96 protein-coding genes and 1 pseudogene (1 of these 97 cut by a window edge) are annotated in these 114,190 nt (G+C 69.8%); 46 read left to right on the top strand and 51 right to left on the bottom strand.

Annotation, left to right across the window (positions count from 1 at the left end):
- Together N8A90_RS16270 and gtdA are read right to left on the bottom strand one after the other, a co-directional pair.
- On the bottom strand, positions 1-50 hold the beginning of the coding sequence (locus tag N8A90_RS16270) for a fumarylacetoacetate hydrolase family protein (RefSeq protein WP_262076012.1). Its footprint begins 655 nt before the window's first position; 50 of the gene's 705 nt are visible here — the first part of the coding sequence; it begins with the start codon at positions 48-50; the stop codon falls past the left edge of the window.
- A gap of 66 nt (positions 51-116) precedes the next feature.
- The gene (gene gtdA / locus N8A90_RS16265) at positions 117-1,187 is read right to left on the bottom strand and encodes a gentisate 1,2-dioxygenase (RefSeq protein WP_262076011.1); all 1,071 of its coding nucleotides are present in this window, start codon (positions 1,185-1,187) and stop codon (positions 117-119) included.
- A gap of 155 nt (positions 1,188-1,342) precedes the next feature.
- Here gtdA and N8A90_RS16260 point away from each other — a divergent pair, with 155 nt between their 5' ends.
- Both N8A90_RS16260 and N8A90_RS16255 read left to right on the top strand, forming a co-directional pair.
- Positions 1,343-2,239 (top strand): LysR family transcriptional regulator, encoded by an 897-nt coding sequence (locus tag N8A90_RS16260; protein WP_262076010.1) that lies wholly within the window; start codon positions 1,343-1,345, stop codon positions 2,237-2,239.
- 77 nt (positions 2,240-2,316) lie between these two features.
- Positions 2,317-2,790 carry an acyl-CoA thioesterase gene (locus tag N8A90_RS16255; RefSeq protein WP_262076009.1) on the top strand — a complete coding sequence of 158 codons (474 nt, stop codon included), beginning with the start codon at positions 2,317-2,319 and terminating at the stop codon, positions 2,788-2,790.
- 3 nt (positions 2,791-2,793) lie between these two features.
- Here the strand turns inward: N8A90_RS16255 and fahA are convergent, their stop codons facing one another.
- The 3 genes from fahA to hmgA form a co-directional block, all read right to left on the bottom strand.
- Entirely contained in the window at positions 2,794-4,065 is a 1,272-nt protein-coding gene (gene fahA / locus N8A90_RS16250; RefSeq protein ID WP_262076008.1) for a fumarylacetoacetase, read from the bottom strand.
- Between the two features lie 140 nt (positions 4,066-4,205).
- Entirely contained in the window at positions 4,206-5,192 is a 987-nt protein-coding gene (locus tag N8A90_RS16245) for a Bug family tripartite tricarboxylate transporter substrate binding protein (protein ID WP_262076007.1), read from the bottom strand.
- An 88-nt stretch (positions 5,193-5,280) separates the two neighbouring features.
- Positions 5,281-6,594 (bottom strand): homogentisate 1,2-dioxygenase, encoded by a 1,314-nt coding sequence (hmgA, locus tag N8A90_RS16240; RefSeq protein WP_262076006.1) that lies wholly within the window; start codon positions 6,592-6,594, stop codon positions 5,281-5,283.
- 137 nt (positions 6,595-6,731) lie between these two features.
- Here hmgA and N8A90_RS16235 point away from each other — a divergent pair, with 137 nt between their 5' ends.
- Positions 6,732-7,655 carry an IclR family transcriptional regulator gene (locus N8A90_RS16235; RefSeq protein ID WP_262076005.1) on the top strand — a complete coding sequence of 308 codons (924 nt, stop codon included), beginning with the start codon at positions 6,732-6,734 and terminating at the stop codon, positions 7,653-7,655.
- Between the two features lie 33 nt (positions 7,656-7,688).
- On the opposite strand, the gene N8A90_RS16230 is transcribed toward N8A90_RS16235, so the two are convergent.
- The 6 genes from N8A90_RS16230 to czcI form a co-directional block, all read right to left on the bottom strand.
- Positions 7,689-8,069, bottom strand: a complete 381-nt coding sequence (locus N8A90_RS16230; RefSeq protein ID WP_262076004.1) for a hypothetical protein — start codon at positions 8,067-8,069, stop codon at positions 7,689-7,691.
- Between the two features lie 34 nt (positions 8,070-8,103).
- Positions 8,104-11,223 (bottom strand): efflux RND transporter permease subunit, encoded by a 3,120-nt coding sequence (locus tag N8A90_RS16225; protein WP_262076003.1) that lies wholly within the window; start codon positions 11,221-11,223, stop codon positions 8,104-8,106.
- A 10-nt stretch (positions 11,224-11,233) separates the two neighbouring features.
- A complete protein-coding gene (locus N8A90_RS16220) occupies positions 11,234-12,349 on the bottom strand; it encodes an efflux RND transporter periplasmic adaptor subunit (protein WP_262076002.1) in 1,116 nt (371 codons plus the stop codon).
- Positions 12,346-12,900: a hypothetical protein gene (locus tag N8A90_RS16215; protein WP_262076001.1), complete on the bottom strand. Its 555-nt coding sequence runs from the start codon at positions 12,898-12,900 to the stop codon at positions 12,346-12,348. Before N8A90_RS16215 ends, N8A90_RS16220 begins: the two co-directional genes overlap by 4 nt.
- Positions 12,901-12,929: 29 nt before the next feature.
- A complete protein-coding gene (locus N8A90_RS16210; RefSeq protein ID WP_262076000.1) occupies positions 12,930-14,192 on the bottom strand; it encodes a TolC family protein in 1,263 nt (420 codons plus the stop codon).
- A gap of 152 nt (positions 14,193-14,344) precedes the next feature.
- Positions 14,345-14,713 carry a cation efflux protein, CzcI family gene (gene czcI, locus N8A90_RS16205; protein ID WP_262075999.1) on the bottom strand — a complete coding sequence of 123 codons (369 nt, stop codon included), beginning with the start codon at positions 14,711-14,713 and terminating at the stop codon, positions 14,345-14,347.
- Between the two features lie 65 nt (positions 14,714-14,778).
- Here czcI and N8A90_RS16200 point away from each other — a divergent pair, with 65 nt between their 5' ends.
- The 3 genes from N8A90_RS16200 to N8A90_RS16190 all read left to right on the top strand — a co-directional run bounded on the left by N8A90_RS16200 (position 14,779) and on the right by N8A90_RS16190 (position 18,165).
- Positions 14,779-14,991, top strand: coding sequence for a SlyX family protein (locus N8A90_RS16200; protein WP_262075998.1), 213 nt, complete (start codon positions 14,779-14,781; stop codon positions 14,989-14,991).
- Positions 14,992-15,293: 302 nt separating this feature from the next.
- The gene (locus N8A90_RS16195; protein ID WP_262075997.1) at positions 15,294-16,832 is read left to right on the top strand and encodes an EAL domain-containing protein; all 1,539 of its coding nucleotides are present in this window, start codon (positions 15,294-15,296) and stop codon (positions 16,830-16,832) included.
- Positions 16,833-16,884: 52 nt separating this feature from the next.
- Entirely contained in the window at positions 16,885-18,165 is a 1,281-nt protein-coding gene (locus N8A90_RS16190) for a sensor histidine kinase (RefSeq protein WP_262075996.1), read from the top strand.
- Between the two features lie 36 nt (positions 18,166-18,201).
- On the opposite strand, the gene N8A90_RS16185 is transcribed toward N8A90_RS16190, so the two are convergent.
- From N8A90_RS16185 to N8A90_RS16150, 8 genes are all read right to left on the bottom strand, one after another.
- Positions 18,202-18,423: a hypothetical protein gene (locus N8A90_RS16185; protein WP_262075994.1), complete on the bottom strand. Its 222-nt coding sequence runs from the start codon at positions 18,421-18,423 to the stop codon at positions 18,202-18,204.
- An 89-nt stretch (positions 18,424-18,512) separates the two neighbouring features.
- Positions 18,513-20,012, bottom strand: a complete 1,500-nt coding sequence (locus N8A90_RS16180; protein ID WP_262075993.1) for a DUF1501 domain-containing protein — start codon at positions 20,010-20,012, stop codon at positions 18,513-18,515.
- A gap of 19 nt (positions 20,013-20,031) precedes the next feature.
- Positions 20,032-21,852 (bottom strand): DUF1800 family protein, encoded by a 1,821-nt coding sequence (locus N8A90_RS16175; RefSeq protein ID WP_262075992.1) that lies wholly within the window; start codon positions 21,850-21,852, stop codon positions 20,032-20,034.
- 175 nt (positions 21,853-22,027) lie between these two features.
- A complete protein-coding gene (pyrF, locus tag N8A90_RS16170) occupies positions 22,028-22,852 on the bottom strand; it encodes an orotidine-5'-phosphate decarboxylase (RefSeq protein WP_262075991.1) in 825 nt (274 codons plus the stop codon).
- Between the two features lie 42 nt (positions 22,853-22,894).
- Positions 22,895-23,674 carry a uracil-DNA glycosylase family protein gene (locus N8A90_RS16165; RefSeq protein ID WP_262075990.1) on the bottom strand — a complete coding sequence of 260 codons (780 nt, stop codon included), beginning with the start codon at positions 23,672-23,674 and terminating at the stop codon, positions 22,895-22,897.
- 58 nt (positions 23,675-23,732) lie between these two features.
- Positions 23,733-24,233: a ribosomal protein S18-alanine N-acetyltransferase gene (gene rimI / locus N8A90_RS16160; protein WP_262075989.1), complete on the bottom strand. Its 501-nt coding sequence runs from the start codon at positions 24,231-24,233 to the stop codon at positions 23,733-23,735.
- Between the two features lie 9 nt (positions 24,234-24,242).
- Positions 24,243-24,959, bottom strand: coding sequence for a tRNA (adenosine(37)-N6)-threonylcarbamoyltransferase complex dimerization subunit type 1 TsaB (tsaB, locus tag N8A90_RS16155; protein WP_262075987.1), 717 nt, complete (start codon positions 24,957-24,959; stop codon positions 24,243-24,245).
- Positions 24,952-25,974: a DMT family transporter gene (locus N8A90_RS16150; RefSeq protein WP_262075985.1), complete on the bottom strand. Its 1,023-nt coding sequence runs from the start codon at positions 25,972-25,974 to the stop codon at positions 24,952-24,954. The genes tsaB and N8A90_RS16150 overlap by 8 nt, the downstream gene beginning before the upstream one ends.
- A gap of 67 nt (positions 25,975-26,041) precedes the next feature.
- On the opposite strand from N8A90_RS16150, the gene dacB reads away from it, so the two are divergent.
- Entirely contained in the window at positions 26,042-27,499 is a 1,458-nt protein-coding gene (gene dacB / locus N8A90_RS16145; RefSeq protein WP_262075983.1) for a D-alanyl-D-alanine carboxypeptidase/D-alanyl-D-alanine-endopeptidase, read from the top strand.
- Positions 27,500-27,518: 19 nt separating this feature from the next.
- Here the strand turns inward: dacB and N8A90_RS16140 are convergent, their stop codons facing one another.
- The 4 genes from N8A90_RS16140 to purE form a co-directional block, all read right to left on the bottom strand.
- Complete coding sequence (locus tag N8A90_RS16140; RefSeq protein ID WP_262075981.1) at positions 27,519-27,830, bottom strand: hypothetical protein; 312 nt, start codon at positions 27,828-27,830, stop codon at positions 27,519-27,521.
- Between the two features lie 147 nt (positions 27,831-27,977).
- Complete coding sequence (locus tag N8A90_RS16135) at positions 27,978-28,979, bottom strand: L-threonylcarbamoyladenylate synthase (RefSeq protein WP_262075979.1); 1,002 nt, start codon at positions 28,977-28,979, stop codon at positions 27,978-27,980.
- On the bottom strand, positions 28,976-30,157 hold the full coding sequence (locus tag N8A90_RS16130; RefSeq protein WP_262075978.1) for a 5-(carboxyamino)imidazole ribonucleotide synthase: 1,182 nt from the start codon (positions 30,155-30,157) through the stop codon (positions 28,976-28,978). Before N8A90_RS16130 ends, N8A90_RS16135 begins: the two co-directional genes overlap by 4 nt.
- The gene (gene purE / locus N8A90_RS16125; protein WP_262075977.1) at positions 30,154-30,720 is read right to left on the bottom strand and encodes a 5-(carboxyamino)imidazole ribonucleotide mutase; all 567 of its coding nucleotides are present in this window, start codon (positions 30,718-30,720) and stop codon (positions 30,154-30,156) included. The genes N8A90_RS16130 and purE overlap by 4 nt, the downstream gene beginning before the upstream one ends.
- A 36-nt stretch (positions 30,721-30,756) precedes the next feature.
- Between purE and N8A90_RS16120 the strand changes: the two genes are divergently transcribed.
- From N8A90_RS16120 to N8A90_RS16110, 3 genes are all read left to right on the top strand, one after another.
- A complete protein-coding gene (locus N8A90_RS16120; protein WP_262075975.1) occupies positions 30,757-31,677 on the top strand; it encodes a tetratricopeptide repeat protein in 921 nt (306 codons plus the stop codon).
- Positions 31,678-31,717: 40 nt separating this feature from the next.
- Positions 31,718-33,019, top strand: coding sequence for an aspartate carbamoyltransferase (locus N8A90_RS16115; protein WP_262075974.1), 1,302 nt, complete (start codon positions 31,718-31,720; stop codon positions 33,017-33,019).
- 78 nt (positions 33,020-33,097) lie between these two features.
- Entirely contained in the window at positions 33,098-33,535 is a 438-nt protein-coding gene (locus N8A90_RS16110; RefSeq protein ID WP_262075973.1) for an META domain-containing protein, read from the top strand.
- A 25-nt stretch (positions 33,536-33,560) separates the two neighbouring features.
- Here N8A90_RS16110 and N8A90_RS16105 read toward each other — a convergent pair whose 3' ends face one another.
- The 3 genes from N8A90_RS16105 to pyk all read right to left on the bottom strand — a co-directional run bounded on the left by N8A90_RS16105 (position 33,561) and on the right by pyk (position 37,219).
- Complete coding sequence (locus N8A90_RS16105) at positions 33,561-34,466, bottom strand: phosphoribosylaminoimidazolesuccinocarboxamide synthase (RefSeq protein ID WP_262075971.1); 906 nt, start codon at positions 34,464-34,466, stop codon at positions 33,561-33,563.
- Between the two features lie 91 nt (positions 34,467-34,557).
- Positions 34,558-35,622, bottom strand: coding sequence for a class II fructose-bisphosphate aldolase (fba, locus tag N8A90_RS16100; RefSeq protein WP_262075970.1), 1,065 nt, complete (start codon positions 35,620-35,622; stop codon positions 34,558-34,560).
- Positions 35,623-35,770: 148 nt separating this feature from the next.
- Positions 35,771-37,219 (bottom strand): pyruvate kinase, encoded by a 1,449-nt coding sequence (gene pyk / locus N8A90_RS16095; RefSeq protein WP_262075968.1) that lies wholly within the window; start codon positions 37,217-37,219, stop codon positions 35,771-35,773.
- Between the two features lie 205 nt (positions 37,220-37,424).
- Between pyk and N8A90_RS16090 the strand changes: the two genes are divergently transcribed.
- The gene (locus N8A90_RS16090) at positions 37,425-38,534 is read left to right on the top strand and encodes a fatty acid desaturase (protein WP_262075967.1); all 1,110 of its coding nucleotides are present in this window, start codon (positions 37,425-37,427) and stop codon (positions 38,532-38,534) included.
- Between the two features lie 67 nt (positions 38,535-38,601).
- On the opposite strand, the gene N8A90_RS16085 is transcribed toward N8A90_RS16090, so the two are convergent.
- From N8A90_RS16085 to def, 6 genes are all read right to left on the bottom strand, one after another.
- A complete protein-coding gene (locus N8A90_RS16085; protein WP_262075965.1) occupies positions 38,602-39,795 on the bottom strand; it encodes a phosphoglycerate kinase in 1,194 nt (397 codons plus the stop codon).
- Between the two features lie 65 nt (positions 39,796-39,860).
- Entirely contained in the window at positions 39,861-40,199 is a 339-nt protein-coding gene (locus tag N8A90_RS16080; protein WP_262075964.1) for an AzlD domain-containing protein, read from the bottom strand.
- Positions 40,196-40,933, bottom strand: a complete 738-nt coding sequence (locus tag N8A90_RS16075; protein ID WP_262075963.1) for an AzlC family ABC transporter permease — start codon at positions 40,931-40,933, stop codon at positions 40,196-40,198. The genes N8A90_RS16080 and N8A90_RS16075 overlap by 4 nt, the downstream gene beginning before the upstream one ends.
- Positions 40,933-41,883, bottom strand: a complete 951-nt coding sequence (fmt, locus tag N8A90_RS16070) for a methionyl-tRNA formyltransferase (protein WP_262076084.1) — start codon at positions 41,881-41,883, stop codon at positions 40,933-40,935. The genes N8A90_RS16075 and fmt overlap by 1 nt, the downstream gene beginning before the upstream one ends.
- Before the next feature lie 13 nt (positions 41,884-41,896).
- The gene (locus N8A90_RS16065) at positions 41,897-42,388 is read right to left on the bottom strand and encodes a hypothetical protein (RefSeq protein ID WP_262075962.1); all 492 of its coding nucleotides are present in this window, start codon (positions 42,386-42,388) and stop codon (positions 41,897-41,899) included.
- Positions 42,385-42,906 carry a peptide deformylase gene (def, locus tag N8A90_RS16060; RefSeq protein ID WP_262075961.1) on the bottom strand — a complete coding sequence of 174 codons (522 nt, stop codon included), beginning with the start codon at positions 42,904-42,906 and terminating at the stop codon, positions 42,385-42,387. Before def ends, N8A90_RS16065 begins: the two co-directional genes overlap by 4 nt.
- A 162-nt stretch (positions 42,907-43,068) precedes the next feature.
- Between def and N8A90_RS16055 the strand changes: the two genes are divergently transcribed.
- The 3 genes from N8A90_RS16055 to N8A90_RS16045 all read left to right on the top strand — a co-directional run bounded on the left by N8A90_RS16055 (position 43,069) and on the right by N8A90_RS16045 (position 46,047).
- On the top strand, positions 43,069-44,277 hold the full coding sequence (locus N8A90_RS16055; RefSeq protein ID WP_262075960.1) for a LysM peptidoglycan-binding domain-containing protein: 1,209 nt from the start codon (positions 43,069-43,071) through the stop codon (positions 44,275-44,277).
- 26 nt (positions 44,278-44,303) lie between these two features.
- Entirely contained in the window at positions 44,304-45,452 is a 1,149-nt protein-coding gene (dprA, locus tag N8A90_RS16050) for a DNA-processing protein DprA (protein ID WP_262075959.1), read from the top strand.
- A 79-nt stretch (positions 45,453-45,531) separates the two neighbouring features.
- Positions 45,532-46,047, top strand: coding sequence for a DUF494 family protein (locus tag N8A90_RS16045; protein ID WP_262075958.1), 516 nt, complete (start codon positions 45,532-45,534; stop codon positions 46,045-46,047).
- 29 nt (positions 46,048-46,076) lie between these two features.
- Here N8A90_RS16045 and N8A90_RS16040 read toward each other — a convergent pair whose 3' ends face one another.
- From N8A90_RS16040 to yajC, 4 genes are all read right to left on the bottom strand, one after another.
- Positions 46,077-48,440, bottom strand: coding sequence for a DUF1631 domain-containing protein (locus N8A90_RS16040; RefSeq protein WP_262075957.1), 2,364 nt, complete (start codon positions 48,438-48,440; stop codon positions 46,077-46,079).
- A gap of 136 nt (positions 48,441-48,576) precedes the next feature.
- A complete protein-coding gene (secF, locus tag N8A90_RS16035) occupies positions 48,577-49,530 on the bottom strand; it encodes a protein translocase subunit SecF (protein WP_262075955.1) in 954 nt (317 codons plus the stop codon).
- Positions 49,531-49,542: 12 nt separating this feature from the next.
- Positions 49,543-51,426: a protein translocase subunit SecD gene (gene secD, locus N8A90_RS16030; protein ID WP_262075954.1), complete on the bottom strand. Its 1,884-nt coding sequence runs from the start codon at positions 51,424-51,426 to the stop codon at positions 49,543-49,545.
- A 41-nt stretch (positions 51,427-51,467) separates the two neighbouring features.
- Positions 51,468-51,800, bottom strand: a complete 333-nt coding sequence (gene yajC, locus N8A90_RS16025; RefSeq protein ID WP_262075953.1) for a preprotein translocase subunit YajC — start codon at positions 51,798-51,800, stop codon at positions 51,468-51,470.
- A gap of 621 nt (positions 51,801-52,421) precedes the next feature.
- Here yajC and N8A90_RS16020 point away from each other — a divergent pair.
- From N8A90_RS16020 to N8A90_RS16010, 3 genes are all read left to right on the top strand, one after another.
- The gene (locus N8A90_RS16020; protein ID WP_262075952.1) at positions 52,422-53,279 is read left to right on the top strand and encodes a ferritin-like domain-containing protein; all 858 of its coding nucleotides are present in this window, start codon (positions 52,422-52,424) and stop codon (positions 53,277-53,279) included.
- Between the two features lie 55 nt (positions 53,280-53,334).
- The gene (locus tag N8A90_RS16015; protein ID WP_262075951.1) at positions 53,335-54,216 is read left to right on the top strand and encodes an RNA polymerase sigma-70 factor; all 882 of its coding nucleotides are present in this window, start codon (positions 53,335-53,337) and stop codon (positions 54,214-54,216) included.
- Positions 54,217-54,282: 66 nt separating this feature from the next.
- A complete protein-coding gene (locus N8A90_RS16010; RefSeq protein WP_262075950.1) occupies positions 54,283-54,741 on the top strand; it encodes a carboxymuconolactone decarboxylase family protein in 459 nt (152 codons plus the stop codon).
- A 6-nt stretch (positions 54,742-54,747) separates the two neighbouring features.
- On the opposite strand, the gene N8A90_RS16005 is transcribed toward N8A90_RS16010, so the two are convergent.
- Both N8A90_RS16005 and glnE read right to left on the bottom strand, forming a co-directional pair.
- The gene (locus N8A90_RS16005; RefSeq protein ID WP_262075949.1) at positions 54,748-55,836 is read right to left on the bottom strand and encodes a septal ring lytic transglycosylase RlpA family protein; all 1,089 of its coding nucleotides are present in this window, start codon (positions 55,834-55,836) and stop codon (positions 54,748-54,750) included.
- The gene (gene glnE, locus N8A90_RS16000; protein ID WP_262075948.1) at positions 55,820-58,606 is read right to left on the bottom strand and encodes a bifunctional [glutamate--ammonia ligase]-adenylyl-L-tyrosine phosphorylase/[glutamate--ammonia-ligase] adenylyltransferase; all 2,787 of its coding nucleotides are present in this window, start codon (positions 58,604-58,606) and stop codon (positions 55,820-55,822) included. The genes N8A90_RS16005 and glnE overlap by 17 nt, the downstream gene beginning before the upstream one ends.
- A gap of 24 nt (positions 58,607-58,630) precedes the next feature.
- On the opposite strand from glnE, the gene N8A90_RS15995 reads away from it, so the two are divergent.
- Genes N8A90_RS15995 through N8A90_RS15980 form a run of 4 tightly spaced genes read left to right on the top strand, consistent with a single transcriptional unit; the run spans position 58,631 to position 66,258 of the window.
- The gene (locus N8A90_RS15995; RefSeq protein WP_262075947.1) at positions 58,631-62,713 is read left to right on the top strand and encodes a YhdP family protein; all 4,083 of its coding nucleotides are present in this window, start codon (positions 58,631-58,633) and stop codon (positions 62,711-62,713) included.
- Positions 62,710-63,525: a carbon-nitrogen hydrolase family protein gene (locus tag N8A90_RS15990; RefSeq protein WP_262075945.1), complete on the top strand. Its 816-nt coding sequence runs from the start codon at positions 62,710-62,712 to the stop codon at positions 63,523-63,525. Before N8A90_RS15995 ends, N8A90_RS15990 begins: the two co-directional genes overlap by 4 nt.
- A gap of 53 nt (positions 63,526-63,578) precedes the next feature.
- Complete coding sequence (locus tag N8A90_RS15985; protein WP_410087696.1) at positions 63,579-65,624, top strand: two-component system sensor histidine kinase NtrB; 2,046 nt, start codon at positions 63,579-63,581, stop codon at positions 65,622-65,624.
- Between the two features lie 7 nt (positions 65,625-65,631).
- The gene (locus N8A90_RS15980; RefSeq protein ID WP_262075944.1) at positions 65,632-66,258 is read left to right on the top strand and encodes a response regulator transcription factor; all 627 of its coding nucleotides are present in this window, start codon (positions 65,632-65,634) and stop codon (positions 66,256-66,258) included.
- A 6-nt stretch (positions 66,259-66,264) separates the two neighbouring features.
- Here the strand turns inward: N8A90_RS15980 and N8A90_RS15975 are convergent, their stop codons facing one another.
- A complete protein-coding gene (locus tag N8A90_RS15975; RefSeq protein ID WP_262075943.1) occupies positions 66,265-66,912 on the bottom strand; it encodes an OmpA family protein in 648 nt (215 codons plus the stop codon).
- 251 nt (positions 66,913-67,163) lie between these two features.
- Positions 67,164-67,310 carry a hypothetical protein gene (locus N8A90_RS15970; RefSeq protein WP_262075942.1) on the bottom strand — a complete coding sequence of 49 codons (147 nt, stop codon included), beginning with the start codon at positions 67,308-67,310 and terminating at the stop codon, positions 67,164-67,166.
- Here N8A90_RS15970 and N8A90_RS15965 point away from each other — a divergent pair.
- Together N8A90_RS15965 and N8A90_RS15960 are read left to right on the top strand one after the other, a co-directional pair.
- Positions 67,309-68,442 carry a murein transglycosylase A gene (locus N8A90_RS15965; protein ID WP_262075940.1) on the top strand — a complete coding sequence of 378 codons (1,134 nt, stop codon included), beginning with the start codon at positions 67,309-67,311 and terminating at the stop codon, positions 68,440-68,442. The genes N8A90_RS15970 and N8A90_RS15965 overlap by 2 nt on opposite strands.
- A gap of 175 nt (positions 68,443-68,617) precedes the next feature.
- A complete protein-coding gene (locus tag N8A90_RS15960; protein ID WP_262075939.1) occupies positions 68,618-70,597 on the top strand; it encodes a PhoX family protein in 1,980 nt (659 codons plus the stop codon).
- 33 nt (positions 70,598-70,630) lie between these two features.
- On the opposite strand, the gene N8A90_RS15955 is transcribed toward N8A90_RS15960, so the two are convergent.
- On the bottom strand, positions 70,631-71,098 hold the full coding sequence (locus N8A90_RS15955) for an Lrp/AsnC family transcriptional regulator (protein ID WP_262075938.1): 468 nt from the start codon (positions 71,096-71,098) through the stop codon (positions 70,631-70,633).
- 107 nt (positions 71,099-71,205) lie between these two features.
- On the opposite strand from N8A90_RS15955, the gene mdeB reads away from it, so the two are divergent.
- From mdeB to otnI, 7 genes are all read left to right on the top strand, one after another.
- Positions 71,206-73,857, top strand: a complete 2,652-nt coding sequence (gene mdeB, locus N8A90_RS15950) for an alpha-ketoglutarate dehydrogenase (RefSeq protein ID WP_262075937.1) — start codon at positions 71,206-71,208, stop codon at positions 73,855-73,857.
- 64 nt (positions 73,858-73,921) lie between these two features.
- The gene (locus N8A90_RS15945) at positions 73,922-74,710 is read left to right on the top strand and encodes a FadR/GntR family transcriptional regulator (protein ID WP_262075936.1); all 789 of its coding nucleotides are present in this window, start codon (positions 73,922-73,924) and stop codon (positions 74,708-74,710) included.
- 160 nt (positions 74,711-74,870) lie between these two features.
- Positions 74,871-76,238 (top strand): GntP family transporter, encoded by a 1,368-nt coding sequence (locus N8A90_RS15940; RefSeq protein WP_262075935.1) that lies wholly within the window; start codon positions 74,871-74,873, stop codon positions 76,236-76,238.
- A 67-nt stretch (positions 76,239-76,305) separates the two neighbouring features.
- A complete protein-coding gene (gene ltnD / locus N8A90_RS15935) occupies positions 76,306-77,211 on the top strand; it encodes an L-threonate dehydrogenase (protein WP_262075934.1) in 906 nt (301 codons plus the stop codon).
- Entirely contained in the window at positions 77,208-78,479 is a 1,272-nt protein-coding gene (otnK, locus tag N8A90_RS15930) for a 3-oxo-tetronate kinase (RefSeq protein ID WP_262075933.1), read from the top strand. Before ltnD ends, otnK begins: the two co-directional genes overlap by 4 nt.
- Positions 78,480-78,805: 326 nt before the next feature.
- Positions 78,806-79,468 carry an aldolase gene (locus N8A90_RS15925; RefSeq protein ID WP_262075932.1) on the top strand — a complete coding sequence of 221 codons (663 nt, stop codon included), beginning with the start codon at positions 78,806-78,808 and terminating at the stop codon, positions 79,466-79,468.
- A gap of 26 nt (positions 79,469-79,494) precedes the next feature.
- Positions 79,495-80,316 carry a 2-oxo-tetronate isomerase gene (otnI, locus tag N8A90_RS15920; protein ID WP_262075931.1) on the top strand — a complete coding sequence of 274 codons (822 nt, stop codon included), beginning with the start codon at positions 79,495-79,497 and terminating at the stop codon, positions 80,314-80,316.
- Here otnI and N8A90_RS15915 read toward each other — a convergent pair.
- Positions 80,306-81,928 (bottom strand): MFS transporter, encoded by a 1,623-nt coding sequence (locus N8A90_RS15915; RefSeq protein WP_262075930.1) that lies wholly within the window; start codon positions 81,926-81,928, stop codon positions 80,306-80,308. The genes otnI and N8A90_RS15915 overlap by 11 nt on opposite strands.
- Before the next feature lie 20 nt (positions 81,929-81,948).
- Entirely contained in the window at positions 81,949-82,443 is a 495-nt protein-coding gene (locus tag N8A90_RS15910; protein ID WP_262075929.1) for an Lrp/AsnC family transcriptional regulator, read from the bottom strand.
- Between the two features lie 179 nt (positions 82,444-82,622).
- On the opposite strand from N8A90_RS15910, the gene N8A90_RS15905 reads away from it, so the two are divergent.
- Positions 82,623-86,240 carry an indolepyruvate ferredoxin oxidoreductase family protein gene (locus tag N8A90_RS15905; RefSeq protein WP_262075928.1) on the top strand — a complete coding sequence of 1,206 codons (3,618 nt, stop codon included), beginning with the start codon at positions 82,623-82,625 and terminating at the stop codon, positions 86,238-86,240.
- A gap of 68 nt (positions 86,241-86,308) precedes the next feature.
- On the opposite strand, the gene N8A90_RS15900 is transcribed toward N8A90_RS15905, so the two are convergent.
- Positions 86,309-86,920, bottom strand: a complete 612-nt coding sequence (locus N8A90_RS15900) for a glutathione S-transferase N-terminal domain-containing protein (RefSeq protein ID WP_262075927.1) — start codon at positions 86,918-86,920, stop codon at positions 86,309-86,311.
- Positions 86,921-87,064: 144 nt separating this feature from the next.
- Here N8A90_RS15900 and N8A90_RS15895 point away from each other — a divergent pair, with 144 nt between their 5' ends.
- From N8A90_RS15895 to N8A90_RS15880, 4 genes are read left to right on the top strand one after another with little or no spacing between them, the layout of a single operon-like run.
- Positions 87,065-88,234 (top strand): YjgN family protein, encoded by a 1,170-nt coding sequence (locus N8A90_RS15895; protein WP_262075926.1) that lies wholly within the window; start codon positions 87,065-87,067, stop codon positions 88,232-88,234.
- The gene (locus tag N8A90_RS15890; protein ID WP_262075925.1) at positions 88,231-89,304 is read left to right on the top strand and encodes a M48 family metallopeptidase; all 1,074 of its coding nucleotides are present in this window, start codon (positions 88,231-88,233) and stop codon (positions 89,302-89,304) included. The genes N8A90_RS15895 and N8A90_RS15890 overlap by 4 nt, the downstream gene beginning before the upstream one ends.
- A 31-nt stretch (positions 89,305-89,335) precedes the next feature.
- Positions 89,336-90,715 (top strand): adenylosuccinate lyase, encoded by a 1,380-nt coding sequence (gene purB / locus N8A90_RS15885; RefSeq protein WP_262075924.1) that lies wholly within the window; start codon positions 89,336-89,338, stop codon positions 90,713-90,715.
- Positions 90,715-91,275: a YaeQ family protein gene (locus tag N8A90_RS15880; RefSeq protein ID WP_262075923.1), complete on the top strand. Its 561-nt coding sequence runs from the start codon at positions 90,715-90,717 to the stop codon at positions 91,273-91,275. The genes purB and N8A90_RS15880 overlap by 1 nt, the downstream gene beginning before the upstream one ends.
- Positions 91,276-91,284: 9 nt before the next feature.
- Here N8A90_RS15880 and N8A90_RS15875 read toward each other — a convergent pair whose 3' ends face one another.
- Together N8A90_RS15875 and N8A90_RS15870 are read right to left on the bottom strand one after the other, a co-directional pair.
- Complete coding sequence (locus N8A90_RS15875; RefSeq protein WP_262075922.1) at positions 91,285-91,590, bottom strand: putative signal transducing protein; 306 nt, start codon at positions 91,588-91,590, stop codon at positions 91,285-91,287.
- Between the two features lie 6 nt (positions 91,591-91,596).
- Positions 91,597-92,049 carry a DUF3717 domain-containing protein gene (locus N8A90_RS15870; protein WP_262075921.1) on the bottom strand — a complete coding sequence of 151 codons (453 nt, stop codon included), beginning with the start codon at positions 92,047-92,049 and terminating at the stop codon, positions 91,597-91,599.
- Between the two features lie 418 nt (positions 92,050-92,467).
- On the opposite strand from N8A90_RS15870, the gene N8A90_RS15865 reads away from it, so the two are divergent.
- The 3 genes from N8A90_RS15865 to N8A90_RS15855 all read left to right on the top strand — a co-directional run bounded on the left by N8A90_RS15865 (position 92,468) and on the right by N8A90_RS15855 (position 94,152).
- Complete coding sequence (locus N8A90_RS15865) at positions 92,468-93,205, top strand: TerC family protein (RefSeq protein WP_262075920.1); 738 nt, start codon at positions 92,468-92,470, stop codon at positions 93,203-93,205.
- Between the two features lie 48 nt (positions 93,206-93,253).
- Entirely contained in the window at positions 93,254-93,718 is a 465-nt protein-coding gene (locus tag N8A90_RS15860) for a hypothetical protein (protein ID WP_262075919.1), read from the top strand.
- Positions 93,719-93,801: 83 nt separating this feature from the next.
- Positions 93,802-94,152 carry a phage holin family protein gene (locus N8A90_RS15855; RefSeq protein WP_262075918.1) on the top strand — a complete coding sequence of 117 codons (351 nt, stop codon included), beginning with the start codon at positions 93,802-93,804 and terminating at the stop codon, positions 94,150-94,152.
- On the opposite strand, the gene N8A90_RS15850 is transcribed toward N8A90_RS15855, so the two are convergent.
- Positions 94,139-99,340 (bottom strand): non-ribosomal peptide synthetase, encoded by a 5,202-nt coding sequence (locus N8A90_RS15850; protein WP_262075917.1) that lies wholly within the window; start codon positions 99,338-99,340, stop codon positions 94,139-94,141. The genes N8A90_RS15855 and N8A90_RS15850 overlap by 14 nt on opposite strands.
- A 139-nt stretch (positions 99,341-99,479) precedes the next feature.
- Positions 99,480-101,126: a M48 family metalloprotease gene (locus N8A90_RS15845; RefSeq protein ID WP_262075916.1), complete on the bottom strand. Its 1,647-nt coding sequence runs from the start codon at positions 101,124-101,126 to the stop codon at positions 99,480-99,482.
- 63 nt (positions 101,127-101,189) lie between these two features.
- On the opposite strand from N8A90_RS15845, the gene moaC reads away from it, so the two are divergent.
- Entirely contained in the window at positions 101,190-101,669 is a 480-nt protein-coding gene (moaC, locus tag N8A90_RS15840; protein WP_262075915.1) for a cyclic pyranopterin monophosphate synthase MoaC, read from the top strand.
- Here moaC and N8A90_RS15835 read toward each other — a convergent pair.
- The 3 genes from N8A90_RS15835 to N8A90_RS15825 all read right to left on the bottom strand — a co-directional run bounded on the left by N8A90_RS15835 (position 101,654) and on the right by N8A90_RS15825 (position 105,834).
- Positions 101,654-102,859, bottom strand: a complete 1,206-nt coding sequence (locus N8A90_RS15835; RefSeq protein WP_262075914.1) for a glycosyltransferase — start codon at positions 102,857-102,859, stop codon at positions 101,654-101,656. The two genes, moaC and N8A90_RS15835, sit on opposite strands and share 16 nt — an antisense overlap.
- Positions 102,860-102,869: 10 nt before the next feature.
- Complete coding sequence (locus N8A90_RS15830; protein ID WP_262075913.1) at positions 102,870-104,066, bottom strand: glycosyltransferase; 1,197 nt, start codon at positions 104,064-104,066, stop codon at positions 102,870-102,872.
- Between the two features lie 61 nt (positions 104,067-104,127).
- Positions 104,128-105,834: a PglL family O-oligosaccharyltransferase gene (locus tag N8A90_RS15825; RefSeq protein ID WP_262075912.1), complete on the bottom strand. Its 1,707-nt coding sequence runs from the start codon at positions 105,832-105,834 to the stop codon at positions 104,128-104,130.
- A 148-nt stretch (positions 105,835-105,982) separates the two neighbouring features.
- Between N8A90_RS15825 and N8A90_RS15815 the strand changes: the two genes are divergently transcribed.
- The 7 genes and pseudogenes from N8A90_RS15815 to N8A90_RS15785 all read left to right on the top strand — a co-directional run.
- Positions 105,983-106,450, top strand: coding sequence for a type IV pilin protein (locus N8A90_RS15815; RefSeq protein WP_316044021.1), 468 nt, complete (start codon positions 105,983-105,985; stop codon positions 106,448-106,450).
- On the top strand, positions 106,411-107,043 hold the full coding sequence (locus N8A90_RS15810) for a GspH/FimT family pseudopilin (protein WP_262075911.1): 633 nt from the start codon (positions 106,411-106,413) through the stop codon (positions 107,041-107,043). The genes N8A90_RS15815 and N8A90_RS15810 overlap by 40 nt, the downstream gene beginning before the upstream one ends.
- A complete protein-coding gene (gene pilV, locus N8A90_RS15805; protein WP_262075910.1) occupies positions 107,040-107,471 on the top strand; it encodes a type IV pilus modification protein PilV in 432 nt (143 codons plus the stop codon). Before N8A90_RS15810 ends, pilV begins: the two co-directional genes overlap by 4 nt.
- A complete protein-coding gene (locus N8A90_RS15800; protein WP_262075909.1) occupies positions 107,468-108,676 on the top strand; it encodes a PilW family protein in 1,209 nt (402 codons plus the stop codon). The genes pilV and N8A90_RS15800 overlap by 4 nt, the downstream gene beginning before the upstream one ends.
- Entirely contained in the window at positions 108,673-109,329 is a 657-nt protein-coding gene (locus tag N8A90_RS15795) for a hypothetical protein (protein WP_262075908.1), read from the top strand. Before N8A90_RS15800 ends, N8A90_RS15795 begins: the two co-directional genes overlap by 4 nt.
- 16 nt (positions 109,330-109,345) lie before the next feature.
- Positions 109,346-113,521: a PilC/PilY family type IV pilus protein gene (locus N8A90_RS15790; RefSeq protein ID WP_262075907.1), complete on the top strand. Its 4,176-nt coding sequence runs from the start codon at positions 109,346-109,348 to the stop codon at positions 113,519-113,521.
- Between the two features lie 395 nt (positions 113,522-113,916).
- Positions 113,917-114,190 (top strand): annotated as a pseudogene (locus tag N8A90_RS15785) (hypothetical protein); the annotation flags it as partial.

Raw genomic sequence — 114,190 nt, 5'->3', positions numbered from 1 at the left:
CCGACGATGGGCAGGCCGACGACGGCGGGCGGGGTGACGACGAAGGACATGGGTGCTCCTGCCGCTCGCGGCGGCGAAATGGTCGGAATGAAAAGCAGAGGCCGAGCCGTGCGGGCTCAGTCTTCGAGGAAGGCTTCGCGCAGCACGCCCATGGCCTGCTGCACGGGGCGGTCGGAAAAGCTGAACAGCACCACGTCGTCGGACGCCACCAGCTTCAACGGCGCCCACGAGGGCACGACGAAGGTGTCGCGCGGGCCGAAGTCGAAGCGCTGGCCGCCGATGTCGGCATGGCCGCGGCCTTCGACCACGCTGTAGACCGCGCCATCGGTCATGCGGTGCGTCTTGCCCGCGAAGCCGCGCGGCAGGAGCTGCAGGTTCGTCCCGATGGTCGGCATCGGCGAGCCGCCGGTCAGCGGGTTGATGTAGCGCAGCTTGTGGCCCAGCCAGGCGTCGGGCGCTTCCTGCATCTGCAGCTGCGCCAGGGACTCGCGGCTGCGCACGTAGGGGTAATTGAAGATCGGCGAGGTGGCCGACGTATGGTCGTGCCGCACCGGCACCATGTTGTGGCCGAAGCGCGCCAGGCTGTGGCCTTCGGGCCGCGCGACGTGCTGCACCTTGGCCTCGGCGTTCTCGGCGAAGCCGGCGTCGAAGAAGCGCACCATCGGGATGTCGAGGCCGTCAAGCCACACCACCGGCTCGCTGACACCTTCGATGCCCTCGTTGCCGTGGTCGTGCCAGGCCCACGAGGGCGTGATGATGAAGTCGCCGGGGTGCATCGTCGTGCGCTCGCCGCCGACCGTGGTGTAGGCGCCCTTGCCGTCGACGATGAAGCGCAGCGCCGACTGCACATGGCGGTGCGACGGCGCCACCTCGCCCGGCATGATGAGCTGCAACCCCGCGTAGAGCGACTGCGTGATGGACGAGCGGCCGGGGATGGCCGGGTTCTCCAGCACCAGCACGCGGCGCACGGCCTCGTCGGCGGTGATGAGTTCGGCCGATTCCATCAGCAGCGGCCGGATGTCGTCGTAGCGCCAGAGCGCCGGCACGCACGGCGTCTGCGGCTCGCGCGGCACCAGCGCGTGGAGCGATTCCCACAAGGGGGTGAGGTGCAGCGGCCGGATGCGTTCGTAGTAGGCGCGGCGTTCGTCGGCCTGTGGCGGCGCGGCGCGCAGGGTGGCGGTGTTCATGGGCTTGTCTCCTGCAGGGATGGGGCAGCACGGCCATCTGTCGGGCCTCGGTGCGCCATTGTTCGCCGCGCCCCACTATGGAATCAAGCCCGCCCGCCAATACCCGATATCGCTTTTTTCGATAATGGTGGCCCCGCCACCTCCGGAGTTGCACCATGGCCAAGCTCGATCTCGACTGGATCGCCGTGTTCGATGCGGTCTACCAGACCGGCAGCGTGTCGAAGGCGGCCGACCGGCTGGGGCTGGCGCAGGCGGCGGCCAGCACCATGCTCAACAAGCTGCGCGCGCACTTCGACGATCGCCTGTTCACGCGCACCGCGCGCGGCATGCAGCCGACGCCGCATGCGGAGCGCATCCGCCCGCACCTGCGCGAGGCGCTGTCGCAACTGGAAGCCGCGCGCGGCAGCCATGCGGCCTTCGACCCCGCGCGCGCACAGCGCAGCTTCCGCATCTGCATGACGGACATCAGCGAGGTCGTGCTGCTGCCGGGCCTGCTCGACCACCTGCGCCGCGTGGCGCCGGGCGTGCAGCTGGAGACGGAGATCGTCTCGACCGAGAGCGGCCGGCGGCTGGAGAACGGCGAGGTCGACCTGGCGGTGGGCTTCATGCCGCAGCTCGACGCCGGCTTCTACCAGCAGACGCTGTTCATGCAGAACTTCGTCTGCCTGGTCGCGCAGAGCCACCCGCGCATCGGCGCGCGCCTGACGAAGAAGCGCTTCGAGGCCGAGGCGCACGCGGTGATCTCGTCGTCGGGCACCGGCCACGCGATCGTCGACAAGACGCTCGCACGGCTGGACGTGCAGCGCCATGTGGTGGCGCGGCTGTCGAGCTTTCTGAGCGTCGCGCGCATCGTGGCGCACACCGAGCTGATCGTCACCGTGCCGCGCGTGCTCGGCGAGGTGCTGTCGACGCAGGAACCGGTGCGCCTGATGGAACTGCCCTTCGCCCTGCCCGCCTACGCCGTCAAGCAGCACTGGCACGAGCGCTTCCACGCCGAGGCGGGCAATGCATGGCTGCGGCGCACGGTGGCGCAGCTCTTCGGGGGCGGCTGACCCGGACCGGACAGCCGCGAGCGCGGGATGCTGCGCCCGCACATAATCCGCTCCCACCGCCCCCACGAAAATCCGCCATGTCTTCCATCACCCTGCGCTTCCTGGCCGAACCCAGCACCGTCAACTTCGGCGGCAAGGTCCATGGCGGCACCGTCATGAAGTGGATCGACGAAGCGGGCTATGCCTGCGCCACGAGCTGGTCCAAGCGCTACTGCGTGACGGTGTTCATCGGCAGCATCCGCTTCCACCGGCCGATCATGATCGGCGACCTGGTGGAAGTGGAAGCGCGCCTGGTCTACACCGGCCGCACCAGCATGAATATCTCGGTCGAAGTGCGCAGCGGCGACATGAAGGGCGGCGGCATGCACAAGACGACCGAATGCCTGATCGTCTTCGTCTCGGTCGATTCGCACGGCCAGCCGCTGCCGGTCGACAGCTTCACACCGGCCACGCCGGGCGAGATGGCGCTGGCCGAGCGCGCGCGCGCCCACCTTGACGCGAGCCGGGCGGCGGGCGCTTCGGCGCCGGCGCCCGCCCCCACCGACAACTGAGGATCAAGCCGCCGGCAGCACCGTGCCGCTCACCTCGCCCAGCCCGATGCGCACCGCGCCGTCGCGCTCGCAGTAGCCGCGCAGCGTCAGCGTGTCGCCGTCTTCCAGGAAGGTGCGCGTCTCGCCGTTGGGCAGCGTCATCGGCTGCTTGCCGCCCAGGGTGATCTCCAGCAGCGAGCCGGCTTCTTCCAGGGTCGGCCCCGACAGCGTGCCCGAGCCCAGCAGGTCGCCGGGCTGCAGGTTGCAGCCATTCACCGTGTGGTGGGTGACGAGCTGCGCCGCCGTCCAGTAGGCCGCCTGCGTGGTGTTGCCGCGCGTCAGGCGCGTGGCGGGCTCGCCGGCTTCACGCATCTTGGCGGTCTGCAGCCAGACCTCGAGCGTGATGGCCAGCGCGCCGCTGGCGCGGTTGGCGGGCGAGTCGAGGTACGGCATGGGCTGCGGGTCGCCCGCGGGGCGCTCGAACTTCGCGCGAAAGGGCGCGAGCGCTTCCATCGTGACGATCCAGGGCGACAGCGTCGACGCGAAGTTCTTCGCCAGGAAGGGGCCGAGCGGCTGGTATTCCCAGGCCTGCAGGTCGCGCGCCGACCAGTCGTTGAGCAGCGTCACGCCGAACAGGTGCTGCTCGGCATCGGCGATGGCGATGGGCGCGCCCAGCGCGTTGCCGCGGCCGATGAGGAAGCCGAGTTCGAGCTCGTAGTCGAGCCGCTTCGACGGGCCGAAGCTCGGCTCGGCCGCATCGGGCGCCTTGGTCTGGCCCTGCGGGCGCTTGAAGCGCTGCCCGCTCACGCCGATGGAGGACGCACGGCCGTGGTAGCCGATGGGCACCCACTTGTAGTTGGGCATCAGCGGCTGGTCGGGGCGGAACAGCTTGCCGACGGTGGTCGCGTGGTGGATGCCGGTGTAGAAGTCGGTGTAGTCGCCGATGCGGCAGGGCAGCGCCATCTCGATGGCCGCCTGCGCGTAGAGCGCGATCTCCCACTCGCCCTGCTTCGGGCTGCCTTCCTGCAGGCCTTCGGACAGCGCCGTGCGCAGCGCCGCGCGCTCCGCGGGCGTCGCTGCCATCAAGAGGTTCATGTCGGCATGGTCGACCACCTTCGCCGCCTTGAGGTCGAGCACCTGGTCGCCGATGGCCACGCCGATGCGGAAGGGCTCGTCGGTGCCGGCCGGCCGAAAGCGGCCGAAGGGCAGGTTCTGGATGGGGAAGTCGGAGCCCGCGGCATTGGCGGATTCGACCCAGCTGCGCAGCTTCGGGTCGTGGGTGGCGTCGAGTGTCATCAAAGATCCTTCAAGGTGTTCGTGCGCGTTGCTCTCTTTTCCAGGAACACCGCGGAACCGGCTTTGCCGGGCCGCTGGTGTTGCCCCCGGTAGGGGGTGGGCGGCCACACGAAGTGGGCAAGCCTGGGGGCGAGCAACATCTAATCCGCGGACATGCCGGCCTTCTTGGCGACATCACCGAGGCGTTGGTATTCGGATTGCGTGAGCTTCGCCAGCGCCTCGGCCGACGAGCCGCGCGGCGTGAAGCCGGCCTGCGTGAGCTTGTCCTTCACGTCGGGCAGGGCGAGCGCCTCGGTGAAGGCGTCGTTCAACGCCTTGACGATCGGGGCCGGCAGATGGGCCGGGCCGTACACGCCGAACCACGGGTCGAGCGCGTAGCCCTTCAGGCCCGTCTCGGCGATGGTCGGCACGTCGGGCAGCGACGGCGATCGCGCCGGGCCGGCCACCGCCAGCGCGCGCAGCTTGCCCGCCTGGATGTGCGGCAGCGACGCGGGCAGGTTGTCGAACATCACGCCGACGGTGTTGCCCAGCATGTCGTTGATGGCCGGGCCGCTGCCCTTGTAGGCGACGTGCGTGAGTTCGGTGCCGGTCATTTGCGCGAACATCACGCCGGCCAGGTTCATCGAGGTGCCGGCGCCCGCGGTGGCGTAGGGCAGGCCGGGCGCCTTCTTCGCTGCGGCGATCAGGTCGGCCACGCTCTTGATGGGCGAGGTCGTCGGCACTTCGAGCACGATGGTCGAGGTGCCCAGCAGGCTGATGGCGGTGAAGTCCTTGCGCGGGTCGAAGGCCATCGACTTGTAGATGTGCGGGTTGAGCGCATTGGTCGAGATGGCGCCGAAGCCGATGGTGTAGCCGTCGGGCGCGGCCTTGGCCACCACGTCCATGCCGATGTTGCCGCCGGCACCGCCGCGGTTCTCGATGATGACCGGCTGGCCGAGCTTCTCGGACACCTTCTGGCCCACCGTGCGCGCCACCAGGTCGGTGGTGCCGCCGGCGGTGTACGGCACGATGAAGCGGATCGGCTTGGCGGGGTAGTCGGCGGCCTGCGCGGCGGCGAAGGGCACGCCGATCCAGGCGGTGGCGACGAGCGCGGCGAAGCTCGCGCGGCGGGAAGAGGCGAAGGTCATGTCTCTGCGTCGTTGTTGTTGGAAAGGCATCCATTGTTGCGGCGCGCGGCAAACCTTGCACGCGCCGCGCTTCGCGGCCGTCGGCCTCTCAACGCTTGAACTGGTCTTCGAGGCCGGCCCAGCAGTCCGCGTAGTCCTCGTCCAGCGCCGGGCTCTGCATCGCGAACGGCGTCGGCACGAAGCGCAGGCGGCTCTCGAACATGAAGGCCAGCGTGTGGTCGAGCTTCTGCGGCGCGAGCGAAGCGTGGCTGGCCTTGTCGAAGGCTTCCTCGTCCGGGCCGTGCGGCACCATCGGGTTGTGCAGGCTGGCGCCACCGGGCTTGAAGCCGCCGGGCTTGGCGTCGTATTCGCCGTACACCAGGCCCATGAACTCGCTCATGAGGTTGCGGTGGTACCAGGGCGGGCGGAAGGTGTCTTCCATCACCAGCCAGCGCGGCGGGAAGATCACGAAGTCGCAGTTGGCCGTGCCGGGCGTGTCGCTCGGCGAGGTGAGCACGGTGAAGATCGACGGGTCCGGGTGGTCGAAGCTGATCGAGCCGATGGTCATGAAGTTGACCGTGTCGTACTTCACCGGCGCCAGGTTGCCGTGCCACGCCACCACGTTGAAGGGCGACTGCTTCATCGGCGCGCGCCAGAAGCGGCCGCCGAATTTCTTGACCACCTCGTAGGCGCCTTCGGCTTCTTCATACGCCGCCACCGGCGCCTGGAAGTCGCGTGGGTTCGCCAGGCCGTTGGAGCCGATGGGGCCGAGTTCGGGCAGGCGGAACTGCGCGCCGTAGTTCTCGCAGACGTAGCCGCGCGACACGCCATCGGGCAAGGCGACCTTGAAGGCCACGCCGCGCGGCAGCAGCGCGATCTCGCCCGGCTTCACGTCGAGCACGCCCATCTCGGTGGTGATGACCAGCCGGCCCTGCTGCGGCACCAGCAGCATCTCGCCGTCGGCGTTGACGAAGGCGCGGCGCTCCATCGAGCGGCCGGCCAGGTACATGTGCGCGGCCACGCCGGCCTGTGCCTCGGCATCGCCGTTGGCGGCCAGCGTGTGCATGCCGTCGACGAAGTCGGCGGTCGCGGTGGCCGCGTCGAAGGGAATGGGATGCCAGCGCAGCGGCTCGGGCGCCACCGCCATCTCGCGGTCGGCACCGGTCGCCCACAGCGGCTGCGCGTAGGGCTGGTAGCGACCCGCCACCACCGAAGGCTGGCGCCGGTACAGCCAGGTGCGGCGGTTGGTGTGGCGCGGCGCGGTGAAGGCGGTGCCCGAGATCAGCTCGGGGTACAGGTCGAAGGGCGCGCGCTGCGGGCTGTTGCGGCCCTGCGGCAGCGCGCCGGGCACGGCCTCGCTCGCGTACTCGTTGCCGAAGCCGTGCTGGTAGCGCAGGGCGGTGTCGGGGGGCGTGGTGCTCATCGTCTTGTCTCCATCAGGAAGTTCGTCTAATCCAAATGCGTTCGCTTTTAGCGAATTCGCGGAGTGTAATGCCGGCGTGGGTTCATGTCTAATCGGTTCCTCCTTCACGAACGACCCACGGCAAGAAACGGGACCGGATGGCCAGCAGCAGCAAAAGCAGCGTCAGCACGCGCGAAAGCCCCGCCCAGCGCGGCATCCAGAGCATCGAGGTCGGCGGCCAGCTGCTACGGGCGCTGGTGCACCACGGCCGTCCGATGGCGCTGAAGGATCTGGCGCGCGAGGCCGACATGACAGCCGCCAAGGCGCACCCGTACATGGTCAGCTTCGGCCGGCTCGGCCTGATCGAGCAGGACGGCGCCAGCGGCCACTATCGGCTCGGGCCGCTCGCCCTGCAATTGGGGTTGATCGGCCTGCAGCAGGCCGACCCGGTGCACATCGCCACGCCGCTCATGGCGCCGCTGGCCGAGCAGATCGGCCAGACCGTCGGCCTGGCCGTGTGGGGCGCGCGCGGCGCGACCATGGTGCATATCGCCGAAGCGCCCTCGCCCGTGCATGTGAGCCTGCGGCACGGCACCGTCTTCTCGCTGACCCGCACCGCATCGGGCCGGCTCTTTGCGGCCTACCTGCCGCCGGCCGAGGTGCGCCAGATGCTCGAGGACGAACGCCGCCGCGAGAAGCAGCGCAAGGCCGATGCGCCCGCACCCGCCGGCCTGCCCCCGGTGCAGCCGCTGCCGTCCTGGAGCGCGTTCGAGGCCCAGCTCGACGAGGTGCGCGCGCACGGCGCGAGCCGGTCGGAGAACGAGGTGATCCCCGGCGTGAGCGCCATGGCCGCACCGGTGTTCGACCACACCGGCGCCATCGTGCTGGCCGTGACGGCGATCGGCCCGTCGGGCATCTTCGACACCCGCTGGGCCGGGTCGGTGGCGACGGCGCTCGTGCGCTGCGCGCGGCAAGTGTCCGATCGGCTGGGCACGCCTGTGCGGGCCGAGCCCGCGGGCCACAAGAACGCGGCGCACGCATCGCAAGGGCCTTCGAACATGCCGGACGACGCCGAAGATTAGGCAGCTCACGCGGCGGCATGCGACAGGGACCGATCAGCGCAGCGTGAAGCGCGCGGTCGACGCCGGCTTGCCGTCGATCCGCACCACCACCACCGCCTTGGTGCCGGCTGCAGTCTTGAAGCTGCCGGTGGCCTCGAGCCTGTCGCCGGACGGCTGGAGTTCGACGTCCTGCTTGTCGGTGCCGGCCAGCAGCGTGAGCCTGGCGCTGGCCTTGGCCACGTCGGTCGGTTTGCCGTGGTCGCGCAGGTACAGCTGCACCACACCCGGCTTGGCGACCAGTTCGTAGTCCATGTCCTTGACCTCGGTCACCACGCCGCCGTGCAGCGGCGTGTGGGCGTGTTCGTCGCCATGCGCGAGGGCCGTGCCGGTGGTGACGACAAGGGATGCGGCGAGAAAAAGGGAACGCAACGTCATGAAAGACTCCTTGGAAAGATGAGGGAAGAACAGGTCACAGCGCTTCGGCGCTGTCGTCGTCGGCCAGCCGCTGGGCCGCCTTCCGGCCGAACAACCAGAACATCGCGGGCGTGAGGAAGGTGTCGAGCAGCGTCGAGCTGATGAGGCCGCAGAAGATCACCACGGCCACCGGGTGCAGCACCTCGGTGCCGGGCTGCTCGGCCTCGAACAACAACGGTGCCAGCGCGAAGGCGGTGACCAGCGCGGTCATCAGCACCGGCGCCAGCCGCTCGAGCGAGCCGCGCACGATCATCGGCACGCCGAAGGCCTCGCCCTCGTAACGCATCAGGTTGACGTAGTGGCTCACCTTGAGGATGCCGTTGCGCACCGAGACGCCCGCCAGCGTGATGAAGCCGACCAGCGCCGCCACCGACAGCGGCTGCCCGGACAGCCACAGGCCGAGCACCGCGCCGACCAGCGCCAGCGGGATGTTGGCCATGATGAGCGCCGACAGCACCATCGAGCGATAGCGGCTGTAGAGCACCACGGCCATCAGCGCCAGCGAGACCAGCGACAACACGCCGATCAGGCGCGACGCCTCTTCCTGCGCCTGGAACTGGCCGCCCAGCGTGACGAAGGTGCCCTCGGGCAGCTTCGTCGCCGCCACGGCCGCGCGGATGTCGGCCACCACGTCCGACAGCGGCCTGCCCTGCGCGTTGGCCGAGAGCACGATGCGGCGCTTGCCGTCGTCGCGGCTGATCTGGTTGGGGCCGTCGCCGTCCTCGATGGCGGCGATCTTCGACAGCGGCACGCGGCCGGTCGGCGTGTCGATCAGGATCTGGCCGAGGCCTTCGATCGAGCGCGCCGTCTCGGGCAGGCGCACCACCAGCGCGAAGCGGCGGTTGCCCTCGACGATCTGCGCGACCTTCTCGCCTTCGACCAGGCTCTGGAGCGTGGCGAGCACCTGCGGCGCCGGCACGCCGTAGCGCGCGGCGGCGGCGTAGTCGATGCGCACCTTGATCTGCGGCGCCAGCACCTGCTTCTCGATCTCCAGGTCGGCCAGGCCGGGGATGGCCGCGAGCTTCGCGCGCAAGACATCGGCCTGGCCGCGCAGCACGTCCAGGTCTTCACCGAAGATCTTGATCGCGATCTGCGAGCGCACGCCCGAGAGCATGTGGTCGATGCGGTGCGAGATCGGCTGGCCGATGCCGATGGCCGCCGGCAGGTTGGCCAGGCGCGCGCGGATGTCGGCGCCGATCGCGTCCATCGAGCGCGTGAGTTCGGCCGTCGGCTTGAGGCCGACGTCGAGCTCGCTCACATGCACGCCCTCGGCATGCTCGTCGAGTTCGGCCCGGCCGCTGCGCCGGCCGACGTGCGTCACCTCGGGCACCTGCTGGACCAGCACCTCGGCCTGGCGCGCGAGCGCGGCGCTCTCGGCCAGCGTCACGCCGGGGTTCAGGCGCAGGCCGATCAGCAGCGTGCCTTCGTTGAAGGGCGGCAGGAAGGTGGTCGGAAAGAACGGCACCGCCGCGCCCGCGACCAGCACCGCCGCACCGGCCGCAACGAGCGCCGCCTTGGGCCGCGCCAGCACCGATTGCAGGCCGCTGCGGTAGCCGGACTTCAACCATGCCAGCACCTTCGTGTCGCCATGCTCGAGCCGCTTCATCTTCGGCAGCAGGTAGTAGCTCAGCACCGGCGTGACCGTGACCGACACCACCAGCGAGGCCAGCGTCGACACGATGAACGCGATGCCCAGCGGCACGAAGAGCTTGCCCTCCAGCCCCGGCAGCGCGAACAGCGGGATGAACACCAGCACGATGATCACCGTCGCATAGAGGATGCCCGAGCGCACCTCCATCGATGCCTTGCCCACCAGGGCGAGCAGGTTCATGCGCTGCGCAGGCGGCTTGGCACGGTCTTCCTTCAGGCGGCGCAGGATGTTCTCCACGTCGACCACCGCGTCGTCCACCAGCCCGCCGATGGCGATGGCCAGGCCGCCGAGCGTCATGGTGTTGATCGACAGGCCGAACCAGCGGAACACCAGCGCGGTGATGAAGATCGACACGGGGATGGCCACCAGCGCGATCACCGTCGGCCGGATCGTGCCGAGGAAGAAGAACAGGATCACCGCGACGAAGACCGACGCGCCGATCAGCTTGCCCTGCAGCGTGCTGATCGACGCCTCGATGAAGCTGGCCTGCCGGAAGGTGACCTGCGGAGCCTCCATGCCGGCCGGCAGCGAGGCCTGGAGGCCGGCGAGCGCTTCTTCGATCGACCGCGTCAACGCGATGGTGTCGGCCGTCGGCTGCTTCTGGATGCCGAGGATGACGGCCGGCTTGCCCTCGAAGCCCGCGTCGCCGCGCTTGATGGCGGCGGCGAAGGTGACTTCGGCGATCTGCCGCAGCAGGATCGGCTGGCCGCCCTTCGCCGTCAGCGCCAAGTTCTTCAGGTCGTCGAGGCGCGAGGTGCGGCCCAGGTGCCGGATCAGGTATTCGCGCCCGTTGAGCTCGAGGAAGCCGCCCGAGGTGTTGCCCGAGAAGCCCTTGAGCGCGGCCTCGAGCTGCTCGTGCGTGATGCCGAGGTCGCCCATGCGCACCGTGTCGGGCTGCACCTGGAACTGCCGCACCTCGCCGCCGATCGGGATCACCTGTGCGACGCCCTGCACCGACAGGAGACGCGGTCGCAGCACCCAGTCGGCGTATTCGCGCACCGCCATCGGGCTGACCTTGGCCGTGTCGATCGGGATGGCGATCTGCATGATCTCGCCCATGATCGAACTCACCGGCCCCATGCGCGGCGTGATGCCCTCGGCCAGGCCCTCTTCCATCGAACCGAGCCGCTCGGCCACCAGTTGGCGCGCGCGGTAGATGTCGGTCGACCAGTCGAAGGTCACGTAGAGGAAGGAGAGCCCGGCCGACGAGACCGAGCGCACCGACGCCACGCCGGGCAGCCCGTTCATCGTGGTTTCGAGCGGCAGCGTGATGAGCTGCTCCACCTCTTCCGGCGCCATGCCGCCGGCTTCGGTGACGATGGTCACGGTGGGTTTGTTGAGGTCGGGGAACACGTCCACCGGCATGCGCGACAGCGTGAAGGCGCCGTAGCCCATCAGCACCACGCCGGCGATGAGCACCAGCAGCCGATTGCCCAGACTGAATTCGAGGAGCCACTTGAACATCGTGCGGCCTTCAGCGGAGCTGGTTGATGAGCGTGGCGCCCTGCGTCGCCACGCGGTCGCCGGCCTTGAGGCCGGACGTGACGGCCACGCGCACGCCGTCGAGCGGCACGGTGGTCACGGTGCGCGGCACGAAGCGCTCGGCATCGGTCTTGACCCACACGATGGTCTGGTTGGCCGGGTTGCGCATCAGCGACGCACTCGGCACGGCGATGCCCGTGACCGTTTGCCTGCTGCGCACGAAGACCTGCACCGACTGCCCGACGGCGAGCCGCGCGAGCGCCGCGCCTTCCGCGCGGAACTGCAGCGGCAGCGCCTGCTCGCGCAGGCTGCGCGCCGCGCCGACGAAGACCAGCGGCACGCGTGCGGCGTTGACCGGGCCGACCGCGATGGCCGCGTCGGCGATGTCGGCGCCCATCGCCGCATCGAAGGCCAGCGCCTCCACGCGCAGGCGGGTCGGGTCGATGACCTCGAACAGCAGCTCGCGCGCATCGACCACCTGGCCAGCGACCACGCTGGCCGAGGCGATCACGCCCGACACCGGCGCGACCAGCGCGTCGCGATGCGAGAGACCCGCGCCGATGGCCGCCGCACGCTGCTGCAGGCTCGCGGCCTCGCTCTCGGCCGCTTCGATGTCCTTGCGCGGCACCGTGTCGGCCAGCTCGCGCAGCCGTCCCACGCGACGGTCGGCCAGCGCCTTGGCGGCGCGCAGCTCGGCGAGTTGCGCGGCCTGGTTCGAGCGCTCGACGGGCGCGGCCGAGGCGACCACGTACGCCAGCACCTCGCCCTTGCGCACCGTCTGCCCCGGTTCGGGCAGGCCGCGCGGGCCGGGCTCGACGCGGCCTGCCACCAGCGCCTGCACCTTGCCGCCGGCGTTCGGGTCCATCAGCACCTTGCCGGCGAGTTCGGTGGTGCGGGGCAGGTCGGCGGATGCGGCGACGACGGTGCGCACCGCGAGTTGACGCTGCGCCGACTTGGGCAGGAACACGCTGCCGTCGGGCAGGCGCTGCGGGCCGTTGGCGTTGACGGCGGCGGGCGCCTCGCCGTGGCTGTGGCCTTCGTCGGCGTGTGCCGTGGTGGCGAGCGCGGCGCCCAGTGCCAGCGTGATGAGCAGTCGTGCGGCGCTCATGCGGCACCTCCCACTTGCGGCGTGCGCGATGCGCGCGCGCGTCGGGCCAGGGCGATCAGCAGGGCCAGGACAACGGCACCGCCGAGCGCGCCACCGACGATGCGGCGCCAGTTGCGCGGCGCCGCGGCGTCCTCGTGCGCATCGGCGTGGATGTCGAGTTCGCCGGCCAGCAGGTCGGTCTCGCTGCCGGCGATCACCGTGGCGGTGATGGGCAGCACGCCCGGCGCGGGCACGTCGGCGAGCTGCACTTCGAAGAGGCCCTCGCCATGCGGCTCGGCCTTGACGGTCGTGCCACCGATGTCGAGCTCCAGCGTGGCCTGCGGCACCGGGGCGTTGTCGGCGAAGCGGTCGAGGTACAGCGTGAGCAATGTCCCGTCGAGCACGCCGACGAGTTCGAAGGTGTCGGAGACCGCTGTGAAGCGTGGCAGCGCCGGGCCGGTGGGTGCGGCGGGCGCGTCGCCGTGGTCGTGGCCGGCGTCGGCGCGTGCCGGGGCGCCGGCCAGCAGCAGGAGGGCCGCGCAGAGCATGGCGAAAAGGAGTCGGGAAGTCATGTCGATGCTTTCAAGAAAGAAGGAGGCCGTCATTCGGGCAGCAGGCCCAGCGCCTGGCGCCAGTGCGAGATGGCGGCCGCCAGGTCGATGCGGCTGCGGGCCGCCTGGCGTTGCGCCTCGGCGGCTTCGGCTTCGATGCGCAGGCGCGTCGGCAGATCGGTCTCGCCGAGGCGGAAAGACCGGTCGAAGAAGCCACGCGATTCGGCCGCGAGCTGCGCGCGGCGCTCGGCCGCGGCGAGTTGCACCTTGGCCGCATCGACCTGGGCGCGTGCCGCGTCGGCCTCGCCGGCGACGCGCTCGGCGGCCAGCGCGCGCTCGACATCCAGTTCGGTCGCCTCGGCACGCGCGGTGGCGGCCACGGCGGCCTGCCGGTCGCCCGCGCCGAAGGGGATGCGGATGCCGAGCGTGAGGGTGCGCAGCGTCGGCTCGCCCCGGCCGTCGCGTTCGCGCGTGGTGGCCAGCAGCAGCTCGGGGTTGGCACGCGTGCGCAGGGCGGCGAGCGCTGCCGCGCGGTCGGCCACGGCGGCGCGGTCCTGCAGGTCGCGCAGGGCGGGATGGGCGTCGGTCGATGGCGCCAGCGGCTCGGGCTCCATCGCGGGGGTGGCGTCATCCGTCCCCGGGGCCGTGAACGCCGGCCCCACGACCGCGCGCCAGCGCTGCTCGGCCAGCGTGCGCGCAGCCATGGCCTGCGCCAGGGCGGCGTCGGCGGCCGCGAGCGCGCCGTCGGCCTGGTGCTGGTCGGCGCGCGCCAGGTCGCCGGCCTTCAGCCGACGCGCGACATCGTCGGCCAGGCGACGCGCGGCGGTCTGCTGGTCGCGCGCCAACGCGACGTCGACCGCGCTGCGCTGCCAGCCCCAGTGCGTCTCGCGCAGCGCCTCGGCGACGCGCAGCCGCGCGGCGTCGGCGCGGCTTTCGACCGCGCGCGCCCCGGCGTCGGCCAGCGCGCCGCTGCGGCTGCGCTCGCCGGGCAGCCACAGCGGCACCGAGACGCCGGCCTCCAGCTCCCGCACGCCCTGGTTGTCATGCCAGCGGTCGGAGCGCTGCGACAGCGCCAGCGCGGGCGGCTCGGGCGTCCAGGCCTGCGCGGCGCGGCCCTGCGCCGCGGCCGCATCGCGCCGGATCTGCAGCGTCGCGGCTTCCGGCTGGCGCGCCCAGGCCGCGTCGAAGGCCTGCCGCAGCGAGCCCGTGCCCGCGGAACCCTGCGCGCCGGCCAGGCCGGTGCCCCCCATGAAAAACAGCGCCGCGCCCAGGGCGCGCACGCGGATCGAACGTCGTGATATCTGTCGGTGCATCCGGATCTCCGTTGATGGAACAAGCCACGGGGAGATCGGCGAGGGGCGCGATCGGGACGATCGCGCTGCGGCGCGTCAGCCGCTCTCAGGCATCGAGAGCGCGCCGCCGCGCGGACGGGAACGGGGTGTGAAGGGCCGGTCCGCCTCGCCGATCAGGCGAGGGGCGGCCACTGCGGGCGGTCGGGCGGTGCAGTCGGCCGCAGCAATCGGCCGGAGGCGGTGGACGGGGCGCGGTCCCGGGTTCGGGCCAGGCCCGCCATGGTATCCCACGGCATCAGCATCCCGACGCCCAGGCCGTGGCAGTGGCCGCAGTCGGGGTCGATGCTGGCGCTGACGCGGCCATCGTCGTCCGCGGGTTGGCTGTCCGCCGCATCGGCCGTGGTGTCGCCGTGCGCATGCTGGTGGTGGCCCAGGTGCCGCACCTGCGTGCCGGATTCGTGCGCGCAATAGCCGGTCACCGCCGCCCAGCTGAACTGGAAGGGCAGCAAGGTCAGCAGGAAAACGCAGAGCCAACGACGCATGGGCGGCGAGTGTAGGCGCCCGGCGCGATGCCGCCATGGGACAAATCGTCCTGTCCAATAGGGGCATGGAACACACCCAAGCGCTCGAACGACGCATCGAAGAACTGGAGATCAAGGCCAGCTTCACCGATGACCTGCTGGACCAACTGAACCTGACGATCTTCCGGCAGCAGGAGCAGATCGACCGTCTGGTTCAGCACCTGGCCCAACTGCGCCAGCAGATGCCGGAAGGCGGCGGCACACGCAGCCCGCGCGATGAACTGCCCCCGCACTACTGATGCATTCAGATACATGTTTGGATACGTTAAGTCACACATGAGGCTTTGAGGCGACAGCATTCAAAGAAAGTGCGTGGTAGGGAAATGTCACCTGTCACCTTCGTACAGAATTCGTGCATAAGCAGCGATGATCGGACCTACAGCGGCTGCGGGTCCCTCGCGATTCCGCGCCGACACGGAATCGACCGACCGCGACACAGCTCATCACACTGTCACAACACCCGCTGCACCATGCGTCCTCCTTCCGCTGCCCCCGACTGGCGCCACACCGCCGGGCACCACGCCTGCGCTCCGGCTCGCCCATGATCCGCAAGCCGGTGGCACGTACCGTGATTTCGATGGGGTGCGGCGCGCTGGTCGCTTCCGTGCTCGCGATCATGCTCGGGGACTGGACCGTGCGCCGCCAGCAACAAGCCGACGTCGCCGAGATGGCACACGTCTACATCGCTCGGGCCGACCAGATCAGCGGTGAAGCGAACGATGCGCTGGCCGAGATCGAGCAAACCGGCGACACGAGTTGCTCCGACGCCGAGGTGTCGCGGCTGCGCCGCATCGTGCTGACGTCACGCTACCTCAAGAGCACCAGTCGGCTGCGCAACGGCGCGGTCTTCTGCAGCTCGACCGTGGGCGCCATCGACCCGCCGGTCCCGGTGTCGCTGCCCGAGGTGGTGGGCGAGAACGGCCTGAACATCAGCTTCAACGCGCCGCAGGTGGGCGTGCCCGGCGCGAATGCCCTGCTGATGCAGCGCGGCAACGCCGCCGTCAGCCTCAACGGCCTGGCCTACATCGAGGCGGTCGACCCCCGGCTCGACTACACGATCGTGAGCGGCCGGCAGGCACCGCTTCGGGTGCTCCGGGCCGTCGGCCCCGTGCCGAACCTCGACGAGGCCCATCTGGGGACGGAGCAGCCGATCTACCTGAACAACCGCCGCTACGAGGTGAGCTGTTCGCAACGCTACGCCGGCTGCATCGTCGCCGCGTTGCGCCAGCCCCCGTCGATCCTCCATTCGCCGGTGGTCCTCGAGTTCGGCATGTTCGGCCTGCTGATGGGCCTGAGCGGCGGCTTCGCGGCGAGCGTGGCCATCGGGCGATCCCGCTCGCTCGGCAAGCAGTTGCGCGTCGCGATGCGCTCGGGCCAGCTCAAGGTGGTCTACCAGCCGATCGTGCGGCTGTCCGACCGGCGCCAGGTCGGCGCGGAGGCGCTGCTGCGCTGGACCGATCCCACCGGCAAACCGGTCAGCCCCGACGCCTTCATCGCCACGGCGGAGAACGAAGGCTTCATCGGGCAGGTCACCCGCTTCGTGGTGACCCGCGTGCTGGAGGAACTGCACGACGAGCTGCGCCGCCGGCCGGATTTCCAGGTGACAGTCAACGTCGCGGCCAGCGACATCCTGGACAACGCCTTCGCCCCCTTCCTCAGTGCACGGCTGCAGGCAGCCGGCCTGCCGCCGACCTGCATCGGCCTGGAGTTGACCGAGCGCACCACCGCCAACAGCCGCGAGCTGGGCAAGGCCATCGCCCGGCTGCGCGAGGCCGGGCACAAGGTCTACATCGACGACTTCGGCACCGACTATTCCAGCCTGTCCTACCTGTCGCGGCTGCGGGTCGATGCCATCAAGATCAACCGGGCCTTCATGCAGGCCCTGCACGACCAGAGCGACCAGGACACCATCGCGCCGCAGATCGTCGCGATGGCCGAGGTGCTGGGCCTGAGCATGGTCATCGAAGGCATCGAGGAAGAGCAGCAGGCCGCGTACTTCCTGGCGCTCGCGCCCACGGCACTGGCCCAGGGCTGGCTCTTCAGCAAGCCGGTCGAGGCCAGCCGACTGTTCGCGGCCTGAGGCCGGGCGCGAAAAGTTTCGCGGCGGGCCCGCCTGAAGGCACACTCGGGCCATGCAACCCGAACTGGCCAGGCTGGCCGACCACCTTGGACAGCGCCGCGAAGAAATCCTCCGGGCCTGGCGCACCGCGGTCCGCCGCGACCCGGCATTGACCACCAGCCATGCGCTGCCGCGCTCGCAGCTCAACGACCATGTGCCGGGCGTGCTGATCGCCTTCGAAGACGCGCTGCGCGCGCCGGCCGCCCCGGTGACGCAGATCGCGCCCAGTGCCGAGGCCAGCGCCCACGGGGTGCACCGCTGGCAGCAGGGCTACGACCTGCACGAGGTCACGCGCGAACTGGGCACGCTCAACCGCTGCCTGGTGACCGAGCTCGACGCCTACGCCGAGATGCGCCCCGAGGTGCCGCATGCCGTGATGGCCCACGCACGGCAGATCTGGGCGGCCTCCACCTCGACCGATCTGGAAGAGAGCACCTCGCAGTACTTCCGGTTGCAGCGGGTGGAAGCGGCGGGGCATGTGAAAGACCTGGAAGTCGCGCTGGAACGCCTCAACGACCTCGAATCGCAACGGGCCGAGCTGTGGCGCCAGATCGCGCACGACCTGCGCGGCAACGTCGGCGTGGTCGCGACCGCGGCGCGCGGCCTGTCGCTGGGCGCGGCGGCGGATGCCTCGCGCGACAAGTTCATCCGCGCTCTCGGCCACAACGTGAGCTCGCTCAAGCACCTGCTGGACGACGTCACGAGCCTCGCGCGGCTGCAGGCCGGCACCGAAACCCGCCAGCTGGTCGAGATGGACGCGGCGGCCGAGGTGAGCAGTCTGTGCGAAGGCCTGCAGGTGCTCGCGCAGGAGCGCGGCCTGTACCTGCGCACCCACGGCCCCGCGCCCTTCCCCGTGACGGGTGACCCGGTCAAGACGCGGCGGCTGGTCCAGAACCTGGTGCTCAACGCGTTGAAATACACGATCACCGGCGGCGTCGACGTCCAATGGGAAGACGCGCTGGCCTACGACGACCCGCGCTGGGTGCTCAGCGTGCGGGACACCGGGCCCGGCATCCAGGCGGGCCCTGATTCGCAGATGGCCGTGGCGCTGCAGGGCGCGACCCAGCTCACGCTGGGCGTCGAGAAAGGCGTGTCCGTGGACGATGCGATCGCGCACAGCATCACCGCGCCGGCCGGGAGTGCCGCTCCTGCGCACCTCGGGCCGGGCGAAGGCATCGGCCTGTCGATCGTCAAGCGCCTGGCCGACCTGCTGGACGCCAGCGTCGAACTCGAGTCCGACGTGGGAACGGGCACCACTTTCCGCGTGCTGTTCCCCAAGACCTACGCGGGCTGAGGTTCCAGCGGTTCGGGACGTGCCGGCCGCCGAACCTCAGCCTTTCTTGCCGCCCACCACCAGCAGCAGGCCGCCCACCACGATGGCGGCCACACCGGCCCAGGTGGGGATGTTGACGTTCTCGCGCTCCTTCACCGACAACTCCAGCGGGCCGAGCTTGGCCTGGTGGGTTTCCTTGGTGAAGCTGAAGCCGCCGATCGACAGGCCGGCGATGCCGGCGACGATCAACAGGATGCCGACGATACGGGTTGCGTTCATGGTGAGGGAGCTCCTTCGGCCGGCATGCGCGCCGGCCCGCGCATTGTGCCCCTCGTTCCGAATGCAGCCCCAACGTGCAGCTGCAGCGGCTACGCCATGAAGCCCATGTCCGTCGGGTAGTCCGCGCCGCCGAAGTTCTTGAGGTTGGGCAGGATGCCGCCCAGGTCGGCTGCCGGCACGCCGAACCACTTGGCGAGGGTGCCCGCGTACTGGTCGACCGAGGTCCCCGGAATCAGTCGACCCTGCCCCACGTGGCCTTCGTAGCCGGTCAGTTTTGCATCGTTGTTGATGCTCACCACCGGCGCCTTGCCATAGAGCCTGTCCTTGCCCTTGACGGCGCCGCCGACCACGAAGTGGTGGCCGCCCCAGCCATGGTCGGAGCCGTCGCCGTTGCTCGCCAGCGTGCGGCCGAAGTCGGACGCGGTGAAGCTCGTCACGTTGTCGCCCAGGCCGAGCGCGACCATCTCCTTGTGGAAGGCCGCCATCGCGTCGCTCAGGCGCGCCATCAGACCGGGCTGGTTGGCGATCAGGTTGTCGTGCAGGTCGAAGCCGCCCATCGACACGAAGAACACCTGGCGCTTGGCGCCCAGCGTGTCGCGACCCCGGATCAGGCGGGCGACCATGGCCAGCTGCGACGCGAGTCCGTTACCGTTGTAGGTCACGCCGCCGGCGGTCACGTTGTACGGGAAGCTGCCCGCCGTGCCGGGGTTGCCGTTCGGGTAGGCCGCGCCGCGTGCGCCGTTGATCTGCCCCTCGGCCTGCACCGCCCGCACGGTGATGCGGTTGTATTCGTTCTCCAGCGTGTGGCCGCGGGTCTGCTGCACCAGCTGCGTCATGGCGGCCTTCACCGTCGACGAGCCGTACACGTTGTTCTTGAGGCTGTTGATGGCGATGGCGCCGTCGGTGCTCACCTGGTACTGCAGTGCGTTGTCGCCCGACAGGAAGACCGCGTTGCCCGACACCGACATGCAGGTGAAGAGCGAGTTGGCGTTCTGCGTCATCGCCAGGTCGCCGAGGTTGCCGCCCCAGCCGACGGTCGAGCCTTCGGGCGACGACGACTGCCAGGTCGACTGCTGGTCGTTGTGCGAGAACAGCTTTGGCGGCACGGGGTAGGTGCGGCGGTCGCTGCCCTGGTACTGCGCACGCGTGAGCGGCACCACCAGCGGGCCGACGTTCAGCTGCACCGCCACCTTGCCATCGCTGTTGTACAGGTTGGCCAGCTGCGTCATGGCGGGGTGCAGCGCGTACTGCCGGCCGTCGGGCAGCGCGGTGGTCGGGCTGAGCAGCGTCGGTGTCAGCGACGCCTTCGGGATCGCGATGCCGCCGCCGGACAGGCCGTTGCCACCGCGGATCTGGCTGTAGGCCAGGTAGCTCGGGTCGTCGTAGGTGACGACGGTGTTGGCGTAGTCGTTGCCGCCGAACAGGAAGACGCAGACCAGCGCCTTGTAGTCGGTGGCGCTCTGCGCCGCGGCCTCGCCCATGGCCGCGAGGTTGAGCGCGAAGGGCAGCGCCGTGCCGGCCATCGCGAGCCGGCCCGAACGGCGCAGGAAGGCGCGGCGCGTGTGGCCCTGGGGATCGATGAAGTGCATGGCCTTGGCTTCCGGGTTCTTACTTCTGGATGAGGTACTCGGCCGAGGCCATGACCATGAGCACCGCCGCGTACACGCGGTTGGCCTTGACGGCGTCGGTGCTGGTCGCGGTGACGGCCGGCTGCGCGAGCGCATCGGTGATGAGCTTGAGCGTGTCGGCCGGCAGCTGGTTGGCCGCCATCAGCAGGTTCAGGCGCTGCACCAGCTTCGCGGGCTCGAGCACCAGCGCCTTCTCGGCCGCGTAGGTCGCGACCACGTCCTTGCTGGCGAAGCCGTTCTGGATGGCGCCCTGCATGAAGTTCAGGTAGCCGCCCACCGTGGTCTCGTTGACCAGCTGGAACTCCGGCGCCACCTGGCCGCCTTCGACCAGCGCGGTGCCCGGCGGCACATAGCCGGGCCGGAAGAAGTTGAAGACCGAGGGTGAACGCAACGGGCTCTGGCCGAGCTGGTTGGCGGTGCCCGAGAGGTTGCCGATCTTCCAGGTGTCGAGCGCCGAGCCGATGCCGAAGGTGCGGCCCCACTGCACGAAGCGCAGCATCGGCTCGCGCAGGCGTCCGAAGCCCGCGTCGCTCAGGCCGGCCGGGCTGCGTGCCTCGTTGTCGAGCAGCACGGCCGCCATGACGCTCTTCATGTCGCCGCGCACGCCCGCGCCGTTGTTCGCGAACACGGCCGCCACGCGCGCCACGTAGGCCGCGCTCGGGTTGCTGGTGACCAGCCGCTGGATCAGCTGCTTGCCGATGAAGGGCCCGACGTTCGGGTGGCTGAAGAGCGTGTCGAGTGCGGTCTTGAGCGCCGCCTTGCCTTCGGTCCCGGCCGGCACCGAGACGCCGAGGAAGTTCGCGGCCAACGTCGAGTGGCGCGACGCAGTGAGCGCCATCGGCCGTGTGGTCCAGGCGTTGCTCTCGATCGTGTAGCTGGCGCCAGGCGGCGTGAAGGCGCCCTTGTCGGCCGTCGCGATGTCGAGGTCGTAGCCGGTGAAGACGCGCGCCAGGTTGGTCACGTCGTCCTGCGAGTAGCTGTCGAGCGGCGTGCCGTCGGCCGCGCGCTTGATGCTGCCGTCGGCATTGAGCTGGTAGAGCCCGATGGTCATGAGCTGCATGACCTCGCGCGCGTAGTTCTCGTCGGGCTGCCGGCCGCTCGAATTCTCCTTCTGGTTGCCGCGCGTGTTGAGGTAGTACCCCATCGCCGGGTTCAGCGTGACGTTCTCCAGCAGCGTGCGGAAGTTGCCGGTGACGCCGACGACCAGCATGTCCCAGTACTGGGCCATCATGTACTGCGGCCAGTTGGAGCCGATGTCGTTGGCCGACACCACGAAGATCTCGGTCAGCGCGAGCGCCATGCGCTTGCGCAGGCCGTCGCGCGAGGTCATGAGCTGCTGCCAGATCATGCCGTCGGTGTCGACCGCGTTGTAGGCCTTGCTGGCGATCCAAGCCCAGCCGGTCAGGGTGGGCGCCGCATCGAACTGCTCGCCCAGCCACGGCAGGTAGCCCTTGGCGCGCACGTCGGCGATCTCCGCCTCCGATGCGGAGAACTGCGCCTGCAACAGGAAGCGCACCGCTTCGGCATCGTTCTGCGGCTTGGTGTAGACGTAGGTCTGCGCGGTCGCGGTGGTCGCCAGGGCCGAGAGCGAACCGGCACCGTCGCCCGTGGCGGCCGAGCCGGCACTGGCGCTGCTGCCGCCACCGCCTCCGCAGGCCGCGAGCGCCGCCGCGGCCACCAGGGTCGCTGCCAACGGCAACGCGGATGCGCCCGACGTCGCGTCCGACGCACCGGGCCTTTCGACCTCGCGCACGCGTTCCCCGGGCACGCCGACGCGGCCCGTCACCATTGCTTCCACCATGAGTCCCCGCTCCTCGGCGCGATGCGCCCTATGCCTTCCAAGGCAAACGCCATGCCCGGCGCTCACCGGGCTGCAAGGACTCTAAGCGCCGTCTGTCAGACAAACGCTGTTAAGAAACGTGACTTTTTCCGTCGCCCGGACACAACCCGGGGCTTGAAGTGACACGAAATGTCGGTCAGGGCTTGGCCGCTTCCAGGCCGTCGCGCGTGCGCTGCGCTTCGCGGCGCGCGGCGTCCGCGAAGTCGTCGCCGTCGGACGCGTAGCAGATCGCGCGCGAGGAGTTCACGACGATCGGTGCGTCCTCCCGCCACCCGGCGCGCACCGTGGCGACGGCGTCACCGCCCTGCGCGCCGACGCCCGGAATCAGCAGCGGCACGGTCGGCGCGAGCGCGCGCACCCGCTCGATCTCGGCCGGGTAGGTCGCGCCCACGACCAGCCCGAGTTGCCCGTTGAGGTTCCACGGGCCCTGGGCGAGGCTGGCTACATGTTCATACAACAAAGGCTGGCCGTCGACGCTGGCCAGGCGCTGGCCCTGCAGATCGGCGCCGCCCGGGTTGCTGGTGCGGCACAGCAGGAAGGCGCCCTTCTCGGGGTACTTGAGGTAGGGCGCGACCGAGTCGAAGCCCATGAAGGGCGACAGCGTGACCGCGTCCGCGCCGTAGCGCTCGAAGGCTTCGATGGCGTACTGCTCGGCGGTGGATCCGATGTCGCCGCGCTTGGCGTCCAGGATGATCGGCACCTGCGGCGCGACGCGGCGGATGTGCTCCATCAGGCGCTCCAGCTGGCCTTCGGCGCGGTGCGCGGCGAAATAGGCGATCTGCGGCTTGAAGGCGATCACCAGGTCGGCGGTGGCGTCGACGATGCGCGCGCAGAAGTCGTAGATCTTGTTCGCATCGCCCTTGAGACGTGCCGGGAACTTGGCGGGTTCCGGGTCGAGCCCGACGCACAGGAGGGAGCGGTTCTGCCGCTCGGCGGCGCGCAGCTGGTCGATGAAAGTCATGCCGGATTTTAGGTGGCGCCCCGCCGCGCCGGCCGCGGGGCGCTAGCGGACGGCCGCGAGGGCGTCGGCCGCCAGGCAGAGGTCGACCCAGGCGCGGGCCTTGTCGGTCGGGTTGCGCAGCAGGTAGGCCGGGTGGTAGCTCACGACCACCGGCGCGCCACCCAGGGCGTCGAGGCGGGCGGCACGGCCGCGCAGCTTGCCCAGCGGGTCGGTGCTCTGCAGCAGGCTCTGCGCGGCGAGCGGCCCCATGGCGAAGACCAGGCGCGGCGCCAGCGCCTGGGCCTGCGGGAGAAAGGCCTCGGCGAAAGGCTGCGGGCTGCCGTCGCGGCCGGAAGCCACACCGCGGTGCGTGCGCATCAGGTGCACCGGCATGTCGCCCGCATGCAATTGCAGGGCGCGCAGCATGTTGTCGAGCAGCCGGCCCGCGTCGCCGGCCAGGGGCTCGCCGTGGCGGCCATCGGCCTCGGGCGGCATGTCGGCGACCACCAGCCAGCCCCCCTCGGCCGCACCCTCGGTCGCATACAGCCGGTGCGGCGGCGCCAGCAGCACGGCGGCGCCGTGGGCGCGCGCGACGGTCGACGCGGGCGCGGTGGGTGCGGGCGCAGCGGCGATCGGCGCGCGCGCGAGTGTCGGCGCAGCGCGCGGTGCCTCGTGCGGCGCTTCGTCGCTCGCCGCGGCACGGTGCGGCACCGGCTCGGCCACCGGGGCGACGGCGACTTCCACGACGGCGGCAGGCGCTGCCACCGGCCACCAGACCTTCACGCCCATCTCGTCGAGCATGGCGCGCTGCCGGGCGTCGAGGTTCAAGGACGATGCGCTCATTGATAACCTCCGCCCTGCGGGCTGCGGTGCTGAGCGCCTTCGGGCGGCCGGGCGGCGCTCATGGCAGCAGCCCGCCCCAGGCGCTGGTCGGCTCGTGCAGCCGCAGGCTCATCACGACCGCGTCTTCGCGGCCGCCGTGCGCCGGGTAGTAGCCCTTGCGCACGCCGACGCGGCGGAAACCGTTGCGCTCGTAGACCTGCAATGCACGCGCGTTGCCCACGCGCACCTCGAGCCACAGCCATTGCGCGCCCTGCCCGCGCGACCAGCCGGCCAGCGCCTCGAGCATGAGCGGCGCCCAACCCTGGCGCTGGAACTCGGGCGCGACGGTGATGTTGAGCAGGTGCACCTCGTCCACGCCCTTCATGGCGACGAAGTAGCCGATGACGGTGTCGCCCCCCAGCAGCAACTGGCAGTGGTAGCCCGCCGCCATCGAATCGATGAAGTTGGCATGCGTCCAGGGATGGGTGTAGGCCTGGTTCTCGACCGCGCAGACCGCGTCCAGCCGCTCGACGGTCATCGCGTCGAGGCGGGCTTCCAGCGGTTGCAGGACGGCGCTCATGTCAGGGGTTCAGAGGGTGGTGGCCGACGCAGCAGCGGCCTTGAGGGCCGCGCGTTCTTCGGTGGTCTGCGCGACTTTATCGCGAACGTACAGCGGCCACGCGTCGGCGGGCGCCACCGCGCCGCCGGCGGCCAGCAGCGCCGGCGCCAGCCGCAGCAGCGCGTCGGCGGTGGGCAGCACGGGGTGCCGCGCGGTGCCGCCGCGCAGGCGCTCGCCATAGGGCACGAACGCGTTGCCGGCCAGCGCCCAGCCCTCGGGCACCTCGACCTGCTCGGGCGCCAGCAGCTCGGGCACGGCCGCAGCGGCGGCATCGGCATCGGCGTCGGCATCGAAGGCGTAGTGCGCGGCGTAGACCTGGTCCATGCGCGCGTCGAGCAGCGCCACCACGCGCAGGGCACCGAAGCGGTGGCGCGCCTCGTCGGCGACGGCCTGCAGCGTGTCGATCGGCAGCAACGGCACGCCGGCCCCGAAGCCCAGGCCCTGCGCCACCGCGCAGGCGGTGCGCAGGCCGGTGAAGGAGCCCGGACCGCGACCGAAGGCGATGGCGTCGAGCTCGGCCAGCGTCAGGCCGGCCTCGGCCAGCAGGCGGCGGATCAGCGGGATCAGCGTGCTCGACGCCTGCGCGCCACCCGCGCCGCTGTGGGCGACGACGCGCTCGCCGTGGCGCACGGCGACCGACAGCACGTCGGTGCTGGTGTCGAAGGCGAGCAGTTTCGGTTCAGGCATCGCAGCCTCGCGGCAGGGGCGTGGCGGCCGACGGCGGCGGCACCCCCCCCGTGGCCCGGCGGACGCCGAACAGGATGCCGCCGGTGACCAGCACCAGCCCGGCCAGCAGCGTCCAGTGCATCGGCTCGTCGAGCAGCAGAACCGCACCGAACGCCGACAGCCCCGGCACCAGCGCCGTGATCATGGTGGAGCGCACCGGCCCGAAATACTGAATCATCCGCGTGAAGGTGATGCCCGAGATCACGACCGAACCGAGGCCCTGGAAGACCATCTGGAAGACGATCTCGCCGCCGGGGGCGCTGCCGAGCCGGCTGACCACCCAGCCGCCGGCCACCAGCAGCGTGTAGACCGGCACGTAGGTGACGAGGGCGAAGACGGTGACGGCGATCGTGGCGCGCACCGCGTCGAGCGCGTGGCGGCGCGCCGTCACGCTGTAGCAGGCCCAGCAGAACGCGGCGCTCATGAAGAGCAGGTCGCCCTTCCAGACGTCGCCGCCCTCGAAGGCGTGCAGCAGGCTGCGGCCGCCGACCAGCAGGTCGCCGGCGACGATCAGCGCCAGCCCCGTCGCGCGCGCCGGCGTGATGCGGTCGCGCAGCACGACGGCTGCAAGCAAGGTGGTCCACAGCGGCAGGCTGCCGGGCATCAGCACCGACGCATGCGAAGCGGGCGCGTAGAAGAAGCCGCAGTACGCCAGCAGGGCGTAGAGCAGCCCGCCGAAGACGCCTGCGAGCGCCGTGACGCGCAGCGTCAGCGGCGAGAGGCCGAACAGCGAGCCGGCCGGACGGCCCGGGTGGCGCCGGCGCTCCCGCGCGACCAGCCAGGCGCCCCAGGGCACCAGCACCACGCTGGCGCCGCAGATGCGCGCGAGGGCCAGGTCGAAGGGCGTGAGCGACCGCGCCGCCGAAGCGCGTGCGACGAGGATGAAGGCGGTCCACACCAGCACCGTGACCACCGCCGAGCCGATGCCCAGCTGGCGCGCGGAAAGACGCGGGAGAAGGCGGGCAACGGCGGGCATCCGCGGATTATCCGGGCGCCGCCGCCGGGCCGCCGGCGTGGGGCCATGCCGCCCGGATAATGGGTCGATGCCTTTCGCCTTCTTCCCGGCCTGGTCGACCCTGGGCCGTCGCGCCGCACGCGCGCGCCGCGTGGCCGCCTTCGCCCTGCTGGCCTTCGGCAGCGCCGCCGCGCATTCGCAGTTCCAGCAGTTGCCGCCCGAGGTCGACGCCGCCCTGGCCCGCGCCAAGGTGCCGCGCGACGCGGTCACGCTGCTGGTGGCCGACGCCGACGCGGTGCAGCCGCCGCGCCTGGCCTGGCGCAGCCAGGTGCCGGTGAACCCGGCCTCGATCATGAAGCTGGTCACGACCTACGCCGGCCTCGACCTGCTGGGCCCGGCCTTCACCTGGAGCACGCCGGTCTACGTCGACGGCCCGATCCGCAACGGCGTGCTCCAGGGCAACCTCTACATCCAGGGCCAGGGCGACCCGAAGCTGGTGATCGAGCGGCTGTGGCTGCTGCTGCGCCGCGTGCAGGGCCTGGGCATCCAGGCCATCGACGGCGACATCGTGCTCGACCGCAGCGCCTTCGAGGCGATCGAAGCCGACCCCCATGCCTTCGACGGCGAAGGCCTGCGGCCGTACAACGCGTCGCCCGACGCGCTGCTGGTGAACTTCAAGTCGGTCGTCATGACCTTCGTGCCCAACCGCGGCGCGGCGACCGCGCAGGTGAGCTTCGACCCGCCGCTCGCCGGCGTGGCGATGCAGCCGACGGTGCCGCTGTCGGCCGGCGAGTGCGGCGACTGGCGCGCCACGCTGGCGGCGGACGTGGCCGACCCGGCACGCCTGCACTTCGCCGGCAGCTACCCGACGGCCTGCGGCGAGAAGGTGTGGGCGCTGGCCTATGCCGACCCGCGCAGCTACGCCGCACGCGCGATCGGCGGCATGTGGGCCGAAATGGGCGGCCGGCTCAAGGGCACGGTGCGAGACGGCCGGGTGCCGGTCGCGCTGAAGCCGGCCTTCGAGCTCGTCTCGCCACCACTGGCCGAGGTGATCCGCGACATCAACAAATACAGCAACAACGTGATGGCGCAGCAGCTGTTCCTCACGCTGGGCCTGCAGCAGAAGAAGCGCGGCGCGCTGGACGCGGCGCGCACGACGATGCGCCAGTGGTGGAACAACCGCATCGGCACCGGCGAAGGCCAGCCCGTCTTCGACAACGGCTCGGGGCTGTCGCGCGACGAGCGCATCACCGCCGGCGAACTCGCCAAGATGCTGCAGGTGGCCTGGCGCTCGCCGGTGATGTCGGAGCTGATGTCGTCGCTGCCGGCCGCCGGCGTCGACGGCACGCTGCGGCGGCGCGCGCTGCGCTCGGGCGGCGCCGCGCACCTGAAGACCGGCACCCTGCGCGACGCGGCGGGCGTGGCCGGCTATGTCGACGGCGCCAGCGGCCGGCGCTACGTGGTGGTGGCGATCGCCAACCACGCCAACGCTGCGGCGGCACGGCCGGCCTTCGATGCGCTGGTGGACTGGGCGGCGCAGGATTGAGGGGCGGGCGGACGGCGCCTCAGGCCGTGTGCACGTCGGCCAGTATCAGCGCCGCTTCGTACGCGGCACGCCCGGCAGTCTTCGTCTGCTCGACGAGCGCGTCCCAGTGGCGAACCGTCTCCAGCGGCGTGGGCGCGATGGGTTTGAGCACCAGGGTGCGGCTCACCCCGAGCAGTGCGGCCGCCGACGTCAGGCAGCGCTGGATGGCGCGGATCTCGTCGGGTCGTTCGATGGGTGGATGACAGGCGTCGTCGTCGAGGCGCGACAACAGGTCGCGAATGGCGACCACGGCACTGTCGATCAGCGCAGCATCGCTGGGCGTCGGATTCATTGGCTACTCCCCGTTACTTTTTTGTACCGCGGATGTTGCCAGGGGCGTCGGCTGGCAGAGTGCAACAATTTCACGAAGGTAAACAAAAGCACTCCGGCGCAGATGCACCCGTGCACAACGGCCGATCGACCGGTACTGCCCCGTTCCTCAGGCCGCCGCGGCGCGCTGCAACCGGTCGCGCACGCCCTCCCAGTCGGGCGTATCCGGTGGCGTCTCGATCCAGATCAGCTTCGCGCCCTCGGCGTCGAAGCTGCGCAGCACGGCGAACAGTTGCTGCGCCGCCGCCGCCGCATCGTCGGGCATGCGCCGCTGCAGCACGCGCGGCGAGCGGCTCTTGAGCGGCGAGCGCGCCCAGACCGCGATGTGCGCGGCCTGTGCCCCGAGCACGTCGAGCGCCGACTGCAACGCCTTCGCATCCATCAGCCGGACCTTGGCGTCGGGCGCATAGTGCGCCGCCAGCGTGCCCGAGGCGCGCGGGTCGGGCGCGGCGAGCTCGGCCTTGTCGCGCAGCGGCTCGCCACAGGCCGCCTCGATCTGCTCGCGGGTGACGGCGCCCGGCCGCAGCAGCACCGGCGCGCCACGGCTGCAGTCGACGATGGTGGATTCGATGCCCACGGCGCACGGCCCGCCGTCGACGACGAGCAGCTCGTCGCCGAACTCGTCCTGCACATGCTGCGCGGTGGTCGGGCTGACGCGACCGAAGCGGTTGGCGCTGGGGCCGGCCACGCCGAGCACGCCGCGCTCGGCGCAGGCCTCGAGCAGCGCCTGCGCCACGGCGTGCGCGGGGCAGCGCAGGCCGATCGTGCCCTGCCCACCGGCGGCGGCCGCCCCGATGCCCGGTTGGCGCGTGACGATCAGCGTCAGCGGGCCGGGCCAGAAGGCGCGCACCAGTTTCTCGGCGAAGGGCGGTAGAGGCTGGGCGAAATGCGACAGCGCCTCGGTGCCCCTGGCGCCGGCCGCGACGTGGACGATCAGCGGATGGTCCGACGGCCGGCCCTTGGCGCGGAAGATGCCGGCGACCGCCGCATCGCTGCCCGCGTCGGCGCCCAGGCCGTAGACGGTTTCTGTCGGGAAGACCACCAGGCCACCCGCGCGGAGCCGGTCGGCGGCGGCGGCGATGGCCTCGGGCGATTGGCCGTCGACGATCATTCGGAGAGCGGGATGGGCAGGCCCAGCACCGCCGCCGCGAAGTCGGCCGTGCTGCGCACCGTGTCGATGTCCGGCCCCGTGATGTTCAGGTGGCCCATCTTGCGGCCGCGCCGCGCGTCGGTCTTGCCGTAGAGATGCAGGTGCACGCCCGGCAGCGCCAGCACGTCGGCCCAGGGCGGCTCGACCGCCGTGTCGCCGGCGTCGACGAACCACAGGTCGCCCAGCAGGTTGAGCATGACGGCCGGGCTGTGCTGGCGCGGCGTCGACAGCGGCAGGCCGGCGACGGTGCGCACCTGCAGATCGAACTGCGACAGGTCGCAGGCGTCCATCGACCAGTGGCCGCTGTTGTGCGGGCGCGGCGCCATTTCGTTGACCACCATGCTGCCGTCGGCCAGCACGAAATATTCGACGCACAGCACACCCACGTAGCCCAGGCCGTCGGCGATGGCCCGGGTGGCTTCGATGGCGCGCGCCGCCTGGCCGGCCGGGATGTTGCCGGCGAAGACCTCGGTCACCGCCAGGATGCCGTCGCGGTGCAGGTTGCGCTGCGGCGGGAAGTGGACCATCTGGCCGTCCTGCCCGCGCGCCACGATGACCGAGCATTCGTAGTCGAGCGCCAGGCGCTTCTCCAGCACGCAGGGCACGCCGCCGGCGGCTTCCCACGCGGCCGCGAGTTCTGCGCGGGTGGCCACGCGCTGCTGACCCTTGCCGTCGTAGCCGAGCCGCGCGGTCTTCAGGATGCCGGGCAGCAGGTCGTCGCCCACGGCCGCGAACTGCTCGGCCGTCTCGATCACGGCATAGGGCGCGCAGGCCACGCCGCAGCGCACGAAGTGCGCCTTCTCGCGGATGCGGTCCTGCGCGATCGCCACCGACGCGGCCGCGGGCGCGACCGGGCGTGCGGCCGCGAGGTGCTCCAGCGAGGGCGACGGCACGTTCTCGAATTCGGTCGTGATCGCGTCGGCCAGGCCGGCCAGACGCGCCAGGCCGTCGACGTCGGTGTAGTCGGTGTGGATGTGGTGGTGGCTCACGCGGCCGGCGGGGCTCTCGGCGTCGGGGTCGAGCACGGCCGTGAAGTAGCCCATGCGCTGGGCCGCGTGCACGAACATCCGGCCGAGCTGGCCGCCGCCGATCACGCCCAGCGTGGCGCCGGGCAGCACGTAGGGCGTCGGTGCGCTCACAGCGCGCCCCCGCCCTGCGGCGAGAAGGGCGACACCCCTGGCGCAACCGGCACGGCGGGTGCGCCGGCCTCGGGCGGCGGCACCGTCATGGCCTGGGCGGCGGCGGTCTGCGCGGCGCGGAAGGTGTCGAGCTGGGTGCGCAGCCGCGGGTCGCCCACCGCCAGCATCGCGACGGCGAACAGCGCCGCGTTGGCCGCACCCGCGTTGCCGATGGCGAAGGTCGCGACCGGCACGCCCTTGGGCATCTGCACGATGCTGTAGAGCGAATCGACGCCCTGCAGGTGGCGGCTGGCCACCGGCACGCCCAGCACCGGCACGGTGGTCTTGGCCGCCAGCATGCCCGGCAGATGGGCGGCGCCGCCGGCACCGGCGATGATGGCGGCCAGCCCACGCGGGGCGGCGCTCTCGGCGTAGGCGAAGAGTTCGTCCGGCATGCGGTGGGCCGAGACCACACGCGCTTCGTGCGCGATGCCGAATTGCTGGAGAATCTCGACCGCGTGACGCATCGTCTCCCAGTCGGAGTTCGAGCCCATCACCACGCCGACCTGGATTGTTTGGTTCATGGTCGCAATTTTACGTTTCGCCACCATCTGCACCCGATGATCGATATCACCCTCGAAAACTTCCAGACCGCGCTGATCGACGGCTCCATGACCACGCCGGTGCTGCTCGACATCTGGGCCGAATGGTGCGGGCCCTGCAAGCAGCTGGGGCCGGTGCTCGAAAAGCTCGAGGTCGACTACGGCGGCCGCTTCACGCTGGCCAAGCTCGATGCCGACAAGGTGCCGCAGATCTCGGGCCAGCTCAGCGAGATGTTCGGCGTGCGCAGCATCCCCTTCTGCGTGATGTTCAAGGACGGCCAGCCGGTCGACGGCTTCGTCGGCGCCATCCCGGCCGCGCAGATCCGCGAGTTCCTCGACAAGCACGTGCCGGCCGCGGAGGAACTGGAAGCCGCCGCCGAGGAAGAAGCCGCGCAGGAAGCGCTGGCCGAAGGCGACACCGAAGGTGCGCTCGAGAAGCTGCAGCACGCCGTGGCCACCGACCCGGCCAACGACGACGCCCGCTTCGACTACGTCAAGCTGCTGCTGCAACTGGGCCGCAGCGACGACGCCAAGGTCGCCTTCGCGCCGGTCATCGCCAAGGCGCCGGCGGTGCGCCGCTTCGACGCGCTGCAGCGCTGGATGAACGCCATCGACGTCGCCGCGCCGCCCACCGGCGCCGCACCGACGCTGGCCGATGCCGACGCCCGCATCGCCGCCGGCAAGCGCGACTTCGACGCCCGCTTCGCCCGCACGCAACTGCTGATGGCCGAACAGCGCTGGACCGACGCGATGGACGAGCTGCTCGAGATCCTCATGCGCGACAAGGCCTGGAACGACGAGCTGGCGCGCAAGACCTACATCGCCATCCTGGAGATCATCGAGCCGCCCAAGCCCAAGGTGGCCGACGGCCAGATCCCGCCGGACGACCCGACCGTGGCGACCTATCGCCGTCGGCTGAGCAGCGTCGTCCTGAGCTGAGCGATCACCCTCGGATGTACGCATCGCGTATATTCGAGGCATGAACGTCGACCAGCAAAGTTTTCTTCGCGACGCCATGCGGCGTCTCAACCTCACCCGCGAGGCCTTCTCGCAGCGCATCGGCGTCACGCGCCGCGCCCTCGACACATGGCTGCTGCCCGATGGCTCGTCGGAAGCGCGGGGCATGCCCGAGATCGTCCAGCGCTTCGTCTCGGAGATCCTGCAGGCGGCGAGCGCTACCGAGGCAACGCAGAGCGTACAGCCTGGCGCCTTGCGCGACCGCATCCTGTTCGAGGGCCGGCCGCAATTGCTGTCGGTCGACCAGTTCTCGCGCGATTCGGTCGAGGCACTGTTCCGGGTGGCGGACATCATGCAGCCCATTGCGCGGCGCCAGAAGGTGTCGCGGGTGCTCGAGGGCGCAGTGCTGGGCAACCTCTTCTTCGAGGCCAGCACCCGCACGCGCGTGAGCTTCGGCGCCGCCTTCTGCCGGCTGGGCGGCTCGGTCTGCGACACGACCGGCTTCACCTTCTCGTCGATGGCCAAGGGCGAGTCGATCTACGACACCAGCCGCGTCATGAGCGGCTATGTCGACGCGCTGGTGGTGCGGCACCCCGAGCAGGGCTCGGTGGCGGAATTCGCACGGGCCACGAACATCCCGGTGATCAACGGCGGCGACGGCGCCGGCGAGCACCCGAGCCAGGCGCTGCTCGACCTGTACACGATCCAGCGCGAGTTCTCGCGGCTCGGGCGCATCGTGGACGGCGCGCACATCGCCTTCGTCGGCGACCTGAAGTACGGGCGCACGGTGCACTCGCTGGTGAAGCTGCTGTCGCTCTACCGCGGCCTCAAGTTCACGCTGATCGCGCCTGCCGGCCTCGAACTGCCGGCGCACCTGGCCGACCGCATCTCGCGCAACGGCCACGTGGTGGTGCAGACCGCCTCGCTGGCCGAGGGCCTGGCCGGTGCCGACGTGGTGTACGCCACGCGCATCCAGAAGGAGCGTTTCGAGCCGAAGGAGCAGGAGCAGTTCGAGGGCTACACGCCGGATTTCCAGATCCACCAGGCGCTGATCGACGCCCACTGCAGCCCGCGCACGCTGGTGATGCACCCGCTGCCGCGCGACAGCCGGCCCGGCGCCAACGACCTGAGCACCGACCTGAACCACGACCCGCGCCTGGCCATCTTCCGCCAGACCGACAACGGCATCCCGGTGCGCATGGCGCTGTTCGCGGTGCTGCTGGGCGTGGAAGACCAGGTGCCACGCTCGATGCGCGACGCCGGCTGGCGGCCGCCCGCGGCGATCGGCCCCGACGACGCCGCCTTCGACGCGCTCGAAGCCTGAGGGGCTGATCCGGCGCCGCGTGCCGCATTACCATCGCGGCGCGGCGGGCGTCGCCGCATGCATCGACACAGGACTTCCATGCCGTTCATCCGCCGCCTTTCTTCACGCTTCGCCCTGCCGATCCTCGGCATCGCCCTGCTGGCCGGTTGCGGCACCAGCGTGAGCCTCGACGAGCCGATCGAATCGCAGACTTGGCGGCTGGTCAGCGTCGGCCTCCAGCCGGCCCAGCGCGATGGCGACCCGCGGCGCGATGCGCAGCTGCAGTTCGACGGTTCGCGCGTGAGCGGCTCCGGCGGCTGCAACCGCGTCTCCGGGCCCTATCTGCGTGCCGGCCACCGCCTGACGATCGGCCCGCTGGTCGCGACGCGCACGGCCTGCGTCGAGCCCGAGCGCAACGCGATGGAAAGCAACTTCTTCGCCGCGCTGCAGGCCACCACGGGCTACAGCCGGCTCGGCAGCCAGCTCACGCTGCTGGACGACAGCGGGCGGACGCTGGCGGTGCTGGACAGCCGCTGAACGGGGCGGCGCCCAGGAGCGGCCCTCAGCCCGTCAGCCGCTCCAGCGCCTCGCGGTACTTGGCCGCGGTCTTCTCGATGATCTCGGCCGGCAGGCGCGGGGCGGGCGGCGTCTTGTCCCAGGGCTTGCCGTTGACCTTGGTGGCCTCGAGCCAGTCGCGCACGAACTGCTTGTCGTAGCTCGGTGGGTTGGTGCCGTTGCGCAGCGCCTCTTCGTAGCCTTCGACCGGCCAGTAGCGCGAGCTGTCGGGCGTGAGCACCTCGTCCATCAGCACCAGCGTGCCGGCTTCGTCCAGGCCGAACTCGAACTTTGTGTCGGCAATGATCATGCCCTTGGCCAGCGCGATCTCGGCGGCGGCTTCGTAGATGGCGATGCTGGTCTCGCGGATCTTCTGCGCCAACGCCGGGCCGACGATCTCGACCACGCGGTCGTAGCTGATGTTCTCGTCGTGCTCGCCGGCCGCGGCCTTGGCGGCCGGCGTGAAGATCGGCCGCGGCAACTGGCTGGCGTTGGTCAGGCCCTCGGGCAGCGGCACGCCGCAGACGGCACGGTTCTCCTGGTACTCCTTCCAGCCGCTGCCGGCGAGGTAGCCGCGCACCACGGCCTCGACCGGGATCGGCTTCAGGCGCTTGACCAGCATCGAACGGTCCTTGACCTGCGGCACCTCGGCCTCGGTCACCACGCTCTCCGGCGCATCGCCGGTCAGGTGGTTGGGGCACAGGTGGCCGAGCCGGTCGAACCACCAGAGCGCCATCTGCGTGAGGATCACGCCCTTGCCGGGAATCGGCTCGCCCATGATCACGTCGAAGGCCGAGAGCCGATCACTCGCGACCATCAGGATGCGGTCGTCGCCCACGGCGTAGTTGTCGCGCACCTTGCCACGCGCGAGCAGGGGCAGGCTTTGGATGGAGGAGGTGTGGACGGTGGTCATGGCGAAGACGTGAAGAAAACGGAAGGGAAAGGCGGATTGTGCGCGCAGAAAAAAGCCACCGCGAGCGGTGGCTTCGGCCGACGGGAGATGCTCAGCGCACTTCTTGCGCGAGCTCGCCCTTGGCGTACTTGGCGGCGACGACCTGCAGCGTGTCGCCCTTGATCTTCGCGCCCTGGCCTTCGCAGCCGAACTCGATGTAGCGCTGCTTGCAGACCAGCTTGGCGGCTTCGCGCGCCGGCTTGAGCCATTCGCGGGCATCGAACTTTTCCGGGTTCTCGAACAGGAACTTGCGCACGGCACCGGTCATGGCCAGGCGGATGTCGGTGTCGATGTTGATCTTGCGCACGCCGTGCTTGATGGCTTCCTGGATTTCCTCGACGGGCACGCCGTAGGTTTCCTTGATCTGGCCGCCGTACTGGCGAATGATCGCCAGCAGGTCCTGCGGCACCGACGACGAGCCGTGCATCACCAGGTGGGTGCTCGGGATGCGCTGGTGGATTTCCTTGATGCGGTCGATCGCCAGGATGTCGCCGGTGGGCTTGCGGGTGAACTTGAACGGGCCGTGGCTGGTGCCGATGGCGATGGCCAGTGCGTCGATCTGGGTCTGGCGCACGAAGTCGGCGGCCTGCTCCGGGTCGGTCAGCAGCTGCTCGCGCGTCATGGTCGCGTCGGTGCCGTGGCCGTCTTCCTTGTCACCCTTCATGGTCTCGAGCGAGCCCAGGCAGCCCAACTCGCCTTCGACGGTGACGCCCACGCGGTGCGCCAGCTGCGCCACCTTCTTCGTGACTTCGACGTTGTACTCGTAGCTGGCGATGGTCTTGCCGTCGGCTTCCAGCGAGCCGTCCATCATCACGGACGAGAAGCCCAGGTCGATGGCGCCCTGGCACACGTCCGGGTTCTGGCCGTGGTCCTGGTGCATCACCAGCGGGATGTTCGGGTAGCTCTCGATCGCCGCCTGGATCAGGTGCTTGATGAAGCCCTCGCCCGCGTACTTGCGCGCGCCGGCGCTGGCCTGCAGGATGACCGGCGCGCCGGTTTCCTTGGCGGCTTCCATCACGGCCTGCACCTGTTCGAGGTTGTTGACGTTGAAAGCCGGAATGCCGTAGCCGTTGGCGGCTGCGTGGTCCAGCAGTTCGCGCATCGAGACGAGAGCCATGGGAAATACCTCGCGGGAATTGAAGATTGGAAATGAAGAAAAACTAGTTCAATTCTACCGAGGGGGCTTGTGGGACGGGTCCGACGGCAGGCCCACGAAGGCGGGGAAGAGGGCCTGGCCGCCCGCGCCGGCAATGACGCCCAGCCTCTCAGGTCGCGCGGCAGATCTTCAGCATGTTGGTGCCGCCGGGGGCGCCCATCGGCTCGCCGCAGGTGATGGCGTAGACGTCGCCGCTCTGGACGATGCCGCGCTTCTTCAGGTGCGCCTCGGCCTGGTCGAGGGCCGTGTCGCGGTCGGTGTGCGAATCCATCAGCAGCGGGCGCACGTTGCGGTACAGCGCCATCTTGCGCTGCGTCGACAGGCGCGAGGTGAGCGCGTAGACCGGGATGTGCGCCGAATGGCGGCTCATCCACAGCGGCGTCGAGCCCGATTCGGTCAGCGCGACGATGGCCTTGGCGCCCAGGTGGTGGGCCGTGAAGAGCGCGCCCATGGCGATGGCCTGGTCGATGCGGGCGTAGGTGTGGCCGCTGAAGTCGGTGTCGCGGGCGGTGTCCTCGGCCTGTTCGGCGGCTTCGCAGATGCGGCTCATCTCCTGCACGGTCTCCAGCGGGTAGCGGCCGGATGCGGTCTCGGCGCTGAGCATGACGGCGTCGGTGCCGTCGAGCACGGCATTGGCCACGTCGCTCACCTCGGCGCGCGTGGGCACCGGGTTGGTGATCATCGACTCCATCATCTGCGTGGCGGTGATGACCACGCGGTCCATCTCGCGCGCCATGCGGATCATTTTCTTCTGCAGCGCCGGCACGGCCGCGTTGCCGACTTCGACCGCGAGGTCGCCGCGCGCGACCATGATGCCGTCGCTGGCACGCAAGATCGCTTCCAGGTTCGGGATCGCTTCGACCCGCTCGATCTTGGCGATCATTCCTGGCCGATGGCCGAACTCGGCCGCGGCCACGTTGCAGAGCTGGCGCGCCATCTCCATGTCGGTCGCGTTCTTCGGGAAGCTCACCGCCACGTAGTCGGCCTGGAAGCTCATGGCGGTCTTGATGTCCTCCATGTCCTTGGCCGTCAGCGCCGGTGCCGTGAGGCCGCCGCCCTGCTTGTTGATGCCCTTGTTGTTCGACAGTTCGCCGCCGAGCAGCACGGTGGTGTGCACCGCCTCGCCCTTGACCAGGTTCACGATCAGCACGATGAGGCCGTCGTTGAGCAGCAGGCGGTCGCCGGCCTTCACGTCGCGCGGCAGGTCCTTGTAGTCGAGGCCGACGGCATCGACGTCGCCGAGTTCGGTGCGTGACGCGTCCAGCACGAACTTGGCGCCCGGCTCCAGCCAGATCTTGCCCTGCGCGAACTTGCCGACGCGGATCTTCGGGCCCTGCAGGTCGGCCATGATGGCCACCTCGCGGCCGGCGCGGCGCGCTGCCTCGCGCACCATGGCGGCGCGGTCGATGTGGTCCTGCGCGGTGCCGTGGCTGAAGTTCAACCGCACCACGCTCACCTTGTGCACGATCATCTGCTCGATCAATTCGAGCGTGTTCGACGCAGGGCCGAGCGTCGCGACGATCTTGGTGGCATGGCGGGGAAGGCGGGTCGTGTCCACAGTGTCTCCTGGGGCTGTCGGGGAATCCGTTCCGGGGCGGATCGGGGTTTTGGCACAATTCTCACATGTGGAGACGGCATTGCGCGATACGACACGGTTGCCCCAGACAACCCAGCGCTGCTTGATCTTCGTCATGACCCCTTCCGATGAATGCGTTACGGTGCATACCCCGCGCCGTCGTTTCTCCTTTCTTTCGCCTCGTCTTATGCAGACCCCAACCGATCCTGTTCTCACGCCCCTGTCGCCGGAAATGCCGCTGCCGCACCGCAAGGTCATCCGCTCCTGGCTGATCCCGATCTCGCAGCGCACCACCGTCCGCGCCTTCGTGCTGCTGGCCATCGATTACCTGCTGTTCGGTGCGCTCTTGACGGGCACGGTGCTGCTCAAGCCGGTCTGGCTCAAGCTCCTGGCCGGACTGCTGGCGGGCTTCGTCATCGGCCGGCTCTTCATCATCGGGCACGACGGCTGCCACCAGAGCCTGACACCGCACCGGCGCCTGAACAAGTGGCTGGGCCGCATCGCCTTCCTACCCTCGCTCACCGCCTACAGCCTCTGGGACATGGGACACAACGTGGTGCACCACGGCTTCACCAACCTCAAGGGCGTCGACTTCGTCTGGGCGCCGCTCACGCAGGCCGAGTACCGCGCGCTGTCGCCGGTGCGCCGCGTGCTCGAACGCATCTACCGCAGCGGCTGGGGCCCGGGCCTGTACTACATGGTCGAGATCTGGTGGAAGAAGATGATGTTCCCGCGCAAGGCGACGATGGGCAACAGCTACCGTCCGATCTTCGCCAAGGACTGCGCACTCGTGACCGGCTTCGCCGCCCTCTGGATCGCCGCGCTGACGGCCGCCGCCATGGCTACCGGCCAGTCGGTGCTGCTGACGCTGCTGCTCGGCTTCGTGGCGCCGATGGCCTTCTGGTTCAACATGATGGGCTTCGTGATCTACGGCCACCACACGCACGTCAAGGTGCAGTGGCACGACGAGAAGGCCGCTTGGCAGCGTGCGCAGCCCTTCGTGTCGACCACGGTCCACCTCACCTTCCCGCTAAAGATCGGCGCGCTCATTCACCACATCATGGAGCACACAGCGCACCACGTGGACATGAGCATTCCGCTCTACAAGCTCAAGGAAGCACAGAAGATGCTCGAGCACCTGCTGCCCGAACGCATCATCGTCCAGCCCTTCTCGTGGAAGTGGTACTTCTCCACCGCCCGCGCCTGCAAGCTCTACGACTTCTCGCGCCAGTGCTGGACCGACTTCCAGGGCCGCGCGACCAGTGCCATGCGCGCACCCGCGCCGGCCATGGCCTGAGCCTCGGCCCGCGACGACAGCAAAAAGCCCGCACATGCGGGCTTTTTCATGGGCGCGAAGTGAACATTCAGCCCGCGGCGCGCTTGCTCAGGATCTCGAAGGCCGGCAGCGTCTTGCCCTCGAGGATCTCGAGGAAGGCGCCGCCGCCGGTCGAGATGTAGCCCACGTCCTTCTCGATGCCGTACTTGGCGATGGCCGCCAGCGTGTCGCCGCCGCCGGCGATGGAGAAGGCCTTGCTCTGGGCGATGGCGCGGGCGATGGCTTCGGTGCCGTGCGAGAAGGCCTCGAACTCGAACACGCCGACCGGGCCGTTCCACACGATGGTGCCAGCTTCGCGCAGTTGCGCGGCCAGCATCTCGGCGGTCTTGGGGCCGATGTCCAGGATGAGGTCGTCCTCCGCCACCGCATCGGCCGCCTTGACGGTGGCTGTCGCATCGGCCGCGAAGGTCTTGGCCGTGACCACGTCGACCGGGATCGGCACGTCGGCGCCGCGCGCGCGCATCGCCTCGATCACCGCCTTGGCCTGGTCGAGCAGGTCGGGCTCGGCCAGCGACTTGCCGATCGACAGGCCCGAGGCCAGCATGAAGGTGTTGGCGATGCCGCCGCCCACGATGAGCTGGTCGACCTTGCCGGCCAGCGCCTGGAGGATGGTGAGCTTGGTGCTGACCTTGGAACCGGCGACGATCGCCACCAGCGGCCGGGCGGGATGCGCCAGCGCCTTGGTGATGGCGTCAATCTCGGCCGCCAACAGCGGGCCGGCCGAGGCGATCTTCGCGAACTGGGCGATGCCGTAGGTGGTGGCCTCGGCGCGGTGCGCGGTGCCGAAGGCGTCGTTCACGTAGATGTCGCACAGCGCGGCCATCTTCCTGGCGAGCGTCTCGTCGTTCTTCTTCTCGCCCTTGTTGACGCGGCAGTTCTCCAGCAGCACGACCTGGCCCGGCGCCACGTCGACGCCGTCGACCCAGTTCGCCACCAGCGGCACCGGGCGGCCGAGCAACTCGGCCAGGCGCTCGGCCACCGGTGCCAGCGAGTCCTCGGGCTTGAAGGCGCCCTCGGTCGGACGGCCGAGGTGCGACGTGACCATCACCGCCGCGCCGGCGTCGAGCGCGGCCTGGATGCAGGGCACCGAGGCGCGCACACGCGTGTCTTCGGTGATGCGGCCCGCGTCGTCCTGCGGCACGTTGAGGTCGGCACGGATGAAGACGCGCTGGCCGGCAACCTTGCCTTGCGCACAGAGATCGGTGAAGCGGATGACGTTCATGGAAGGTGGGATGAAGAGGAGAGGAAGACGAAAGCGTTAACCATTGTAGGTTTCGCTCACCGCCGCTACCAGCCGAGGCCCAGGTGCAGCGGCAGGTACACGGCCATGCCCACGAGCATGGTGCCCAGGACGCCGCGCCGCCAGAAATAGTAGGCCGCGCCCGCCAGGGCGCCGAAGATGCGCGCGTCCTGCCAGGTGGGCACGAGGTGGCCCTGCGTCATCACGATCTCCGGCACGATAACCGCCGCCAGCGCCGCGACCGGGGCGTAGTGCAGCGCGCGGTGCGCCCACTCGGGCAGGCCCCAGGGCCGGTCGAGGATGAAGAAGAAGCAGCGCGCCAGTACGGTCACGCCGGCCAGCCCGACGATCACGGCCAGGCTCCAGAGGTCGGTCGTTCCGGTCATCGGTCGGCCTCCGCCGGATCACGCACGAACTGCTTCTCCAGCCAGAAGCACAGCAGCACGGCCACGCCGATGCCGGTCACGATGTTCAGCTTGAGCGGCAGCGCATAGGCGGCCACCGCCGTCGCGCCGGCGATCAGCGCCGAGAGGATGCGCAGGCGTGTGGTCGCCATCGAGCACAGAATGCCCACCAGGCTCAGCACGCCGGCGAAGCCCAGGCCCCAGGCCTGCGGGATGAGGTTGGCCAGCGCGATGCCGACGGTGCTCATGCCCATCCACGAACACCAGGTGATGAAGTAGCCGCCGGTCAGGAAGGCCTCCTGCGCGCGCTCTTCGTCGCGCGTGGTCGGCGGCGACGCGTAGCGCGTGGTGAAGGTCGCGTAGCTCAGGTCGGCCGTCAGGTAGCCGTGCACCATTCGGCGCCAACGCGGCATGTGCATGAGGTAGGGCCGCAGGTGCAGACTGAACACCACGAAGCGCAGGTTGACGCAGAAGCCCGTGGCCAGGATGACCCAGGCCGGCGCGCCGGCCACCAGCAGCGGGATGGCCGCCAACTGCGAACTGCCGGCATAGACCAGGAAGGTCATGGCCAGCGCCTCGATCACGCTCATGCCCGACTTGACCATGGCCACGCCGGTCATCAGGCCCCAGGCGCCGATGCCCACCGCCATGGGCGCCATCTGCGCGACGCCTTCGCGGAAGGTCGGGCGGCGACGGATGTCTGAGCTCAGGAACATCAGCCGAACACCTGGCCGGCCTTCACATCGAAGCCGTGCAGGAAGTCGGCCACGGGCAGGCGCTTGCCGCCGGGGCGTTGCAGTTCGGTGAAGCTGACGATGGAATCGTGCGCGGCGACTTCGATGCCGGCCGGCGACACGGCCAGCACGGTGCCCGGCACTTCGGCCACGGTGGCGCTGCGAGCGTGGGCCGCCCAGAACTTGATCGGGGCGCCGTCGAGCATGCTGCTGGCGCCGGGGAAGGGATCGAAGGCGCGGACGCGGCGGGCGATGGTTTCGGCGTCCTGCGTCCAGTCGACCGCCGCCTCGTGCTTCTCGATCTTGTGCGCGTAGGTCACGCCGTCGGCCGGCTGCGGCACCGGCTGCAGCGTGCCGGCCGCGGCCCGGTGCAGCGCATCGACGATCAGGCGGCCGCCCATGGACGCCAGCCGGTCGTGCAGCTGCGCCGTGCTGTCGTCGCCGATGGCGAGCGACTCGCGCAGCAGCATGGCGCCGGTGTCCAGGCCGGCGTCCATCTGCATGATGGTCACGCCGGTCTCGGCGTCGCCGGCCTCGATGGCGCGGTGGATCGGCGCGGCGCCACGCCAGCGCGGCAGCAGGCTCGCATGGATGTTGAGGCAGCCCAGGCGCGGCATGTCGAGCACCCACTGCGGCAGGATGAGGCCGTAGGCCGCGACGACCAGCACGTCGAGCGCGGCCGCCTGCAGCGTGTCGTGCGCCGCCTGCGCCTCGTCCGGGTACTTGCCGTCCAGGCGCAGGCTGCGCGGCTGCGCGACGGGCCAGCCGTGCTGCAGCGCGAACTGCTTGACCGGCGAGGCCTGCAGCTTCATGCCGCGGCCGGCCGGGCGGTCGGGCTGGCTCAGCACCAGGGCGATGTCGAAGCCGCCGGCCTGCAGTGCCTCGAGGGCGACGCGGGCGAACTCGGGCGTGCCCGCGAATCCGATCTTCAGGGTCAAAGCGGCCTCACGAGCGGAAGTCGTCGCGCATCATCAGGTCGTCGGCCGTGTGATAGCGCGCCACCAACCCGGTCGGGTCGATGTAGATGTGCAGAAGGCGGTGCTCGTTCCGGTCCTTGAAGCGCCAGGTCCAGATCACCCCGTCGAAGGATGACACGCGGGTGATCTCGAAAGGCCGGCCGTAGGTGCGCAGCACGTCGGCTTCGCGCCACACGCCGGGGCGGATGGTGCGGTCGAAGAGCGACGGGTCGAGTTCCTGGCGGATCGAGACGACCCGTCCGCCGGCGTCGAGGTCGACGTTGTTCACCTCGGTGCCCATCGGCGCGCGCGAATACTGCAGGCGTTCGCCCCCGGCGAGCGGATACACGGCGGTCGGCGTGCCCAGGCGCTGGAGGGCGTCGGCACGCGTCGTTCCCAGCGGGAGGCGGGTCGGCTCGCTGGCGCAACCCGCCAGCAGCAGCCCCGCCAATGCGAGCGACAGCGTGCGCAGGCCGGTCACCGCCCCGCGTCCCGTTGTTCCTCGCGCTGCTGCTTGAGCAGCTTGCTCTTGATGCGGTTGCGCTTGAGCGGCGACAGGTATTCGACAAAGACCTTGCCCAGCAGGTGGTCGAGTTCGTGCTGGATGCAGACCGCCAGCAGGCCGTCGGCCTCGAGGGTCTGGAGCTCGCCGTCGGCATCGAGCGCCGTCACGCGGACAGCGGTGGAACGCTCCACGCCGTCGTAGATGCCGGGGACCGACAGGCAGCCCTCTTCGTTGAGCACCTTCTCGTCGCTGGCCCAGACGATGTCGGGGTTGATCAGGACGATCGGCTCGTCGCGCTCTTCCGAAACGTCGATGACGACGAGGCGCTCGTGCACGTCGATCTGCGTCGCCGCCAGGCCGATGCCCTTGGCGTCGTACATGGTTTCGAGCATGTCGGCGACCAGCGCCTTGATGCGCGCGTCCACGCCTTGCACGGGCTTGGCTACCGTGTGCAGGCGCGGGTCGGGGAAGCTCAGGATGGTTCTTTTGGCCATGAAACGGGAAGGAGATTGTGGCTATTTTCGCCAATTCCAAGCCGTGCCGGCGCCGCCAGACGCGATAAGCGTTGCCCATTCAAGGGCTTCAGCGCAAAATTCGTTGCAAATTGTGAGGATTCGTACGCCCGGCGCGGCGACTGCGTGACCATCGAACCAACCATGAACACACTCCGCATCCATCGCCGCCGGCCGGCCGTCCTCACAACGCTGGCGACCCTCGCGGCGATCGGTTTCGGCAGCACGGCGCTGGCGCAGAACTACCCCGTCACCCCGCAGCAGCGCGCCACCGCGCAGCAGACGGCCCAGACGGGCGTTCCCCTCGCCGAACTCGCACCGAACGCGCCGGACGAATACACCATCAAGTCCGGCGACACGCTGTGGGCCATCTCGCGCCTCTACCTGCGCAGCCCGTGGCGCTGGCCCGAGCTGTGGGGCATGAACATGGGCGAGATCAGCAACCCGCACCGCATCTACCCGGGCCAGGTGCTCTACCTCGACAAGACCGGCGGCCGGGCGCGCCTGAGCACCCGGCGCGGCGGCATGGGCGGCGGCGACCAGACGATCCGGCTGTCGCCGCGCACCCGCTACGAATCCCTCTCCGGCATGGCGCTGCCGACGCTGAACCCGGCCCTGATCGAACCCTTCCTGAGCGAGCCCATCGTGGTGGACGAGGGAACGCTGCTGACCGCGCCCCGCATCGTGGCGGGCAACGACGGCCGCGTGCTGCTGGCCCGCGGCGACCGCGCCTATGCCCGTGGCGAGGTGAATTCGCCCCTGGTCGAGACGGCCGGCCCCATCAAGACCTTCCGCATCTTCCGCAACGCCACCCCGCTGCAGGACCCGGGCACCGGCGAGATCCTGGGCTACGAGGCCCAGTACCTCGGCAAGGCGCAGCTGCAGCGCGGCGAATCGACCGAGCGCTCGATGGAGGGCGGCAAGGAGCTGACCACCGTCGTGCCCGCGACCATCGACATCGTGGCCGCTCGCGAGGAAATGCGCGCCGGCGACCGCCTGCTGCCCGAGCCGGCCCGCCAGTTGCTCAGCTACGCGCCCCATGCGCCGACGACCGCGTTCGATGGGCGCATCGTCTCGGTCTACGGCAACGCGGTGCAGTTCGCGGCGCAGAACCAGGTGGTGGCCATCAACAAGGGGCTGCGCGACGGCATCGAGAACGGCCACGTGCTGGCCATTCTGAAGAACGGCGAGACCATCGTCGACAAGACCGGTGGCGCCAAGGAAACGCTCAAGCTGCCGAACGAACGCATCGGCCTGCTGATGGTGTTCCGCCCCTTCGACCGGGTCTCGTATGCGCTGGTGCTCGAGATCAGCGACACGCCGAAGGTCGGCGACCTGCTCGTCAACCCCTGAGAACCGTTCTGAGCTGACGCGTCCACGTGGACCGCGACGAACTTGCCGACTGGCTTCGGCTCACGCTGACGCCGGGCATCGGCGACGCCGCGGCGCGCCGACTGCTGGCGGCCTTCGGCCTGCCGGAGAACATCTTCCGGCAACCGGCTGCGGCCCTGCGCGAGATCGTGACGCCGGCCCAGGCCGCCGCCTTGCGGCAGGCGCCCGAGGGCCTGGCCGCACAGATCGACCTGACGCTGCGCTGGCTCCAGGAGGTCGAGCCCGACGGCGCGGTGCGGCGTCTGGTGACGCTGGGCGACGCCGCCTATCCCACGTCGCTGCTCGAGACCGCCGATCCGCCGGTGCTGCTCTACCTGCTCGGCGCGGCGGACTTCGACCTCACCCAGCTGGGCCGGAGCCTGGCCATCGTCGGCAGCCGCAACCCGACGCCGCAGGGCGAGGCCAATGCGAAGGCCTTCGCACGCGCCTTCGTCGAGGCCGGTCTTCCGATCGTGTCGGGCCTCGCGCTGGGCATCGACGGCGCGGCGCACCAGGGCGCGCTCGACGGTGCCGCCGCCGCGCCCGGCCGGCTGGCCACCGTGGCGGTGGTGGGGACCGGCCTGGACCGCGTGTACCCCGCGCGCCATCGCGCGCTGGCGCACCGCATCACGGCGCAGGGGCTGATCGTCAGCGAGTTCGCGCTCGGCACACCGCCGCTGAACCAGAACTTTCCGCGGCGCAACCGCATCATTTCGGGTCTGACCCGCGGCACGCTGGTGGTCGAGGCCGCGCTGGCTTCCGGCTCGCTCATCACGGCCCGCATGGCGGCCGAGCAGGGGCGCGAAGTGTTCGCCATCCCCGGCTCGATCCACTCGCCGCAGTCGCGCGGCTGCCACGCGCTGATCCGCCAGGGCGCCAAGCTGGTCGAGTCGGTGCACGACGTGCTGGAGGAGCTGCCGACGGACGAAGCCGCCGTGACATCGACCGCGAGCACGCCGCACCACCCCCTCACCGTGCCGCCCGAGGCGGTCGCCTTGCTGGCCTCGCTGGGCTTCGATCCGGTCGGCCTCGACGAACTCGTGGCGCGCACCGGCGAGAGCACCGCGCGGCTGCAGGCGCTGCTGCTCGAACTCGAACTGGCCGATCATGTGGCCCGCCTGCCCGGCGGCCTCTTCCAGCGCCAGGCACGCGGCTGAAGCACGGTCGACGCCGCAGAATGCGCAGCATCCGCGCAACAGCACGGGCGCAGCGCCATCGCTGGGCTATATTGAACCCATGTTTGAAGTGCTCGTGTTCGTCTACGAAAACTACTGGCGCGGCGATGCGTGTCCCGAACCCGAGCAACTGAGCCGCAAGCTCAGCGCGCATGGCTTCGAGGCCGACGAGATCCGTGCCGCCTTGCAATGGCTCGACGAACTCAGCGCGGTGACGCAGGGCCTGCCGCTGGAGCGCGGTGTCGATGCGTCGGAGGTGACGATCGGGCTTCGCGCCCCCGCCGACAGCGTGCGCCCCCCCTCGCCCGGCGCGATGCGCATCTATTCCGCCGCCGAGCAGGACCACCTTGGCGCCGAGTGCCTGGGCTTCATCCATTTCCTCGAGGCAGCGGGCGTGCTGTCGGGTGCGCTGCGCGAGATCGTGATCGAACGCGCCATGGCCACGTCCGAGCAGCCGATGGCGCTGGACGAACTCAAGATCATCCTGCTGATGGTGCACTGGAGCAGCGGCATCGAGCCCGATGCACTGGTGCTCGACGAACTCTGCGACGGGCGCGAAGGCCGCATCGCGCACTGAGTGAGCGCTGCCGGCCTGGCCGGCGCCCCTCAATCCAGCAGACGCTCGGGGTTGGCGTCGAGCTTGGCCAGCGCCTCGCGCGTGGCGCGCACCGTGAGCGTCTCTTCCTCGGCCGGCACCAAGAGGCCCGCCTGCAGGTAGGACGCCAGGCGACCGGCCTGGATCAGGAAGCTGCGGCCATCGGCCGAGGCGAACAGATGCAGCTGCTTGCGCGCGCTGCGCCAGACGAACTGCACCTGGCTGGCCCGGTTGTTGTGGTCGAGCATGAACCAGTTGCCGACCTGCAGTTCGTGGGCCCACGCCAGCATGTCTTCCTCGACCTTGACGCCCGTGTCCGGCACCACCTCGATCGATGCGGCATCCACCCCCAGCAGCAGTTCGATGCTGGCGGCGTCGAGCGGCAGGTCGCCGGTGCCCTCGTCGCTGACGAAGTCCTCGAGGTTGGCCAGACGCACCGCCATGGCCTCGATCTTGGCCTGCGGGATCGCCTCGGTCTTGGACATGAAGGCATCGGACAGGGTGGCGCCGATGGTCTTGATGTGCGCCTCCTGCGGGTCGCCGACGATGCCCAGCAGCGCCATGCCGGCACGCAGGCGCTGCAGCAGCTTGGGCAGGTCCTGGATGACGCGGGTGCGGTCGTTGCGGTTGGGCTTGGCGCTGGCGGCCCACACCAGCTCGGACGCCGCGCGCTTGAGCGTGACGGTCTGGTCGTCCTGTGCGCCGTACTTGAGCGCGGCGATGGCCAGCACCTCGGCCCACACCTTGAACAGGAACTCGCGGATCTCGTCGCGCACCGGCATGTCGTTGAGCATCTTGCGCAACTCGATGGTGTACTGGATCGCCATCGTCTCCTTCTGCTCGACCTGCTGCGCCACGCTCATCACGCGCTGCGTGGTGTCGCTCTGCGTCAGGTACTTGTTGAGGAAGGCGACGAATTCGTCGAACACCAGCTTGAAGACACGTTGGCCGGTTTCGGGGTACTGCTCGATGACCTGCACCACCCGGCGGATCTCGCCTTCGAGCGCGCTGCCCGAGATGGCGGCGGCGTCGAAGCCCATCACGACCGAGCCCATGCGGTCGATCAGCATGCGCGCCGGGTGCTGCAGCGTGCCGAAGAACTCGGGCTCGGCGATCGCCACCCGCAAGACCGGCATCTGCAGGCGCGCGAACCAGACGCGCGCCGAGAAAGGAATGCGCTCCTCGGCCAGGATGGCCTGGAACATCAGCGCGACGATCTCGACCGTGGCCTTGTCGGCCGTGGTCGGCGCGCGGCGCTTGAGCTCGCTGCTGCGGCGGCGCAGGTCGGCCGCGCTGTGCTGCAGGGCGGTCGCATCGTTGCCCACCACGTACTGGGACGACGCGGCCTGGTAGGCGGCGCCGGCGTCGGCGATGGCGGCGGCGAAGGCCTGTGGCACCAGCATGCCACCGCCGCCGCCGGCCGCGCCGCCCGAGCCGGCAGACCCGCGCTGCTGCGAGAAGTCGCCGCCGATGCGGGCGGTGACGAAGCGCTTGAGGTTCATCAGCACGCCCTGGGCGCGCTGGCGGGCCATGAGCAGCGGCGTGCCGCCGGTGGCGCCCAGCGTGTTGCCGCCAGCCGCGCTCCCGCCCGACGCGCGTCCCTGCAGAGTGCCCGTCATGCCGCCACCGCCCATGCCCGGCGTGAAATGCTGCGTACCGGTGGCCCCCTGCGCACCGTGGAAGCCGCCGCCACTGCCGCCCCCCAGCGGCATGGCCCCGGAACCGGACCCGCCGGTGCGCTTCACGAAGTTCTTGAGATCGATCTCGGGCATGACGCCCCTGTCGATCAGGTAGGTGTTGGCCGCCTTGTAGGCCTCGGCCGTGGCCTCGGCGATCTTGCGCTCGATCACATCCTGCAAGCGGACCCAGAGCACGCGCGTCAGCCCGACCGCCAGCCATTGCTCGACCAGTACCTTGGCGAACGCCTCGGGCCGCAGCACGTCCTTGCTGTCGAGTTCGACGCCGTCTTCCAGATGCTGGACGCGCAGGCGCAGGTCGTTGATCTCGAAATTCGCCTTGCCCTGAATGGCCTGCGCCAGCCGGGAGGAAAGGATGGTGGTTTCGACGACATCGTCGCCCATCAGCTCCAGCCGGAGCGAATTGGCGTTGCCGGTGGCGATCGCCACGCCCAGCGTCTTGCGCCAGGCCACCTGCGAGGCCGTCACCCAGCGCGCGCCCTGGCCCTGGAAGGCCAGGAAATCGTCGCGCCAGTTCTGCATGTCCCTGGCGCTGCCCATCTGGTTGGCCGCCGCCGTGAGCCGCTCGCGGATCGCCTGCTCGGTCGGTTCGATCGCCGCGACGGTGGCGGAGACGAAGCGCTCACGCGTTTCGCGCGCGATTTGCAGGGAGATGGCGTGAGGCCGCGCAGTACTCATGAAAAGTCAGGATTGCAAGTAAACGTCATCGGACCCTGCGAGCTTGCCCGGGTCTGAGGCGCTGCACAAGTGCGCACCATGCTCGGCTACCCGAACGGCGTATGGGGAAGGGTCGATTTGACCACGTCGCGGTCGATCAGACGGTGGCGCCGGCGTTCGGATCGTCCGGGTCGCCGTCGCGCTTGGGCGGCGCCTTGATCAGGTCCTCGCGCTTGACGCCCAGCCACATGGCGATCGCCGCCGCCACGAAGGCCGACGAATAGATGCCGAAGCAGATGCCGATGGTCAGCGCCAGCGCGAAATAGTGCAGCGTCGGGCCGCCGAAGAAGAACATCGACAGCACCACGAGCTGCGTGGAGCCGTGGGTGATGATGGTCCGGCTGATGGTCGAGGTGATCGCGTTGTCGATCGTCTCGACCGTGCTCATCTTGCGGTAGCGCCGGAAGTTCTCGCGGATGCGGTCGAAGATCACGACCGACTCGTTCACCGAGTAGCCCAGCACCGCCAGCACCGCCGCCAGCACCGCCAGCGAGAACTCCCACTGGAAGAAGGCGAAGAAGCCCAGGATGATGACCACGTCGTGCAGGTTGGCCAGCACGGTGGCGAGGGCGAACTTCCATTCGAAGCGGAAGGCCAGGTAGATCATGATGCCGACCACCACCATGGCGAGCGCCTTGATGCCGTTGGTGGTGAGTTCCTCGCCGACCTGCGGGCCGACGAACTCGTTGCCGCGCAGCACGGCGGTCGGGTCGACCGCCTTGAGCGCTTCCATCACCTGCGCGCCCTGCTGCGCCGAGGACTGGCCCTTCTGCACCGGCAGGCGGATCTGCACGTCGCGCGAGGTGCCGTAGTTCTGGACCTGTACGTCGGCATAGCCGAGCTTGCCGACCGTCTCGCGGACCTTGCCGACATCGACCGACTGCTGGTAGGCGACCTCCATCACCGTGCCGCCGGTGAACTCCACCGACAGGTGCAGCCCGCGGTGGGCCAGGAAGAACACCGCCAGCGCGAAGGTCACGAAGGAGATGATGTTCAGCACCTTGGCGTGGCGCATGAACGGGATGGTCTTGTGGATGCGGAAGAATTCCATGGCCTGCGCCCCTTATTTCGATTCGACCACGGCCGTGCCGTCGGTCTTGGGCCGCCACACCGTGCCGATGGACACGGTCTTGAGCTTCTTCTTGCCGCCGTACCAGAAGTTCACCAGGCCGCGCGAGAAGAACACGGCCGAGAACATCGAGGTCACGATGCCGATGCAGTGCACCACCGCGAAGCCGCGCACCGGGCCGGAGCCGAAGGCCAGCAGGGCAACGCCTGCAATCAGGGTCGTCACGTTCGAGTCGAGGATGGTGCCCCAGGCGCGGTCGTAGCCGGCGTGGATGGCCGCCTGCGGCGAGGCGCCGTTGCGCAGTTCCTCGCGCACGCGCTCGTTGATGAGCACGTTGGAGTCGATGGCGACGCCGATGGCCAGCGCCATGGCGGCGATGCCCGGCAGGGTGAGCGTGGCCTGCAGCATCGACAGGATGGCCACCAGCAGCAGCAGGTTGACCGCCAGCGCGATCGACGAGAACACGCCGAACAGCGCGTAGTAGGCGCACATGAAGACCATGATGGCGATGAAGCCGTACATCACGCTCTTGAAGCCCTTGTCGATGTTGTCGGCACCCAGGCTCGGGCCGATGGTGCGTTCCTGGATGATCTCCATCGGCGCGGCCAGCGAGCCGGCGCGCAGCAGCAGCGCGAGGTCGTTGGCTTCCACCACGCTCATCGAGCCGGAGATCTGGAAGCGATTGCCCAGTTCGCCGTTGATCGAGGGGGCCGTGAGCACTTCGCCCTTGCCCTTCTCGAAGATCAGCATGGCCATGCGCTTCCTGAAGTTGTCGCGGCTCACGTCACGCATGATGCGGCCGCCCTTGGCGTCCATCGTCAGGTCGACCTTGGGCTGCTGGGTCTGCGAGTCGAAGCCGGGCTGCGCGTCGGTCAGGTTCTCGCCGGTGACCAGCACCTGCTTCTTGACGATGACGGCGCGGCCTTCGCGGTCCAGGAACTTCTCCGAGCCGAAGGGCACCGGGCCGTTGCCCAGCTCCGCCGCGCGGCCCTCGGTCGATTCGTCGACCAGGCGCATCTCGAGCGTGGCGGTGCGGCCCAGGATGTCCTTGGCCTTGGCCGTGTCCTGCACACCGGGCAACTGCACGACGATGCGGTCGATGCCCTGCTGCTGGATCACCGGCTCGGCCACGCCGAGTTCGTTGATCCGGTTGTGCAGCGTGGTGATGTTCTGCTTGAGCGCCGCGTCCTGCAGGCGCAGGGCCGCCTCGGGCTTGATGGAGGCCGTCAGCTTCCAGTCACTGCCCTCCTGGCTGTCGACGGTGGCGAGGTCCGGGAACTGGTCCTGCACCAGCCGCTTGGCGGCGTCGAGGCTGGCCGCATCGCGGAAGCGGACTTCGATCGTCTGGCCGTTGCGGCTCACGGCGCTGCCGCGGATGTTCTTGTCGCGCAGGCCGGTGCGAAGGTCACCGGCGAAGGACTCGGCCCGCTTGTCGATGGCGCCCTTCATGTCGACCTGCAGCAGGAAATCGACGCCGCCGCGCAGGTCGAGGCCCAGGTACATCGGGAAGGCATGCAGCGCCGTCAGCCAGGTCGGCGAACGCGACACCAGGTTGAGCGCTACCACGTAGGGTGGGTCGCTGGCGTCCGGCACCAGCGCACGCTGCAGGACGTCACGCGCCTTGAGCTGGTCGTCGGTGCTGGCGAAGCGGGCGCGCACCGAGGTGGCGTCCATCGTCAGCATGTCCGGCGTCAGGCCGCCCGCCTTGAGCGCCTCCTGCACGCGGGCCTGCGTGCCGGCATCGACCTTCACGGTCGCCTTGGCAGGCGACACCTGCACCGCAGGGGCCTCGCCGAAGAAATTGGGCAGGGCATAGACGAGCCCCACCAGCAGCACGATCACGATGATCGCGTACTTCCACACCGGGTAACGGTTCATGATCGCGCTTTGTGCGGCAGTGCCGCATGGACTGACAAAACTTACTTGATGGCGCCCTTGGGCAGCACCTGGACCACGGCGGTACGCTGGATCTTCACTTCCACGCCATTCGCGATCTCGAGGCCGAGGTACTGGTCACCCAGCGACGTGATCCTGCCCAGCAGGCCGCCGGCCGTGGCGACCTCGTCGCCCTTGGCCAGGGCTTCGATCATGGCCCGCGCTTCCTTCTGGCGCTTCATCTGGGGGCGGATCATGACGAAGTACAGCACCACGAACATGAGCACCAGCGGCAGCATGCTGCCCAGCGAGGACAACATGTCGCCGCCCGCGGCAGCGGCCGGTGCGGTCTGGGCGAAAGCAGAGGAAATGAACAAGAGAGTCTCCAGCAGAAGAGAGAGGTGGGAAGAGCGCGGACCGGGTTCGCGCCGGCGTGGCCGCGATGGGGCGGCCACGGCGCGCGGCAGGGGGCCTACGCGCAGCACCGGGCATTGTATTCGGCGAGGCGCGGCGCTTCAGGACCTTCCCCGCGGAAGCCCCCGGGGCATTCCGAACGCCGCCGCGACACGGCCCTCATCCATGGCGCGATGAGAACGGGAGCGGCGTGAGGAGGAAGACGACGAGCCCTGAACGGGCCCGTCGGGAGAGACAAAAATGTTGCGAGGCGCCCCGACGCGAAGGAGGGGAGGGAGGGAGGAGGAGGAGAATCGCCTCGGGATTTCAACGCGGCACCGCAGAGGCGCCGCGAAGACCTCGCAACATGAAAACAGTGGGCTCCGAAGAGCACGAGCCGGTATGAGCACCGGTGAAGGAACCGGGTTCCCGCCGCATCGCCAGGGTTTTGTGACCAATTGCTTCGCGACGCGGCGCGCCGTCCGACCCTGCGAGACCCAGGGTGGATGACGCGGCGCTCGCGCGGGACGCTTAGTCTCTCGGTTTGAAGCCGGCCGCGCCGTCACCTCGCGACACTAGAATGCGCCGGCTCACGAAGGACGCCCATGCTTTATCCAGAACTCTTCAGACAGCTCGAGTCCGTCCGCTGGGACATGGACAAGGACATCCCGTGGCAGTCGTTCGACGGCACCAAGCTCTCGGATGAACAGGCGCAGACCATCAAGATGAACGCCATCACGGAATGGGCCGCGCTGCCGGCCACCGAGATGTTCCTGCGCGACAACCGGCACGACAGCGATTTCTCCGCCTTCATGTCGATCTGGTTCTTCGAGGAGCAGAAACACTCGCTGGTGCTGATGGAATACCTCAAGCGCTTCAGCCCGAAGCACGCGCCGACCGAGCAGGAACTGCACGACATCCGCTTCGACTTCGACCCGGCACCGCCGCTCGAGACGCTGATGCTGCACTTCTGCGGCGAGATCCGGCTGAACCACTGGTACCGCCGCGCCGCCGAATGGCACACCGAGCCGGTGATCAAGCACATCTACACGACGCTCAGCCAGGACGAAGCCCGCCACGGCGGCGCCTACCTGCGCTACATGAAGCGCGCCATGGAGAAGTTCGGCGACGAGGCCCGCGCCGCCTTCACCAAGGTCGGCGTGCTGATGGCCAGCGCGCGCCGCACGGCCCAGGCGCTGCACCCGACCAACCTGCACGTCAGCAAGGCGCTGTTCCCCAACGACACGATCCAGAGCCGCATGCCCGACCCCGACTGGCTCGAGCACTGGCTGGACCACCAGATCAAGTTCGACGCAGCGTGGGAAACCAAGGTGGGCGAGCGCATCCTGCACAACCTGAGCCTGCTGATGAACCGCAGCTTCAAGACCGTGCAGGAACTCAACAAGTACCGCAAGGAACTGGCCGCCTCGCTCGGCCCGAAGCCGGAATACCAGGGCGCCTGAGCCCGGACTGCCCCGGCGGACCATGGCGGCATGCGGGCGATGCCATCATCGCGCCATGGACGCCGCCACCCTCGCCTTCGACCGCCACCGCCCGCGCCTGAAGGGCATCGCCTACCGGATGCTCGGCTCCGTGGCGGAGGCCGAGGACGTGGTGCAGGACACCTGGCTGCGCTGGCAGGAGGCCGCGCACGACGCGCTCGAGAGCGCCGAGGCCTGGCTGGTCACCGTGACCACGCGCATCGCCATCGACCGCCTGCGCGCCGCCCAGGCGCAGCGCACGCAGTACGTCGGCACCTGGCTGCCGGAACCGATCGTGAGCGACGGGCCGGCCACGCCCGAGCAGCTGCTGGGCCGCGCCGAGGACCTCTCGATGGCCTTCCTCACCGTGCTGGAGCGGCTCACGCCCGAGGCGCGCGCCGCCTTCCTGCTGCGCGAGGTCTTCGATGTGGACTACGACGAGATCGCGCAGACGCTGGGCAAGTCCGAGGCCGCCTGCCGCCAGCTCGTGCACCGCGCGAAGACACAAGTGCGCGCGGACGATCGCCCCCGGAGCACCGTGCCGCGCGAGACCCACCTGCGCCTGTTGCGCGGCTTCGCCGAGGCGGCGGAGAAAGGCGACCTGCAACGCCTGAAGGCGATGCTGACCGAAGACGTCGCGATCATCGGCGACGGCGGCGGCAAGGTGCCGTCCTTCGGCAGGCCCGTCATCGGCGGCCAGCGCGTGGCGCAGATCTACTTCGCGGTCGCGCGCCGCTTCCCGGGCGCGGTGCGCATCGAGGTGGCCGACGTGAACGGCGTGCCCGGGCTGCTGCGCTGGGTCGACGGCGTGCTGGAGTCGGTGCAGAGCATCGAGTGGGACGGCGAGCGCATCGCGCGCATCCACGCCCAGCGCAATCCGGACAAGCTGGCGCGCGTCACGACAGAATTTTCACGCTGAGCGTCACAAACGCAGCGGCTGGCGCGTCTTGAGGGTGTCATCACTTTTCAAGACAAGGAAACCGCCATGAACGCCCCCCGCCTCCCCTGGTTCAAGATCGCGCCCAAGGCCTACCAGGCCATGCTCGGCGTCAACGCGGCACTGGCCAGCCATACCCTCGGCCAGCGGCTCTACGAGATGGTCCAGGCCCGTGTCTCGCAGCTCAACGGCTGCGCCTTCTGCGTCGACATGCATGTGCGCGACCTGCGCAAGGCCGGCGTGCCCTGGCAGCACATCAACAGCATCACCACCTGGCGCGAAGTCGGCTTCTATGACGCCCGCGAACGTGCCGCGCTGAACTGGGCCGAGAGCCTCACGCGCCTGGTCGAGCACCACGGCGACCGCGACGCCGACTTCGCGCAGCTGCAGGCCGTCTTCAGCGACCCCGAGATCGTCGACCTGACGGTGCTGATCGCGCAGATCAATGCGTGGAACCGGCTGGGCGTCGGCATGCACCTGCCGGTGGCCGACAAGGCGATCGACTGAGCCGCATCAACGGCGCTCGACGACGATCGGCGCCATGCGCAGTTCGTCGCGCACCTGCGCGACCGTGGCCGATGCCGCCTCGCGCGTGGCGAAGGGGCCGGCCTGCAGCCGATGCGTGTCGGCGTCGTCGAAGACGCGCAGCAGCGGCGCCAGCGTCGGCAGGCCGCGCGACGCACGGGCGCGCAGGCTCTCGGCGCCGTCGCGTTCGCGGAACGCGCCGAGCTGGACCCAGAAGCCGGCGGGCACGATGCGAGCCGGGCCATCGACCGCCGGAGGTGCGGACGATGCCATGGGCGCTGCCGCCGGCATCGGCGCGATAGGCGTCATCGGCGGAAGCTCCGTCACGACCAGCGGCGCGGGCGGCGGCGGTGCGGCGGGGACGACCGCCTGCGCCGGTGCTTCGGTGGATGTCGCGGCCACGTTCGCAGCCCAGCCCGAGGGCACCGGCACCGCCGTGCCGACGGCCGGCGCTGGCGGGGCCGCCGCCAGCATCATGTCGCCGCCGCGGCGCCAGGCGCCGGCGCGGATGTCCTCGTTCGTGAGGCGCTCGATCTCCACTGGCGCGACGCCGCGCAGCAGGTCGAGCTTGAGCGCCGCCGTGTAGCTCAGGTCGATCACGCGCCCGTCGTGGAATGGACCGCGGTCGTTCACCCGCACGATCACCTCGCGGCCGTTGGCCGGGTTGCGCACGCGCACGTAGCTCGGCAGCGGCAGCGTCTTGTGCGCGGCCGTCATCGCGTACATGTCGTAGGGCTCGCCGCTGGCGGTCGACTGGCTGTGGAACTTCGTGCCGTACCAGGAGGCCAGGCCCGATTCGCGGAACGGCCGGTCGTCGGTGATCGGCACGTACGAGCGGCCGAGCACGGTGTAGGGCTTGCTGGTGCCGCCGCCGCTGCGGATGGGCTCGACGCGCGGCTCGGCGTCGGGCACGGCGGCGAGGTTCGAGGGCGGGGACGCAGGCGCACTGTCGCGGCCGAACGATCCGCCCCTGGGGCCGCTCGCGCAGCCCGCCAGCACCAGCGCCGCCAACGTCGCAGTCAGCGCCAGGCCGCCGACGCCACTACGCGATGGCGCCCGATCAGCCGAAGACCGCATGCCACAGCGCCAGCATGGCTTCGCGCTCCGCCGCCAGCGCCGGCAGCAGCACCTGCGTGGGTTCTTCGTTGAGCCGGGCGCGGTGCTGCACGCGGCGCAGCTCGCGATAGGCCGCCGCCGCGCTGCGGCCGATGTCGTCGGGCAACAGGCCCGAGGCCTCCGCGCGCTGCAGCAGCGCGATGTTGCCGACGTTCGGCACCAGTTCGGGATGGGCGCAGGCCTGCGACAGCACCAGGTACTGCACGGCGAATTCCGCATCGACCATGCCGCCCGGGCTGTGCTTGACGTCGAAGCGCCCGGCCTTGACGGGGTGCGCCGCGCGCACCTTGTCGCGCATCGCCACGATCTCGGCCTTGAGTGCATCGCGATCGCGCGGCGCGCAGATGACAGCGTCGCGCACGCGGTCGAAGCGCGCGCCCAGCGCCGGGTCGCCCAGCACGAAGCGGGCACGCGTCATGGCCTGGTGCTCCCAGGTCCACGCCGTGTTGCCACCGCGGCCGAGCTGGTACTTCTCGTAGGCGGCGAAGCTGGTGGTGAGCAGCCCGGAGTTGCCGTTGGGCCGCAGCGCGGTGTCGATCTCGAACAGGTCGCCCTCGCGCGTCTTGACGGTGAGCCAGTTGATCAGCTTGCGCACGTAGGCCGCATAGACCTCGCCGGCGCGCTCGTCGTCGTCTTCGTAGACGAAGACGATGTCCAGGTCGCTGCCGTAGCCCAGCTCCTTCCCGCCCAGCTTGCCGTACCCGATGATGGCGAACTGCGGCGTCTCGCGGTGGCGGTTGCGCACATGCGGCCAGCACCAGCGCGCGGTGATGCGCAGCACGGTGTCGGCCATGGCGCTGAGGTCGTCGGCCACCTGCTCGACCGTGATGCGGCCGTCGACGTCGCGTGCCAGCGTGCGGAACACCTCGGCATGGTGCGCATGGCGCAGCAGGTTCAGCAGGCGCTCCTCGTCGTCTTCGCCGGTGCGGCGCAGCGAGGCCAGCCGCGCTTCCAGCTCACGCTCGAACTCGTCCGCCACGAAGCGGCCGGCCAGCATCTCGTCGCTGGCCAGTTCGTCGATGACGCCCGGGTGCTGCATGAGGTAGCGCGCCGGCCATCGGGCGGCACCGAAGAGGCGCAGCAGCCGCTCCTGCACGGTGGGCCGCTCGACCAGCAGCGCCAGATAGCTCTCGCGGCGCAGCAGCGGCTCGATCCAGTCGGCCCAGCGCAGCGCGGCTTCGGTGCGCTGCGCGGTGGCTTCTTCGCCATCGGCGGCCTGGATCCAGTGGCCGGTGCGGCGCACCAGTTGCCGCAGCCGGGCGCGCGTCTCGTCGCGCAGCGCCAGGATGCGCGGGCTCTCGCGCCAGCGTTCCATGCGCGCGCCGAAGGCCGCGGGCAGTTGCGCGATCAGGTCGTTCAGGTCGATCGCCGGCTCGAGCTTGGTCTTGCCGTTGCAGCCGACGCAGGGCTTGTCGCCGCCCAGCAGCTTGTCGAATTCCTGCGCAACGAACTCGCGGTGGCCGTCGAGCTCGGCCAGGAAGACGCAGCTGTCGGCCAGGCCCATGGAACGGGCGATCCAGCGCACGTCCTCGTCGTCGACCGGCAGCACATGGGTCTGCTGGTCGTCCAGGTACTGGATGCGGTGCTCGACGCGGCGCAGGAAGGTGTAGGCCGCCGCCAGCGTATCGGCCGTCTCCTGCGGCATCAGGCCGGCGCGGGCCAGCCGCTGCAGCGCGTCGAGGGTCGGCCGCGTGCGCAGTTCGGGGAACTGGCCGCCGCGCACCACCTGCAGCAGCTGCACGGTGAACTCGATCTCGCGGATGCCGCCGCGCGACAGCTTCACGTCGTTGGCCCGCTCGGGCCGACCGGCGCAGCGGCGCAGCGCCTGTTCGCGAATCTGGCGGTGCAGCGTGCGCAGCGCATCGAACACGCTGTAGTCGAGATAGCGGCGAAAGACGAAGGGCAGCACCACGCCGCGCAGCGCCTGGGCCGAGCCGTCGACGATGACCGATGTGGGCGCGACCACGCGGCTCTTCATCCAGGCGAAGCGCTCCCATTCGCGGCCCTGCACCTGCAGGTATTCCTCGAGCGCGTCGACCGACACCACGCTCGGCCCCGAGTTGCCGTTGGGCCGCAGCGCCAGGTCGACGCGGAAGACGAAGCCGTGCTCGGTCGTGTCGCCGACCAGCGCATAGAGGCGCTTGACCGCGTGGGCGAAGTACTCGTGGTTCGAGATGCGGCCGCGGCCGGCCGCGTCGCCGGCGGTCTCGCCGTCCTGGTCGTACAGATAGATGAGGTCGATGTCGCTCGACACGTTGAGTTCGCGCGCGCCGAGCTTGCCCATGCCGACGACCCAGAACTGCGCGCGGCGGCCGTCCGGCCCCATCGGCGCACCGTGGCGCGCGTCGAGTTCGGCCGCGCTCTCGGTGCAGGCGATGTCGAGCGCGAACTCGGCCAGCTGCGTGACGGCCGTGGTGACGACGGCCAGCGGTGCCTCTGCGTCGCAGTCGAGCGTGACGAGCCGCTCCATGACCAGTTGACGGACGATGCGCAGCGCATCGGCGGCACTGTCGCCGCGCGCCCGCAATTGCGCGTAGGCCTGGGCCATGGCCGGACGCAGCGGCGCGCCGGCCGGCAGCAGGTGCAGCTCGCCGGCATAGCGTCGGCGCAGCCGCTGCACGAAGCGGGAATGGGCCGACAACGCCAGCGTGGGCTGCGGCGTCTCGGCGGCAGGCGAGGGATGCACAAGGGCATCGGCCGGATCGGAACCTGTCGAGAGGCTGGGGGTCATAATTCCTGCACAGCGCGATCCTCCATGAACGACACGGCGACTCACCCTTCCATGCTGCTCAAGATCACCGCTGTCTCGGCGAAGTGGCTGCTCGGTGTGCTGATCGCCGCGTGGCTCCTGTTCGCGGTGTCGGTGGTGGTCCTACACGGCTGGATTGTGCCGCGAATCGGCGACTACCGCGGTTTCGTCGAAGCGCAAGCCAGCCGGATCATCGGGGTACCGGTGCGCATCGGCGCCATCACCGCGAAATCTGGCACCCTGTTCCCCACCTTCGAGCTGCGCGACGTGGTCGTGCGCGACGCCAGCGAACGCGAGGCGCTGCGCCTGGCGCGCGTGGTCGCCAGCGTGTCGCCGCGCTCGCTGTGGCGCCTGAGCTTCGTGCAGCTCTACATCGAGAACCCGCAGCTCGACGTGCGGCTCGACGCCCTGGGCAAGCTGCATGTGGCCGGGCTGGACATGTCGGGCGAGACCAGCAGCGACGACACCCATGCCGCCGACTGGTTCTTCAGCCAGCGCGAATTCGTCATCGAAGGCGGCACGGTGCGCTGGACCGACGAGCGCCGCCGCGCCGAGCCGCTGCTGCTGACCGACGTGCGCTTCGTCGCCCGCAACGGCAGCCGCCGCCACACCCTGCGCCTGGACGCCACGCCGCCCGAAGGCTGGGGCGAGCGCTTCACCTTGCGCGGCGACTTTCGCCAGCCGCTCTTGTCGGTGCGCCGCGGCAACTGGCGGCGCTGGGCCGGCCAGCTGTACGCCGAGCTGCCGCACATCGACGTGCGCCGTCTCGGCACCTACGTGTCGCTCGACGCACGCATCCGCGACGGCCGCGGCGGCGTGCGCGCCTGGGCCGACGTGCGCGACGGCCAGGTCGTGGGCGGCGCGGTCGACCTCGCGCTCGAGCACATCGACGCCTCGCTCGACGCCGCCCTCGAGCCCCTGGTGCTGCGCTCGGTCACGGGCCGCGTCGCCGGGCGGCTGAGCGACCAGACCCTCGAGTTCTCGACGACCGCCTTGCAGTTCGACACCGCCGACGGCCTGCGCTGGCCCGGCGGCAACCTGTGGTTCCAGCACACGCCCGTTCAGGGCCGAACGCCCGAGCGCGGCGCCCTGCGCGCCGACCGGCTCGACCTGGCCGCGCTGAGCCTGATCGCCGCGCGCCTGCCACTGGGCGACGCGACGCACCGCGTGCTGGCCGCCTATGCGCCGCGCGGCGTGGTCGAGCACATCGACGCCAGCTGGCAGGGCTCGCTCGGCGACCCGCACCGGTACCAGGCCCGCGGCAGCCTGAGCGACTTCAGCCTGGCGGCCCAGCCGGCGACCCCGCCGCCTGCCCCCGCCGACGGCAAGGCGAGCGTCGAGACCACCGCCCACGCCGGCACGCCCGGCCTGAGCGGCGCGGCCATCACCTTCGACACCACCCAGGACGGCGGGCAGGCCACGCTGGCCATCACGCAGGGCGCGCTCGACTTCCCGGGCGTGTTCGAGGAGCCGCGCATTCCGATCGACCGGCTCTCGACCCAGCTGCGGTGGCAGCGCGACGGCGACACCGCCCAGCTGCAGGTGAACGACCTGCGTTTCGAGAACGTCGACGCCGCCGGCGAGGCCCGCGCCACCTGGCGCACCAGCGACCCGGCCGTCTCGCACGGCAAGTCGCGCTACCCCGGCGTGCTGGACCTGCAGGGCCAGCTCACCCGCGCCAACGGCACCCGGGTGTTCCGCTACCTGCCGCTGGACATCCCCAGACACACGCGGACCTACGTGCAGGACAGCGTGACCCGCGGCACGGCGAGCACGGTCGATTTCCGGGTGCGCGGCGACCTGTACGACATGCCCTTCGCGGACCCGCGCGACGGCGACTTCCGCATCGCCGCGAAGGTGAGCGACGTGACCTACGCCTACGTGCCGCCGTCGGCGATCGCGGCCGGCAAGTCGCTGGCCTGGCCGGCGCTCAGCGGCGTCTCGGGCGACCTGATCTTCGAGCGTGCCGGCATGCAGGTGCGCAACGCGCGCGGCCGCATCGTGGGTGCGCCGGGCATCGAGGTGACCAAGGCCGACGTGCAGATCGACGACCTGTCGCACGCTGCGCCGCTGCTGGTGGTCGACGCCCAGGCCCGCGGGCCGGTGGGCGAGCTGCTGCGGGTGGGCGCGCCGCTGGCCGGCGAGTCGGCCTCGACGGTGGCCGCGGTGCGTGCCACCGGCAATGCCGACTACCGCCTCAAGCTCGACCTGCCGCTGGAAGGCATGGACAAGGCCAAGCTCCAGGCCAGCGTCGTGCTCGGCGGCAACGACCTGCAACTGGCGCCCGAAGCGCCCGTCTTCAGCCAGGCGCACGGCACCCTGAGCTTCACCGAAAGCGGCTTCCAGCTGGCCGGCGTGCAGGGCCGCGTCGCGGGCGGCGACACCCGCCTCGAAGGGCGTGGCCGCTACGGCACCGGCACCGCGTCGGAGATGAGCTTTCGCGCCCAGGGCGACATCACGGCCGACGGCCTGCGCACCCTGCGCGAAGTCGACTGGCTGCCGCGGCTGGCCGCCCAGGCCCACGGCGGCACGGCCTACGCCGCGACGCTGTCGGTGCGCGACGGCACGCCCGAGTTCTCCGTCTCCAGCACCCTGCAGGGCCTCGCCCTCGACCTGCCCGCGCCACTGGCCAAGCGGGCCGACGAAACGATGGCGCTGCAGGTCGAGAAGAAGGTGGTGCTGCGCGAGGCCCGCACCGGCGCGGCGCCCCTGCTGCACGACCGCATCTCGCTCGAGCTGGGCAACGTCGCCTCGGCCCACTACGTGCGCGAGCTCGGCGGTGCGGAGGCCCGGGTGCTGCAGGGCGCCATCGGCGTGGGCCTGCCCCCCGGCGAATCGCCCGCCGCGCCGCCGCGCGGCGTGCAGGCCACCCTGCACCTGGCCGAGTTCGACCTGCCGGCCTGGCAGGCCCTGTTCGGCGAGGCCACCGGGCCAGCGACGCCCACCGGCGGTGGCCCGGCCGACCCCTCGCCCTACCTGCCGACCGCCCTGGCGGTGCGCGCGCGGGCGCTGGACATCGGCGGCGGCCGCACGCTGCACGACGTGGTGCTGGGCGGCTCGCGCGAAGGCGCCCTGTGGCGCGCGAACGTCGACGCCTCCGAGCTGAGCGGCTACGTGGAATACCGCCAGTCGCAGGACGGCCGCATCTATGCGCGGCTGTCGCGGCTGAAGATCGCGGCCAGCGAGGCAAAGAACGTCGAGTCGCTGCTCGACGAACAGCCGGGCGCGCTGCCCGCGCTCGACATCGTGGTGGACGACTTCGAGCTGCTGGGCCGGCACCTGGGCCGCGCCGAGATCGACGCCGTCAACCGCGGCGGCGAGCGGCGCGAATGGCGGCTCAACAAGCTCGCCTTCACCATGCCCGAGGCCAGCTTCACCGCCCAGGGCACCTGGGCCGGCAACGACGCGGCGCAGCGCCGCACCGCGATGAACTTCAAGCTCGACATCGCCGATGCGGGCACGCTGCTGGCGCGCTTCAACATGAAGGACGTCATCCGGCGAGGCCGCGGCCGCCTGGAGGGCAACGTCGACTGGCGCGGCTCGCCGCTGTCGCTCGACTACCCGAGCCTCAACGGCCAGGTGCACCTCGACGTGGCGACCGGGCAGTTCCTCAAGGCCGACCCGGGCCTGGCCAAGCTGCTGGGCGTGCTGAGCCTGCAGGCGCTGCCGCGGCGGCTCACGCTGGACTTCCGCGACATCTTCAGCGAGGGCTTCGCCTTCGACTTCATCCGCGGCGACGCGAAGATCGCCAACGGCGTGGCCAACACCAACAACCTGCAGATGAAGGGCGTGAACGCCGCCGTGCTGATGGACGGGGCGGCCGACATCGCCCACGAGACGCAGAACCTGCGCGTGGTGGTCGTGCCCGAGATCAGCGCCGGCACCGCCGCGCTGGTGGCCACCGCCATCAACCCGCTGATCGGCCTGAGCACCTTCCTCGCGCAGGCGCTGCTGAGCAAGCCGCTGGCGGCCGCGGCCACGCAGGAGTTCCAGATCGAAGGCACCTGGACCGACCCGAAGATCACCAAGGTGGCGCGCCGGGCGCTGCCGGCCGCGGGCGACGCGCTGACCAAGGAGATCACGCCATGAAGGTCGCCGCCCTGCAGATGGTCTCGGCCGTCACCCGCGAAGCCAACCTTGCGCGCGCGCATGCGCTGCTGGCCGAGGCCGCAGCGGCGGGTGCCGAGCTGGCCGTGCTGCCCGAGTACTTCTGCGTCATGGGCGCCAAGGACACCGACAAGCTCGCGCTGCGCGAGAGGCCGGGCGACGGCGTCGTGCAGCGCTTCCTGGCCGATGCGGCGCGCGAATTCCGGATGTGGATCGTCGGCGGCACGCTGCCGATCGAGGCCGGCGACGACCGGCACGTCTTCAACAGTTCGCTGGCCTATGCGCCGACGGGCGAGTGCGTCGCGCGCTACGACAAGATCCACCTCTTCTTCTTCGACAACGGACGCGAGCGCTTCGACGAGCGCCGCGTCATCACGCCCGGCAGCGCGCCGGTGCACTTCGACCTGCCCTCGCGCGACGGCCATACCTGGCGCATCGGGCTGTCGGTCTGCTACGACCTGCGCTTCCCCGAGCTGTACCGCACGCTGTCGAAGCAGGGCGCCGACCTGCTGCTGGTGCCCAGCGCCTTCACCCACACCACCGGCGCCGCGCACTGGGAGCTGCTGCTGCGCGCCCGCGCGGTCGAGAACCTCGCCTGGGTGGTGGCGCCGGCGCAGGGCGGCCTGCACGAGAACGGCCGCCAGACCTGGGGCCAGTCGATGATCGTCGACCCCTGGGGCGCGGTGGTCGCGCAGCAGGCGACGGGCGAAGGCGTGGTGCTGTTCGACATCGACGCGCGGCGCACCGCCACCTCGCGCAGCCAGCTGCCGGCGCTGTCGCACGCCGTGCTCTAGCGGGACAGCCCAGAGCCGTGTCCGCGCCGCCCATCGACACACCCGGCCCCGCCTTGCCGCGCGAGAACCTCGCCACGCGGCTGGCGATCCGCATCGGCGGCCAGGCCTTCCTGCGCCTGCGCTCCGTGTGGCAGCGCTGGTTCCTGTGGGTGCTGCTGGCGGTGCTGGTGTCGGCCCTGCTGGTCACCGTCGTGTGGCTGGCCGGCCGGCACGAGGCCGAGCAGGTGCAGGCCGCGCTCGACCGCGACACGGCCGACGCCGCGGCCGACCTACGCGCCGGCCTGCAGCGCAACGTGCAGAGCCTGCATGCCCTCCAGTCCACCGGGCTCGACAGCAAACGCTGGGCCACCGAATCGACCGCCCTCATGCGCGGCCACCGGGAGTGGCTGCGCCTCGAATGGCGCGACCGCGCGCTGCGCACGGTGGCGGCCGCCGACACCCCGTATCGCGTGCGCAGCGTCGACGACGACAACCGCCGCGGCGCGCAGTCCGACGTGGCGCTCGCCTGCGCCTCGGCCCGCAAGACCGACGGCGCCGCCTACTCGCCGAGCCACTACGTCGCGCTGCCCGACAGCGGCGGCATCGAGGTGATGGAACTGTGCGTGCCGATGGACAACGGCGACCACCTGATCGCCACCTACACGTTGCGCGACGTGCTGATCGAACTGGTGGCGCCGACGCTGCGGCGCGGCCAGGAGGTGTCGCTGACCGAGCCCGACGGCACGCGCCTGGCGTCCGTCGGCACCGCGCGGCGCAGCGGCAGCCGCGTGTTCAGCACGCAGCAGCTGATCGACCTGCCCGGTGCGGCGCTGGTGCTGCGCGTCGACGGCTGGCGCGCGGCGCCGGACGTGTTCCCCAACCTGCTGACCGGCCTGGTCACGGCCATCTCCATCGCCCTGGTGTCGGTGCTGGTGCTGCTGGCGCGCGACACGCGGCGCCGGCTGCGCGCCGAGAACGAGCTGGCCGACGCGCTGGCATTCCGCAAGGCGATGGAGGACTCGGTCATCACCGGCCTGCGCGCACGCGACCTGCAGGGCCGCATCACCTACGTCAACCCCGCCTTCTGCGAAATGGTCGGCTTCAGCGCCGAGGAGCTGATCCAGGCCGGCGTCGGCGAAGCGCCCTACTGGCCGACCGAACTGGCGCACGAATACCAGAAGCGCCAGACGCACCGCCTGGCCGGCGGCATGCCGCCGCGCGAAGGCTTCGAGTCCGTCTTCATGCGCAAGGACGGCTCGCGCTTCCCGGTGCTGATCTTCGAGGCCCCGCTGATCAACGCGCATGGCGTGCAGACCGGCTGGATGAGCGCCTTCATCGACGTGAGCGAACAGCGCCGCGTGGAAGAGCTCTCGCGCGCCACGCAGGAGCGGCTGCAGGCCAGCGCCCGGCTCGCCACCGTCGGCGAGATGGCCTCGCTGCTGAGCCACGAGCTGACGCAGCCGCTGGCCGCCATCGCCAGCTACGCGAGCGGCTCGCTCAACCTGCTGCAGGGCGCGCGAGGCGACGGCGCCGAGGTCGCGATGGCGGTGCGGCGCATCGCCGAACAGGCCGACCGCGCCGGCCAGGTGATCCGCAGCGTGCACGACTTCGTGCGGCGGCGCGACCGCACCCGCGAGCCCGCGGCGCCGCAAGCGCTGATCGATGCCGTGCTGCCCCTGGTGCGGCTGCAGGCGCGCAAGCTCGGCGTGCGCATCGACGTGGTGCTGGCCGACGTGCTGCCAGCCGTGCTGTGCGACCGCACCCTGGTCGAACAGGTGCTGCTCAACCTGGCCCGCAACGCGATGCAGGCGATGGACATGCCCGAGCTGCGCGACCGTGTGCTGACCTTGCGCGTGGCCCGGGCCGGCCGCATCGGGACACCCGACGCACCGGCCGACACGCGCCAGTGGCTCGAATTCTCGGTGGCCGACATCGGCAGCGGCATCGACGCCGAGGTGGCCGTGCGGCTGTTCACGGCCTTCTTCACGACACGCGCCGACGGCATGGGGCTCGGCCTGAGCCTGTGCCGCACGGTGGTCGAACAGCACGGCGGCGTGCTGATGCACGAGCCCCATCAGCCCCGCGGCACCGTCTTCCGCTTCACCTTACCGATCGCGTGAATCACCCATGCAACCTCTTATCGACGGCCTGATCTTCATCGTGGACGACGACGCCAGCGTGCGCGAGGCGCTCGCCTGGCTGCTGCGTTCACGCCGCCTGGCCAGCGAACATTTCGCCAGCGCCGAGGCCTTCGAGGCCTTCCTCGACAGCACGGCGCTGCCCCCGCAACCGCACGTTCTGCTGCTGGACGTGCGCATGCCCGGCACGAGCGGGCTGGTGCTGTTCGACCGGCTGGCCGAACGGGGCCTGCTGGACACCCTGCCGGTGATCTTCCTCACCGGCCATGCCGACGTGCCGACTGCCGTCGATGCCGTCAAGCGCGGCGCCTTCGACTTCTGCGAGAAGCCGTTCTCGGACAACGCCCTGGTCGACCGCATCGAGAAGGCCCTGGGCGTGTCGCTGCGTGCCGTCGAGGCGGCCGCCGCGCGCGCCGCCCTGCGCGCGCACATCGACGAGCTCACGGAGCGCGAGCGCGACGTGATGCGGCTGGTGGTCGGGGGGTTGCCGAACAAGCTGATCGCCGATCAGCTGGCGATCAGCGTGCGCACGGTGGAGGTCCACCGCGCGCGCGTGTTCGAGAAGATGGAAGTGAAGTCGGCCGTCGAACTGGCCAACCTGCTCCGAGGGCTCTGAGCGCGATCAGCCTTGCGGGCGTTCGCCGACGTAGATCTCGACGCGGCGATTCTGGGCGCGGCCGGCATCGCTGTTGTTGTCGGCGATCGGTTCGCGCGAACCGCGGCCTTCGATGCGGAAAGCCGTCGACGGCACGCCGCGGGCGATCAGGTAGTCGCGGGTCGCGGCGGCGCGGTCGACCGACAGCGGGTTGTTGATGGCGTCGGTGCCGGTGCTGTCGGTGTGGCCGATGATGCGCACTTCGGCGTTCGGGTTGTTGCGCAGGCCGTTGGCGAACTGGTTCAGCACGGGCGCGAAGTTCGGCTTGATGGCCGAGCGGCCGGTGTCGAAGGACACATCGCTCGGGATCGCCAGCTTCAGTTCGTTGTTGGCGGTCTGCGTCACGCCGATGCCGGTGCCGCGCGTGGCGGCTTCCATTTCGCGCTTCTGGTTCTCCATGCGCTGCGACCACAGGTAGCCACCCAGTGCGCCCACGCCGGCGCCGATCACGGCACCCGTGCCGGCCCGTCCGCCGGTCATGGCGCCGATGGCCGCGCCGCCCAGCGCACCCGCGCCGGCGCCGATACCGGTGTTGCGCTGCGTGTCGGTCATGCCGCCGGCGCAGCCGGTGAGGAGGACGGCCAGGGCGGCGGTGGAGAGGACGATTTTTTTCATGGAGATTCCCTTCGATCGATCAGGAGAGAAACCGCAGCGGCGCGATGGCGTCATGGCTGCGGAGCGTCGAAGGATTATGTCGACCGGGCGCCGGCCTGGGCAGAGCAATTCCCCCCTCGCCCCGCCACCCGGGGGTGGATCGATCATCCCGCAGGGCCCGCCGCGCCGGGCTGCCGCGCTCCCGAAAGCGGAGCACGCCCGCTGTTACCCCACGATACCTTGAGCCTTCGCCCGACAGGAATACCTGATATTCAGCCGCGCGGCCCGACGTCGTCCGACCCCTCTTTCTCGGCCGGCTCGTCGATCTCGCCGCCCTTGCGGCCCGAGAACATGGTCCACCACACGATGAACACCAGCAGCACGAGCGCGCCGAGCGCTTCAAGGAGAATCAGACCCATGACACAAGGACTCCGGAGACTGGCAGGGCTGGCGATCGTAGCAATGCTGGCCGCCTGCTCGACCGGCACACGTCTGCCCCCCTCGCCCGCGCCCCCGCCCGCCGCCCAGGCGCCGGTGCAGGGCCCGCTGACCGGATCGCTCACCCACCCCAAGAGCCGCTGGGTGCCGGTCGCATGGTCCGAACTGCCCGGCTTCGCCGACGACGCGCTGCACGAGGGCTGGGACGCGATGGTGAGCAACTGCGCCCGCCCCAACGCAGCCTTCGCGCCGCTCTGCCCGGAGGTCCGGCGCCTGGCCATCGCCGAGCCGGATGCACAACGCCAGTGGATGACCGAGCGGCTGCAGCCCTATCGGGTGGAATCGCTCAGCGGCCAGAGCGAAGGCCAGCTCACGAGCTACTACGAACCGGTGTACGACGCGTCGCGGGTTCCGACGACGCAGTTCAACGTGCCGCTGTACGCACCGCCCGCCGGGCTGGTGCCGCGCCGCCCCTGGTACACGCGCCAGCAGATCGAGACGATGCCCGAGGCGCAGGCCGCGCTGCGCGGCCGCGAGATCGCGTGGATGGCCGACCCGGTCGACGCGATGATGCTGCACATCCAGGGATCGGGGCGCCTGCGCATCACCGAAGCCGACGGCAGCCAGCGCACCGTGCGCGTGGCCTTCGCCGCGACCAACGAACAGCCCTACCGCAGCATCCAGCAGTGGCTCGTCAGCCAGGGCACGACGCGCGTGAGCCGCTGGCCCGACGACACCAAGGCCTGGGTCGCCCAGAACCCACAGCGGGTGCCGCAGCTCATGTGGAGCAACCCGCGCTACGTGTTCTTCCGTGAAGAGACGCTCAACGAGGTCGATGCCGCCTTCGGGCCGCGCGGCGCACAGGGCGTGCCGCTGACGGCAGGGCGCTCGATCGCGGTCGACCGCGAAAGCATCCCCTACGGCACGCCGGTCTGGCTGGCCTCGCCGGGGCCGACGGTGACGCTGCAGAAGCTGGTCGTGGCGCAAGACACCGGCAGCGCCATCCTCGGCGCAGTGCGGGCCGACTACTTCGCGGGCACCGGCCAGGACGCCGGGAAACTGGCAGCCACCGTGAACCAGCCGCTGAAGCTCTGGGTCTTCTGGCCGAGGTGATCCGGCACGGCAACGGGCTGCCTGCAGCGCAGGCCGTCACCGTTTCGTCACACGCACTGCACAGCCGCGTCACGAGCGATTCTTAAGCTCGCCTGACCGACGCGGCTCGGGGCGCACGCCCGCATTCGCTGTTCGGTCATAAATCCAACCCACGACCTGGAAGCGAAGTACCGTCATGTCCGAAACCGCCGCACCCCGCGCATCCCGCCGCCAAGCCCTCAAGTTCCTCAGCGCCGCACCCATGCTGCCCCTGGGCGGCGTCGCATTTCTCACCGCCTGTGGCGGCGGCAACGATGACCCGGCCCCCGCGCCGACCCCCACCCCCACGCCGAAGCCGAACTACGTGTCGGCGACCTTCACCGGCATGGCCGCACCGGCCCTGTCCGATTCGGCGGCGATGGCCACGACCAGCGTCCATTCGTCGCTCAAGGTCGCCTACGACGACGGCAGCAGCACGGACTACGCCCTGGCGTACAAGCCCTTCTTCATCACCGGCGACATGGTGCCGGACGGCAAGGGCGGCACGATCCTCGCCGGCGGCTACGTCGACATCTACAACCAGCCGATCATCGACACGACCGTGCCCGCCAGCCCGCGCCAGTTCTTCTCCGATGCGCCGGACGGCACCTCGCTGCTGAGCGTGGCCGGCGCCAAGGTCGACGGCGTCAAGGGCAACACCGTGTTCGCCGTGGTGCAGTTCGAATACACCACCTGGGCCCAGGACAAGACCACCGACATGTACGGCAAGCTGCCCTCGCCGATCGCCGTGCTCACGCTCGACCAGGACCCGGCCACCGGCAAGCTCAGCCTGGTGAAGTACCACAACGTCGACACGTCGAACGTGGCGGGCCTCTGGATCACCTGCGGCGCCAGCCTGTCGCCGTGGGGCACGCATCTCTCGAGCGAAGAGTACGAGCCGAACGCCTTCACCGCCGCCACCGACGCCGGGTTCAAGGCCTTCAGCAAGAACCTCTACGGCAGCGAGACGGCCGCCAACCCCTACAACTACGGCCACATGCCGGAAGTGACGGTGAACGCCGACGGCACCGGCTCGATCAAGAAGCACTACTGCATGGGCCGCATCTCGCACGAGCTGGTGCAGGTGATGCCGGACAACCGCACCGTCTTCATGGGTGACGACGCGACCAACAGCGCCTACTTCGTCTTCGTGGCCGACAAGGAAAAGGACCTGTCTTCCGGCAGCCTGTATGTCGCCAAGGTGGGTGCCGGCTTCTCGCTCGACCCGGCTGCCGCCGGTGCGCCGCTGACCTGGATCAAGCTGGGCTCCGCCACCAGCGCCGAGATCAAGAAGCTGGCCACCACGCTCAAGGCGACCGACATCATGGACGTGAAGACGGCCGACCCGGTCGATGCGACGTACACCAAGGTGTTTGCGAACGGCAAGACCGAGTGGATCAAGCTGGTGCCGGGCATGGAGAAGGCCGCCGCCTTCCTGGAGACCCACCGCTACGCCAGCCTGGTCGGCGCCTCGACGGCGTTCACCAAGATGGAAGGCACCACCGTCAACATCAAGGACAAGATCGCCTACTCGGCGCTGCAGAACTGCCAGAGCTCGATGGTCGCAGGCAACGCGCTGAACGACCCGGCCAAGGGCGTGGCACTCGCCAAGGCCGTCAACGCCGGCGCCGTGATGGCGCTCAAGCTGCAGGGCGGCGTGAAGGACACGGCCGGCGCGGCGATCGCCAGCGAATGGATGCCGGTCGACACCAAGGCGCTGCTCGTCGGAGAGGACATCGCGGCCGACGCCATCGGCAACACGGCCAATCCCGCGAAGATCGGCAATCCGGACAACCTGAAGTTCTCCGAGAAGATGCGCACGCTCTTCATCGGCGAGGACAGCAGCCAGCACGTCAACAACTTCCTGTGGGCCTACAACATCGACACCAAGACGCTGTCGCGCCTGATGTCGATCCCCGCGGGCGGCGAGTCGACCGGCCTGCATGCGGTGGACGAGCTCAACGGCTGGACCTACATCATGAGCAACTTCCAGCACGCCGGTGACTGGGGCAGCATCCACAACAACGTGAAGGCCACGCTGGAGCCGCTGATCAGCGCGAACTACAAGGGCAAGTTCGGCGCCGCCGTCGGCTACCTGACGGCCGACCCGAAGCAGCCCGCGCTCGCGAAGGCCTGACCGCCACGCACGCCACCCCGCGCTGCCGCTGCCTCACCCCCGAGGCAGCGGCAGCGCCGTTTTGTAGCGCACCTGCTTGAGCGCGAAGCTCGAGCGGATCTTCTCGATGCCCGGGATCGGCGTGAGCTGTTCGAGGATGAATTTCTCGAGCGCCGCCATGTCAGCCACGGCGATGCGGATCAGGTAGTCGCTGTCGCCGGTCATGAGGTAGCACTCCATCACCTCGTCGTGCTCGGCGATGCGCCGCTCGAAGTCGCCCAGCGACGCCTTGCTCTGCGACTTGAGGCTGATCGAGATGAAGACGTTCAGGCCCAGGCCCAGCGCGCTCGCGCTGGCCAGGGCGACGTAGCGGTCGATCACGCCGGCCGTCTCCAGCGCCTTGACCCGCGCCAGACAGGGCGAGGGCGACAGGTGCACGCGGCGCGCGAGTTCGACGTTGGACAGCGCGCCGTCACGCTGCAGTTCGTCGAGGATGCGCAGGTCGATGGCGTCGAGTTTCATGAAATGCCGTTTTTCCTTGATTTCCCGGCATTTTATTTCTCGAATGCGGGATAACGAGCCGGCGGGACGGCAGCCCATTCGGGGCGGAGCAGCCTAAAGTGCCGGGCATGAACGCCCCGATTTCCACCCCCCCGATGCCCGCGTTGCCGCATCCCGCAGCGACCGACCCGGACCCGCAGGAAACCGCCGAATGGCGCGACGCCTTCGCAGCGCTGGTACAGACGCACGGCGCCGAGCGCGCGCGCCGGATGCTCGACGAACTGGCCCGCGTGGCGCGCGACCGCCGCATCGGCTGGCAGCCCGAGCTGGCGACGCCGTACGTCAACACCATCGCGGTCGACCGGCAGCCGGCGTTCCCGGGCGACCTCGCGATCGAGGAACGGCTCGCCTCGCTGATGCGCTGGAACGCGCTCGCGATGGTGGTGCGCGCGAACCAGGCGTACGGCGAACTGGGTGGCCACATCGCCAGCTACGCGAGCGCGGCGGACCTGTTCGAGGTCGGCTTCAACCACTTCTTCCATGCGCGCAACGAACGACACCGGGGCGACCTGGTGTTCTTCCAGCCGCACAGCTCGCCGGGGGTCTACGCCCGCGCCTTCCTCGAAGGGCGGTTGAGCGAAGAGGACTTGGCGCATTACCGCCAGGAGCTGACCGCGCCGGCCTTCACGCAAGGCGCGGGCGCACGCGGCCTGTCGAGCTACCCGCATCCGTACCTGATGCCGGACTTCTGGCAGTTCCCGACCGGCTCGATGGGCATCGGGCCGATCAGCTCGATCTACCACGCGCGCTTCATGCGCTACCTCACCGACCGGCAGCTGCTCGACTGCAGCGCACGAAAAGTGTGGGGCGTGTTCGGCGACGGCGAGATGGACGAGCCCGAGTCGATGAGCGCGCTGACGCTGGCCGCGCGCGAAAAGCTCGACAACCTGGTGTGGGTGGTCAACTGCAACCTGCAGCGGCTCGACGGCCCGGTGCGCGGCAACGGCCGCATCATCGACGAGCTGGAGAAGCTCTTCGCCGGGGCTGGCTGGAACGTCATCAAGCTGGTGTGGGGCAGCGACTGGGACGGCCTGTTCGCCCGCGACACCACCGGTGCGCTGGTGCGCGCGTTCGCCAACACCGTCGACGGCCAGATGCAGACCTTCGCCGCCAAGGACGGCCGCTTCAACCGCGAGACCTTCTTCGGGCAGGACCCGGAACTCGCGCGCCTCGCGCAGGGCATGACCGACGAGCAGATCGACCGCCTCAAGCGCGGCGGCCACGACCTGGTGAAGATCCACGCCGCCTACGCCGCAGCGGCCGCGCACCAGGGGCAGCCCACCGTCATCCTCGCCCACACCAAGAAGGGCTACGGCATGGGCGCGGCGGGCCAGGGCAAGATGACCACGCACTCGCACAAGAAGTTCGAGAGCGCGGACCTGATCGGCTTTCGCAACCGCTTCAACCTGCCGCTGTCGGACCAGCAGGCCACCTCGCTCACCTTCTACAAGCCGGCCGAAGACAGCGCGGAGATGCGCTACCTGAAGGCGCACCGTGAAGCGCTCGGGGGTTCGATGCCGCGGCGCGAGACCGCGTGCGACGTGGTCGCCAAGCCCGAACTCGCGGCCTACGGGCAGTTCGCCGTCGCAGCGGCCGGCAAGGAAATGAGCACGACGATGGCCTTCGTGCGCATGCTCGGCAACCTGATGAAGGACAAGGCGCTCGGCCCGCGCGTGGTGCCGATCGTGGCCGACGAGGCGCGCACCTTCGGCATGGCCAACCTGTTCAAGCAGGTCGGCATCTACTCGAGCGTGGGCCAGCGCTATTCGCCGGAAGACATCGACTCGATCCTCAGCTACCGCGAGGCGACCGACGGGCAGATCCTGGAAGAAGGCATCAGCGAGGCCGGCGCCATCGCGAGCTGGACGGCCGCGGCCACCAGCTACAGCGTGCATGGCCTGGCCATGCTGCCCTTCTACATCTACTACTCGATGTTCGGCTTCCAGCGCGTGGGCGACGCCATCTGGGCCGCGGCCGACCAGCGCGCACGCGGCTTCCTGCTGGGCGCCACCTCGGGCCGCACCACGCTCGGCGGCGAAGGCCTGCAGCACCAGGACGGCACCAGCCACCTCGTGGCCGCGACCATCCCGAACTGCAAGGCCTACGACCCCGGCTTCGCCGGCGAGATGGCGGTGATCGTCGACGCCGGCATCCGCGAGATGATGGTCGAGCAGCAGGACGTCTTCTATTACGTGACGCTGATGAACGAGAACTACGCGCAGCCCGACGTGCCGCCCGAAGCCGCCGCGGACATCCTGCGCGGGGGCTGGCGCTACGAGGGCTGGCGCGATGCATCGTCCAGCGCAGGCGAGACGCAGGTGACGCTGATGGGCTCGGGCGCGATCCTCACCGAGGTCGTGAAGGCGGCGCAGCAGCTCGCCGCCGAAGGCATCGCCGCCGAGGTGATCAGCGTGACCAGCTGGAGCGAACTGGCGCGCGACGGCCAGGCCTGCGAGCGACGCGCGATCGCGGGCGAACAGGACGCCGGCACGCCCTTCATCGCGCAGCAGCTGGCGACATCGCGCGGCCCCGTCGTCGCCGCCACCGACTACGTGCGCGCCGTGCCCGAGAGCATCCGCGCCTTCCTGCCCGAAGGCCGGCGCTACCTCACGCTGGGCACCGACGGCTTCGGCCGCAGCGACACGCGCGCCGCGCTGCGCGGCTTCTTCGGCGTCGATGCGGCGAGCATCGTGCGGGCGGTGAAGCACGCGTTGCGCTGAGCAGCGCCACCGGAGGGCCCGGCTTCATGCGCTAGAGTCATCGCATGCATCCCGGAAAGACCCCATGAGCACTGCGCCGTCGTTCGCCGCGATGGCGCCCTCGGTCCGTTTGTCCGAGCGCGTGGCCGAGGCCCTGGCCGCCGAGATTCGGTCGGGCCGTCTGCAGCCCGGCAACAAGTTGCCCACGGAGCCCGAGCTGGTGGCGCAGTTCGCGGTCAGCCGCACGGTGGTCCGGGAGGCCGTGTCGCGGCTCAAGTCGATCGGCCTGGTCGAATCCCGGCAGGGCAGCGGCGTCTACGTGCTCGAAGCCACGATCCCGCCGCTGAGCTTCGATGCCAATGACGCCGTCTCGCGCGAGGCCGTGATCCAGATGGTGGAAGTGCGGCGCGCCCTCGAGGCCGAAGTCGCCGGACTGGCCGCGCAGCGCCGGTCGCCGGAAGACCTGCAGCGCATCCGGCAGGCCGTCGCCGCCCTCGACCGGGCCGTCGAAGCCGGTGGCGACGGCGTTCCCGAAGACGTGGCCTTGCATCGGACCATCGCCGATGCGGCGCGCAACCCGTTCCTGCTCAGCACGTTGCAGTACCTCAGCCGTTTCCTGCACGGCGCCACGCGGGTCACCCGGGCCAACGAGGCGCGGCGGGGCGACTTCGCCCGCCAGGTGAAGGAGGAGCACGCTGCGATCCTGGAGGCCATCGAGTCCGGCGACGCCATGGCCGCCCGGGCCGCGGCCTTCGACCACATGAACAACGCGATCCGCCGCATCGAAGAGGCGGACCCGGCTTTCTGGCGCCAGGAAGGCGCCGTGCTGGCGCGCGCCCTGACCACGGGCTTGACGCCGCATACCCCGCACTGAGCGGGCGCATCTAGGGACAAACCATCATGGCCGTCGGTCCCTTCAATTCATATGATGACCATATCAACAGACGATGATGCGGTCATGGAAGGGTGTCGTGCGCCTTTCGGGTGAACGGTTCCGTCTGGCGCTCAGACACCTTCACTTCCCTCGTTCTCCCATGTCCACTCCCGCCCTTCTCGGTATCGCAGCCGCCGGCATCGCCCTGCTGCTCGTCCTGATCATCCGGTTCCAGGTCCACGCCTTCATCGCCATGATGCTGGTGAGCTTCCTGGTCGCGCTCGCGGCCGGCCTGCCGATCACCGACATCATCCCCACGCTGATCAGCGGCATGGGCGGCACGCTCGGCTCGGTCGCGATCCTGGTGGCGCTGGGCGCGATGCTGGGCCGGATGATCGAGGTCTCCGGCGGCGCGGGCAGCATGGCCCACCGCTTCACCGAATGGCTCGGCCCCAAGCGGGTGCCGGCCGCGCTCACCGCTGCCGCCCTGGTGCTGTCGATCCCCGTCTTCTTCGACGTGGGCTTCATCATCCTGGTGCCGATCATTTATGGCTTCTGCAAGGCGGCGAAGGTCGATCCGGTGAAGTTCGGCCTGCCGGTGGCGGGCATCATGCTGGCCACCCATGTGGTGGTGCCGCCGCACCCGGGCATCGTCGGCGGCGCGGCCGTGCTGAAGGCCGACATCGGCTGGATCACGCTGATCGGCCTCTCCATCTGCCTGGTGCTGGCGGTGCTCTCGCAGTTCGTCTCGCGCTGGCTCAACCGCAAGCGCTACGCCATGCTGCCGACCACGGCCGAACAGTTCGCGGCCTTCGACGCCGGCGCCGACGCCTCCGCGCGCCAGAAGCTGCAGGCCCCAGGCGTGGGCGTGGTGCTCACGCTGATCGTCGTGCCGCTGTTGCTCATCATGGCCGGCACGACCGGCGCCACGCTGCTGCCCAAGGGCGACCCGCTGCGCGGCGTGTTGGGCTTCATCGGCTCGCCGATCTTCGCGCTGATGGTCGCCATCGGCCTGGCCTTCGTGATGATCGCCAAGCGCCAGGGCTGGTCGAAGACGCACACCAACGAAGTCATGGAATCGGCGCTGCCGCCGGCCGCCACCGTCATCCTGGTCACCGGCGCGGGCGGCGTGTTCGCCAAGGTGCTGACGGCCACCGGCATCGGCGCGGCGCTGTCGCAGAGCATCACCGCGGCGCACCTGCCGCTGATCCTCGCTGCCTTCGTCATCTCGCTGGCGCTGCGCGCCGCGCAGGGCTCGGCGACCGTCGCCATCCTGACCACCGCCGGCCTGCTGGCCGAGGCGGTGGTGGCGGGCGGCTACAGCGCCGTGCAGGTGGCGCTGCTGGCCGTGGCCATCGGCTTCGGCGGCCTGGGCCTGTCGCATGTCAACGACTCCGGCTTCTGGATCGTGACCCGCTACCTCGGCCTCAGCGTGGCCGACGGCCTGCGCAGCTGGACGGTGCTGACCACCGTGCTCGGCGTGGCCGGCTTCCTGATGACGGCGGCACTGTGGACGCTGGTCGCCTGACCGGGGTTTTCCCGCGCAGCGGCCCCTGAATCCTTCCTTCTTCCTCCTTCCAGAGAAACAATCCAGCATGACCTCCAAGAATGTCGGCGTGATCGGGCTCGGCGCCATGGGCCTGGGCATTGCCAAGACCCTGCGCAGCAACGGTTTCAACGTGCACGTGTGCGACGTGCGGCCCGGCGCGGCGGATGACTTCGCCAAAGGAGGCGGCGTGGCCTGCGCATCGCCCGCGGCCCTGGCCGCCGCCTGCCCGGTGCTGGTGTCGGTGGTGGTGAATGCGGCGCAGACCGAGTCGGTGCTGTTCGGCGACAACGGCGCCGCCGCCGCCATGCCGGCCGGCAGCACCTTCGTGATGTGCTCGACGGTCGACCCGAACTGGTCGATCGCGCTCGAGGCCCGCCTCGAAGCGCAGGGCGTGAACTACGTCGACGCCCCGATCTCCGGCGGTGCCGCCAAGGCCGCCTCGGGCCAGATGACGATGATGACCTCGGCCAGGCCCGCGGCCTACGCCGCGGCCGACGCCGTGCTCGACGCGATGGCCGGCAAGGTCTACCGCCTGGGCGACGGTGCCGGCGCGGGCAGCAAGGTGAAGATCATCAACCAGCTCTTGGCCGGCGTGCACATCGCCGCCGCGGCCGAAGCGATGGCGCTGGGCCTGCGCGAAGGCGTCGACGCCGCCGCGCTGTACGAGGTGATCACGCACAGCGCCGGCAACAGCTGGATGTTCGAGAACCGCATGGCCCACGTGCTGGCCGCCGACTACACGCCGCTGTCGGCCGTCGACATCTTCGTGAAGGACCTCGGCCTGGTGCTCGACACGGCACGCGCCAGCAAATTCCCGCTGCCGCTGGCCTCGACCGCACACCAGATGTTCATGCAGGCCTCGACCGCGGGCTTTGCGAAGGAAGACGACAGCGCGGTGATCAAGATCTTCCCGGGCATCGAACTGCCCAAGAAGAAGGACGGCGCGGCATGAGCAAGATGGTGCTTGGCTGCATTGCGGATGATTTCACCGGCGCGACCGACCTCGCCAACAACCTGGTGCGCGCCGGCATGCGCGTGGTGCAGACCATCGGCGTGCCGAGCACACCGCTCGCGGCCGACGTCGATGCCGTGGTGGTGGCGCTCAAGTCGCGCACCATCGCACCGGCCGACGCCATCGCGCAGTCGCTCGACGCGATGACCTGGCTGCAGGCCCAGGGCGCGCAGCAGATCTACTTCAAGTACTGCTCGACCTTCGACAGCACGGCCGCCGGCAACATCGGCCCGGTGAGCGAGGCGCTGATGGACGCGCTGGGCAGCGACTTCACCATCGCGACGCCGGCCTTCCCCGACAACAAGCGCACGGTGTTCAAGGGCTACCTGTTCGTCGGCGATGTGCTGCTCAACGAGAGCGGCATGCAGAACCATCCGCTCACGCCGATGACCGACCCGAACCTGGTGCGCGTGCTGCAGGCGCAGACGACGCGCAAGGTCGGGCTGATCGACCACACCGTGGTGGCACGCGGTGCCGACGCGGTGCGCGAACGCATCGCCGAACTGCGTGCTGCGGGCGTGGCCATGGCGGTGGTCGACGCGGTGTCGAACGACGACCTGCTGCGCCTCGGCCCGGCGCTGGCGGCGATGCCGCTGGTCACGGCCGGCTCGGGCGTGGCGATCGGGCTGCCGGCCAACTTCGGCATCGCGCCCTCGTCGAAGGCGAGCGCGCTGCCGGCGGCTGGCGGGCTGAGCGCCATCGTCTCGGGCAGCTGCTCGATCGCGACCAACCGGCAGGTGATGAACTTCATCCAGACCGGCCGCCCGGCGATGGCCATCGACCCGCTGCGCATCGCGGCGGGCGTCGACGTGACCGCCGAGGCGCTGGCCTGGGCCGAGCCGTTGCTGGCAGACGGCCCGGTGCTGGTCTACTCCACCGCAGAGACCGGTGCCGTGAAGTCGGTGCAGGGCCGACTCGGGGTGGAAGAGGCCGGCGCGATGGTCGAGCGCACCATCGCCGCCATCGCGCGCGGCCTGGTCGCGCTCGGCGTGCGCCAGTTGGTCGTGGCCGGCGGCGAAACCTCGGGCGCCTGCGTGCAGGCGCTGGGCGTCACGCAGATGCAGATCGGGCCGCAGATCGACCCCGGCGTGCCGTGGTGCCATGCACTGGCAGAAGCCGCCGATGGCGCGGGCGTGCACCTCACGCTGAAGTCCGGCAACTTCGGGGCGGACGACTTTTTCACCAAAGCCTTTGCTGTACTGGAATGACAGCAGGTTTCGCAGTGCAAGGGAGGCGTCGTTCGGGGCGGGCTCGCGCCGACGGCGTACTCTGCTCCGCGAATGTCCCCCGGCCTGCGGCCTCCTCCTTTATTTCGCTGCGCAGAGCACGCCATCGACGCGATCCAGACGCGCAGTGGTTGATCTCCGGCGGCAGCCTGCCTCCAGCGCGTCCACGTGCGCAGGGTATCGGGTGCTCCCCGCAGCGAAATCAAGGAGGAGCCGAAGGCGGGGGACATTCGCGGAGGGGAGTACCCGGTGGCCTGCGCACGCGCCCCGAACCAGAGCGTTGATCCACAGCCAACCCAGCAACTTCAATGAACGAATCCGAAGCCAGAGAAGAAATCTGCCGCGTCGGCCACAGCCTGTTCGAGCGTGGCTACGTGCATGCGACCGCCGGCAACATCAGCGTGCGGCTCGACGACGGCTTTCTCATCACCCCGACGGACGCCTGCCTGGGCTTTCTCGACCCGGCACGGCTGGCCCGCCTCGATGCGCAAGGCGTGCAGACCGGCGGCGACCGCGCCAGCAAGACCATCGCGCTGCACACCCGCATCTATGCCGCGGCGCGGCGCTTCGACGCGGGCACGGCCTGCGTCATCCACACGCACAGCACGCACTGCGTCGGCCTCACGCTGCGGCCCACCGGCGAAGAGCTGCTGGGGGCGTTGACGCCCTACTTCGTGATGAAGGTCGGCCATGTGCCGGTGATTCCGTACCACCGGCCCGGCGCCGCGGAAGCCGCCGAAGCGGTGGCCGCCGCGATCACGCGGTACGGCGACGCGGGCACGCCGATCCGCGCCGTGATGCTCGCGCGCCTCGGCCCCAACGTCTGGCACGACACGCCGGCCGCGGCCATGGCCGTGCTCGAAGAACTCGAGGAGACGGCGCGCCTGCGCCTGCTGTCCGCCATAGAACCCACGCCGCTTGACGAGGACGCGATCGACGACCTGCGCCGCACCTTCGGCGCGCGCTGGTAACCCCCACACCTTTCCCTGAGAACACCATGCTCCGTTTTGCCGCCAACCTCTCGATGCTCTACCCGGAGCTCGACTTCCTCGACCGCTTCGACGCCGCTGCCAAGGACGGCTTCGAGGGCGTCGAATACCTGTTCCCCTACGCCTTCCCCGCGGCCGAGATCGCGGCACGGCTGAAGGCCAACGGCCTGAAGCAGGTGCTCTTCAACGCGCCGCCCGGCCACTGGGACGGCGGCGAGCGCGGCCTGGCCTGCCTGCCGGGGCGCGAGAACGAGTTCCGCGACGGCATCGCCAAGGCACTGGACTACGCGGTAGCGCTCGACTGCCCGCGCGTCCATGTGATGGCCGGCCTGCTGCCCGCCGGCCTGCCCCGCGAGACCGCCAAATCGACGTATGTCGACAACCTGCGCTGGGCCGCGGCCGAAGCCGCGAAGGCCGGGCGCGACCTGCTGATCGAACCCATCAACACGCGCGACATCCCCGGCTTCTTCCTCAACCGCCAGGACGAGGCCCATGCCATCGTCGAAGCCGTCGGCGCACCCAACCTCAAGGTGCAGTTCGACCTGTACCACTGCCAGATCGTCGAGGGCGACGTGGCGATGAAGATCCGAAAATACCTGCCGACCGGCCGCGTCGGCCACATCCAGATCGCCGGCGTGCCCGAGCGGCACGAGCCCGACATCGGCGAGCTGAACCACCCCTACCTGTTCAAGGTGATCGACGAAGTCGCCGCGCAATGCGGCTGGGACGGCTGGGTCGGCGGCGAGTACCGGCCGGCTCGCGGCGCGGTGCCCAACGGCACGTCGGACGGCCTGGGCTGGCTGCGCGCGGCGAAAGCGCTCAGCGCTTGACGACGTAGCGCGTCACCCTCGGCGGCCCGTCGCCGAGGTGAAAGGCCAGCCGGCGCTCGCGCAGCGCCAGGTCGGCCGCCGTCGCGCGGTGGAAGCGGCGCAGGTGGCCGGTCCACGACTCGTCGATGATCTGCTCCACGTAGCGGCCCGGCTCTGCGATGTCGTGCAGCAGCTCCCAGCCGACCGCGCCTTCGCTCAGCCGCGTGCGGCGCGTCTGCTGCATCACGACGAGGAAGGCCGCGGCGCGCGCCGGGTCGATCAGGTATTCGACGTTGATGACCAGCCGCCCATCACCCGGCGGCGCATGCGGCGGGGCGTCGGCCCAGCCCGGCGCGGCGGGGCTCACGTCGTCGTCGACGCCACCGTCGAGCACATAACGGAGTGCCGCGCCCATCATCAGCACGCCGGTCACCGACGCGATCAGCAGGCTGGCCTGCAGCGAGCCGACCGTGGCGATGTGCCCCCACAGCGCCGCGCCGAAGGCACTGGCGCCCATGATCGACATCTGGAACATCGACATGCCGCGGGCGCGCACCCAGTCGGGCAGCGCGAGCTGCGCCGACACCGACAGCGAATTGGCCACCGTGATCCACGCCGCGCCGCCGAAGAACATGGCCGGCACCGCCACCCAGGTGTTGGGCGCCACGGCCATCACCGCCGTGGCCGCCGACTGCAGCAGCGCGCCGCGCAGCACCAGCTGGTCGCGCACATAGGCCTGGCGCAGCCGCGGCATCACGAGCACTGCGCTGATAGCGCCGGAGCCCATGGCCGCCAGCAGCAGCGTGAAGGTGCCGGCGCCGCCGCCTTCGAGACCGCGCGCCAGCAGCGGCAGCAGCGCGAGCAGTGCGGTCGAGTGCAGGAAGAAGATCGAGATGCGCGTGAGCACCGCGCGCATGCGCAGCGACTGGCGCACGAACTGCACGCCCACGCGCATCGCGCTCACCAGCTTCTCGCGGCCCAGCGGGTTGGGCGTGTGCTCGCGCCGCCAGCGCAGCACGATGAAGCCCGAGGCCACCGACATCACCGCGTTGAGCACGAAGACCCACAGGGTGCCGGCGCTGGCGATGAGCGCGCCCGCCACCAGCGGGCCGATGATGCGCGACGCATTCATCGCGATGCCGTTGAGCCCGAGCGCGGCCGGCAGCTGCAGCCGCGGCACCAGTTCCGGCACGATGGCCGCGAACACCGGCCAGCGCAGCGCCAGGCCGATGCCGTTGGCGAAGGTCAGCGCCAGCAGCAGCGGCGCCGTCATCATGTCCAACGCCACCGCCGCGCACAGCACGATCGCCACCCCGGCCAGCCAGAACTGCGTCGCCATCAACCAGCGGCGGCGGTCGAGGATGTCGGCCAGCGCACCGCTGGGCAAGCCCAGCAGGAACACCGGCAGCGTCGACGCCGACTGCACCAGCGCCACCCACAGCGGCGTGGTGGTCAGCGTGGTCATCATCCACGCCGCCGCCACGTCGTTCATCCACATGCAGATGTTCGCGAGCAGCCAGGTGCTCCACAGCATGCGGAAGACGGGCAGCTTCAGGGGGGTGAAAGGGCCGATGCGCGCGGGCGCGGCGCGCATCGGCGGGATGGGGGATTCGTCGGGGGAGATGGGGGGCATCGGACTCGATTGTCAGGCTGTCACGCGGCGCGCAGCCGCTTGGCCGCCAGATGCCCCAGCGGCAACGCATGGCTCGCCTTCACCTCGCCCAGTGAGAAGCTGGTGTGCAGGTCCTTCACGTTGGGCAGGTGCATCAGGCTGTTGAGCGCGAAGCGGGAGAAGGCGTCGAGGTCTTGCGCGACCACCTGCAGCTCGAACATGCCGGTGCCGCTGATGTAGTGGCAGGCGATGACCTCGGGCAGCTTGCGGATGGCTTCCTCGATCTTCTTCGTGACCTCGCTGGTGGCGCGCTCGGTGTCCAGGCGCACGAAGGCGAGCACGCCCAGGCCGATCTTGCGGCGGTCGATCTCGGCGTGGTAGCCCTTGATGAAGCCGGACTCTTCCAGCGCCCGCACGCGGCGCCAGCAGGGCGCGGCCGACAGGCCCACGCGCTGCGCCAGCTCGGCGTTGGTCAGGCGGCCATTCGCCTGGAGTTCTTTCAGGATGGCGAGGTCGAACTTGTCAAGGCTTTCCATGAAGTGCGATTCTAAGAAAGGATCTTCCAGAAACTAGGGTTTCCCGGCCCTTATCTGAAAGCACCTGTCTCGCACCCAGACATACACTTTGAGCGCATCATGAGGGCGCAGCACCCCACCGGGCGCCCCATGTCGCCCAGCCAGGCCCACAAGGCCATGCCAAACCGGAGACACAGACGATGAACGCCCCCCTGCCCGAGCACATCCGCAAGGCCCTCGAGACCGTCACGCTCGACGACAAATATTCCCTCGATTACGGCCGCGCCTTCATGTCGGGCGTTCAGGCCCTGGTGAAGCTGCCGATGCTGCAGCGCCTGCGGGACCAGCAAGCCGGCAAGAACACCGCCGGCTTCATCAGCGGCTACCGCGGCTCGCCGCTCGGTGGCTACGACCAGGCGCTGTGGAAGGCGAGCAAGTACCTCAAGGCGCAGAACATCGTGTTCCAGCCGGGCGTGAACGAAGAGCTGGCGGCCACCGCGTTGTGGGGCACGCAGCAGCTGGGCTTCTCGCCGCCGGGCACCAACAAGTTCGATGGCGTGTTCGGCATCTGGTACGGCAAGGGGCCGGGCGTGGACCGCTGCTCCGACGTGTTCAAGCACGCCAACATGGCGGGCACCACCGAATTCGGCGGCGTGATCGCGGTGGCGGGCGACGACCACATCAGCAAGAGCTCCACCGCCGCGCACCAGAGCGACCACATCTTCAAGGCCTGCGGCACGCCGGTGTTCTTCCCGACGAACGTGCAGGAGATCCTCGACCTGGGCATCCACGCCTTCGCGATGAGCCGCTTCTCCGGCGTGTGGTCGGGCATGAAGACGATCCAGGAGATCGTCGAATCCAGTGCCACCGCGATGATCGACCCCGAGCGCGTCGACATCGTCATCCCCACCGATTTCGAGATGCCGCCCGGCGGCCTGCACATCCGCTGGCCCGACCACGCGCTCGAGCAGGAAGCGCGGTTGATGCACTACAAGTGGTACGCGGCGCTCGCGTACATCCGCGCCAACAGGCTCAACCACAACGTGATCGAAGGCCATGGCGGGGGAAGAGGGGACCGCTTCGGCATCATGGCCAGCGGGAAGGCCTTCAACGACACGCGCCAGGCGCTGATCGACCTGGGCCTGGACGACGCGGCCTGCCGGCAGATCGGCATCCGGCTGCACAAGGTCGGCGTGGTGTGGCCGCTGGAGGCGCAGCTCACGCGCGACTTCGCGACCGGCCTGCAGGAGATCCTGGTGGTCGAGGAGAAGCGCCAGGTCATCGAGTACCAGCTGAAGGAAGAGCTCTACAACTGGCGCTCCGACGTGCGGCCCAACGTGGTCGGCAAGTTCGACGAGGGCGTGGGCGCCAGTGCCGACGGCTACTCCGGCGGCGAATGGTCGATGCCCAACCCGACCTCGCACACGCTGCTGCGCGCCAATGCCGACCTGAACCCCGCGCTGATCGCCAAGGCCATTGCGCAGCGCCTGCGCAAGACCGGGCTGCTCGACCAGGTCGGCGCCGACATGCGTGCGCGCATCGATGCGCAGCTCGCGATCCTCGAGGCTAAGGAGCGCTCGATGGACGTGATCAAACTCGATGGCGTGCAGGGTGCCGACCGCCAGCCCTGGTTCTGCTCGGGCTGCCCGCACAACACCAGCACCGTGGTGCCCGAAGGCTCGCGCGCGATGGGCGGCATCGGTTGCCACTTCATGGCGACCTGGATGGACCGCAGCACCATCGGCTTCACGCAGATGGGCGGCGAGGGCGTGCCGTGGGTGGGGCAGCAGCCCTTCACGACCGACCAGCACATCTTCGCGAACCTGGGCGACGGCACTTACTTCCACAGCGGCCTGCTCGCGATCCGCCAGAGCATCGCGGCGGGCGTGAACATCACCTACAAGATCCTCTACAACGACGCAGTCGCGATGACCGGCGGCCAGCAGGTCGGCGAACGGCCCGAGGGCCATTCGGTGCTGCAGATCGCGCAGAGCCTGTTGGCCGAAGGAACGACGAAGGTCGTGATCGTTACCGACGAGCCGGAGAAGTACGAGGGCGTGAAGGTGGCGGGCGATCCGGAAGTGAAGCACCGCGACCTGCTGGACGACATCCAGCGCGAGTTCCGCGAGATCAAGGGCACCACCGCCATCATCTACGACCAGACCTGCGCCACCGAGAAGCGCCGCCGCCGCAAGCGCGGAACGGCCGTCGACCCGGCCAAGCGCGTGGTCATCAACGAGCTGGTGTGCGAGGGCTGCGGCGACTGCAGCGTGCAGAGCAACTGCCTATCGGTCGAGCCGCTGGAGACCGAATTCGGCCGCAAGCGCACCATCAACCAGAGCACCTGCAACAAGGACATGAGCTGCCTCAAGGGCTTCTGCCCGAGCTTCGTCACGGTCGAAGGCGGCGCGCTGAAGAAGAAGTCGAAGGCCAAGGCCAACTCACCCTTCGAGATGGGCGCGATGCCCGAGCCGGCCGTGCCCCAACTGGCCCGCGGCCAGGTGTGGGGCATCGTGGTCGCCGGTGTCGGCGGCACCGGCGTGATCACCATCGGCCAGCTGCTCGGCATGGCCGCGCACATCGAAGGCAAGGGCATCGTCACGCAGGACGCGGCCGGCCTCGCGCAGAAGGGCGGCGCGACCTGGAGCCACGCACTGATCGGCGACACGCAGGAGGCGATCCGCACCACGCGCGTGGGCACGGCAGCGGCCGACCTGGTGCTGGCGGCCGACCCGCTGGTGGCGGTGAACGCCGAGACGCTGGCGCGCATGCGCGAAGGGCGCACGCATGTCGCGCTCAACAGCCACAGCACGCCGACCGCGGCCTTCGTGCGCAACGCCAACTGGGTGAACCCGCAGGACGACTGCGCGAACCAGATCGCGCGCATCGTCGGCATCGAAGGCCTCGGCAGCTTCGACGCCGACGCGGCCGCCGTCTCGCTGATGGGCGACAGCCTCTACGCCAACCCGATGCTGCTGGGCTATGCCTGGCAGAAGGGCTGGGTGCCGCTGGACTACGCGTCGCTGATGCGTGCGATCGAGCTCAACAACGTGGCCATCGAGAACAACAAGACGGCCTTCGAGTGGGGCCGCCGCGCGGCGCACGACCTGGCGGCGGTGCAGAAGCTGGTGTCGCCCGGCCAGGTGGTCGAATTCAAGAAGCGCGAAACGGTCGAGGCGCTGGTGGCTCGCCGCGTCGAGTTCCTCACCGGCTACCAGAACGCCGCCTATGCCGCGCAGTACCAGGACTTCGTCGCCAAGGTGCGGCAGGCCGAGCAGGCCGCCGTCGGCAAGACGACGATCACCGAATCGGTGGCGCGCTACCTCTTCAAGCTGATGGCGTACAAGGACGAGTACGAGGTGGCGCGCCTGCACACCGACCGCGCCTTCCTCGACCGCGTCGAAGGCATGTTCGAGGGCGACTTCAAGCTCAACTACCACCTCGCGCCACCGCTCATCGCGAAGAAGAACAGCAAGGGCCAGTTGCTAAAGCAGAAGTTCGGCCCGGGCATGCTGACCGGCTTCAGGGTGCTGGCGAAGCTCAAGGGCCTGCGCGGCACGGCGCTCGACATCTTCGGCCGCACCGAGGAGCGCAAGACCGAACGCGCCCTGATCGGCGAGTACCGCGCGAGCCTCGAGGAAGTGATTGCCGGGCTGAATGCGGGCAACCATGACGTGGCGCTGGAGATCGCGAAGCTGCCGGAGCAGATCCGCGGCTATGGCCATGTGAAGGAACGCAACCTGGCGGCGGCACGCACGCGCTGGACCGAGCTGATGGCCAAGTGGCGTAACCCGTCGACGGAACGCGCAGCCGCCTGAACCCGTTCGCCCATGAAAAAAGCGCCTCGCGGCGCTTTTTTCGTTTCAGCCTTGCGGCGGCGGCTTCTTCAAGGCTTGGTGTCGGCGAAGCTGGGGCGCAACATCAGCTTGTCCTGCAGCTTGGCCAGGTTGCCGTACTGGCTGCGCCAGTCGATGTCCGGGAAGCGGAACTCGATCCAGCCGAGCGCGCAGCCGACCGCGATGTCCGACAGGCTCAGGTGGATGCCGCTGCAGAAGGGCTTGTCGCCCAGGCCCTTGGCCATGGCGGCGATGCCGCCCGCCATCTTGGCGCGCTGGCGGTCCATCCAGGCCTGGCTGCGTTCGCCGTCGGCGCGGCCGGCCCAGGTGGCTTCGAGGCGGCACAGCACACCGGCGTCCATCACGCCGTCGGCCAGGGCTTCCCAGGTCTTGACCTCGGCGCGCTCGCGGCCCTGCTGCGGAATGAGCTTGCCCACCGGTGACAGGGTGTCGAGGTATTCGACGATCACGCGCGAGTCGAACATCGCCTCGCCGCCTTCCATCACCAGGCAGGGCACCTTGCCCAGCGGGTTCGAGCTGGCAATGGTGGTGTCGGGCGCCCAGACGTCTTCCTGGACGAACTGATAGTCGAGGCGCTTTTCGGCCATGACGACGCGGACCTTGCGCACGTACGGGCTGGCGTTGGATCCAATCAGTTTCATTCGGCTTCTCTCTTCCCTCTGTGTCATCGTTTTAGCGCTTTGATTCTAGTGTGCGACCCCGGGCGGGCGCCGGACGCCCCGATGCGCAGCCGTCCCTGGCATGCAGAATCGTGGCGCATCACCAACGAGGGAGGACTCAGGACCATGGACATCGACACGCCCGCGGGGCAGCGCCCCGAACGCCATCCGATCGGTTTCACCGCCAGCGGCAGCGAATACTTCCGTATCTGGATCGTGAACCTGCTGCTCATCGTCGTCACCCTGGGGCTTTACCTGCCCTGGGCCAAGGTGCGGAAACTGCGGTACTTCCACGCCAACACCTGGGTCGACGGCGACGCGCTCGGCTTCCATGGCGAGCCGGCGAAGATGCTGCGCGGCACGCTGATCGCCGCGGCCTTCCTGATCGTCTATTCGGTCGGCAGCCATTTCTCCGGCTGGGCCGCGCTGCTCGCGGCCCTGGCCTTCATCGGGCTCTGGCCGGCGCTGTTCCGGGCGTCGATGCGCTTCCGGCTGGCGAACACCAGCTGGCGCGGGCTGCGCTTTCGCTTCACCGGCGACACGGCCGGGGCCTACGGCGCTCTGCTGCCGCCGCTCGCCCTGGTGCTGCTGCCCTTCGCCGTGGCCGGCCTCACGGTTGCCAGCGGCGAGGGCGGCAAGCCCGGCGCGCCGTCGGCCGCCGCCGCCGGGCTGATCGGCCTGTGCATGCTGGTCTTTGTCGTCGGCCTGCCCTTCTTCCTCTGGAAGCTGCGGCGCTACCAGCACGGGCACTATGCCTACGGCGGGCTGCAGACGCGGCTCGAGGCCGACGTGGGCGTGGTCTACGGCGTCTTCATCAAGCTGATCGGCCTGCTCATCGCGGCGGTGGTGCTGGCCGGGCTGGTGTTCGGCCTGTTCGGCGCCATCGGCGTGATCGGGCGCAAGGGCAGCGGTCTGGGTGTCGCCCTCATCATCCTGATGGCGGTGATCGGCCTGGCCAGCGTGCTGCTTCTGAACATCCTGCCCAAGTCGTACCTGCAGGTGCGGCTGCAGAACCTGCTGTGGTCGACCACGGGCAACGAGGTGCTGCGTTTCGACAGTCGCCTGAAGCTCGGCCCCTACCTCGGCCTGCAGTTGAAGAACTACCTGCTGATCTTCCTCACGCTCGGCCTGTACTGGCCCTTTGCCGTGATCGGCACGCGGCGCGCCCAGCTCGAAGCGGTCACGCTGGAGACGCGCACCCCGCTCGACGAACTGAGCCGCACGGCGGTCGAGGAAGACCCGAGCGCCGCGGGCGACATGGCCGCCGACCTGTTCGGCCTGGACATCGGGATGTGAGCCCGGTGACCGACACGCTCGACGTTCGCTATTTCGACGGCCGCAGCAGCCGCCCGCGCATCGCCAGCCTGCGGGTGGCCGACGGCCAGTTGCACATCGCGCCGGCCGCCACCGAACCCGCCGCCTTCGACGCCGTGACCGTGCCGGTCGCGCAGGTCCGCTGGCCGGAGCGCACCCGGCACGGCGGGCGGCTGGCGGCGCTGCCCGGCGGCGCCAGCGTGCAGGCGCTGGACGTGCCCGGGTGGGACGACTGGTGCGCCCGCGCCCTGCCCGGGCGCGAGAGCCACGTCGTGCGCGCCCAGCAGAGCTGGCGGGGCGTCGCCGTCGCGCTGATGCTGCTGTTCGCCGCCACCGCGGCGGTGTACCAGTGGGGGCTGCCCTGGATCGCGCGCGGCGTGACGGCGCTGGTGCCGCAGCAGGTCGACACGCTCATCGGCGCGCAGGCCCTGGCGTCGCTCGACGACACGCTGCTGCGCCCCAGCGCCCTGCCGATGGACACGCAGGAGCGCATCCGCCGCGCCTTCACGCGGATGGTCGCCGGCGCGCACCCCGAAGGCGCGCCACCGTGGAACCTGCAGTTCCGCCAGGGCCGCGACGACAAGCTCGGGCCGAACGCGCTGGCGCTGCCGGGCGGCACCATCGTGCTGACCGACGCGCTGGTGCAGTTGCTGCCGGGTGACGAGGACGCGGTGCTCGGCGTGCTGGCCCACGAGTTCGGCCACGTGCGGCTGCGCCACACGATGCGCCAGCTGGTGCAGGCGTCGGCCGTCGGCTTCGCGGTGTCGGTGGCGTTCGGCGACTTCGGCACGCTGATCGGCACGGCGCCGGTGGTGCTGGCCACCCTGGGCTATTCGCGCGACGCCGAGCGCGAGGCCGACGAGGAATCGGTGCGCCTGATGCGTGCCGCCGGCATCTCGCCGCGCGTGATGGCCGGCTTCTTCGAGGCCATCGAACGCTGGCGTGGCGACCAGGCGCGCGACGGCCGGAACGACAGCGCCATCGGCCTGGCCTTCGCCACGCACCCGGCGACGGCGGAGCGCATCGCCTTCTTCAAGGCGGCCGCCGAATAGGCCCGGCGGGGCGACGCCTAAAATTCGCCCCATGAGCTTCTCCACCGTTTCCGCCCTTTCCCCCCTCGACGGCCGCTACGCCGCCAAGCTGTCCGCGCTGCGCCCCCTGATGAGCGAGCAGGGCTACATGCACCGGCGCGTGCAGGTCGAGGTGGCCTGGTTCATCGCCCTGTCCGACTGCGGCTTCGCCGAGTTCAAGCCGCTCACGCCCGGCGCGCGCAAGTACCTGATGGGCCTGGTCGCCAACTTCGCCGAGGCCGACGCGGTCGCCATCAAGGAGATCGAGAAGACCACCAACCACGACGTGAAGGCGGTCGAGTACTGGATCAAGTCGAAGTTCGACGCCCGGCCCGAGCTGCTGGCCGCGGCCGAGTTCGTGCACTTCGCCTGCACCAGCGAGGACATCAACAACACCAGCCATGCGCTGCAGATCCAGGCCGCGCGCGACAAGGTGGTGCTGCCCGCGCTCGACGGCATCGTCGCCAAGCTGCGCGAGATGGCGCACCAGTTCGCCGACGTGTCGATGCTCTCGCGCACGCACGGCCAGACCGCCAGCCCGACCACCGTCGGCAAGGAAATCGCCAACGTCGCGGTACGCCTGGCCAAGGCCCGCGCGCAGATCGCCGGCGTGCAGCTGCTGGGCAAGATGAACGGCGCCGTGGGCAACTACAACGCCCACATGGCCGCCTGGCCCGACTTCGATTGGGAGAGCTTCAGCCGCAAGGTCGTCGAGACGCCGACCCCGCTGGGCCTGGGCCTGACGTTCCAGCCCTACAGCATCCAGATCGAACCGCACGACTACATGGCCGAGCTCTTCGATGCGGTGGCACGCGCCGACACCATCCTGATCGACTTCTCGCGCGACATCTGGGGCTACGTGAGCCTGGGCTACTTCAAGCAGCGCCTGAAGAAGGGCGAGATCGGCTCGTCGACCATGCCGCACAAGGTCAACCCGATCGACTTCGAGAACGCCGAAGGCAACCTCGGCCTGGCCAATGCGCTGCTGCGCCACCTGAGCGAGAAGCTGCCCATCAGCCGCTGGCAGCGCGACCTGACCGACAGCACCGTGCTGCGCAACATCGGCGTGGCCCTCGGCTACGCGACGCTGGCCTACGCGAGCCTCATGACCGGCCTGGGCAAGCTGGAGATCAACGAGGAGGCCATCGCCGCCGACCTCGACGCCTCGTGGGAAGTGCTGGCCGAACCGATCCAGACCGTGATGCGCCGCTTCGGCGTGCAAGGCGCCTACGAGCAGCTCAAGGAAGTGACACGCGGCAAGACCGTGACGGCCGAGGCGCTGCACGGCCTGATCCGCTCGCTGGAGATTCCCGAGGCCGAGAAGGAACGCCTGCTGGCCATGACGCCGGCGAGCTACATCGGCAAGGCCGCCGAACTGGCGCGGCGAGCCTGATGGCCCTCAAATCCACCATCTTCAAGGCGAACCTCGCGGTCGCCGACATCGACCACAACTACTACGCCGACCACGCGCTCACGCTGGCTCGGCATCCGAGCGAGAACGACGAGCGGATGATGGTGCGGCTCATCGCGCTGGCGCTGAACGCCTACAAGCTGCAGAGCGTGTGCGGCGGCGACGGCGTGCTGGGCTTCGGCGCGGGGTTGTCGAACCCGGACGACCCCGACGTGTCGCTGCGCGACTTCACCGGCCGCACGCGCGTCTGGATCGAGGTCGGCCAGCCGGAAGAGAAGCCGCTTCAGAAGGCCTGCGGCAAGGCCGACGAGGTGCTGCTGTACTGCTTCAGCCACGCCGCGGGCATCTGGTGGAAAGGCATCGAGACCAAGCTCACGCGCCTGCAGAACCTCGCGGTGTGGCGCATCCCGAGCGAGACCTCGCAAGCGGTCGCCGCCCTGGCGCAGCGCAGCATGCAGCTGCAGGCGACGATCCAGGAAAACGCGCTGATGCTGGGCGACGGCAAGCACAGCATCGACATCGAGCTTCAACGGCTCAAGTAAGTCGACGGCTCAGGCAGCGGGCATCATCGCGCCGCACTGCCAGCACTGCTCGAAGCCGCCCTCGACCAGCTCGCCGCAGCGGCAATGCCAGCGGCGCTGCGGACGGTGCTGCAGTTCGCGCAGCGCGGCCTGCGCCTGCGTGAACTGCGCGTCGTCTTCGATCCAGATCTCGGGCAGGCACTGGTCCGGCGGCAGCTGGCCGGCGGCCGCACCGAGAAACTCACGCTGCACCGAGGCCGCGATGCCGTCCTCGCGCAGCGCATGCACCCAGAGCGTGGCGATCGCGAGGTTGGGGGCCTGGGCGAGTCGGCGCATCCGGCCTCAGTCCGGCGTGCTGTCGTCGCCGGTGGCCGGCGGTGTGGGCGGCTGCGCCTCGCGCGCCCGCTCGGCGTAGGTGTTGAAGCGCCAGGCGCGGTCTTCCATCGTGATGCGGCGCCAGGTCTGGCGCTTCTCGGCGGGCGTCATGGCGGGCCAGTGCTGCACCTCGTCGAAGCTGCGGCCACATCCCTTGCACTCGTCGTCGCCCTGGCTGGTCGAGCAGATGGCGATGCAGGGCGTGTCGATGGTGGTCTCGTACCAGGCCATCCACGCGGCCCACGCCTTGGCGGGGAAGCCGACCTCGTCGACCTCGTCTTCGTGGTGGAACACCATGAGCGCGTAGACCTCCGCCAGCGCGCGCAATTCGGGCCCCAGCGTGATGCCGTCGGGCGAGGGCGCCTTCTCGCGCCAGTGGTTGATGGCGGCCTCGATGTCGGTGATGTGTATGGCGGCCATGGGTCGGTAAAAACTGCGGAGCGGCATCATAGTGCGGCAAAGTCCCGGGCTCCTCCAAGGTTATGCGTCGCTATGCATTCAGGAGCATTCTCGCCTTTGGCTGCGCCGCTTTCAGGACGCTTCTTCTCAAGCCCTTGGCAGGCCCGGTTGCCAGCCTCGCGCACCGGATGCTCTAATCCGCGCACGAAGGGGAGTAGCTCCCGCCCGCGGTCCACGCCACGGGTATCGCCAGGTCGTCAATACGAAGCACAACACTTCCGGCCTGTCGGGCATCGCCATGTGCGTTGCCGAGCAAGACCTTCGATTTGAACCTGGCAGGTTCGATCGAAGCGTTTGCGCGGCCCGTTGACTCTGGTCTTTTCATTCAGTCGCTTCGATCCGATCCGCTCGGCCCTTATCGAAATGCACAGAGGACGCCATGGAAGCTTTTTTGACCCCGGAATTCTGGGTCGCGGTCGGTCAGATCATCATGATCGACATTCTCCTGGGCGGCGACAACGCCGTCGTCATCGCGCTGGCCTGCCGCAAGCTGCCGCCCGCCCAACGCACCAAGGGCATCCTGTGGGGAACCGCCGGCGCCATCGTCCTGCGCGTCGTCCTGATCTTCTTCGCGCTCACGCTGCTGGCCATTCCGTTCCTGAAGATCGTCGGCGCACTGCTGCTGCTGTGGATCGGCGTGAAGCTGCTGGCGCCCGAGCATGACGACGCGCACGGCAACATCGCCGGCAGCGACAAGCTGTGGGCCGCCGTCAAGACCGTGATCGTGGCCGACCTGGTGATGAGCGTGGACAACGTGATCGCCATTGCCGGTGCCGCACAGGGTGCCGGCGGCGACCACCAGATGCCGCTGGTGATCTTCGGTCTGCTGGTGAGCATCCCGATCATCGTGTGGGGCAGCCAGCTGGTCATCAAGCTGATGGACCGCTTCCCGCTGATCATTACGCTGGGCGGCATGCTGCTGGGCTGGATCGCCGGCACGATGCTGATCTCCGACCCGGCCGTGTCGAACACCGCCGCCTGGACCTGGGTGCCGAAGATTCCGCAGACCGACACCGTCAAGTACGCCGCCGGCATCGCCGGCGCCCTGCTGGTGCTGGCCATCGGCAAGTGGGTTGCTTCGCGCCGTCCGAGGGCGCACGATACAGCCACCGTCTGATCTCGCGACCGAAGTCTCTGCCACTCTCACTACCTGAAGGAGCGCATCGTGGAAAAGATCATCCTGTACGTCGACGACGCGGCCTACGCCCGCGAATTCCTCGCCAAGGCGCCGGCCGGCACCGTGAGCGCCGGCGCCAAGCACTGGGTGCTGGTGGCCTGCGCCCCGCGCATGACGCACCGCATCAGCAAGTGGGTCAGCCACAGCGCCCGCGAGAACTGGCGCGGCAAGTGGTTCGCGAAGACGCAGGACCAGATGCTGCCGCTGCTGCAGCGCTCGGGCGACACGATCACGCCGGTGCTGGCGCAGGGCTCGCTGACCGATCTCACGCAGCGCCTGAAGCACGAGCACGGTGCCGCGCGCGTCATCGATGCGCGCCGCCCGAAGCTCGGCGTCGACATGGAGCCCGTGTCGCCCGACCAGAAGCCGGCCGGCCACAGCGGCTGGGCACTGCCCGGCGCGACGATGGGCCTGGGCGCGCTGCTGGTGCTGGCGAACGAGCTGGCCGAATAAGCCTCGACCCATCGCTCCTGCCGAAACGGCCGCCTTCGGGCGGCCGTTTCTTTTTGGCGGCCGGTCGGGTTATCCTGCCCGCCATGCAACTCCTCCTACGATGGCTCCTCAGCGCGGCGGCACTGCTCGCCGTCACCTACCTCTACAGCGGCGTGCAGGTGAGCAGCTTCACCTCGGCGCTGATCGCGGCCGCGGTGATCGGCCTGCTCAACATGATCGTGCGGCCGGTGCTGGTGGTGCTGACGCTGCCGGTCACCATCGTCACCTTCGGCCTCTTCCTCTTCGTCATCAACGCGCTGATGTTCTGGGCCGCATCGGGCCTGCTCGGCGGCTTCGTCGTGCGGGGCTTCGTCGCCGCGCTGATCGGCTCGCTGATCTATTCGCTGCTGCGCCTGCTCATCGAAGCCGCGCTGGGCGGCTTCACGAAGCGCTGAGGTTCTCTTCGCGGGCCAGCTGCCCGAGCGTCTCGTAGACGAAGCGCGGCGGCTGGATCTCCCAGCCGAAGCGCTCGCGGATGGCCATCACGGCGCGCATCGCGAGCAGCGAATGGCCGCCCAGGTCGAAGAAGTTGTCGCGCAGGTCGACCGTGTGGATGCCCAGCAGTTCGCACCAGACCTCGGCGATGGCGCGCTCGGCCGACGTGCTGGGTGCCACACGGCTGACGCGGGTGGCCGCGCGCACCTCCACATGCGGCGCCGGCAGGGCGTTGCGGTCGATCTTGCCGTTGGGCAGCAGCGGCAGCGCGTCCAGCACCACGACGTGCTGCGGCAGCATGTACTCGGGCAGACGCGTGCGCAGGTGGTCGCGCAGCAATGACGTGTCGGGCGCTTCGCCGCGCGGAACGACGTAGGCCACCAGCCGCACGTCGTCCTCGCTCTGCGCGTGCGTCGCGACAACGGCTTCGGCCACCGACGGGTGGTCGCGCAGCGCGGCCTCGATCTCGCCCAGCTCGATGCGCAGGCCGCGCAGCTTCACCTGTCGGTCGAGCCGGCCCAGGTGCTCCAGCCAGCCGTCGTGCCGCCAGCGGCCCAGGTCGCCGGTGCGGTAGAAGCGCGCGCCGGGCTCGTCGCTGTCGAGGTCGGGCGGAAAGCGGTCGGCGGTGAGTTCGTCGCGCTGGTGGTAACCCAGCGTGACACCGACCCCGCCGATGCACAGCTCGCCGGGCACGCCGATCGGGCACAGCTGGCCGTCGGCGTCGCGCACCTGGATGTCGGTGTTGTCGATGGGCCGGCCGATGGAGATGCCGTCGCGCGGCGCGCTGACGCGCCACACGCTCGACCACACGGTGGTCTCGGTCGGCCCGTACATGTTCCAGAGCTCGACGCCGCGCTCGAGCAGCCGCTCGGCCAGCGCGGCCGGCAGCGCCTCGCCGCCGATCAGCGCCTTGAAATGCGGCACCCCGTCGGGCCGCTGCCAGCCGGCGTCGAGCAGCATGCGCCAGAGCGTCGGCGTGGCCTGCATGACGGTGGCGCGCTCGCGTGCGATCAGGTCGCGCAGCGCGTGCGGGTCGTGCACCTGCGCGGCATCGGCCAGCACGACGCGTGCGCCGACGGCCAGCGGCAGCAGCAGTTCGAGCACGGCGATGTCGAAGGACAGCGTGGTGACCGCCACCAGCCGATCGTCCGCGGCCAGCCCCGGCGTGTGCGCCATGCTGGCGAGGAAGTTGACCACCGCCCGGTGCGGCACCGCCACGCCCTTGGGAAGGCCGGTGGAGCCGGAGGTGTAGATCATGTAGGCCGCGTCGAGCGGGCCGGCGTCCTGCGACGCATCGGGCGCGAGCGCTTCGCCCTGCCCCGGCGCGACGGGCCCGTCCATGTCGAGCGCCAGCACCGGCACGCCGGCCGCGGCGAGCCAGCCCGCCGGCACGCCGCGCGTGACGAGCGCCGACAGGCCGGCGTCTTCGGCCATGAAGCGCAGGCGCTCTTCCGGAAAGCCCGGGTCGAGCGGCACGTAGGCCGCGCCCGACTTGAGCACGCCCAGCAGCGCCACCAGCAGGCCGGCATCGCGTGCGACGCCCAGGCCCACGCGCTGGCCCCGGCCGATGCCGCGGGCGCGCAGCGTGCGTGCGAGTGCGTTGGCGCGGGCTTCGAGTTCGCCGAACGACAGGGTGGCGCCCTGCGCGTCGACCAGCGCCACGGCATCGTCGCCCACCGGGCGCGCGCCGAGCAGGTAGCGGTGCACCGTCTGCGCCGCGGGCAACGGGCGCCGCGTGGCGTTCCAGCCGTCGCGCAGGAAGGCCTGCTGCGACGGCGCGACGGTCGGCACCTGCGACAGCGGCAGCGAGGGCGTGGCGAGCAGCCGCTCGATCAGCGCGAGGTAGTTCTCGAGCATGCGCTCGACCGTGCCAGGCGCATACAGGTCGGTGGAGTACTCGAAGTGCACGCGGTGGGTGAACTCGGTGTCGATGTGCACCGACAGGTCGAACTGCGCGGTGGCACGGTCGAACGGGAATTCCTCCACCTCCAGGCCGGCATGGTCGAGCCGGCCGAGCGGTGCGTTCAGCACGTTGAAGAGCACGCGCACCAGCCCTTCGGGGTGCGCCGCGCGGTCATGGCCGAGCGACTCGACCAGTTCGTCGAAGGGCGCTTCCTGGTGGGCATAGGCTTCGACCGCGGTGGCGCGCACGCGCTGCACCAGCGTGTCGAAGCTCGGATCGCCGCCGAGGTCGGTGCGCATCACCAGCGTGTTGACCAGCGTGCCGACCAGGTGCTCGGCCGCGAAGCGGTGGCGGTTGGCGACCGGCGTGCCCACGGCGATGTCGGTGCTGCGCGCCTGGCGCGTGAGCATCAGCTTGAAGGCCGCCAGCAGCACGACGAAGGGCGTGACCGATGCGCGCGCACCGTAGGCCCGCAGGGCCGCGCGCAGGCCGACCGGCAGCGTGGCGGAAACACGCGCACCGCGGAAGCTCGGGCGCAGCGGCCGCGGAAAATCGGTCGGCAGGTCGAGCGGCGTCAGGTGGGCCAGCCGCCAGCGCCAGTAGTCCATCTGCGGCCGGCGCTGCGCCACCGACGACGGGCTGCGCTGCCAGGCGGCGTAGTCGGCATACGCGACCGGGATGGGGTCGAGTTCGGGCTCGCGCCCGGCCTGCCAGGCGGCGTAGGCGGCCAGGGCCTCGCGCATCAGCACCGCGAAGGACCAGTTGTCGGCGATGGCATGGTGCATCACCCAGAGCAGCACCTGGTCGTTGGCGCCCAGGCGCAGCACCGTGGCGCGGTGCAGCGGGGCGCGGTCGAGCGCGAAGGGCGTGTCCAGCCGCTCGGCCAGCAGCGTGCGCGCCTGCGCCAGGCGGTCGGGCCGATCGGCGAGGTCGATCTGCTCGATCGGCGCCGGCGCCGAGGGCTCGATGACCTGCATAGGCTCGGCACCGTCGAGCACGAGGCGGGTGCGCAGGCTCTCGTGGCGCTCGGCCATGTGGTCGAACGCGCGCTGCAGCAGCGCCACGTCGAGCGCGCCGCGGATGCGCAGCGAGACCGCGACGTTGTAGGCGGTGGAGGCCGGGTCGAACTGCTGGATGATCCACATGCGCCGCTGCGACAGCGACACCGGCAGCGGCACGCCGCGCGGCACGCGCGCAATGGCCGCAGGCACGGCCGGCGCCACGCCGCCGCGCTCGGCCAGCAGCCGCGTGACATGGTCGGCCAGCGCCGCGACGCTGGTGTGGTCGAACAGCGCGCCGAGCGGCAGGTCGAGCCCGAGCTGCTGGCTCACCCGCGACGCCACCTGCGTCATCAGCAGCGAGGTACCGCCCAGCTCGAAGAAGTTCTCGTGCACACCGAAGGCGGTGGTGTCGAGCACCTCGCGCCAGATGTCCCAGATCGTCTGCTCGGCGGCGTCGCGCGGCATCTCGTGCATGGAGGGCGCGGCGGCGCCGTCGGCGGCCTCGTCGACGCTCGGCGGCAGCGCCTCGCGCGTGACGGCGGCCTGGATGTCGAGCGCACCGTCGAGGTAGCGCTGGCGGATGGCGCGGCGCTGGATCTTGCCGCTGGAGCTGCGCGGCAGCGAGCCGGAGCGCACCAGCACCACGGCCTCGACCGGCAGGCCGTGCGCCTCGCCGACGGCGCGCCGCACCGCGGCCGCTGCGGCGAGGGCGTCGTCGTCACGGGTGCGGCGTTCGGTCTCGAGCGCCAGCACCAGCGCCTCGCCGTCGGGCGTGTCCACCGAGAAGGCCGCACCGTAGCCCGGCCGCAGCGCCGGGTGCGCATGCTCGGCCGTCCACTCGATGTCCTGCGGGTAGTGGTTGCCGCCGTGCACGATCACCAGGTCCTTGAGCCGGCCGGTGACGAAGAGTTCGCCGTCGGCCATGAAGCCGAGGTCGCCGGTGCGCAGGAAGGGGCCATCGACATCGGCCAGGCGCGCGCCGAAGCCGGCCTCGGTCAGCTCGGGCTGGCGCCAGTAGCCATGGCCGACGCTGGGCGACTGCACCCAGATCTCGCCCACCGCGTCGGCCGCCGCCACGGCGCCGGTCGCCGGGTCGACGATGCGCAGGGTGGTGTGCGCGAGTGGCTGGCCGCAGCCGACGATGCGGACCGCCCCCGTGCCGTCGCTCCGCGCGGGCACGACGCGGTCCTGCCGGAGCGCCTGGGCGTCGAGCGCCAGCAGGCGCGGCGGCCGGTCGGTGGCCGACAGCGTGACGCCCAGCACCGTCTCGGCCATGCCGTAGGCGGGCATGAAGGCCTCGGGGCGCAGGCCCGCGGCGCCGAACACCTCGAGCACGCGCTCGACCGCATCGGCACGCAGCGGCTCGGCACCGCAGCTGAGCGACACCAGCGACGAGAGGTCGCTCGCGAGCGGGGCGTCGGCGAGCGCCCGCAGGCACGCCACGTAGGCCGACATCGGCGCGCCGGTGTGCGTGATGCGCAGCGCACCGACCGCCTCGAGCCAGCGCAGCGGACGGCGCAGGAAGGTCAGCGGCGACATCAGCCAGCCGGTGGCCCCGGCATAGAAGGGCACCAGCAGCCCGCAGACCAGCCCGTAGTCGTGGAAGTGCGGCAGCCAGGTGAGCATGCGGGTCTGGGCGTCGACCCGGCCGGCCGCGTTGAGCGCCTGCACGTTGGCCAGCGCCTGCGCGTGGCTGATGCGCACACCGCGCGGGGCCAGCGTCGAGCCCGAGGTGTACTGGAGGTAGGCCAGCGCATCGGCGCCGACGAAGGGCAGCTGGGCGGGCACGGCAGGCTCGGCCGCCTCGAGTTCGGCCGTCGAGATCCAGCGCGCCGCGGTGAACAGCGACGGCTCGAGCGTCTGGCGCGCGCTGTCGAGCAGGTCGGCGGCGGTCCACACCAGCGAGGCGCCGGTGTCCTCGAGGATGCCGCGCAGGCGCGGCGCCGAGCGCAGCAGCCGCACCGGGTCGGGCGCCGGCACCGGCACCGCCACGCAGCCGCTGAGCATGCAGGCCCAGAAGGCGCGCACGAAGTCGAGCCCCGGCGGCAGCGCCAGCAGGACGCGGTCACCGGGCCGCGCGAACGCCGCCAGACGCGCGGCCAGCCGATGGCTGTCGATGGACAGGTCCCCGTAGCTCAGTTGCTCGCCAGGGGAGAGGTCGTCCTTCAGGAAGATGTAGGCGAGACGGTCGGGGTGCTCGGCGCAGCGCGACTCGAAGACGGCGGTCAGGGAATTCAGGGACACAAGGCCTGCATCATGGTTCATGGTCGGCGCGGCTCCGGCGCAGTGCTGCCAGGCAGCGGAGATGGCGCATCGACCTGCGGGGAAAGGTGGTCGCGGCCGGGGCAAGCCCGGCGATGGGGGGAATCATCGTCCACAGCTCTCAGCGCAAGGGTGGTTCGGCCTGCTGCTCGCGCAGCAGGGCTTCGACGGCGCGCGCCCGGGTATCGATGATCGAGGCCTCGTAGTGATCGACCGTACCGCCCGTGCCCCGGGCCGCCAGATCCTGGGCGGCCTTGAACCGGTCGCGCGCCGCGGCGTAGTCGAGCACAGCCACGTTCGCTTCGGCGTAGGCGCGTACCGCGCGCAAGGTGTCGTTCTGCGCGCTATAGACGGAGGCGAGCATCTGCCACGCCCCGGCATCGCGCGGATGCGTGGCCACCCAGTCGCGCAAGGGCGCAGCGGCCGGCCCCGCCTGGCGCATGGCGACGGCCGCCTGTGCCGCGAGCAGCATTTCGGCGCGCGTGCCGGCGCGCACATCGAGCAGCGCGGCCGCCTGCGGGGCGGCGCCCGCGGCGAGGTACAGCTCGGCGCTGAGCAGCCGCGCCAGGCGCGCCGACGCGGGGTCGGCCGCGGCGAGCGGGGTGAGCCGATCGGACAGCGCGCGGGCGGCGCGGCCGTCGCGCAGCTCGTTGGCCGCCAGCGCCGCGGCGGCGAGCATGCCGGCCTGCTGGGCCGGCGAACGCCGCGCGAACTCGGTGCCCGAGGCGGCGTCGATCCACAGGCGCAGCACGTCGACACCCGGGCGCGACAGCACGCGGGCGCGGGCGGCGACGATGGCGTGGTCCATGCGCAGCGCGGGTGCCGCCGCGGTGCGCGGGCCGGCCGGCCGCGCGGCGCCGGCGAGCCCCAGCCCGGCGCTCGCATCTTCGGGCGCGGCGCCGTCGCCGCGGAACTGGAAGCGCGCCTGCATGTCGGAGATGCGCTCGCTGTTGAGCGGATGGCTGCGCAGGTAGGGGTAGGAGCCGTTGTCGTTCAGGCGCGAGGCGTACTGCAGCTTCTCGAACATCGAGGCCGCGCCCTGGGGCGCGAAGCCGGCCTGCGTCATCACGCCGAAGCCGACACGGTCGGCCTCGCGCTCCATGTCGCGCGAGAAGTTGAGCTGGTTCTGCATGGCCATGGCCTGGCTGCCCATGATCATGGCCTGACCCGCGTCACCGTTGCGGCTCTTGCTGGCGGCGATCACGCCCAGCACCAGGGCCGCCAGCATCAGCGGCATGTCGCGGCTCTGCTTGGCCATGATGCGGGCGATGTGCCGCTGCGTGACGTGCGACAGCTCGTGGCCCAGCACGGTGGCGAGTTCGTCGCGGCTGTCGGTCACGGCGATCAGCCCCAGGTGCACGCCGAGGTAGCCGCCGGGCAGCGCGAAGGCGTTGATGCTGCGGTCGCGCCCCAGCAGCACGGCCCAGGCGAAGCGCTCGTCGAGTTCGGGCGTGAGTTCGCCGCGCACCCGCGCCGCGGCCAGCAGCGGCTGCCAGATGGCCTGCACGTAGTCGACCAGCACCGGGTCGTCGATGTAGTCGGGGTCGCGGTAGAGCTCGCGGGCGATCTGGTCGCCCAGCCGGCGCTCGGCCGCCGCCGTCATCTCGCCGCCGTCGCCCAGGCCCGGCAGCAGCTGCGCCTGGGCGGCCAACGGCACCAGCACCTGCGACGCGACCAGCACGGCCACGGCGGCCGCACGCAGCGTGCGGCGCAGGGGGCGGCGCAGAGGACGGCTCTGGGCGCAGGGGCGGACGGTCGGGCGCGGCATGGCGTGCAGCTTCTCCAGGTAACGAGGGCCCCGTATGATGCACACACGACGCGAACGTTCATCATGAGCAAGCTCACCCACTTCGACGCACAAGGCCAGGCCCACATGGTGGACGTGGCCGCCAAGCCCGCCACGCACCGCGTCGCGGTGGCCACCGGCCGCATCCAGATGCAGGCCAACACGCTGGCGCTGATCGAATCGGGCACCGCCAAGAAGGGCGACGTGCTCGGCATCGCGCGCATCGCCGGCATCCAGGCGGCCAAGAAGACCAGCGACCTGATTCCCCTGTGCCACCCGCTCGCGCTCACCCGCGTGGCCGTGGCCTTCGCGCTCTCCGAGGGCGGCGTGCCCGAGGTGGTGTGCACCGCGACCGTCGAGACGGTCGGCCCCACCGGCGTCGAGATGGAAGCCCTGACCGCCGTGCAGGTGGCGCTGCTCACCATCTACGACATGTGCAAGGCGGTCGACCGCGGCATGACGATCACGGACGTGCGGGTGTTGGAGAAGCACGGCGGTAAGTCCGGGAGCTACGTGGCCGACTGACGCGCCGCGGCCGGCTGCGCGGCGGCGTTCGCGGCCAGCGTCTGGCGGTAGATGGCCTCGATGCGGTCGAGCGCACTTTCGGAATCGAAACGGCGCACCTGCGACAGCCCCTGGTCGATGGCGAGCTGCCGTTCGAGCGGCGACAGCGCCAGCACCTTCGCGATCACGCCGGCGGCGGCCGCCGCCCATGCCGCATCGGCGGGCGCCTTGGCATCGGCCGGCGGCACATAGAACGCGGCACTGCCGCCGACCTCGTTCATCGGCGCGGCATCGGTGGTGATGACGGGGCAGCCCGAGGCCATGGCTTCCGCGATGGGCCAGCCGAAGCCCTCGGCGATCGACGGAAACAGGAACGCGGTGGCGGTGCCGTAGAGCCCGATCAGCACGTCGTCGTCGACCTTCGACAGAAAGTGCACCTCGTTCGGCGCATGCATGGCCAGCCGCTGGCTGGCCAGCGCGTCCGGCGGCGGCGGGCCGACCATCAGCAGCGGCAGGCCTTCGGGCGTGCTGCGGCGCCAGCGGTCGACCATGGCGAGCACCCCGGCGCGGTTCTTGTACCAGACGTTCACGCCGACGTGCAGCAGGAAGCCGCGCGACAGGTCGATGCCCAGCCGACGCCCGAGCGCCGCACGCTGGGCCGTGACGTCCTTGGCCGGAACGAACTGCGGATTGACGCCGTTGTAGACCACCTCGATGGTCGGTGCCGGCCCGACGAAGCCGCGCAGGTCCTGCTCGGTCTTCTTCGAGATGGCGATGAAGCGCCGCCCCTGCGCGAAGCCCCGGCGGATGTAGCGCTGGTACAGCCGGCCGCTCCACCCCGGGCGGTTCAGCGGCACCCGGCCCAGGGCGGAATGCTGCGCCAGCAGGTCGTGGCAGTGGATGACGTGCGGCCGCGCCGCCACCAGCGGCACCCACGGCCCGAGCGAATGGTCGCTGAAGACATACAGCGTGTCGGCCGGCAGGGCCGCCATCTGCCGGCGCACCCAGCGCGGGAACACCGCGAACTGGTCGAGGTAGCCCATCCACTTCTTCAGGCGCTCGGGCACCGGCAGCGCATGGAAGCCCGGCTGCGGCGCCCAGATGCGCACCCGGTGGCCGCGCGCGGCCATGCCGTCGGCCAGCCACTGCGTGTAGCGCGGCATGCTGGCCGAGCCGAGGAAGGTCGGGTGCGCAAAAAGGACGATGTTCATAGGACGATGTTCATGCGACGGCACCCATGGGTTCGTTCTGCACCGCGCGCAGGGCGCGGAGCAATCGCTGGGCCGCCTCGCTGGCGGCGAAGTGGCGCCGGTAGGCGGCGAAGGCGGCCACGCCACGCGCCGTGCGCTCGGCGGGCGTCAGCGCGAACCAGCGCGTCAGCAGGCGCTTCACGCCGACCTCGGTGTCCTCGTCGACCAGGCCGCCCGGCGCGCATTCGCGCCAGATGTTGACCTGCGGGCTGATCAGCACCGGCTTGCCGCAGGCCATCGCCTCGACCACCGCGATGCCGAAGTTCTCCTGGTGGCTCGGCAGCACGAAGGCCTCGCAGCCGTAGAGCGCGCCCCACTTTTCGTCGCCGCGCAGCATGCCGGGGAAATGCACGTCGGGGTGGCCGTCGGCCAGCGCGAGCAGGCTGCGGCCATGGTCGCTGTCGAGGCCGGGGCCGGCGATCACCAGCGCCGGCATGTCGGGCCGCTCGCGGCACAGCTCGAGGTAGGCGCGCAGCAGCAGGTCGGTGCCCTTCTTCTCGTGGACGCGGCCGAGAAAGAGCAGGTAGGGCTTGCCCGCCAGGCCGGGGCAGCGGGCCGCGAAGGCCGGCGCCATGGCGGGCGTCAGCGGCGGCGGCGCCTGGATGCCGAAGCCGACGTCGAGCTCGCGCTGCGGCCGGTAGGGCGAAAAGGGCTCGCGGGCCAGGAGCAGTTCCTGCGCGCAGGTGAAGAGCACGCCGTCGGCACCGTTGACCGCGGCGCCTTCGAACAGCTTCCACGCCAGCACGTTGCGAAGCGCCTTCCACCGACGCTCGGGGGCTTTCTGGAAATAGGGGTCGAGCATGCCGTGCGGCATCACGTAGAAGCGCGGGCCGGCCGCCGACTGCGCACGCCGCAGCTGCCGCAAGACGCGCCAGGTGCCGGCGTTGTTGTGCAGCCAGAGCCCCTGCGCGATGACCGCGTCGAAGCGCGAGACGTTTTCCTCCAGCCATGGCCGCAGCGCGGCGCAGTAGGCGTAGGGCCCCTTGGCCGGGCCGATGGCGTGGACGGGGAAGTCGTCCTGCCCGAGAAAGCCCGCGTCGGGCGCGTCGAAGCTCAATACCTCGCTGTGGACGCCGAGCGTCGCCAGCGCCGGCACCAGGTTGCGGACGCCCTGCGACAGCCCGCCCTTGACCGGGTCCATGCTGGAAATGACGCTCAGGATCTTCATTCGGGGCAAACGATAGGCAGTCGAAAGTTTACATTTTGACCCAAATTGTGACTAGCGATGCTCAATCTCCCGGTGCGTCGGGTGCTTCCCCTAGGATCCACCGGGCATATTCCACGGGATAGGCGATCTTGAAGCGCGCCGCCAGGGCCAGCGCCTCGTCGTCGCGGTCGAGCAGCGTGGCGCTTTCGACAAGTTTGGCGACCACCCGCGGCTCCGGCGAGAAGTGCATGACACCCCGCGCCAGCGTGTTCACCGCCGCCGCATTGGCGCGCACCACCGGCGTGAGCGACAGCTCGGCGAACTGCACCTGGCCGGCGAACAGCCAGGAGGCGCGGAGCTTTTCCAGGGTGTGCTCCTGCCAGGGCGGCAGCCGCTCGGCGCGGGCCACGTAGATCTGGCTGATGCGCAGGTAGTCCCAGCCGGTGTAGGCCACCACGGCCACCAGCAGCGCCGTCACGGCGTGCACCGCGACCGGCCCGGTGCGCCGGGGCGCCGCCACGTCGACCGCCGAGGTCGCCGGCCACAGCAGCCCCAGGCAGAGGCCGAACACCAGCTGGAAGGGGCCGTACCACAGCGGGTACTCGAGCAGGCTGTGCAGCACCATCGCGCCGAGCACGCCCCAGGCCATCAGCCGCGTGGGGTCGCGTTCGCGCCAGGGCCGGGCGCCCAGCACCAGCGCCATGAAGCCGGCACAGACCGCCACCGCCACGGGCACACCCAGCTCCACCGCCAGGTGCAGCGGCAGGTTGTGGGCGTTGTCCAGGATCTCGACGAAGCGCGGCCCGGCGTACAGATGACTGAAATGCGCGAAGCTCAGCTCCCCCCAGCCCCAGCCACCCCAGGGGCGCTCGGCGACCAGGTCGAGCACGTTGCGCCACAGCAGCAGCCGGCTGTGGCCGTCGGGCGCGCCTTCGCGCAGGCGGCGCAGCATGTCTTCGACGGCCGGGCCGGCCAGCCTCGGCAGCAGGCTGGCCGCGACGAAATAGGCCGGAACCAGCGACAGCAGCCCCACCGGGTGCGGCAGCCGCGGCGCCGCGGCCGCCCGGCCCCGACGCTCCCCCCACGCGAGCGCGGCCGCCGCCACGCTGATCGCCAGCCACTGCAGCAGCCCGGTGCGCGAGGTCGACGCGGCGGCCGCCAGCGTCAGCAGCCCCACGCCGCCCCACCATGCCAGCCGGGCGCGCCCGCCGACGCCGAAGCCCGCATGCAGCCACAGCGCCGCGACCAGCGCCATCGAGATCAGCGTGGCGAACTGGTTGCGCTGGCGCAGGTTGCCGTAGGCCTGCCCGACGTCGGGCGCGGTGGTGAAGGGGCCCAGCCAGTCGGCCGCCCCGTAGTACTGGCACAGGCCGAGCACGGCGCTGAGCACGCCGGCGGCGAAGAGCCCGCGCGCCAGCGGCGCCGCCGCCTCGTCACGCCCATCATGCCCGCCACGCCCACGCGCCCACCCCGCCCCGACCGACGCGGCCACGGCCGCCATCGCCAGCGCCACGCAGGCGCCCAGGCTCTGCGACAGATCGTGCCCGCGACGCAGCGCGATCGACGCAGCCAGAAATGCCAGGAGCGCCAGCACGCCCCGCGACGGCAACGCCCGCGGGCTGAGCGCCCACAGCGCCGTCGCGCAGGCCCAGGCGACCAGCAGTTGCCAGACGTTGGCGGAGGGGCCGGCGACGAGGGGGGAGAGGAAGGGGAAGGCGATCAGGGCCGCAGGGACGAAGCCCGGCGCGCCGGCCGAGGGGGTGGCAAGCGGGGTGGCGGGAGAACGCATGGGGCGATTGTGCCGACCGAATCAGTTGCTTTTTTCCATCGCGTCATGGACGGAAGGCGGCAGCGGGCGGACAAGCGGTTAACGTCTGAGTCCCTGTTTTGGTGACAATTTGTCACTATTGCCAATTGCAATCCACAAAGGTCATCCAGTGTCCAAAGCCGTACATCGCCGACTGCGAGCTTCCCGAGGTTTCACGTTGATCGAGGTGATGATCGTTGTCGGGATCATCGGCATCCTGGCTGCGATCGCACTGCCGAGTTATCGCGACTACGTGCTGCGCGGGCAGATCGTGGAAGCCCAGAACGCTCTTTCGACATTGCGCGCCAACCTGGAGCGGCATTTTCAGGACAACCGGCAGTACACAACGCAAGGGAGCTTCACCACCCCGTGCCCGCCCGACGGAACACCCATCCGCGCCGGCACCTTCACCATCACGTGCTCGACGCTCACGGCGACCACGTTCACAGCGCTGGCGGTCGGAAGCGGTCCGACCAACGATTTCAAGTTCACCATCAATCAGCAGGACACGCGGGCCACGCCCTCGGCCGGCGCCGGTTGGACGCTGTGTGACACCGCGTGGCTGACCAGGAAGGGCATGGCCTGCCCGGCATCATGAGCCGCCGACGTGCCCGCGCAGCGGGTTTCACCCTCATCGAATTGATGGTCACCATCACGCTGCTGGCCATTCTGGCCATGCTGGCTGCGCCCTCGTTCAGTACCTGGATCAAGAACAGCCAGTTGCGCGCGACCGCCGAGGCATTGCAGAACGGCTTGCGCCTGGCACAGGCCGAAGCGCTGCGCCGCAATCGGCAAACGGTGTTCTCGCTGACCAACAGCGCCTCTCCGGAAACGGGCCTGACAGCGGTCACGAACGGACGCTACTGGTCCATCAACACGGTGGTGCTGACCGGCGAAACGACGGACGTCGCCGCGTTCGTGCAGTCGGGCGTGCTGACCAACACAGGCGTGTCGATCACAGGGCCGGCGTCGATCTGCTTCAGCTCGCTCGGGCGACTGATCGCCAATGCGACGCCCGGCATCGATGGCGCCGATTGCGCGGCCAATGCGGCGGTCGACTACAACCTCTCGGTGCCCGACTCCACCGATACGCGGCGGCTGCGCGTCACCGTTGCGCTCGGTGGTCAAGTTCGCATGTGCGACCTCGATAAGACGCTTTCCGCCAGTCATCCCGATGGATGTGCGCCATGAAGAAACAACGTTGCCCCCAACTCTTGCTTGCTGAGCGGCGGCCCCAACGCGGCATGGCCCTCCTCGAAGTGCTGGTGTCGGTGCTGCTGTTCTCGCTGGGCATCCTCGGGCTGATCGGCCTCCAGGCCCGTGCCATCAACTACTCCGTCGAGGTGGAGGACCGCAACCGCGCTGCCATGCTCGCCAACGAGATCGCCAGCGCGATGTGGCTGTCCAACAGCGTCACGATCGATACCGAAGCCGGTACGCCCTCCTGGGCGGACCGTGTCAGTGCAGCCCTGCCCGGTGGCACGGTGGTGGTGGCGCCAGAAGCGACCATCCCCAACAGCGCCAACGTCACCATTGATTGGGCGCCGCCCCAACGCAAGACCAACGAAGCCGCGAGAAGCCGTCTCACCACGCGCGTCACTCTTGCGCCACCTCTATGAAAACTCCTCGCAATGCACCAGACGCACAACGCGGCGTCACCTTGGTCGAGTTGCTGGTGGCCGTCGTCATCGGGCTGGTGGTCGTGCTGGCGGCCACCAGCGTGGTGCTGGTCGGCGAAACACACAAGCGCAGCACCAGCAGCAACAACGACACCAGCCAGAGCGGCGCCTACGTGGCCTATTCGCTCGACCGCGCGCTGCGCAGCGCGGGCTCCGGCTTCGCGCTGGCCTGGGATCAAGGCATGTTCGGTTGCCGCCTGAGCGCGGCACGGATCGTGAGTAGCGGTAGCGCCGCCACGACCATCCTGCCGCGCGCAACAGCGCTGCCCGTCCCGTTTGCAGGCTTCCTGGGCGGCGCTGCGGGCGTGGCCAATTTGCGACTGGCCCCGGTCCTCATCGGCGACGGTCAATCGGCCGGCGGGTCCGACGTTCTGATGGTGATGACCGGCAACAGCCCAGCGGGGGATGTGGCCCGCCCCATCCGCTCCGACGTGACAGGCAGCAACAACCTTCGACTGGACAACACGGTCGGGATGCGCGCAGGCGACATCGGGCTCATCACCCAGCCCGGCGCGACGGACTGCCTACTCGAACAGGTCGGAACGACCGACGCGAGCTTTGCTGCCGCAGGCAACGATGTGCTGCCACTGGGCGGCGACTACCTGAACGCCAGCAGCAACCTGGCCACCATGGCCGCGAGCGGCGCCTCGTTCTTCTCGGTGCTGGGCAATCGCAATGCGGCGGGAAGCCTGCAGTTCCAGGTGTTCGGCGTCGATACGAACCGCACCCTGTTTTCCTACGACCTGCTGCGTACCGTCGGCGACGGAACCGATGCGGCGGCCCTGCAGGCGCTGGCCGACGGCGTCACCGAGCTGCATGCCATGTACGGCATCGACCCCACAGCGCCCCATACAGGCGCGCACCTGCAATGGGTCGCCCCCACAGGGACGTGGGCCATCGCCAATGTCCTGGCCGACCCGAACCTCATGCGTCAGATCGTGGCCGTGCGCGTGGCCATCGTGATGCGCGGCGACCACTACGAGAAGGCGGAGGTCACGCGCGAGCGGCAGGTCCTGTTCGAGGGCACGCCCGGTGAGATCGCGGCGGACACCTACACCGAGGACAGCGACAACCGGCACTTCCGCCTGCGGGTGATCGACACCACGATCCCGCTGCGCAACATGCTGCTGCTGGCGACATCATGATGAAGAACCGAAAGCCGAATGGCGCAGCGTCTCGCAGGGCAGGACGTCAGCACGGGGTGGTCCTGCTTTTCTGCCTGGTCATCCTCGCCATCCTGCTGGCCGGGGGCGTGGCCATCCTGCGATCGATGAACGCGTCGATGTTCAGCGCCGGCAACCTGGCGTTCAAGCGCGATCTGGTCAACCAGGGCGAGCAGGCCGTGTCCACGGTGCTGCGTTCGTTTTCCAGCACGGGCGGCCTGGGTTCGGCATTGCAGACGGCCGCCAGTCAGCCCCAACTCAACTACAGCGCCATCGAACTGCAGACGAACGACCGCGGCATTCCAAGGCTGCTGCTGCAACGGTCCGCCGCTCCGACGGGCTTCGATGTGGCAGGCAACAGCTTCACGCCGGGCATCGTCGAGATCAGCGGCCGGGACGGCGTGAAGATTCGCTACGTGATCGATCGACTGTGCAACACCACAGGCACGTTCGCGACGCTCGGCAAGACCCGCTGCACCTTTTCTCCGACGGCCGCGTCACAGGTGACGGGTGGCACCGCTGGAGAGGAGCGCCCGCCTGTTCCGCCGCCGGCCATGTACCGCCTGAGCGTGCGCGTGGACGGGCCTCGCGACACGCAGGTCTTCTTGCAGACATCTTTCAGCAAGCCGGAATAACGGCGAAGAGGCTCCCATGAACAGACGTATTCGACGGCTAGCTGGCAAGCTGCTGCGAGCCAGCATCGCCACCGCTCTGGGGCTGGGCTTGGCCAGCGCCATGATCGTCTCGGCCACGACGCTGGCGGACCAGCCGGTGTTCTCGACATCCAGTGTCCCGGGCAATCTGGCGCTGACGCTGTCGGTGGAATATCCCACCGTGTCGCGCGTGGCCCACGTCGCCGACTACAGCAGCGCCAGCAGCTTCCTGGGGTACTTCGATCCCGAAAAGTGCTACGAGTATGTGCCGGACGCAACGCCGAACGGCGTGCTCACCGACACCACGCTGGGCGACTCCAGTTACTTCAAACCGGTAGGCCGAGCCACCAACCGGACCTGCAGCGGCCGATGGAGCGGCAACTTTCTCAACTGGGCCACGCTCACCGCCATCGACCCCTTTCGCTGGGCCATGACGGGGGGGCGCCGCGTCGTCGACACCGCGACCGAGACCATCATCGAAAAAGGCCGGAATGCCGGACAAGGCTACTTCCCCACCCGCGACCAGACGGCCCGTACCGAAGGCCGCATTCCGCTGAATCAGGTCGCTGGCGCCACGCCGTTCTCGACCGCGACCGCGCTGTCTGTGGAGATCAATGGACGCGGCTTCGCGATGCGGCTCGGCGTCAGTGGTGCTGTCACACGGACCATGACGGCGTACTACTACAACAACACCACGTTCAGTGGCTCGCCGGTTGTCAAGAACAACGATTCCGCCTATCACGATTGGGGCACCGGCAGTCCGGCAACGGGCATCAATGCCGACAACTTCTCGGCCCGCTTCGAAGGCACCTTTACGGCCCCCGAGACGGGCAACTATGTGTTTCGCACCAACTCGGACGACGGTGTGCGCGTGTGGGTGTCGACCAACGGGGGCACCTTCACCGCTTGCGGCACCACCGGGGGCAATTGCGTCATCAACAACTGGACGGACCACGGGCCGCTCCTCGATGACTCCGTGGCCATTCCCATGACGGGTGGCCAGACCTTCAGCGTGCGGGTCGAGTACTACGAATCCGCCGGTGGTGCCGTCATGCAATTGATGTGGCGCAAGCCTTCTTCCGGCAGCTTCACCACCTTCAGCGACGACTCGGGCACCAACGACTACACCGTGCGCGTGAAGGTGTGCGACCCTTCGGCCGCCGCGGGCGGACTGGAAGGAAACTGCAAAGCCTATGGCAGCAACTACAAGCCCGAAGGGCTGATCCAGCAATACGCCGACAAGATGCGCTACAGCGCATTCGGCTACCTGAACGACGACAACGAGTACCGGGACGGTGCGGTGCTGCGAGCGCGGCAGAAGTTCGTCGGCCCCACCTACCCGGTGCCGGGCCAGGTGCCGGCGATCAACACCGGACGCGAGTGGGACGCCAGCACCGGCGTCTTCCTGCGCAACCCCGACCCGACCGACGCCACCAACACGACCGCCGCCACCGTTCAGGACAGCGGCGTGATGAACTACCTCAACAAGTTCGGGCAGCTCATGCCTGGAACCTACAAGGCCATCGACCCGGTCAACGAGTTGTTCTATGCAGCGCTGCGCTACTACCGCAACCTGGGCAACGTGCCCGCCTGGAGCGACATGAGCGGGGCAAGCAACGCTGCCACGCGCACCAAATGGGTCGATGGCTTCCCGGTCATCACCAACTGGGGCGACCCGATCCAGTACTCGTGCCAGCGCAACTTCGTGCTGGGCATCGGCGATATCTATACGCACCGGGACAAGAACGTGCCCGGCAATACGCTCACCGATCACGAGCCGACCATGCCGACGGAGGTGCGCGCCGACTTCACGAACAATGCAGCTGTCGCGGATGCCGTCGCGTCGACCAACAAGGTCAAGAGCTTGCAGGGCCTGGGGGAAAACAAGGCAACAGCGGCGACCGGCTCGGCCTACTCCACCGACTACATGGCGGGCATGGCCTATTACGCCAACACCAAGGACATCCGCAGCGACCTCACGGGCAAACAGACCGTGCAGACGTACTGGGTCGACGTGCTGGAGGCCCCCTTCGTCGCCAACAACAAGTTCTACATGGCGGCCAAGTTCGGCGGCCTCAACCAGAAGAAGCTGCCTGAGAACTTCAACCCGGACACCGTGACGGCTGCAGGCATCCCGGACGACTGGTGGACCACCAACGGCGACCTCCTGCCGGGCAACGTCAAGCGCCCCGACAACTACTTCACGGCAGGCCGCCCCGACACCATGGTGGCCGGCCTGAAGCAGGCCTTCGAGCGCATCTCCAGCGACATCGATGCCTACACCACCTCGTTCTCGCTTTCGAGCGTGGACGCGCAGTCCAGCGGCGTAGCGTCCTATGGCGCCCAGTACGACTCGAAGGACTGGACCGGTATCGTGAGCGCGACCCAGATCACCTTCGACGCGCAGGGCAACCCGGCGCCGGGCGGGGCCACGCTATGGAGCACCTCCACGACGCTGCCGGCGCAGTTGAACGGCACCGGCTGGAATACCAACCGCCGCGTCATGACCTGGAATGGCTCGCTCGGTGTGCCGTTTCGCCTGGCCAGCCTGAATACGGCGCAGGCCAATGCCCTGAACACTTCTTACGGCGGCGGCAGCGACAAGTCCAGCTATCTCGACTACCTGCGTGGCGACCGCAGCATGGAGAAGACCGACAGCGACGGCAGCAAGCCCTACCGCAAACGCGCATTGCTGCTGGGGGACGTCGTCAACTCGAAGGTGACACCCGTCGCACCGCCAGCCAAGTCCTTCTCGGAGTCGATCAACCCAGGCTACACGGCCTTCAAGACGGCCAAGGCGTCGCGGCCGACCATGGTCTACGTCGGAGCCAACGACGGGATGCTGCACGCCTTCAACGGCAGCACCGGTGCGGAACAGTTCGCCTACGTGCCCAGCGCCATCATCAGCGGTCCGAATGGAACACCGCAGGTCGATGGGCTGGCCCAGTTGGGCAGCCCGAACTACCAGCACCACTACTACGTCGATGCGACGCCGAAGGTGTTCGACGTCGACTTCAATCATGCAGGCGGCACCTTCACGACGACCAATGCCGCGACCTCCGACTGGCGCTCCGTCCTGATCGGCGGACTCGGCAAGGGCGGGCGCAGCTTCTACGCCATCGACGTGAGCGACCCCAGCACCATGACCACCGAAGGGATTGCAGCAGGGAAGGTGCTGTGGGAGTTCACCGACCCGACCATGGGCTTCAGTTACGGCGCGCCCAACGTGGTCAAGACCAAGAAGTACGGCTGGGTGGTGGTGTTGACCTCGGGCTACAACAACGACGGCGGCGGCGGCAACGGCTACCTCTACTTCGTCAATCCGAAAACCGGGGCGCTTCTGGAGAAGGTCAGCACCGGCAGCGCCTCGAACGGCTTGGCGCAAGCCGCCGCCTATGTGCAGGACTTCAGCGACAACACGGCCGATGCCTTCTACGCCGGCGACCTGGACGGCCAGATGTGGCGCTTCGACGTGACGGCAGCTCGCGGGACGACAACCCCCTACCCTGCCGCGACAAAGCTGGCGCAAACAAGCGATGGTTCGACAACACCTGCGGCACAGCCCATCACCACGCCGCCGTTGATCGAGATCCAGCCGCAGACCCGCAAGCGTTTCGTGCTGTTCGGAACCGGTCAGCTGCTCGACGCCGTCGACATCGGATCGACCCGGGCACAGAGCTTCTACAGCGTGCTGGATGGAACGATCAGCGGTTTCCGCCCTGCGGACGCGACGATGCCGGTCACCCGTTCGCAACTCACCCAGGTCACGGACCTGACCACGGGCGTCACGCTATCGTCGACGTCCCGCGGCTGGTACATCGACCTCGGCAACGATGCCGCCACAGGGGTCGGTTGGCGGCTGGTGACCAACCTGGCCACCTACAGCGGCATCGTGTCCTTCGCCCCGATGCTGACCACGGCGGACGCCTGCAGCCCGTCGGGCCGCAGCCGGCTGTACTCGGTGGACTTCGCGACCGGCCGATCGGTCCTGACCGACGTGGGGTATTCCGAATACACGAGCACGATCACGGACATCAAGTTCGTGAATATCGATGGCTCGGTGCGGGAGATCACCGGCACCAATAACGCAGAGCGCAAGAGGGAGCCATTTGAGATGCCTGCGGGCTTGGGCGTGCGGCTGTTGAACTGGCGGGAGGTGCCGACGGTGGATTGAACTTCCGGCTTGGTTGAGAGCACCGCAGTCAATCAACAGATGAGGCGGATTCAGATCTGAAGTATCTACGCCCAGCCTGTGGGTGAGTTGCTCCGCGAGCTGATCGCGTGCCTGCGCCATGCCCACCACAGCATTTGCCGCAGCGAGGGCGAGGACCACCGCTGGCAGCTCCCAACACGCTGAGCATCCATTCGACAGGCCCGTCGGCTCGACGTAACGCGTGCCCTGCGCGCCCACGCGAGATCGATGACCGCCAGTTCTCCGGCCACTGGAAGGGCGACCCGATCAAGGGGAAGGCGACGCCAGCGCGGTGCGCCCTTTGGTGGAGCGCAGCAGCTGTTTGCTGATGCTGGTGGAGCTGCCCCACCCGAAGACGACAACGGCCGCCCATGTGCTTGCGGGCCTTCAACGGCAAGCTCAACAGCATTGTCCAGCCAATGCGCCAGAACATGACCTACGACCATGGGCCGGATGGAATGCACGCCAAGCTGATCGAGCAGACCGGTGTGGCGGTGTACTTCTGCCATCCACAAAGCCCGCGGCATCGCGGCAGTAACGAGAACACCATGAGCTGGTACGGCAACCAGCCTAACAGGCTGCTGAAATACTCCCCCTGCGGACGAGCCCGTTCCTTCGCCGAGGGCTGCTTTTCACATGGCGAGCTGCGGG

The organism is Variovorax sp. N23 (genome assembly GCF_025486315.1).
Lineage (GTDB): Bacteria > Pseudomonadota > Gammaproteobacteria > Burkholderiales > Burkholderiaceae_C > Variovorax.
This window is presented reverse-complemented; position numbering and strand designations above follow the sequence as displayed.

Excerpts from the sequence above, each read along its gene's own strand:
- gtdA (WP_262076011.1), bottom strand. The coding sequence starts at position 1,187 with ATGAACACCGCCACCCTGCGCGCCGCGCCGCCACAGGCCGACGAACGC.
- N8A90_RS16260 (WP_262076010.1), top strand. The coding sequence starts at position 1,343 with ATGGCCAAGCTCGATCTCGACTGGATCGCCGTGTTCGATGCGGTCTAC.
- N8A90_RS16255 (WP_262076009.1), top strand. The coding sequence starts at position 2,317 with ATGTCTTCCATCACCCTGCGCTTCCTGGCCGAACCCAGCACCGTCAAC.
- fahA (WP_262076008.1), bottom strand. The coding sequence starts at position 4,065 with ATGACACTCGACGCCACCCACGACCCGAAGCTGCGCAGCTGGGTCGAA.
- N8A90_RS16245 (WP_262076007.1), bottom strand. The coding sequence starts at position 5,192 with ATGACCTTCGCCTCTTCCCGCCGCGCGAGCTTCGCCGCGCTCGTCGCC.
- hmgA (WP_262076006.1), bottom strand. The coding sequence starts at position 6,594 with ATGAGCACCACGCCCCCCGACACCGCCCTGCGCTACCAGCACGGCTTC.
- N8A90_RS16235 (WP_262076005.1), top strand. The coding sequence starts at position 6,732 with ATGGCCAGCAGCAGCAAAAGCAGCGTCAGCACGCGCGAAAGCCCCGCC.
- N8A90_RS16230 (WP_262076004.1), bottom strand. The coding sequence starts at position 8,069 with ATGACGTTGCGTTCCCTTTTTCTCGCCGCATCCCTTGTCGTCACCACC.
- N8A90_RS16225 (WP_262076003.1), bottom strand. The coding sequence starts at position 11,223 with ATGTTCAAGTGGCTCCTCGAATTCAGTCTGGGCAATCGGCTGCTGGTG.
- N8A90_RS16220 (WP_262076002.1), bottom strand. The coding sequence starts at position 12,349 with ATGAGCGCCGCACGACTGCTCATCACGCTGGCACTGGGCGCCGCGCTC.
- N8A90_RS16215 (WP_262076001.1), bottom strand. The coding sequence starts at position 12,900 with ATGACTTCCCGACTCCTTTTCGCCATGCTCTGCGCGGCCCTCCTGCTG.
- N8A90_RS16210 (WP_262076000.1), bottom strand. The coding sequence starts at position 14,192 with ATGCACCGACAGATATCACGACGTTCGATCCGCGTGCGCGCCCTGGGC.
- czcI (WP_262075999.1), bottom strand. The coding sequence starts at position 14,713 with ATGCGTCGTTGGCTCTGCGTTTTCCTGCTGACCTTGCTGCCCTTCCAG.
- N8A90_RS16200 (WP_262075998.1), top strand. The coding sequence starts at position 14,779 with ATGGAACACACCCAAGCGCTCGAACGACGCATCGAAGAACTGGAGATC.
- N8A90_RS16195 (WP_262075997.1), top strand. The coding sequence starts at position 15,294 with ATGATCCGCAAGCCGGTGGCACGTACCGTGATTTCGATGGGGTGCGGC.
- N8A90_RS16190 (WP_262075996.1), top strand. The coding sequence starts at position 16,885 with ATGCAACCCGAACTGGCCAGGCTGGCCGACCACCTTGGACAGCGCCGC.
- N8A90_RS16185 (WP_262075994.1), bottom strand. The coding sequence starts at position 18,423 with ATGAACGCAACCCGTATCGTCGGCATCCTGTTGATCGTCGCCGGCATC.
- N8A90_RS16180 (WP_262075993.1), bottom strand. The coding sequence starts at position 20,012 with ATGCACTTCATCGATCCCCAGGGCCACACGCGCCGCGCCTTCCTGCGC.
- N8A90_RS16175 (WP_262075992.1), bottom strand. The coding sequence starts at position 21,852 with ATGGTGGAAGCAATGGTGACGGGCCGCGTCGGCGTGCCCGGGGAACGC.
- pyrF (WP_262075991.1), bottom strand. The coding sequence starts at position 22,852 with ATGACTTTCATCGACCAGCTGCGCGCCGCCGAGCGGCAGAACCGCTCC.
- N8A90_RS16165 (WP_262075990.1), bottom strand. The coding sequence starts at position 23,674 with ATGAGCGCATCGTCCTTGAACCTCGACGCCCGGCAGCGCGCCATGCTC.
- rimI (WP_262075989.1), bottom strand. The coding sequence starts at position 24,233 with ATGAGCGCCGTCCTGCAACCGCTGGAAGCCCGCCTCGACGCGATGACC.
- tsaB (WP_262075987.1), bottom strand. The coding sequence starts at position 24,959 with ATGCCTGAACCGAAACTGCTCGCCTTCGACACCAGCACCGACGTGCTG.
- N8A90_RS16150 (WP_262075985.1), bottom strand. The coding sequence starts at position 25,974 with ATGCCCGCCGTTGCCCGCCTTCTCCCGCGTCTTTCCGCGCGCCAGCTG.
- dacB (WP_262075983.1), top strand. The coding sequence starts at position 26,042 with ATGCCTTTCGCCTTCTTCCCGGCCTGGTCGACCCTGGGCCGTCGCGCC.
- N8A90_RS16140 (WP_262075981.1), bottom strand. The coding sequence starts at position 27,830 with ATGAATCCGACGCCCAGCGATGCTGCGCTGATCGACAGTGCCGTGGTC.
- N8A90_RS16135 (WP_262075979.1), bottom strand. The coding sequence starts at position 28,979 with ATGATCGTCGACGGCCAATCGCCCGAGGCCATCGCCGCCGCCGCCGAC.
- purE (WP_262075977.1), bottom strand. The coding sequence starts at position 30,720 with ATGAACCAAACAATCCAGGTCGGCGTGGTGATGGGCTCGAACTCCGAC.
- N8A90_RS16120 (WP_262075975.1), top strand. The coding sequence starts at position 30,757 with ATGATCGATATCACCCTCGAAAACTTCCAGACCGCGCTGATCGACGGC.
- N8A90_RS16115 (WP_262075974.1), top strand. The coding sequence starts at position 31,718 with ATGAACGTCGACCAGCAAAGTTTTCTTCGCGACGCCATGCGGCGTCTC.
- N8A90_RS16110 (WP_262075973.1), top strand. The coding sequence starts at position 33,098 with ATGCCGTTCATCCGCCGCCTTTCTTCACGCTTCGCCCTGCCGATCCTC.
- N8A90_RS16105 (WP_262075971.1), bottom strand. The coding sequence starts at position 34,466 with ATGACCACCGTCCACACCTCCTCCATCCAAAGCCTGCCCCTGCTCGCG.
- fba (WP_262075970.1), bottom strand. The coding sequence starts at position 35,622 with ATGGCTCTCGTCTCGATGCGCGAACTGCTGGACCACGCAGCCGCCAAC.
- N8A90_RS16090 (WP_262075967.1), top strand. The coding sequence starts at position 37,425 with ATGCAGACCCCAACCGATCCTGTTCTCACGCCCCTGTCGCCGGAAATG.
- N8A90_RS16085 (WP_262075965.1), bottom strand. The coding sequence starts at position 39,795 with ATGAACGTCATCCGCTTCACCGATCTCTGTGCGCAAGGCAAGGTTGCC.
- N8A90_RS16080 (WP_262075964.1), bottom strand. The coding sequence starts at position 40,199 with ATGACCGGAACGACCGACCTCTGGAGCCTGGCCGTGATCGTCGGGCTG.
- N8A90_RS16075 (WP_262075963.1), bottom strand. The coding sequence starts at position 40,933 with ATGTTCCTGAGCTCAGACATCCGTCGCCGCCCGACCTTCCGCGAAGGC.
- def (WP_262075961.1), bottom strand. The coding sequence starts at position 42,906 with ATGGCCAAAAGAACCATCCTGAGCTTCCCCGACCCGCGCCTGCACACG.
- N8A90_RS16055 (WP_262075960.1), top strand. The coding sequence starts at position 43,069 with ATGAACACACTCCGCATCCATCGCCGCCGGCCGGCCGTCCTCACAACG.
- N8A90_RS16045 (WP_262075958.1), top strand. The coding sequence starts at position 45,532 with ATGTTTGAAGTGCTCGTGTTCGTCTACGAAAACTACTGGCGCGGCGAT.
- N8A90_RS16040 (WP_262075957.1), bottom strand. The coding sequence starts at position 48,440 with ATGAGTACTGCGCGGCCTCACGCCATCTCCCTGCAAATCGCGCGCGAA.
- secF (WP_262075955.1), bottom strand. The coding sequence starts at position 49,530 with ATGGAATTCTTCCGCATCCACAAGACCATCCCGTTCATGCGCCACGCC.
- secD (WP_262075954.1), bottom strand. The coding sequence starts at position 51,426 with ATGAACCGTTACCCGGTGTGGAAGTACGCGATCATCGTGATCGTGCTG.
- N8A90_RS16020 (WP_262075952.1), top strand. The coding sequence starts at position 52,422 with ATGCTTTATCCAGAACTCTTCAGACAGCTCGAGTCCGTCCGCTGGGAC.
- N8A90_RS16015 (WP_262075951.1), top strand. The coding sequence starts at position 53,335 with ATGGACGCCGCCACCCTCGCCTTCGACCGCCACCGCCCGCGCCTGAAG.
- N8A90_RS16010 (WP_262075950.1), top strand. The coding sequence starts at position 54,283 with ATGAACGCCCCCCGCCTCCCCTGGTTCAAGATCGCGCCCAAGGCCTAC.
- N8A90_RS16005 (WP_262075949.1), bottom strand. The coding sequence starts at position 55,836 with ATGCGGTCTTCGGCTGATCGGGCGCCATCGCGTAGTGGCGTCGGCGGC.
- glnE (WP_262075948.1), bottom strand. The coding sequence starts at position 58,606 with ATGACCCCCAGCCTCTCGACAGGTTCCGATCCGGCCGATGCCCTTGTG.
- N8A90_RS15995 (WP_262075947.1), top strand. The coding sequence starts at position 58,631 with ATGAACGACACGGCGACTCACCCTTCCATGCTGCTCAAGATCACCGCT.
- N8A90_RS15990 (WP_262075945.1), top strand. The coding sequence starts at position 62,710 with ATGAAGGTCGCCGCCCTGCAGATGGTCTCGGCCGTCACCCGCGAAGCC.
- N8A90_RS15980 (WP_262075944.1), top strand. The coding sequence starts at position 65,632 with ATGCAACCTCTTATCGACGGCCTGATCTTCATCGTGGACGACGACGCC.
- N8A90_RS15975 (WP_262075943.1), bottom strand. The coding sequence starts at position 66,912 with ATGAAAAAAATCGTCCTCTCCACCGCCGCCCTGGCCGTCCTCCTCACC.
- N8A90_RS15965 (WP_262075940.1), top strand. The coding sequence starts at position 67,309 with ATGACACAAGGACTCCGGAGACTGGCAGGGCTGGCGATCGTAGCAATG.
- N8A90_RS15970 (WP_262075942.1), bottom strand. The coding sequence starts at position 67,310 with ATGGGTCTGATTCTCCTTGAAGCGCTCGGCGCGCTCGTGCTGCTGGTG.
- N8A90_RS15960 (WP_262075939.1), top strand. The coding sequence starts at position 68,618 with ATGTCCGAAACCGCCGCACCCCGCGCATCCCGCCGCCAAGCCCTCAAG.
- N8A90_RS15955 (WP_262075938.1), bottom strand. The coding sequence starts at position 71,098 with ATGAAACTCGACGCCATCGACCTGCGCATCCTCGACGAACTGCAGCGT.
- mdeB (WP_262075937.1), top strand. The coding sequence starts at position 71,206 with ATGAACGCCCCGATTTCCACCCCCCCGATGCCCGCGTTGCCGCATCCC.
- N8A90_RS15945 (WP_262075936.1), top strand. The coding sequence starts at position 73,922 with ATGAGCACTGCGCCGTCGTTCGCCGCGATGGCGCCCTCGGTCCGTTTG.
- N8A90_RS15940 (WP_262075935.1), top strand. The coding sequence starts at position 74,871 with ATGTCCACTCCCGCCCTTCTCGGTATCGCAGCCGCCGGCATCGCCCTG.
- ltnD (WP_262075934.1), top strand. The coding sequence starts at position 76,306 with ATGACCTCCAAGAATGTCGGCGTGATCGGGCTCGGCGCCATGGGCCTG.
- otnK (WP_262075933.1), top strand. The coding sequence starts at position 77,208 with ATGAGCAAGATGGTGCTTGGCTGCATTGCGGATGATTTCACCGGCGCG.
- N8A90_RS15925 (WP_262075932.1), top strand. The coding sequence starts at position 78,806 with ATGAACGAATCCGAAGCCAGAGAAGAAATCTGCCGCGTCGGCCACAGC.
- otnI (WP_262075931.1), top strand. The coding sequence starts at position 79,495 with ATGCTCCGTTTTGCCGCCAACCTCTCGATGCTCTACCCGGAGCTCGAC.
- N8A90_RS15915 (WP_262075930.1), bottom strand. The coding sequence starts at position 81,928 with ATGCCCCCCATCTCCCCCGACGAATCCCCCATCCCGCCGATGCGCGCC.
- N8A90_RS15910 (WP_262075929.1), bottom strand. The coding sequence starts at position 82,443 with ATGGAAAGCCTTGACAAGTTCGACCTCGCCATCCTGAAAGAACTCCAG.
- N8A90_RS15905 (WP_262075928.1), top strand. The coding sequence starts at position 82,623 with ATGAACGCCCCCCTGCCCGAGCACATCCGCAAGGCCCTCGAGACCGTC.
- N8A90_RS15900 (WP_262075927.1), bottom strand. The coding sequence starts at position 86,920 with ATGAAACTGATTGGATCCAACGCCAGCCCGTACGTGCGCAAGGTCCGC.
- N8A90_RS15895 (WP_262075926.1), top strand. The coding sequence starts at position 87,065 with ATGGACATCGACACGCCCGCGGGGCAGCGCCCCGAACGCCATCCGATC.
- purB (WP_262075924.1), top strand. The coding sequence starts at position 89,336 with ATGAGCTTCTCCACCGTTTCCGCCCTTTCCCCCCTCGACGGCCGCTAC.
- N8A90_RS15880 (WP_262075923.1), top strand. The coding sequence starts at position 90,715 with ATGGCCCTCAAATCCACCATCTTCAAGGCGAACCTCGCGGTCGCCGAC.
- N8A90_RS15875 (WP_262075922.1), bottom strand. The coding sequence starts at position 91,590 with ATGCGCCGACTCGCCCAGGCCCCCAACCTCGCGATCGCCACGCTCTGG.
- N8A90_RS15870 (WP_262075921.1), bottom strand. The coding sequence starts at position 92,049 with ATGGCCGCCATACACATCACCGACATCGAGGCCGCCATCAACCACTGG.
- N8A90_RS15865 (WP_262075920.1), top strand. The coding sequence starts at position 92,468 with ATGGAAGCTTTTTTGACCCCGGAATTCTGGGTCGCGGTCGGTCAGATC.
- N8A90_RS15855 (WP_262075918.1), top strand. The coding sequence starts at position 93,802 with ATGCAACTCCTCCTACGATGGCTCCTCAGCGCGGCGGCACTGCTCGCC.
- N8A90_RS15845 (WP_262075916.1), bottom strand. The coding sequence starts at position 101,126 with ATGCCGCGCCCGACCGTCCGCCCCTGCGCCCAGAGCCGTCCTCTGCGC.
- moaC (WP_262075915.1), top strand. The coding sequence starts at position 101,190 with ATGAGCAAGCTCACCCACTTCGACGCACAAGGCCAGGCCCACATGGTG.
- N8A90_RS15835 (WP_262075914.1), bottom strand. The coding sequence starts at position 102,859 with ATGAACATCGTCCTTTTTGCGCACCCGACCTTCCTCGGCTCGGCCAGC.
- N8A90_RS15830 (WP_262075913.1), bottom strand. The coding sequence starts at position 104,066 with ATGAAGATCCTGAGCGTCATTTCCAGCATGGACCCGGTCAAGGGCGGG.
- N8A90_RS15825 (WP_262075912.1), bottom strand. The coding sequence starts at position 105,834 with ATGCGTTCTCCCGCCACCCCGCTTGCCACCCCCTCGGCCGGCGCGCCG.
- pilV (WP_262075910.1), top strand. The coding sequence starts at position 107,040 with ATGAAGAAACAACGTTGCCCCCAACTCTTGCTTGCTGAGCGGCGGCCC.
- N8A90_RS15800 (WP_262075909.1), top strand. The coding sequence starts at position 107,468 with ATGAAAACTCCTCGCAATGCACCAGACGCACAACGCGGCGTCACCTTG.
- N8A90_RS15795 (WP_262075908.1), top strand. The coding sequence starts at position 108,673 with ATGATGAAGAACCGAAAGCCGAATGGCGCAGCGTCTCGCAGGGCAGGA.
- N8A90_RS15790 (WP_262075907.1), top strand. The coding sequence starts at position 109,346 with ATGAACAGACGTATTCGACGGCTAGCTGGCAAGCTGCTGCGAGCCAGC.